This is a genomic window from Rhodanobacter sp. FW106-PBR-R2A-2-24, assembly GCF_058789615.1.
In genome coordinates this window covers 396,254-508,346 of sequence record NZ_JBYTBV010000002.1, presented here as the reverse complement: position 1 = coordinate 508,346, position 112,093 = coordinate 396,254, and the positions used below count along the sequence as shown (strand labels likewise).

Annotated in this window: 101 protein-coding genes and 7 tRNA genes (2 of these 108 cut by a window edge); 78 read left to right on the top strand and 30 right to left on the bottom strand. The window is 67.9% G+C overall.

The features are described 5' to 3' along the window. From lapB to AC3WQA_RS03370, 8 genes are all read left to right on the top strand, one after another. Window positions 1-602, top strand: the 3' portion of a protein-coding gene (gene lapB, locus AC3WQA_RS03405; protein ID WP_492673692.1) for a lipopolysaccharide assembly protein LapB. Its footprint begins 571 nt before the window's first position; 602 of the gene's 1,173 nt are visible here — the last part of the coding sequence; its start codon lies beyond the left edge, outside the window; the stop codon is at window positions 600-602. Between the two features lie 5 nt (window positions 603-607). Next, entirely contained in the window at window positions 608-1,630 is a 1,023-nt protein-coding gene (locus tag AC3WQA_RS03400; protein ID WP_492673691.1) for an MraY family glycosyltransferase, read from the top strand. Beyond that, window positions 1,617-3,512, top strand: a complete 1,896-nt coding sequence (locus AC3WQA_RS03395) for a polysaccharide biosynthesis protein (RefSeq protein WP_492673690.1) — start codon at window positions 1,617-1,619, stop codon at window positions 3,510-3,512. The genes AC3WQA_RS03400 and AC3WQA_RS03395 overlap by 14 nt, the downstream gene beginning before the upstream one ends. Next, window positions 3,513-4,403, top strand: a complete 891-nt coding sequence (galU, locus tag AC3WQA_RS03390; protein WP_492673689.1) for a UTP--glucose-1-phosphate uridylyltransferase GalU — start codon at window positions 3,513-3,515, stop codon at window positions 4,401-4,403. 196 nt (window positions 4,404-4,599) lie between these two features. Then, on the top strand, window positions 4,600-10,707 hold the full coding sequence (locus AC3WQA_RS03385; RefSeq protein ID WP_492673688.1) for an alpha-2-macroglobulin family protein: 6,108 nt from the start codon (window positions 4,600-4,602) through the stop codon (window positions 10,705-10,707). A gap of 93 nt (window positions 10,708-10,800) precedes the next feature. Then, window positions 10,801-13,167 (top strand): penicillin-binding protein 1C, encoded by a 2,367-nt coding sequence (gene pbpC / locus AC3WQA_RS03380; protein WP_492673687.1) that lies wholly within the window; start codon window positions 10,801-10,803, stop codon window positions 13,165-13,167. 77 nt (window positions 13,168-13,244) lie between these two features. Then, entirely contained in the window at window positions 13,245-14,534 is a 1,290-nt protein-coding gene (locus AC3WQA_RS03375) for an NAD(P)/FAD-dependent oxidoreductase (RefSeq protein ID WP_492673686.1), read from the top strand. Then, window positions 14,531-14,869, top strand: a complete 339-nt coding sequence (locus AC3WQA_RS03370) for a tRNA-binding protein (RefSeq protein ID WP_492673685.1) — start codon at window positions 14,531-14,533, stop codon at window positions 14,867-14,869. The genes AC3WQA_RS03375 and AC3WQA_RS03370 overlap by 4 nt, the downstream gene beginning before the upstream one ends. A gap of 42 nt (window positions 14,870-14,911) precedes the next feature. Here AC3WQA_RS03370 and AC3WQA_RS03365 read toward each other — a convergent pair whose 3' ends face one another. Beyond that, window positions 14,912-15,838: an MBL fold metallo-hydrolase gene (locus AC3WQA_RS03365; RefSeq protein ID WP_492673684.1), complete on the bottom strand. Its 927-nt coding sequence runs from the start codon at window positions 15,836-15,838 to the stop codon at window positions 14,912-14,914. Between the two features lie 131 nt (window positions 15,839-15,969). Here AC3WQA_RS03365 and AC3WQA_RS03360 point away from each other — a divergent pair, with 131 nt between their 5' ends. Further along, on the top strand, window positions 15,970-16,869 hold the full coding sequence (locus AC3WQA_RS03360) for a sulfotransferase family protein (RefSeq protein ID WP_492673683.1): 900 nt from the start codon (window positions 15,970-15,972) through the stop codon (window positions 16,867-16,869). 18 nt (window positions 16,870-16,887) lie between these two features. On the opposite strand, the gene AC3WQA_RS03355 is transcribed toward AC3WQA_RS03360, so the two are convergent. Genes AC3WQA_RS03355 through AC3WQA_RS03345 form a run of 3 tightly spaced genes read right to left on the bottom strand, consistent with a single transcriptional unit; the run spans window position 16,888 to window position 18,660 of the window. Then, window positions 16,888-17,550 (bottom strand): thiopurine S-methyltransferase, encoded by a 663-nt coding sequence (locus tag AC3WQA_RS03355; RefSeq protein WP_492673682.1) that lies wholly within the window; start codon window positions 17,548-17,550, stop codon window positions 16,888-16,890. A gap of 25 nt (window positions 17,551-17,575) precedes the next feature. After that, complete coding sequence (locus AC3WQA_RS03350) at window positions 17,576-18,067, bottom strand: hypothetical protein (protein WP_492673681.1); 492 nt, start codon at window positions 18,065-18,067, stop codon at window positions 17,576-17,578. Window positions 18,068-18,105: 38 nt separating this feature from the next. After that, window positions 18,106-18,660, bottom strand: a complete 555-nt coding sequence (locus AC3WQA_RS03345; RefSeq protein ID WP_492673680.1) for a flavodoxin domain-containing protein — start codon at window positions 18,658-18,660, stop codon at window positions 18,106-18,108. A 145-nt stretch (window positions 18,661-18,805) separates the two neighbouring features. On the opposite strand from AC3WQA_RS03345, the gene AC3WQA_RS03340 reads away from it, so the two are divergent. Together AC3WQA_RS03340 and AC3WQA_RS03335 are read left to right on the top strand one after the other, a co-directional pair. Next, entirely contained in the window at window positions 18,806-19,069 is a 264-nt protein-coding gene (locus AC3WQA_RS03340; protein WP_492673679.1) for a DksA/TraR family C4-type zinc finger protein, read from the top strand. Between the two features lie 85 nt (window positions 19,070-19,154). Next, complete coding sequence (locus AC3WQA_RS03335; protein ID WP_492673678.1) at window positions 19,155-20,306, top strand: hypothetical protein; 1,152 nt, start codon at window positions 19,155-19,157, stop codon at window positions 20,304-20,306. 86 nt (window positions 20,307-20,392) lie between these two features. On the opposite strand, the gene AC3WQA_RS03330 is transcribed toward AC3WQA_RS03335, so the two are convergent. From AC3WQA_RS03330 to AC3WQA_RS03320, 3 genes are all read right to left on the bottom strand, one after another. After that, window positions 20,393-21,598: an acetyl-CoA C-acyltransferase gene (locus AC3WQA_RS03330; protein WP_492673677.1), complete on the bottom strand. Its 1,206-nt coding sequence runs from the start codon at window positions 21,596-21,598 to the stop codon at window positions 20,393-20,395. Between the two features lie 117 nt (window positions 21,599-21,715). After that, window positions 21,716-24,103 carry a 3-hydroxyacyl-CoA dehydrogenase/enoyl-CoA hydratase family protein gene (locus AC3WQA_RS03325; protein WP_492673676.1) on the bottom strand — a complete coding sequence of 796 codons (2,388 nt, stop codon included), beginning with the start codon at window positions 24,101-24,103 and terminating at the stop codon, window positions 21,716-21,718. A gap of 82 nt (window positions 24,104-24,185) precedes the next feature. Then, complete coding sequence (locus AC3WQA_RS03320) at window positions 24,186-24,800, bottom strand: TetR/AcrR family transcriptional regulator (RefSeq protein WP_492673675.1); 615 nt, start codon at window positions 24,798-24,800, stop codon at window positions 24,186-24,188. A gap of 221 nt (window positions 24,801-25,021) precedes the next feature. Between AC3WQA_RS03320 and ndk the strand changes: the two genes are divergently transcribed. The 8 genes from ndk to moeB all read left to right on the top strand — a co-directional run bounded on the left by ndk (window position 25,022) and on the right by moeB (window position 33,276). After that, a complete protein-coding gene (gene ndk, locus AC3WQA_RS03315; protein ID WP_492673674.1) occupies window positions 25,022-25,447 on the top strand; it encodes a nucleoside-diphosphate kinase in 426 nt (141 codons plus the stop codon). 71 nt (window positions 25,448-25,518) lie between these two features. Beyond that, window positions 25,519-26,670: a dual-specificity RNA methyltransferase RlmN gene (gene rlmN / locus AC3WQA_RS03310; protein WP_492673673.1), complete on the top strand. Its 1,152-nt coding sequence runs from the start codon at window positions 25,519-25,521 to the stop codon at window positions 26,668-26,670. Next, window positions 26,660-27,463 (top strand): type IV pilus biogenesis/stability protein PilW, encoded by an 804-nt coding sequence (pilW, locus tag AC3WQA_RS03305; RefSeq protein ID WP_492673672.1) that lies wholly within the window; start codon window positions 26,660-26,662, stop codon window positions 27,461-27,463. Before rlmN ends, pilW begins: the two co-directional genes overlap by 11 nt. After that, window positions 27,460-28,488: a RodZ domain-containing protein gene (locus AC3WQA_RS03300; RefSeq protein ID WP_492673671.1), complete on the top strand. Its 1,029-nt coding sequence runs from the start codon at window positions 27,460-27,462 to the stop codon at window positions 28,486-28,488. The genes pilW and AC3WQA_RS03300 overlap by 4 nt, the downstream gene beginning before the upstream one ends. A gap of 138 nt (window positions 28,489-28,626) precedes the next feature. Further along, entirely contained in the window at window positions 28,627-29,277 is a 651-nt protein-coding gene (locus AC3WQA_RS03295) for a YfgM family protein (RefSeq protein ID WP_492673670.1), read from the top strand. Continuing rightward, on the top strand, window positions 29,274-30,485 hold the full coding sequence (bamB, locus tag AC3WQA_RS03290) for an outer membrane protein assembly factor BamB (protein ID WP_492673669.1): 1,212 nt from the start codon (window positions 29,274-29,276) through the stop codon (window positions 30,483-30,485). Before AC3WQA_RS03295 ends, bamB begins: the two co-directional genes overlap by 4 nt. Before the next feature lie 22 nt (window positions 30,486-30,507). Continuing rightward, window positions 30,508-31,911, top strand: coding sequence for a ribosome biogenesis GTPase Der (der, locus tag AC3WQA_RS03285; protein ID WP_492673668.1), 1,404 nt, complete (start codon window positions 30,508-30,510; stop codon window positions 31,909-31,911). 198 nt (window positions 31,912-32,109) lie between these two features. Beyond that, window positions 32,110-33,276 carry a molybdopterin-synthase adenylyltransferase MoeB gene (moeB, locus tag AC3WQA_RS03280; protein WP_492673667.1) on the top strand — a complete coding sequence of 389 codons (1,167 nt, stop codon included), beginning with the start codon at window positions 32,110-32,112 and terminating at the stop codon, window positions 33,274-33,276. Here the strand turns inward: moeB and AC3WQA_RS03275 are convergent. Further along, the gene (locus tag AC3WQA_RS03275) at window positions 33,240-33,839 is read right to left on the bottom strand and encodes a GNAT family N-acetyltransferase (RefSeq protein ID WP_492673666.1); all 600 of its coding nucleotides are present in this window, start codon (window positions 33,837-33,839) and stop codon (window positions 33,240-33,242) included. The two genes, moeB and AC3WQA_RS03275, sit on opposite strands and share 37 nt — an antisense overlap. A 61-nt stretch (window positions 33,840-33,900) precedes the next feature. Here AC3WQA_RS03275 and folD point away from each other — a divergent pair, with 61 nt between their 5' ends. The 5 genes from folD (at window position 33,901) to AC3WQA_RS03250 (ending at window position 39,667) form a co-directional block, all read left to right on the top strand. Next, window positions 33,901-34,758, top strand: a complete 858-nt coding sequence (gene folD / locus AC3WQA_RS03270; RefSeq protein ID WP_492673665.1) for a bifunctional methylenetetrahydrofolate dehydrogenase/methenyltetrahydrofolate cyclohydrolase FolD — start codon at window positions 33,901-33,903, stop codon at window positions 34,756-34,758. 74 nt (window positions 34,759-34,832) lie between these two features. Further along, window positions 34,833-36,293 carry an IMP dehydrogenase gene (guaB, locus tag AC3WQA_RS03265; RefSeq protein WP_492673664.1) on the top strand — a complete coding sequence of 487 codons (1,461 nt, stop codon included), beginning with the start codon at window positions 34,833-34,835 and terminating at the stop codon, window positions 36,291-36,293. Between the two features lie 16 nt (window positions 36,294-36,309). After that, on the top strand, window positions 36,310-37,875 hold the full coding sequence (gene guaA / locus AC3WQA_RS03260) for a glutamine-hydrolyzing GMP synthase (RefSeq protein ID WP_492673663.1): 1,566 nt from the start codon (window positions 36,310-36,312) through the stop codon (window positions 37,873-37,875). A 112-nt stretch (window positions 37,876-37,987) separates the two neighbouring features. Further along, window positions 37,988-39,286, top strand: a complete 1,299-nt coding sequence (locus AC3WQA_RS03255) for a M24 family metallopeptidase (RefSeq protein WP_492673662.1) — start codon at window positions 37,988-37,990, stop codon at window positions 39,284-39,286. A 144-nt stretch (window positions 39,287-39,430) separates the two neighbouring features. After that, window positions 39,431-39,667 carry a hypothetical protein gene (locus AC3WQA_RS03250; protein ID WP_492673661.1) on the top strand — a complete coding sequence of 79 codons (237 nt, stop codon included), beginning with the start codon at window positions 39,431-39,433 and terminating at the stop codon, window positions 39,665-39,667. Window positions 39,668-39,672: 5 nt separating this feature from the next. Here the strand turns inward: AC3WQA_RS03250 and trxC are convergent, their stop codons facing one another. Both trxC and merR read right to left on the bottom strand, forming a co-directional pair. Further along, the gene (gene trxC, locus AC3WQA_RS03245) at window positions 39,673-40,110 is read right to left on the bottom strand and encodes a thioredoxin TrxC (RefSeq protein WP_492673660.1); all 438 of its coding nucleotides are present in this window, start codon (window positions 40,108-40,110) and stop codon (window positions 39,673-39,675) included. A 139-nt stretch (window positions 40,111-40,249) separates the two neighbouring features. Continuing rightward, window positions 40,250-40,693, bottom strand: coding sequence for a mercury resistance transcriptional regulator MerR (merR, locus tag AC3WQA_RS03240; RefSeq protein WP_492673659.1), 444 nt, complete (start codon window positions 40,691-40,693; stop codon window positions 40,250-40,252). Between the two features lie 69 nt (window positions 40,694-40,762). Here merR and merT point away from each other — a divergent pair, with 69 nt between their 5' ends. The 3 genes from merT to merA all read left to right on the top strand — a co-directional run bounded on the left by merT (window position 40,763) and on the right by merA (window position 43,233). Then, complete coding sequence (gene merT / locus AC3WQA_RS03235; protein ID WP_492673658.1) at window positions 40,763-41,113, top strand: mercuric ion transporter MerT; 351 nt, start codon at window positions 40,763-40,765, stop codon at window positions 41,111-41,113. A 13-nt stretch (window positions 41,114-41,126) separates the two neighbouring features. Further along, window positions 41,127-41,405, top strand: a complete 279-nt coding sequence (gene merP / locus AC3WQA_RS03230; protein ID WP_492673657.1) for a mercury resistance system periplasmic binding protein MerP — start codon at window positions 41,127-41,129, stop codon at window positions 41,403-41,405. 142 nt (window positions 41,406-41,547) lie between these two features. Next, window positions 41,548-43,233: a mercury(II) reductase gene (gene merA, locus AC3WQA_RS03225; RefSeq protein WP_492673656.1), complete on the top strand. Its 1,686-nt coding sequence runs from the start codon at window positions 41,548-41,550 to the stop codon at window positions 43,231-43,233. A 238-nt stretch (window positions 43,234-43,471) separates the two neighbouring features. Here merA and AC3WQA_RS03220 read toward each other — a convergent pair whose 3' ends face one another. After that, window positions 43,472-44,155: a DUF6969 family protein gene (locus tag AC3WQA_RS03220; RefSeq protein WP_492673655.1), complete on the bottom strand. Its 684-nt coding sequence runs from the start codon at window positions 44,153-44,155 to the stop codon at window positions 43,472-43,474. Then, window positions 44,155-44,436 carry a hypothetical protein gene (locus AC3WQA_RS03215; protein WP_492673654.1) on the bottom strand — a complete coding sequence of 94 codons (282 nt, stop codon included), beginning with the start codon at window positions 44,434-44,436 and terminating at the stop codon, window positions 44,155-44,157. Before AC3WQA_RS03215 ends, AC3WQA_RS03220 begins: the two co-directional genes overlap by 1 nt. Window positions 44,437-44,862: 426 nt before the next feature. On the opposite strand from AC3WQA_RS03215, the gene AC3WQA_RS03210 reads away from it, so the two are divergent. Together AC3WQA_RS03210 and AC3WQA_RS03205 are read left to right on the top strand one after the other, a co-directional pair. Further along, complete coding sequence (locus tag AC3WQA_RS03210; RefSeq protein ID WP_492673653.1) at window positions 44,863-45,495, top strand: GGDEF domain-containing protein; 633 nt, start codon at window positions 44,863-44,865, stop codon at window positions 45,493-45,495. Between the two features lie 65 nt (window positions 45,496-45,560). After that, entirely contained in the window at window positions 45,561-46,082 is a 522-nt protein-coding gene (locus AC3WQA_RS03205; protein ID WP_492673652.1) for a redoxin domain-containing protein, read from the top strand. Between the two features lie 4 nt (window positions 46,083-46,086). On the opposite strand, the gene AC3WQA_RS03200 is transcribed toward AC3WQA_RS03205, so the two are convergent. Continuing rightward, on the bottom strand, window positions 46,087-47,709 hold the full coding sequence (locus AC3WQA_RS03200) for a tetratricopeptide repeat-containing sulfotransferase family protein (protein WP_492673651.1): 1,623 nt from the start codon (window positions 47,707-47,709) through the stop codon (window positions 46,087-46,089). A gap of 105 nt (window positions 47,710-47,814) precedes the next feature. Here AC3WQA_RS03200 and AC3WQA_RS03195 point away from each other — a divergent pair, with 105 nt between their 5' ends. Continuing rightward, window positions 47,815-48,693 carry an aldo/keto reductase gene (locus tag AC3WQA_RS03195; RefSeq protein ID WP_492673650.1) on the top strand — a complete coding sequence of 293 codons (879 nt, stop codon included), beginning with the start codon at window positions 47,815-47,817 and terminating at the stop codon, window positions 48,691-48,693. Between the two features lie 66 nt (window positions 48,694-48,759). Then, the gene (locus AC3WQA_RS03190; protein ID WP_492673649.1) at window positions 48,760-50,112 is read left to right on the top strand and encodes a chloride channel protein; all 1,353 of its coding nucleotides are present in this window, start codon (window positions 48,760-48,762) and stop codon (window positions 50,110-50,112) included. On the opposite strand, the gene AC3WQA_RS03185 is transcribed toward AC3WQA_RS03190, so the two are convergent. The 5 genes from AC3WQA_RS03185 to motA form a co-directional block, all read right to left on the bottom strand. Further along, window positions 50,109-52,604: a sensor domain-containing protein gene (locus AC3WQA_RS03185; RefSeq protein ID WP_492673648.1), complete on the bottom strand. Its 2,496-nt coding sequence runs from the start codon at window positions 52,602-52,604 to the stop codon at window positions 50,109-50,111. The two genes, AC3WQA_RS03190 and AC3WQA_RS03185, sit on opposite strands and share 4 nt — an antisense overlap. A gap of 120 nt (window positions 52,605-52,724) precedes the next feature. Continuing rightward, window positions 52,725-53,132 carry a ribonucleotide reductase subunit alpha gene (locus AC3WQA_RS03180; protein ID WP_492673647.1) on the bottom strand — a complete coding sequence of 136 codons (408 nt, stop codon included), beginning with the start codon at window positions 53,130-53,132 and terminating at the stop codon, window positions 52,725-52,727. A 271-nt stretch (window positions 53,133-53,403) separates the two neighbouring features. Continuing rightward, on the bottom strand, window positions 53,404-55,782 hold the full coding sequence (locus AC3WQA_RS03175) for a nitric-oxide reductase large subunit (protein WP_492673646.1): 2,379 nt from the start codon (window positions 55,780-55,782) through the stop codon (window positions 53,404-53,406). A gap of 252 nt (window positions 55,783-56,034) precedes the next feature. After that, window positions 56,035-57,141 carry a flagellar motor protein MotB gene (motB, locus tag AC3WQA_RS03170; protein WP_492673645.1) on the bottom strand — a complete coding sequence of 369 codons (1,107 nt, stop codon included), beginning with the start codon at window positions 57,139-57,141 and terminating at the stop codon, window positions 56,035-56,037. Window positions 57,142-57,143: 2 nt separating this feature from the next. Next, window positions 57,144-58,007 (bottom strand): flagellar motor stator protein MotA, encoded by an 864-nt coding sequence (motA, locus tag AC3WQA_RS03165; RefSeq protein ID WP_492673644.1) that lies wholly within the window; start codon window positions 58,005-58,007, stop codon window positions 57,144-57,146. Between the two features lie 256 nt (window positions 58,008-58,263). Here motA and hemN point away from each other — a divergent pair, with 256 nt between their 5' ends. From hemN to AC3WQA_RS03105, 12 genes are all read left to right on the top strand, one after another. Next, a complete protein-coding gene (gene hemN / locus AC3WQA_RS03160) occupies window positions 58,264-59,664 on the top strand; it encodes an oxygen-independent coproporphyrinogen III oxidase (RefSeq protein WP_492673643.1) in 1,401 nt (466 codons plus the stop codon). Then, a complete protein-coding gene (locus AC3WQA_RS03155) occupies window positions 59,661-60,437 on the top strand; it encodes a cyclic nucleotide-binding domain-containing protein (protein WP_492673642.1) in 777 nt (258 codons plus the stop codon). The genes hemN and AC3WQA_RS03155 overlap by 4 nt, the downstream gene beginning before the upstream one ends. A 96-nt stretch (window positions 60,438-60,533) precedes the next feature. Next, window positions 60,534-61,085 carry a cytochrome b gene (locus tag AC3WQA_RS03150; protein ID WP_492673641.1) on the top strand — a complete coding sequence of 184 codons (552 nt, stop codon included), beginning with the start codon at window positions 60,534-60,536 and terminating at the stop codon, window positions 61,083-61,085. A gap of 207 nt (window positions 61,086-61,292) precedes the next feature. Continuing rightward, entirely contained in the window at window positions 61,293-62,831 is a 1,539-nt protein-coding gene (nirK, locus tag AC3WQA_RS03145) for a copper-containing nitrite reductase (protein ID WP_492673640.1), read from the top strand. Between the two features lie 2 nt (window positions 62,832-62,833). Beyond that, window positions 62,834-63,595, top strand: a complete 762-nt coding sequence (locus AC3WQA_RS03140; protein WP_492673639.1) for a formylglycine-generating enzyme family protein — start codon at window positions 62,834-62,836, stop codon at window positions 63,593-63,595. Between the two features lie 155 nt (window positions 63,596-63,750). Then, the gene (locus AC3WQA_RS03135; protein WP_492673638.1) at window positions 63,751-64,317 is read left to right on the top strand and encodes an SCO family protein; all 567 of its coding nucleotides are present in this window, start codon (window positions 63,751-63,753) and stop codon (window positions 64,315-64,317) included. A gap of 124 nt (window positions 64,318-64,441) precedes the next feature. After that, window positions 64,442-65,761 (top strand): hypothetical protein, encoded by a 1,320-nt coding sequence (locus tag AC3WQA_RS03130; RefSeq protein WP_492673637.1) that lies wholly within the window; start codon window positions 64,442-64,444, stop codon window positions 65,759-65,761. A gap of 139 nt (window positions 65,762-65,900) precedes the next feature. Then, a complete protein-coding gene (locus tag AC3WQA_RS03125; RefSeq protein ID WP_492673636.1) occupies window positions 65,901-66,137 on the top strand; it encodes a DUF2249 domain-containing protein in 237 nt (78 codons plus the stop codon). Further along, on the top strand, window positions 66,118-67,353 hold the full coding sequence (locus AC3WQA_RS03120; RefSeq protein ID WP_492673635.1) for a hypothetical protein: 1,236 nt from the start codon (window positions 66,118-66,120) through the stop codon (window positions 67,351-67,353). The genes AC3WQA_RS03125 and AC3WQA_RS03120 overlap by 20 nt, the downstream gene beginning before the upstream one ends. 10 nt (window positions 67,354-67,363) lie before the next feature. After that, window positions 67,364-67,744 (top strand): putative zinc-binding protein, encoded by a 381-nt coding sequence (locus tag AC3WQA_RS03115; RefSeq protein WP_492673634.1) that lies wholly within the window; start codon window positions 67,364-67,366, stop codon window positions 67,742-67,744. An 87-nt stretch (window positions 67,745-67,831) separates the two neighbouring features. Continuing rightward, a complete protein-coding gene (gene nadA, locus AC3WQA_RS03110) occupies window positions 67,832-68,857 on the top strand; it encodes a quinolinate synthase NadA (RefSeq protein ID WP_492673633.1) in 1,026 nt (341 codons plus the stop codon). A 5-nt stretch (window positions 68,858-68,862) separates the two neighbouring features. Next, window positions 68,863-70,299 (top strand): L-aspartate oxidase, encoded by a 1,437-nt coding sequence (locus AC3WQA_RS03105; RefSeq protein ID WP_492673632.1) that lies wholly within the window; start codon window positions 68,863-68,865, stop codon window positions 70,297-70,299. A gap of 159 nt (window positions 70,300-70,458) precedes the next feature. On the opposite strand, the gene AC3WQA_RS03100 is transcribed toward AC3WQA_RS03105, so the two are convergent. From AC3WQA_RS03100 to AC3WQA_RS03090, 3 genes are all read right to left on the bottom strand, one after another. After that, window positions 70,459-70,535: transfer RNA gene (locus tag AC3WQA_RS03100), tRNA-Asp, on the bottom strand. Window positions 70,536-70,572: 37 nt separating this feature from the next. Further along, a tRNA-Glu gene (locus AC3WQA_RS03095) sits at window positions 70,573-70,648 on the bottom strand. 9 nt (window positions 70,649-70,657) lie between these two features. After that, window positions 70,658-70,733, bottom strand: a tRNA-Ala gene (locus AC3WQA_RS03090). Between the two features lie 285 nt (window positions 70,734-71,018). Between AC3WQA_RS03090 and AC3WQA_RS03085 the strand changes: the two genes are divergently transcribed. The 5 genes from AC3WQA_RS03085 to AC3WQA_RS03065 all read left to right on the top strand — a co-directional run bounded on the left by AC3WQA_RS03085 (window position 71,019) and on the right by AC3WQA_RS03065 (window position 76,044). Next, the gene (locus tag AC3WQA_RS03085; protein ID WP_492673631.1) at window positions 71,019-72,773 is read left to right on the top strand and encodes a cation:proton antiporter; all 1,755 of its coding nucleotides are present in this window, start codon (window positions 71,019-71,021) and stop codon (window positions 72,771-72,773) included. A 154-nt stretch (window positions 72,774-72,927) separates the two neighbouring features. Next, the gene (locus tag AC3WQA_RS03080; protein WP_492673630.1) at window positions 72,928-73,680 is read left to right on the top strand and encodes an FKBP-type peptidyl-prolyl cis-trans isomerase; all 753 of its coding nucleotides are present in this window, start codon (window positions 72,928-72,930) and stop codon (window positions 73,678-73,680) included. A 124-nt stretch (window positions 73,681-73,804) separates the two neighbouring features. Then, window positions 73,805-75,148 (top strand): UDP-glucose dehydrogenase family protein, encoded by a 1,344-nt coding sequence (locus AC3WQA_RS03075; protein WP_492673629.1) that lies wholly within the window; start codon window positions 73,805-73,807, stop codon window positions 75,146-75,148. A 5-nt stretch (window positions 75,149-75,153) separates the two neighbouring features. After that, entirely contained in the window at window positions 75,154-75,357 is a 204-nt protein-coding gene (locus AC3WQA_RS03070) for a SlyX family protein (protein ID WP_492673628.1), read from the top strand. Between the two features lie 132 nt (window positions 75,358-75,489). Beyond that, complete coding sequence (locus AC3WQA_RS03065) at window positions 75,490-76,044, top strand: DUF2058 domain-containing protein (RefSeq protein WP_492673627.1); 555 nt, start codon at window positions 75,490-75,492, stop codon at window positions 76,042-76,044. A gap of 61 nt (window positions 76,045-76,105) precedes the next feature. On the opposite strand, the gene AC3WQA_RS03060 is transcribed toward AC3WQA_RS03065, so the two are convergent. Then, entirely contained in the window at window positions 76,106-78,166 is a 2,061-nt protein-coding gene (locus tag AC3WQA_RS03060; protein ID WP_492673626.1) for a 3-hydroxyacyl-CoA dehydrogenase NAD-binding domain-containing protein, read from the bottom strand. Between the two features lie 227 nt (window positions 78,167-78,393). Here AC3WQA_RS03060 and AC3WQA_RS03055 point away from each other — a divergent pair, with 227 nt between their 5' ends. The 11 genes from AC3WQA_RS03055 to recO all read left to right on the top strand — a co-directional run bounded on the left by AC3WQA_RS03055 (window position 78,394) and on the right by recO (window position 90,396). Further along, window positions 78,394-78,888 (top strand): hypothetical protein, encoded by a 495-nt coding sequence (locus AC3WQA_RS03055; protein ID WP_492673625.1) that lies wholly within the window; start codon window positions 78,394-78,396, stop codon window positions 78,886-78,888. A gap of 5 nt (window positions 78,889-78,893) precedes the next feature. Next, window positions 78,894-81,113 (top strand): putative bifunctional diguanylate cyclase/phosphodiesterase, encoded by a 2,220-nt coding sequence (locus tag AC3WQA_RS03050; protein WP_492673624.1) that lies wholly within the window; start codon window positions 78,894-78,896, stop codon window positions 81,111-81,113. Between the two features lie 158 nt (window positions 81,114-81,271). Further along, window positions 81,272-81,874 (top strand): RNA polymerase sigma factor RpoE, encoded by a 603-nt coding sequence (gene rpoE, locus AC3WQA_RS03045; RefSeq protein WP_492673623.1) that lies wholly within the window; start codon window positions 81,272-81,274, stop codon window positions 81,872-81,874. Window positions 81,875-81,883: 9 nt separating this feature from the next. Further along, on the top strand, window positions 81,884-82,561 hold the full coding sequence (locus tag AC3WQA_RS03040) for a sigma-E factor negative regulatory protein (protein ID WP_492673622.1): 678 nt from the start codon (window positions 81,884-81,886) through the stop codon (window positions 82,559-82,561). Window positions 82,562-82,832: 271 nt separating this feature from the next. Further along, window positions 82,833-84,329 carry a DegQ family serine endoprotease gene (locus AC3WQA_RS03035; RefSeq protein WP_492673621.1) on the top strand — a complete coding sequence of 499 codons (1,497 nt, stop codon included), beginning with the start codon at window positions 82,833-82,835 and terminating at the stop codon, window positions 84,327-84,329. 145 nt (window positions 84,330-84,474) lie between these two features. Next, complete coding sequence (lepA, locus tag AC3WQA_RS03030) at window positions 84,475-86,265, top strand: translation elongation factor 4 (RefSeq protein ID WP_492673620.1); 1,791 nt, start codon at window positions 84,475-84,477, stop codon at window positions 86,263-86,265. Window positions 86,266-86,369: 104 nt separating this feature from the next. After that, entirely contained in the window at window positions 86,370-87,284 is a 915-nt protein-coding gene (lepB, locus tag AC3WQA_RS03025) for a signal peptidase I (protein ID WP_492673619.1), read from the top strand. A gap of 101 nt (window positions 87,285-87,385) precedes the next feature. Then, window positions 87,386-87,769, top strand: coding sequence for a DUF4845 domain-containing protein (locus AC3WQA_RS03020; protein WP_492673618.1), 384 nt, complete (start codon window positions 87,386-87,388; stop codon window positions 87,767-87,769). Window positions 87,770-87,776: 7 nt separating this feature from the next. Continuing rightward, a complete protein-coding gene (gene rnc / locus AC3WQA_RS03015; RefSeq protein ID WP_492673617.1) occupies window positions 87,777-88,436 on the top strand; it encodes a ribonuclease III in 660 nt (219 codons plus the stop codon). A 234-nt stretch (window positions 88,437-88,670) separates the two neighbouring features. Further along, entirely contained in the window at window positions 88,671-89,603 is a 933-nt protein-coding gene (gene era / locus AC3WQA_RS03010; protein WP_492673616.1) for a GTPase Era, read from the top strand. 82 nt (window positions 89,604-89,685) lie between these two features. Next, on the top strand, window positions 89,686-90,396 hold the full coding sequence (gene recO, locus AC3WQA_RS03005; protein ID WP_492673615.1) for a DNA repair protein RecO: 711 nt from the start codon (window positions 89,686-89,688) through the stop codon (window positions 90,394-90,396). 9 nt (window positions 90,397-90,405) lie between these two features. Here recO and AC3WQA_RS03000 read toward each other — a convergent pair whose 3' ends face one another. Further along, the gene (locus tag AC3WQA_RS03000) at window positions 90,406-91,128 is read right to left on the bottom strand and encodes a response regulator (protein WP_492673614.1); all 723 of its coding nucleotides are present in this window, start codon (window positions 91,126-91,128) and stop codon (window positions 90,406-90,408) included. Between the two features lie 46 nt (window positions 91,129-91,174). On the opposite strand from AC3WQA_RS03000, the gene AC3WQA_RS02995 reads away from it, so the two are divergent. The 15 genes from AC3WQA_RS02995 to AC3WQA_RS02925 all read left to right on the top strand — a co-directional run bounded on the left by AC3WQA_RS02995 (window position 91,175) and on the right by AC3WQA_RS02925 (window position 103,121). Then, entirely contained in the window at window positions 91,175-93,196 is a 2,022-nt protein-coding gene (locus AC3WQA_RS02995) for a translocation/assembly module TamB domain-containing protein (RefSeq protein WP_492673613.1), read from the top strand. A gap of 39 nt (window positions 93,197-93,235) precedes the next feature. Beyond that, window positions 93,236-93,838, top strand: coding sequence for a YdbL family probable chaperone protein (locus AC3WQA_RS02990; RefSeq protein WP_492673612.1), 603 nt, complete (start codon window positions 93,236-93,238; stop codon window positions 93,836-93,838). A 62-nt stretch (window positions 93,839-93,900) separates the two neighbouring features. Then, on the top strand, window positions 93,901-95,250 hold the full coding sequence (rlmD, locus tag AC3WQA_RS02985; protein ID WP_492673611.1) for a 23S rRNA (uracil(1939)-C(5))-methyltransferase RlmD: 1,350 nt from the start codon (window positions 93,901-93,903) through the stop codon (window positions 95,248-95,250). 64 nt (window positions 95,251-95,314) lie between these two features. Beyond that, a complete protein-coding gene (locus AC3WQA_RS02980) occupies window positions 95,315-95,839 on the top strand; it encodes a CYTH domain-containing protein (RefSeq protein WP_492673610.1) in 525 nt (174 codons plus the stop codon). Then, a complete protein-coding gene (gene nagZ, locus AC3WQA_RS02975) occupies window positions 95,839-96,855 on the top strand; it encodes a beta-N-acetylhexosaminidase (RefSeq protein ID WP_492673609.1) in 1,017 nt (338 codons plus the stop codon). Before AC3WQA_RS02980 ends, nagZ begins: the two co-directional genes overlap by 1 nt. A 2-nt stretch (window positions 96,856-96,857) precedes the next feature. After that, a complete protein-coding gene (locus AC3WQA_RS02970) occupies window positions 96,858-97,403 on the top strand; it encodes a hypoxanthine-guanine phosphoribosyltransferase (RefSeq protein WP_492676310.1) in 546 nt (181 codons plus the stop codon). A 65-nt stretch (window positions 97,404-97,468) separates the two neighbouring features. Further along, on the top strand, window positions 97,469-98,212 hold the full coding sequence (locus tag AC3WQA_RS02965; RefSeq protein WP_492676309.1) for an S-methyl-5'-thioinosine phosphorylase: 744 nt from the start codon (window positions 97,469-97,471) through the stop codon (window positions 98,210-98,212). A 172-nt stretch (window positions 98,213-98,384) separates the two neighbouring features. Further along, window positions 98,385-98,591 (top strand): cold-shock protein, encoded by a 207-nt coding sequence (locus AC3WQA_RS02960; RefSeq protein ID WP_492676308.1) that lies wholly within the window; start codon window positions 98,385-98,387, stop codon window positions 98,589-98,591. 311 nt (window positions 98,592-98,902) lie between these two features. Next, window positions 98,903-99,679 carry a 3-deoxy-manno-octulosonate cytidylyltransferase gene (gene kdsB / locus AC3WQA_RS02955; RefSeq protein ID WP_492673608.1) on the top strand — a complete coding sequence of 259 codons (777 nt, stop codon included), beginning with the start codon at window positions 98,903-98,905 and terminating at the stop codon, window positions 99,677-99,679. Continuing rightward, window positions 99,676-100,140: a low molecular weight protein-tyrosine-phosphatase gene (locus AC3WQA_RS02950; protein ID WP_492673607.1), complete on the top strand. Its 465-nt coding sequence runs from the start codon at window positions 99,676-99,678 to the stop codon at window positions 100,138-100,140. Before kdsB ends, AC3WQA_RS02950 begins: the two co-directional genes overlap by 4 nt. Window positions 100,141-100,161: 21 nt before the next feature. Then, complete coding sequence (uvrC, locus tag AC3WQA_RS02945) at window positions 100,162-101,988, top strand: excinuclease ABC subunit UvrC (RefSeq protein WP_492673606.1); 1,827 nt, start codon at window positions 100,162-100,164, stop codon at window positions 101,986-101,988. A 47-nt stretch (window positions 101,989-102,035) separates the two neighbouring features. Continuing rightward, window positions 102,036-102,641: a CDP-diacylglycerol--glycerol-3-phosphate 3-phosphatidyltransferase gene (pgsA, locus tag AC3WQA_RS02940; protein WP_492673605.1), complete on the top strand. Its 606-nt coding sequence runs from the start codon at window positions 102,036-102,038 to the stop codon at window positions 102,639-102,641. 44 nt (window positions 102,642-102,685) lie between these two features. Beyond that, window positions 102,686-102,761, top strand: a tRNA-Gly gene (locus tag AC3WQA_RS02935). 127 nt (window positions 102,762-102,888) lie between these two features. Continuing rightward, window positions 102,889-102,964: transfer RNA gene (locus tag AC3WQA_RS02930), tRNA-Gly, on the top strand. A gap of 83 nt (window positions 102,965-103,047) precedes the next feature. Next, window positions 103,048-103,121: transfer RNA gene (locus AC3WQA_RS02925), tRNA-Cys, on the top strand. Between the two features lie 203 nt (window positions 103,122-103,324). Here AC3WQA_RS02925 and AC3WQA_RS02920 read toward each other — a convergent pair. Beyond that, window positions 103,325-103,411: transfer RNA gene (locus AC3WQA_RS02920), tRNA-Leu, on the bottom strand. A gap of 194 nt (window positions 103,412-103,605) precedes the next feature. Then, window positions 103,606-103,800 (bottom strand): hypothetical protein, encoded by a 195-nt coding sequence (locus tag AC3WQA_RS02915; protein ID WP_492673604.1) that lies wholly within the window; start codon window positions 103,798-103,800, stop codon window positions 103,606-103,608. 71 nt (window positions 103,801-103,871) lie between these two features. Between AC3WQA_RS02915 and AC3WQA_RS02910 the strand changes: the two genes are divergently transcribed. Both AC3WQA_RS02910 and AC3WQA_RS02905 read left to right on the top strand, forming a co-directional pair. Further along, window positions 103,872-104,129, top strand: coding sequence for a hypothetical protein (locus AC3WQA_RS02910; protein ID WP_492673603.1), 258 nt, complete (start codon window positions 103,872-103,874; stop codon window positions 104,127-104,129). A 407-nt stretch (window positions 104,130-104,536) separates the two neighbouring features. Further along, window positions 104,537-105,190 (top strand): response regulator, encoded by a 654-nt coding sequence (locus AC3WQA_RS02905; RefSeq protein WP_492673602.1) that lies wholly within the window; start codon window positions 104,537-104,539, stop codon window positions 105,188-105,190. 97 nt (window positions 105,191-105,287) lie between these two features. Here AC3WQA_RS02905 and AC3WQA_RS02900 read toward each other — a convergent pair whose 3' ends face one another. Then, a complete protein-coding gene (locus AC3WQA_RS02900) occupies window positions 105,288-108,323 on the bottom strand; it encodes an Rne/Rng family ribonuclease (RefSeq protein WP_492673601.1) in 3,036 nt (1,011 codons plus the stop codon). 345 nt (window positions 108,324-108,668) lie between these two features. On the opposite strand from AC3WQA_RS02900, the gene AC3WQA_RS02895 reads away from it, so the two are divergent. Then, complete coding sequence (locus tag AC3WQA_RS02895; RefSeq protein ID WP_492673600.1) at window positions 108,669-109,673, top strand: RluA family pseudouridine synthase; 1,005 nt, start codon at window positions 108,669-108,671, stop codon at window positions 109,671-109,673. A 219-nt stretch (window positions 109,674-109,892) separates the two neighbouring features. On the opposite strand, the gene AC3WQA_RS02890 is transcribed toward AC3WQA_RS02895, so the two are convergent. After that, the gene (locus tag AC3WQA_RS02890; RefSeq protein WP_492673599.1) at window positions 109,893-110,234 is read right to left on the bottom strand and encodes a 4a-hydroxytetrahydrobiopterin dehydratase; all 342 of its coding nucleotides are present in this window, start codon (window positions 110,232-110,234) and stop codon (window positions 109,893-109,895) included. 149 nt (window positions 110,235-110,383) lie between these two features. Here AC3WQA_RS02890 and AC3WQA_RS02885 point away from each other — a divergent pair, with 149 nt between their 5' ends. Beyond that, window positions 110,384-110,992: an NfuA family Fe-S biogenesis protein gene (locus tag AC3WQA_RS02885; RefSeq protein WP_492673598.1), complete on the top strand. Its 609-nt coding sequence runs from the start codon at window positions 110,384-110,386 to the stop codon at window positions 110,990-110,992. Between the two features lie 193 nt (window positions 110,993-111,185). Here the strand turns inward: AC3WQA_RS02885 and AC3WQA_RS02880 are convergent, their stop codons facing one another. The 3 genes from AC3WQA_RS02880 to AC3WQA_RS02870 all read right to left on the bottom strand — a co-directional run. Further along, window positions 111,186-111,536: a c-type cytochrome gene (locus AC3WQA_RS02880; protein WP_492673597.1), complete on the bottom strand. Its 351-nt coding sequence runs from the start codon at window positions 111,534-111,536 to the stop codon at window positions 111,186-111,188. A gap of 13 nt (window positions 111,537-111,549) precedes the next feature. Then, a complete protein-coding gene (locus AC3WQA_RS02875; protein ID WP_492673596.1) occupies window positions 111,550-111,879 on the bottom strand; it encodes a c-type cytochrome in 330 nt (109 codons plus the stop codon). Window positions 111,880-112,052: 173 nt separating this feature from the next. Beyond that, a protein-coding gene (locus AC3WQA_RS02870) for a TraB/GumN family protein (protein WP_492673595.1) crosses the window boundary here: on the bottom strand, window positions 112,053-112,093 show its final stretch. 1,192 nt of this gene lie beyond the right edge of the window; the window shows 41 of its 1,233 coding nt (coding positions 1,193-1,233); the start codon falls outside the window, past its right edge; it ends in the stop codon at window positions 112,053-112,055.

The window sequence follows — 112,093 nt, the reverse complement described above, 5'->3', positions numbered from 1 at the left end:
GCTCGCGCCAGCACGGCGCACGCAGCGAGGCGCGCGAGTACCTCGCCCAGGCCTTCGCCTGCCAACGCGATTGCGTGCGCGCCTGGATGCTGACCGGTCGCCTGCAGGCCGAGGATGGCCGCCAGGTCGAGGCGATTCAGGCCTATGAGTCCGCGATCGACGCCGACATCGCCTTCGTGCCGGAGATTCTTGCGCCATTGCTGAACAGCTACGCCGCCGTCGGGCAGATGGATCATGCCGAGCGCTACCTGCGGGAATTGCTGGAGCGCTACCACGGCATCTCGCCGGTACTGGCGCTGACCCGCTTGTACCAGGCGCGCGAGGGCGAGCGCGTGGCGGTGGATTTCCTCACCACGCAGTTGCGCCAGCGGCCGTCGGTGCGCGGCTTGATGGCGCTGATCGACGCCACCATGGACAAGATCGAGGGCGAGGCGCGCGAGAACTTCCTGATCCTGCGCGATCTCACCAAGAAGCTGCTGGAAGGGCAGGCGATGTATCGCTGCAGCCGCTGCGGCTTTGGCGCCAAGGCGCACCACTGGCAGTGCCCGAGTTGCAAGAACTGGAGCACGATCCGGCCGATCCACGGTGTCGCCAACGAGTGAGCGCCATGGTCCTTGCCAGCGGATGGTTGCTGTGTTCCTTCCTCGTCGCCTGGCTCGCGGCACGGGCGGCGGTGGCCTACGCGCTACGGCGCGGCCTGCTCGACCAGCCCGGGCAGCGGCGTTCGCATCGCATTCCGACGCCGCGCGGCGGCGGCGTCGGCATCGTGCTGGCCACCCTGGTCGGCCTGCCGATGGCCTTGTCGAGCGGTACCACGCCATGGCCGACGGGTGTGGTGGCGGCCTTGCTGGCGGCGCTGCTGCTGGTGGCGCTGGCGGGTTGGTGGGACGACCACCGTGCCCTGCCCGTGCTGCCACGGCTGCTGGCGCAACTGCTGGCCACGCTGCTGTTCGGCGTGGCGCTGGTGGCGGCGGGGATGCCGGGGTGGTGGCTGCCGGTGCTGCTTGGGGTTGGCGTCTGGAGCATCAACCTGCACAATTTCATGGATGGCATCGATGGCCTGCTGGCACAGCAGGCGGTCTTCATGGGGGCTGGCCTGTCGCTGCTGGCGGTGGGGGCCGGGCAGGCGGAGCTTGCGCTTGCCGCCGCTGGACTGGCCGCCGCCAGCCTGGGTTTCGGGTGCCTGAATTGGCCGCCGGCGCGGATCTTCATGGGGGATGTGGGCAGCGGCAGCGTGGGCTTCTTGATCTTCGCGTTCACCGCCATGCTGTGGCGGCTTGCACCGTGCTTGCTGTGGCCGGCCTTGATCCTGTGCTCGGCCTTCGTGACCGATGCCAGCTTCACCCTGGCCAGCCGTGTCCTGCGGCGGCGGCGCTGGTATGCGGCCCATCGCGAGCATCTCTACCAGTGGCTGGCGCGGCGGGTCGGCTCGCATGCCCGCGTCGATGCCTTTTACCTGGGCTGGAACCTGCTGATCGCCGCGCCGATGGCGTGGTTGGCCTGGAGTCATCCTCTTGACGGACTGGCCGTTACCATGACCGCTTACCTGGTGGCCGGGGCATCCTGGCTGCTGCTCAAGCGCCGCTGCCTGCGGCGCCGCGCTTTCCGGGGAGTTCATGTCCACGCGTAGCCCTGCCAGCTTCCTTCACCCGCGCGTGGCCGTGATGCTGCACGACCTGGCCATGGCCGCGCTGGCGTGGTGGATCGCCAAGCTGCTGCGCTACTCGGTACGGCCGGAGGATGTCATCCATTTCCAGTGGTTCGAGTTTCCGGTGGTACTGGTCGCGCAGGGGCTGATTTTCCGCTGGACTGGCCTGTACAAGGGCCTGTGGCGCTTCGCCAGCCTGCCCGACCTGTGGAACATCCTGCGCGCGGCCACGCTGGGCTCGGCGGCGATATGGCTGCTGCTGTCCATGCTGAATCGCCTGCAGGGCATGCCGCGCACGATGTTGCTGCTGTATCCGTTCGTACTGGCCCTGGCGCTGGGACTGCCCCGGCTGGTGTATCGCTATTGGAAGGACAGCCTCGCCCTGACCGGTGGGGCGAACAAGGTGTGCCGCGTGCTGATCCTCGGCGCGGATCGGGCCGGCGAGGTGCTCTCGCGCGATCTGCAGCGCGGCGGCGGCTACGAGGCGGTCGGCTTTCTCGACGACCGCACCGCCTTGCGCGGCGCCAGCATCAACGGCCACCCGGTGCTCGGGACGTTCGACCAGCTCGGTGACATTGCCCGTGAAACGGCGGCCGACATGCTGCTGATCGCCCTGCCTGACGCCGGGGTGGGCGAGATGCGCCGGGTGGTGAGCCAGTGTGAAGCCAGCGGCTTGCCTTACCGCACGGTTCCCCGGCTGGACGACGTGGTCGCCGGTCGGGCGCAGCCGCACGAAATCAAGGAGGTCGCGATCGAGGATCTGCTTGGCCGCGAGGCGGTGGAGCTGGACTGGGCGGCGATTCGCGAAACCATCGGTGGGCGTCGCGTGCTGGTCACCGGTGGCGGCGGTTCGATCGGTTCGGAACTGTGCCGCCAGGTGGCGCGGTTGGGCGCGCAGTCGCTCACCGTGGTCGACCACAGCGAATTCAACCTCTACCAGATCACCCGCGAGCTGCGCGCCAACTATCCGGAGCTGCTCCTGGACGGCGTGCTGGCCAGTTGCTGCGACAGCCTGCAGATGCGCAAGACGCTGGCCGAGGCGCAGCCGCAGGTGCTGTTCCACGCGGCGGCCTACAAGCACGTGCCGCTTCTGCAAGGGCAACTGCGCGCCGCCTTCCGCAACAACGTGCTGGGCACGCACACCATGGCCGACCTGGCCAGCGAAGCCGGCGTGGAATGCTTCGTGCTGATCTCCACCGACAAGGCGGTCAACCCCACCAGCGTGATGGGCGCCTGCAAGCGCATCGCCGAGATCTGGTGCCAGAACTTCGATGCGCACGTCGATACCCGCTACATCACGGTGCGCTTTGGCAACGTGCTCGATTCGGCCGGCTCGGTGGTGCCGTTGTTCCGCCAGCAAATCCGTGCGGGTGGGCCGGTCACCGTGACCCACCCGGAGATCTCGCGCTACTTCATGACCATTCCCGAGGCCTGCCAGCTGATCCTGCAGGCGGCCAGCCTGGGCAAGGGCGGCGAAATCTTCGCGCTGGACATGGGTGAGCCGATGAAGATTCGCGATCTCGCCGAGCAGATGATCCGCCTGGCCGGCAAGAAGCCCGGCAGCGAAATCCCCATCGTCTACACCGGCCTGCGGCCGGGCGAAAAACTCTTCGAGGAACTGTTTCATCCGCTGGAGCACTACGGCGCCACCACACACGCCAAGATATTCCTGGCCCAGCACCGGCCGGTGGCGTGGGAACTGCTCCAGGCCAGCCTGCATCGGGCGACCGAGGCGGTGGCCAGTGGCGACGACAACGAATTGCGGCGCTGCGTCTCCGGCCTGCTGCCCTCGTTTCGCTGGAGCGAAGCGGCACAGACCGACAACGTGGTGCCGCTGCGGCATCAGGAATCAGGAGAGAGCTGAGTGAACAAGCCCTTGCGCAAAGTGGTATTTCCCGTGGCCGGCCTGGGCACGCGCTTTCTGCCCGCCACCAAGGTCGTGGCCAAGGAAATGCTGCCGGTGCTGGACAAGCCGTTGATCCAGTACGCGGTGGACGAGGCCGTCGAGGCCGGCGCCGATACGCTGATCTTCGTCACCAACCGCTACAAGCATGCCATCGCCGATTACTTCGACAAGGCCTACGAGCTGGAAGCGAAGCTGCTGGAGAAGGGCAAGAGCGAACTGCTCGCGCTGGTGCGCGGCACCCTGCCGCACCATGTGCGCGCGATCTTCGTCACCCAGCCCGAGGCCCTGGGCCTGGGCCACGCCGTGCTGTGCGCCAAGCCGGTGGTGGGCGACGAACCCTTTGGCGTGATGCTGCCCGATGACCTGATCTGGAATGGCCATCCGGGTGCGGGTGCCCACCGGGGTGCGCTGCGCCAGATGGCCGAGGTGGCCGATCGGGAAGGCGCCGGCGTGATCGCGGTGGAGGAAGTGCCGCACGAGCAGACCGACAAGTACGGCATCGTCGACGCCGTGCCGCTGGACGAGCGCAGCGCCAGCATCCGCCACATGGTGGAAAAGCCCAAGCCTGCCGAGGCACCGTCCAACCTCGCCGTGGTCGGTCGCTACGTGCTGCCGGGTCGCATCTTCGAGCTGCTGGAGCGCACCACGCCGGGCGCCGGCGGCGAGATCCAGCTCACCGACGCCATCGAGGCGCTGCTCAAGGAGCAGGGCAAGGTGCTGGCCTACCGCTTCGAGGGCACGCGCTTCGACTGCGGCAACAAGGCCGGGCTGGTGCGCGCCACCATGCACATGGCGCTGCAGGACCCGGCACTGGCGCCGGTGGTGCGCGAGATCGCCGCCACCTTGTGACGCCGCACCGCTGACTGGCGCGGCCTTGCCGTGCCAGAATCGTGTCCGTGTCCCGCCACAATCGCGGCGCAGGATACGCAAGGGGTAAGCACACCGTATCCGGTTCCGCCTGCACGGCGGAGCCGGGGCGTACCCGCGGGTTCGCGGCCTCGGCATGGCGCCGACGCCAGGCAATGGAAAAGGCGAGGGGAGCATCATGGATTTGCTGCGATTTCTGCTGCTGTTGCCGCTGCGCCTGTTGCGCAGCGTCGGCCGTCTGCTGGGCCGTCTGCTGCGGCCGCTGTTCGGCGAGCTGAACTGGGCCGCGCCCGGCTGGATGCTGGCCGTGCAGCGGCGTCCCTTGCGTGCGGCCGGCATCGCGCTCGCCGCCCTGCTGCTGGCGGCTGGCGGCTGGTTCGGCTGGCAGTGGTACAAGCACCGGCCGCGTCCGCCCGAGCCGCAGCGCATCAGCTGGAAGGTGGTGGTGCCGGAAGTCACCGACTACAGCAAGCCGCCCTTCGTGGTGCATCCGCTGGAGCTGCAATTCTCCGGCTCGGCCGCGCCGATCGAGCGCGTCGGCAAGGCCGTGACCGAGGGCATCGATCTGCGCCCGGCGACCAAGGGCCAGTGGTCGTGGGTGGATGACCGCACCCTGCGCTTCACGCCGGCGGCCGACTGGCCGGTGGGCCAGCACTACAAGGTGCGCTTCGACGTGCGCCAGGCCTTCGCGCCGCAGGTCTTGATGGCCGACGACAGCTTCACGTTCGACACCGCGCCGTTCACCGCCACGCTGGGCAAGGGCGAGTTCTACCAGGACCCGCAGGACGCCACCGCCAAGCAGGTGATCGTGCCGGTGGGCTTCAATTACCCGGTGGATGCCGCGCAGTTCGAGCGCCGCGTCTCGCTGGCGCTGGCCGACCACGCGGGCAAGCGTGGCGATGCGCTGAAGTTCAGCGTGACCTACGATGCCGCCCACCTGCACGCCTGGGTGCACTCGCAGCCGCTGGCCTTGCCGCACGACGACGGCAGCGTGCTGGTGAAGATCGACGACGGCGTGCGCAGTACGCGCGGCGGCGAGGGCACGAAGGAGTCGCTGGACACCCAGGTGCGCATCCCCGGCCTGTACAGCCTCAGCGTGGACGATCTCTCGCCCACCCTGGTCGACAACGACAAGTACGAGCCCGAACAGGTGCTGGTGGCGAACTTCAGCGGCGCGGTGCGCGCCAGCGACGTGGCCGATGCGATCCATGCCTGGGTGCTGCCCAGGCGCAAGGCCGGCAAACCCGCGCCCGACGATGGCTCGTCCTACGACTGGAGCAGCTCCGAAGTGGGCGAGGATCTGCTGCGCAAGTCGCAGCCGCTCAAGCTCGAGGTGGTGCCCACCGAGGACGACTACCAGGCGTTGCAGAGCTTCAAGTACCACGCTGTGCCGGGGCAGCGCGTGTTCGTGCGCATCGGCAAGGGCATCAAGTCCTTCGGTGGCTACGTGCTCGGCAAGCCGTCGGCGCAGGTGTTCACCGTGCCGGATTATCCCCAGCTGCTGCGCTTCATTGGCGATGGTTCGCTGCTGTCCCTGGGCGGCAGCAAGCGCGTCTCCGTGGTGTCGCGCAACATGTCCGGCATGCAGGTGGAGATCGGCCGCGTGCTGCCCGATCAACTGCAGCATCTGGTGAGCTTGAACCAGGGCAACTACAGCCACCCCGAACTGCCTTACGCCTTCGACGAGGGCCATATCGTCGAACGCTACGAGATCAAGCGCGCGTTCCCCAAGAGCGATCCGGGCCAGGCGCATTACGAGGGTGTGGATCTGGGCCAATACCTGAAGCCCGGCAAGCACGGCGTGTTCTGGCTGCACCTGTCCGGCTACGACCCGGCGGCAGCCGCGCGCGAGGCCGCCGCCGCCGCGAAGGCACGCGCGCTGGCGCGGCAGGGGCTGGCGCCGGCACCGGGGCGGGTCGCGAGCGTAGCTTCGCCAGCCAGCGCGGCCACGCCGGCCAGCGATGGCATGGTGGATAGCGGCAACAGCAACGCTGCCGCCAGCGACCATGGCGACGACAACGGCAACAACAGCGACGACGAGGACGGCGACGCCGGTTCCAACGACGGCAACGCGGCTCCCGGCGACAACCGCCTGATCGTGGTCACCGACCTCGGCATGCTGGTGAAGCAGGCGCTGGACGGCAGCCAGGACGTGTTCGTGCAGTCCATCGCCAGCGGCAAACCGGTGGCCGGCGCCACGGTGTCGGTGCTGGCGGTCAACGGACAGACGCTCTACACGCAGGCCACCAGCACCGATGGCATGGTGCACTTCCCCAGCTTGAAGGGCCTGGAGCGCGAGAAGAAGCCGGCGCTGTACGTGGTCAGCAAGGGCGAGGATCTCTCCTTCCTGCCCATCGGCAGCTACGACCGCCAGCTCGACTTCTCGCGTTTCGACATCGGCGGCGAGGCGAACGCGGCGAACGCGGGCCAGCTCACCGCTTACCTGTTCTCCGATCGCGGCATCTACCGCCCCGGCGACAGCTTCCACATCGGCTTGATCGTGCGTGCCGCCGACTGGGCGCGCAACGTGGCCGGCATTCCGCTGGAAGCCGACATCGTCGATCCGCGCGGCACCACGGTGAAGCAGCTGCCGATGTCGATGGACGCCAGCGGCTTCGGCGAGCTCAGCTACACGCCGGCCGACACCGCGCCCACCGGCACCTGGTCGGTGAACCTCTACATCATGCGCGGCGGCAAGGCTGACACCCAGATCGGCAGCACCACGGTGCAGGTGAAGGAGTTCCTGCCCGACCGCATCAAGGTGGCCGCGAAATTCTCGCAGGCGGTGACCGAGGGCTGGGTAAAGCCCGACCAGCTCAAGGGCCTGGTCGATGCGCAGAACCTGTTCGGCACGCCGGCGGCCAATCGCGAGGTGGAAGCCTCGCTCACCCTACGTCCGGCCTGGCCGGCCTTCCATGGCTGGCCGGACTACCACTTCTACGACACCCTCCGCGCGAAGGACGGCTACGAGGAAAACCTCGCCGACGGCAAGACCGACGACAAGGGCCATGCCGAGTTCGACCTCGACCTCAAGAAGTACGCCGACGCCACCTACCAGCTCTACTTCCTCGCCAAGGTGCACGAGGCCGACGGCGGGCGCAGCGTGGCCGCCGCCACGCAGACCCTGGTGTCGTCCAACGACTGGCTGGTGGGCTACAAGTCCGACGACGACCTCGGCTACGTGAGCCGCAACATGCCGCGCAAGGTGCGCCTGGTGGCCATCGGCCCGGACGCGAAGTCGATCAAGCTCGATGGCCTCAAGGCGCAGTTGATCGAGCGTCGCTACGTCTCGGTGCTCACCAAGCAGGGCTCGGGCGTCTACAAGTACGAGTCCAAGCTCAAGGAAATCCCGGTGGACGAACAGTCGCTGGCGATCCCCGCCGGCGGCATGGATTACCCACTCGCCACCGACAAGCCGGGCGACTATGCGCTGGTGATACTGCGTGGCAGCGACCGCAAGGAGGTCAACCGGGTGAGCTACTCGGTGGCCGGCAACGCCAACCTCTCGCGCTCGCTGGATCGCAACGCCGAGCTGCAGCTCACGCTGGACAAGGCTGACTACCAGCCCGGCGACACCATCCACGTCGCCATCCATGCGCCCTACACCGGCAGTGGCCTCATCACCATCGAACGCGACAAGGTCTACGCGCACGCCTGGTTCCACGCCGATACCACCAGCTCCGTGCAGAGCATCACCCTGCCCAAGGGCTTCGAGGGCAACGGCTACGTCAACGTGCAGTTCGTGCGCGATCCGTCCTCGGACGAGATCTTCATGAGCCCGCTCAGCTACGGCGTGGTGCCGTTCTCGGTGAACCTCGGCGCGCGCCGCGATGCGCTCACGGTGGACACCCCCGCGCTGGTGAAGCCGGGCGACACGCTGACCTTCAAGCTGCACGCGGCAAAACCGGCCAAGGTGGTGTTGTTCGCGGTGGACGAGGGCATCCTGCAGGTGGCGCGCTACAAGCTGGGCGACCCGCTGAAGTTCTTCTTCAAGAAGAAGATGCTGGACGTGCGCACCGCGCAAATCCTCGATCTGATCCTGCCCGACTTCGAGAAGCTGATGCGGCTCGCCGCCGCGCCAGGCGGCGACGCCGACGCCGCGATCAGCCGCCAGCTCAATCCCTTCAAGCGCAAGCGCGACAAGCCGGTGGCCTACTGGTCGGGCATCGTTGCCGTGGATGGCGAGAAGGACTTCAGCTACACCGTGCCGGATTACTTCAACGGCAAGCTGCGGGTGATGGCGGTGGCGGTATCGGGCGACCTCATCGGCACCTATGAAGGTTCCACCACGGCGCGCGGCGACTTCGTGCTCTCGCCCAACGTGCCCACCACGCTGGCGCCGGGCGACGAGGCCGAGGTGAGCGTGGGCGTGGCGAACAACCTCACCGGCATCGGCAGCAAGACCGTGCCGGTGGCGGTGACGCTGGCCACCGGGCCGCAGCTCAAGGTGCTGGGTGCGGCCACGCAGAGCCTGAGCCTGGCCTCGATGCGCGAGGGCGTCGTGCGTTTCCGCGTGAAGGCGACCGCCACGCTGGGCTCCGGCCATCTCGCGTTTGCCGCCAGCTACGGTGGCAAGTCGGCGAAGCAGGGCATCGACCTGTCGGTGCGTCCGGCGGCGGCCTATCGCACGCAAGTGGACGTGGGGCAGGTGGCCTCGAACAGCCAGGCCGAGCTGAAACCGCTGCGCCCGCTGTACGACGCCTACGCCTCGCGCGACGCGGCGATCTCCTCGCTGCCGGTGGTGCTGGCGCAAGGCATCACCAGCTACCTGGTCAACTACCAGCACTACTGCAGCGAACAGCTCGTCAGCGCCGCGATGCCACGGCTGGTGGTGGCGAAGTGGCCGCTGGTGCCGGTGTTCGCGCACGCGCTGCAGCCGGCCTTTGGCGACAAGACCATCAGCAACGAGGTGGCGCTGGCGAAGTTCATGGACGTGCTGCAATCGCGGCAGAACGGCGCGGGCGGCTTCGGCCTGTGGTCGGCTACGCCCGACGCGGAGCCCTTCGTCTCCGACTATGCGATGAACTACCTGATCGAGGCGCGCGAGCGCGGCGCGAGCGTGCCGCGGGACATGCTCGATGCCGGCAACAGGTACCTCAAGCAAATGGCGGCCAACGACAGCATGGACACGCTGGACGAGCTGCGCCAGCGCGCCTATGCGGTGTACCTGCTGACCCGGCAGGGCAACGTCACCACCAACGACCTCGCCGCCGTGCAGAAGCGTCTCGATGAGCTCTACCCGGAGACGTGGAAGAACGACCTCGCCGCCGCCTGGCTGGCCGCCTCCTACAAACTGCTCAAGCAGGATGCCGAGGCCAACCGCCTGCTGGCCGGGCCGCTGAAAGAGCTGACCCGTGCCAAGGCCGCCGAGGACTTCCGCTACGGCTACTACGTCGACCCGCTGACCCGCGACGCCAGCGTGCTGTACCTCATCGCCAAACACTTCCCGCTGGAAGCGAAGGCGTTGCCACCGCGCGTGTTCGAGAACCTCGCCTGGCCGCTGGCGCACGGCGACTACAACACCTTGTCCTCGGCGATGACGGTGCTGGCGCTGGACAGCTATGCGAAGGAAACCGCCGCCAACCTCGGCCAGCTCGGCATCGAGGCCATCATGGCCGACGGCAGCGCGAAGTCCATCGCCCAGCCGCAAGGCGGCATCCTGCAGGGCGGCACGTGGAGCAGCGCGGCGAAGGCGCTGCGCTTCGTCAACCACGGCGACCTGCCAGCCTGGCGCATCGCCACCCAAGGCGGCTACGACCGCAGCACGGGTAGCAAGGCGATCAAGCAGGGCATCGAGATCGTGCGCGACTACACCGATACGAATGGCAAGCCGCTGGGCCAGATCACCGTGGGCGAGGAGATCGACGTGCACCTGAAGATCCGCGCCACCGGTAGCGAGGGCGTGGGCAACGTGGCCATCGCCGATCTGTTGCCGGGCGGCTTCGATCCGGTGCTGCAGTCGCCGCCACCGCCCGCGCCAGCCAATGGTGATTCGGCGAATGATGCCGGCGACTCCGACGGCAGCACGGCGGCGGCATCCTCGTGGCGTTCGCCCATCAGCCTCGACAGCTCCACCTGGCAGCCGGACTACGCCGACATCCGCGAGGATCGCGTGGTGATCTACGGCACCGCCACGCCGGACGTGCGCGAGTTCGTCTATCGCATCAAGGCCACCAATGCCGGCAAATTCCAGGTGCCGCCGGCCTATGCGGAGTCCATGTACGACCGCGCCATCCAGGCCCAGGCCCCCGGCGGTGACGTGCTCACGGTGGTGCAGAAGCCGTGATGTCTGGCAGCGGTCACTCCCCCTCACTGTGTCGGGGAGATCGCCGCCTTTGCTCCCTCTCCCCTGTGGGGAGAGGGTTGGGGTGAGGGGCCGGTGCCTGCCACAAACTTTCTGAAACGCCAGCTCATCCGCTGGCAAAACTGGCTGGCTGCGTTTGCGTTGCTCGCCGCCGTGCTGGCGGGTTGCCGGCTATGGCCGCATGCGCCTCTGCGCGAACGCCTGCCCAGCTCCACCGCGTTCTACGACGACAGCGGCCATCTGCTGCGGCTGACCCTGGCCAGCGACCAGCAATACCGCCAGTGGGTGCCGCTGAAATCCATCTCGCCCCAGCTCGTCGACGCCGTGCTGCTGCACGAGGATCGCTGGTTCCGCTGGCATCCCGGCTTCAACCCCTGGGGGCTCGCGCGCGGCGCCTGGGTCACCTATGTGCGGCATCGCCATCCGCAGGGCGGCTCCACGCTCACCATGCAGCTGGCGCGCCTGCTGTGGCAGCTGGACACGCGCACGCCGCTGGGCAAGCTGGGCCAGATCGCACGCGCGCTGCAGCTGGAGCTGTGCTACTCCAAACACGACATCCTGGAGGCCTACCTCAACGACGCGCCCTACGGCGGCAACGTGCAGGGTGTGGGCGCGGCCAGCCTCGCGTACTTCGGCAAGCCGGCCAGCGCGCTCAGCCTGCCGGAGGCGCTGACCCTGGCGGTGATCCCGCAACAGCCTTCGCGGCCCCTGCAGAAGGGCGGCGTGCTCATCAACCCCGCGCTGGCCGTCGCGCGCAATCGCCTGTACGCGCAGTGGCTTCGGCAACATCCGCGCGACGCCTCGCTGCAGCCGCTGTTCGCCTTGCCGCTGACGCTGCGTCCCTTGTCGGCGCTGCCGTTCGAGGCACCGCATGCGGTGGACCAACTCCTCGCCGCGCAGCGCGTGAGCGGCGATGCGCTGCCGCCGGTGGTCGCCACCACGATTGATTTGGGCCTGCAGCACGCGCTGGAGCGGCAGCTGGCGAACTATGTGCAGCGCAACGCCGCGCGTGGTATCCAGAACGCGGCGGCACTATTGATCGACACCCGCGACATGGGCATCAAGGCGATGGTGGGCTCGGCCAATTACTTCGATGCCCGCATCGAGGGCCAGGTCAACGGCACTGACGCCAAGCGCTCGCCCGGCTCCACGCTCAAGCCCTTCATCTACGCGCTGGGCTTCGACCAGGGCGTGCTGCATCCGCAGACCGTGCTGCGCGACGTGCCCAGCTCCTTCGGCCCGTATACGCCGGAGAATTTCGACGGGCATTTCCTGGGGCCGATCACCGCCACGCAGGCCTTGATCCGCAGCCGCAACATCCCCGCCGTGTGGGTGGCTTCGCAGCTGCACCAGCCCAGCCTGTACGACTTCCTGCGCGAGGCTGGCGTGAGTCGGCTGGCCAGTGAGCAGCATTACGGCCTCGCGCTCGTGCTGGGCGGCGGCGAGGTCACCATGCAGGAGCTGGGCGATCTCTACGCCATGCTCGTCAATCGCGGCATGCTGCAACCCTTGCGCCTGCGCGCGAGCGACCCGCAGGTGCAAGGCACGCGCCTCTTGAGCGACGCGGCCAGCTTCATGGTGATGGACATGCTCAGGCAGAATCCACGTCCCGACGCTGCCTTCGGCAGCGAGCGCACGCAGCTGCCGGTGGCGTGGAAGACCGGCACGTCCTGGGCCTTCCACGACGCGTGGACCGCCGGCAGCTTCGGCCCCTACGTGCTGGTGGTGTGGGCGGGCAATTTCGACGGCACGGCCAATCCGGTCTTCGTGGGCGTGGAGGCGGCCGCGCCGCTGTTCTTCCAGATGGTCGATGCGCTGCACGCCGAACGCCCACGCATGCACGAGCCGATCCGCCACCTGCCGGCGAACCTGAAGCGCGTGGCGATCTGCCTCGCCAGCGGCGAGCTGCCCAGCCAGTGGTGCCCGCAGCGCGGCTGGACCTGGTTCATCCCCGGCAAGTCGCCGATCCGCGTGGGCAACATCTACCGCCCATTGGTGATGGACGACGCCACCGGCCTGCCGGCCTGTCCGCCCTATGCCGACAAGCGCACGCGCACCGAGGTGTTCGAGTTCTGGCCTTCCGATCTCGCCCACGTCTTCGCCCAGGCCGGCATCCCGCGCCGCAAGCCGCCGCAGAATCCGGCGTGCCGCGACGCCGGCCGCCCGCTGGGCGATCCGCCGCAGATCACCTCGCCGCTGCGCGCCAGCACCTATGCGATGCGCCTGCATGCGAGCGCGCCCACGCCGATCGCCTTCAGCGCCACCGCCGATGCCGCTGCGCATGCGCTGTACTGGTTCGTGGACGATGCCTACGTGGGGCAGGGCACGCCGGGCAACAGCCTGTTCTGGCAACCGCGCAGCGCCGGCCGCTACCGCGTGCGCGTGGTGGACGACCACGGCCGCAGCGATGAGCGTCTGCTCGACGTGAGCCTGGTGCAGTAGGCCTGATGCAGTGCGGCGGAGGCAGGGAGCGATTGGGTTATGCTCCTGCGATTCGCTGTCGTATGGGGCGTCAAGGCATGCAGCAAACCGCAGTTCCGTCGTACTACAGCGCCACCGCCGCGCCGCGCGAGGCGCTGGCGCCGCTGCAGGGGCGGCAGGAGGCGCGCGTGGCCATCGTGGGTGGCGGCTTCGCCGGGCTGAATACGGCGCTGGGCCTGGCCGAACGCGGGGTGCGCGACGTGGTGCTGCTGGAGCGCGAGCAGATCGGCTTCGGGGCGTCGGGCCGCAACGGCGGTTTCGTGTTCGCCGGCTATTCGCTGGGCGAGCGGGCCTTGTTGAATCAACTGGGCGAGGCACGCGCCCGCGCCCTGTTCGACTTGACCGTGGTAGCGGTGGATCGCATCCGCGAGCGGGTGGCGAACTACGCCATCGCCTGCGACATGGTGGACGAGGGCGTGATCTGGGCCAACTGGTTCCGCGACCCCGCCGTGCTGCGCGACCGCCAGCAGCTCCTGGCCGCGCGATACGGCGTGCATTGGGATTGGCTGTCGCGCGAGGAGCTGCGCGAGCGCGTGTGGAGCAAGCGCTATCACGACGGCTTGTTCGAGCGGAACGCCCTGCATCTGCATCCGTTGAACTATGCGGCGGGTCTGGCGCAAGCGGCCAGTGCGCAGGGCGTGCGCATCCACGAGGGCAGCGCGGCGGTGCGGTTGCGGCGCGAAGGCGCGCACTGGCTGATCGACACGCCAGAAGGTACGTTGCAAGCCGAGCAGGTGGTGCTGGCCTGTGGCGGCTATCTCGCCGGGCTGGCCAAGCCGATCGACCGCGCGGTGCTGCCCATCGCCACCTACGTGATGGCCACCGAGCCGCTGGGTGCGGGCCTGGACGAATGCCTCGCCACGCGCGCGGCGGTCTACGACACCCGCTTCGCCTTCGACTATTACCGTCCGCTGCCCGACACGCGCCTGCTGTGGGGCGGTCGCATCTCCATCCGCAACCGCTCGCCGCAGGCGGTGCAGCGCCTGCTCCGGCACGACATGCTGCGGGTGTTTCCGCAGCTCAAGGACGCGAAGATCGAGCATGCCTGGTCGGGGCTGATGAGCTACGCGCGCCACCAGATGCCGCAGCTCGGCACGGACGGCCACGGCCTGTGGTGGGCGCAAGCCTTCGGCGGTCATGGGCTGGCGCCCACCTGTGCGGCGGGCGAGCTGCTGGCCGATGCCATCGCCGCGAATGGCGCCGGCTGGGAGCAATTCGCCGACTACGGCCTGGCCAGCACGCACAAGCCGCTGGGCTTTCTCGCCGCCCAGTTGAACTACTGGTGGCACGAGGCGCGCGACGGCCTCAAGACGCGGCTGGAGGGGTGAACGTGGACGAGATCAGCTGGACCGATTTCGAGAAGGTGCTGCTCGTGGCCGGCACGGTGACGAAGGTGGCAGCCTTCCCCGCGGCGCGCAAGCCGGCGTGGCAGGTGTGGGCCGACTTCGGGCCGTACGGCGAGAAGAAGACCAGCGCGCAGATCGTGGCGCTGTACCGGGCCGAGGATCTCGTCGGCCGGCAGATCGTCGGCGTCATCAACTTCCCCGAAAAGCAGATCGGCCCGTTCCGCTCGCAGTTCCTGCTCACCGGCTTTCCCACTGACGAGGGCGTGGTGCTCACCGCGATCGAGCGCCCGGTGCCCAACGGCACGCGGCTGGCCTGAGCTGGTCTCATCCGGCCAGGCACCGTCGCTCATCGGGTTGCACTATGCGTGCTGATCCAGCCAGACCTCCAGGCCCTGCGCATTCAGCTCGATGTCCGTGGCCAGCAGGCTGACCAGCGCCGCGCGTCCCCGCGTCCAGCCGTGTGCCTGCGCGCGGTCGGCGTAGAGCCCGGTGAGCGCCTGCACCAGGGCCGCATGGCGGTCGCTCCGGTCGCGCATGGCATGGGCGATGGCCACCATCGCGTCGATCTGCGCGTGCAGGTCGTCGGCGAGCTTGGCGACGTTCGCGATGCGGCCGTAGTGGGTGGGGTACATCGCCTGCGGATGCAGCGCCACGAGACGGCGGATCGAGGTGTGCAAGGCCTCCGGGTCGAACTGCACCGGCGAGGTGGTGGGCAGGATGAAGGCGCCGTTCGCGGTGTCGAACTCGCGGTAGGAAAGGCCGAACACGTCGCCGGTGAAGCACACACCGGCGTGCGGATCGTGGATGGCGATGTGGTGCCTGGCGTGGCCGGGCGTGTCGAGGCAGTGCAGGGCGCGGCCGGCGAGATCCACCACGTGGCCATCGGCCGCCGCCACCACGCGTTCGGCGGGCACCGGGCGCAGGCGGCCGTAGTCGCGCTCCATCACGGCCTCGCCGTAGACCGCGCTGGCGCCGGCCCACAGCGCCGCGGGGTCGATCATGTGGCGCGCGCCGCGCGGGTGCACCACCAGCTTCGCGTTCGGCAGGTGGGCGATCAGCTCGCCCGCGCCGCCGGCGTGATCCAGGTGCACGTGGGTGAGGATCAGCCAGTCCACGTCGGCGGGCGCGAGCCCGGCGTTGCCCAGCGCGGCCAGCATGCGCGGCACCGAGTGATGGGTGCCGCAGTCGATGAAGGCGCCGCGACCGCCGGTCACGACGAGATAGGCAGCGTCGAAGCCCGGTCGCACGAAGCCGGTGTCGATGGTGTGGATGCCGTCGGTGGCCATGGCTGGCTCCGTGGTGGAGAGAACGGCAGGGTAGCAAACCTGCGCGCGGCGCCGCAGTGGTCAACCGGGCGCCAATCCATGCGTTGTCCGAACGAGTCATGCGTCACGTGCCGCGACGGGGGTCGCCCACCATGCAACACGCATTCATCGTCGGTTGCCCGCGTTCGGGCAGCACCCTCGTGCAGGCCATGCTGGCTCGCCATCCGGATGTGCTGAGCCTGCCGGAGACGGCGTTTTTCGAGCACCTGTGCGGCGATCTGCCGTGGCGCTGGGGCGACCGCGATGCGCGGCCGCGGCGACGGCCCCTGCGCCAGCGCCTCGGTCTGGCGCCGCCACGCGCGCGGTGCTCGCTGCAGGCCCTGGACAGCCGGTCGGGGTTGATGGGCTGGCGCTGGCCGGCGTGGCCGCTGCGCACACGGACTTGCGCCCGGCGTTTCGTCGCGTTGCTCGATGCGCAGGCCCGGGCGCGGGGGCATGCGATGTGGGTGGAGAAGACGCCCTGCCATCTGCTTTACATCCCGGAGATCGAGCGCCACGTACCCGGTGCGCGCTTCATCCATGTGATCCGGCCCGGCGAGGATGTGCTGGCTTCCATCGCCGATGCCAACTTGCGTTACGAGGGCAACGCTGCCTTCGATGGCGGCACCGTGCTGTGGACGCGGCGCTGGAACCGTGCCGCGCAGATTCACCATGAGTACGCGCGACAGCCGAACCACCACTTCGTGTTCCTGGATGATTTGCTTGCCGACGGCGAGCGCGAGTGGCGCCGACTGTGCTGTTTTCTCGGCCTGGCCACCGTTGCTCCGCGCGCGGACGAGGATCTCGCCGTCGCCGATCTGCGCTGCGAGCCCTGGAAGCGCGATGCCCTGAGCGGCTTGCCGGCCAAGCCGCAGCGCAAGGCCGAAAAAGTCTTCGGTCCGGAGTTGCGCGCCTGGCTGCGGCGCAAGCTCATGCCCTACGAGGCGCTGCGGCACCACTGCATGGCGGGTTTGTCGCGCCCGTCGCGCGTCGCGCGCCTGCAACCGCGTTGACGCGGTTCGTTCGCGGCGTCAGCGCACCTTGCGCTGCAGGCGGTAGACACCGGTGTGCAGCGAGGTCACGCCGTCCTGGCGGAATTTCGGCTCGCTGGCGAGGATGTCGCGGCGTTCGAGCCGCTCCACCTCCCACGCGTCGCCGAGACGTGCGCGCAGCTCGGCTTCTTCCACCGAAAACGGCGGGCCGTCCATTTCGTGTTGCGGGTACTCCAGCGTCACCATCACGCCGCGACAGCCGGCGGGCAGGCGGGCGTACAGCTCGCGCGCATAGCGCTCGCGCAGCGCTGGCGGCAGGGCGATGATCGCGGCGCGGTCGTAGACGCCAGCGCAGGTGGCCAGCGTCGCATCGTCCAGGCCGAACACATCGCCCTGGATGATCTCGACGTTGCCGGCCACGTGGTGCGTGCCCAGGGGCGAGTCGTGCCGCGTGGCGGTCAGGCCGTGTTCGTCGAAGAACTGCGTCACCGCCAGCGGCGACAGCTCCACCCCCAGCACGCGATGGCCTTGCGCCACCAGCCAGGCCATGTCCAGCGACTTGCCGCACAAGGGCACCAGCACGCGGCTGCCCGTGGGCAGACCCAGCTCGGGCCAGTGCTTGGTGAGCAGCGGCATCGGTTCACCGCGATGGAAACCGGTGCGGCCTTCGCGCCAGCGCTGCAGCCAGAATTCCGCGTGCATGGTCAAGCCTCCGACGTGGGGTGGATCAGACTGCCACGCCGGACACCGTCAAGGCCAGCCCCACGCAGGCTCCCAGGCTGGTGACCACCAGCACGGCACGGAAGGCGTGCAGCAACCAGCCGGCGCCGGCGCCGCGCACGCCGAGCAAAAAGGCCACGAGCGCGGCTACGAAGGCTGCCGTACCCAGCGCCACCCACGATGGCGCCGCGCGCAAAGTGCCGGCGATCACGCCGGCATTGCCGAGGTTGAACAGCCACCACTCGGCGTGGCGCCACGTGGTGGAGGGTGGTTGCGCCGGCAGCAGTGCCTGGCCGATGCCGAGCACACCTTGCGCCACGCCGCCCACCAGCACCAGGTAGGCGACGACCCACATCAGCGGCTTCGTCGGTGCATGGATGGCGGCAGCGGCAACCCCGCCGGCGGTGAGCAGGGCCAGCAGCGCCATCCACAGGAACGAAGCAGCCGCCGCGAGGCGTTCGTGGCAGAGGGTCGGGAGCGGTGGAGTCGGGGCGTTCATGGCGTGGTGGAATGGCGGCAGGCCGCGGGTCGTCGAGCTTACGCCGTGGCCGCTGCCAGTGCGCCGACCTGGTCGTGCCAGCGTTGCAGCGTGGCGACGTCTTCGTCGTCCACCTCGATGCGCGGAAACCACGGTCGCGCGCCGCTGGCCAGCAGCCAGGCGTCAAGTGTGCGACCGAAGCCGCAGAAGTGCTCGTACGAACGATCGCCCAGCGCGAGCAGGCCGTAGCACAACCGGCCCAGCATGGCCGGCGCGCCCATCGCTGCGGCGTGGAACGTCTCGGCCATGTCCGGCGGGTCGCCGTCGTTGGTGGTGCTGACCAGGAACAGCACGTGCCGGGCGGCGGCGAGGCGGGGCAGGTCAAGCTCGTAGAAGTCCACCAGCGTGGACTCGATGCCGGCGGCAAGCAGTTGTTCTTCCGTGGCCTTGGCCAGGTCTTCGGCCACACCCGTCTGGCTGGCGTAGGCCAGGAGTATCGGGCCAGACAGCCGCTCGGCTGGCGCCAGCGGGGTGTCGGTCGGGCCCGCGTCGTCCGCCGCACCGCCGGACGGCCCCACCAGATCGCGCAGCCATGCAAGTTCAAACATGCCCATGTCGAGGATTCTTGGCCTTGGCCGTTGCTGCCATCTTAGGCAACCCGGCGCGATGCCGGCTGATGTGAATCAATGCGCCGCCGCGGCACTGGAAATCGTGCCGGGATGGCCGCATGGTAGGGCCTGGTTTCCCGGAGATTCTCCCATGGCCACCGGTTGGGCCGGCGACGGCGCCGTGCAGGATCAGATCGACGCCACCGTGGCTGATGCGGTGCAGCGTGCGCGCAAGCAGTTGCAGCATGGCCCGGGCCTGGCCCGCTGCGAGGAGTGCGATGCGCCGATACCCGAGGCGCGTCGCCAGGCGGTGCCAGGCGTGCGCCTGTGCGTGGCCTGCCAGCGCGCCCAGGACACCGAACGTGCTGCCCAGCTCTACAACCGCCGCGGCAGCAAGGACAGCCAGCTCCGCTGAACCGACGGCCGGCGCGCGCGTGTTCATGCAGGGCGCAGCCGCGATACGCCACACTTCCGGCTTTCCGTTCGTGGTGGATCGTCTCTTGCCTGACCGAATCCTGGCCCGACGCGCCGTGCTCGGCGGCTTGGCGAGTGGCTTGTTGCTGATGGCGTCGACGCGCACGCACGCGGCCCCCGACCTGGCCATCCATCTGCGCAGCGACCGCATGACGCTGCGCGTGGCGCGGGCACCGCAGCTCTACATCGCCGGCACCTTCGACGACGCTGCCGTGCAACAGGTGCGCGACCTGCTGGCGTCGGGCAAGGTGTCGGCCGGTGCGGACGTCTATCTGGATGCCAGTGGCAGCGACGTCGCCGCCGGCATGGCGCTGGGCGAGATGTTCCGCACGGCCGGGCTCAATACGCACCTGGGCGCCTGGCGCAGCAGCACGCGCGACGGTGTGCCGGCGCGTCCGGCCAGGTGCGTGGATGCCTGCGCCTATGCCTGGCTGGGCGGCGTGTACCGCTGGACGCCCAGCGGCGCCGACCGCATCGGCATGCACGCCGCGCTGCTGCCCATGCATGCCACGGGCGCGGACGGCGAACCCTCGGTCCAGGTGCTGCGCGACTACCTGGGCGTGATGGACGTGCGTCCGGATTACCTGACCAAGGTGCTCGCCCCGGTGGTGGATGGCATGGTCTGGTGGGAGGCCGATGCGATGGCGCCGTGGCTGGTGGCGAACAACGGACGCCTGCCGCTGGCTGCCAGCTATCCAGCCACGACGGGTGCGCCGCAGTTGGCGTTGACGCAGACGGTGCGTGGACAGCCCGAACAGATCACGTTGCAGTGTGCTTCCGGCAAGCTCACGCTGAGTGCCCGCTACAGCGTCGGCTACACGCGCGCACCGCAACTGGCCGCGCGCGTCATGTACGCCTACTTCGATGTCGACGGCGTGGCGGCTGACAAGCGCCACGGCGAGCGGCCGAGCGTGGAAGGCGCGGCGCTGACTTTCACCCGCGAGCTGCCGGTTGCCGAACTCGCGCCGCTGCTGCAGGCCAAGTCGCTGGGGGCATGGGTCGAGATCATGGGCAGCCCGGTGCGCCTGGGGTTCTGGCTGGCGCCTGCGGCCGTGGCGACGCATACCCAGGCCTTCCTGCACGATTGCGAGAAGTTGCAGCCGGGTTATGTGCCGCCGCCGGCGCCCGTCAAGCCCAAGCCACCCTCGCTCTGGCGGCGGGTTTTCGGGCGCCTCTGAGCGCCGGGCGGCAGGCTCCGTTCCGCCCATGAAAACGGCGCCGCATCGCTGCGGCGCCGGGTGCTTTCAGAACAGCGAGCCTCGCCTCAGAGCGCTTCGAATACGCCCGCCGCGCCCATGCCGGTGCCGATGCACATGGTCACCATGCCGTACTTCTGCTTGCGGCGGCGCATGCCGTGCAGCAGGGTGGCGATGCGCACGGCGCCGGTGGCGCCCAGCGGGTGGCCCAGCGCGATGGCGCCGCCCAGGGGATTGACCTTGGCCGGGTCGAGCTGGAGGTCGCCGATCACGGCCAGCGCCTGCGCGGCGAAGGCTTCGTTGAGTTCGATCCAGTCGAGCTGATCCTGGCGGATGCCGGTCTGCGCCAGCGCCTTCGGAATCGCTTCCTTCGGGCCGATGCCCATGACCTCGGGCTTGACGCCGGCCACCGAGAAACCGACGAAGCGGCCCAGCGGCGTGAGGTTGTACTTCTTCAGCGCGGCCTCGCTGGCGAGCAGCACGGCGCCGGCGCCGTCGGACATCTGGCTGGAGTTGCCGGCGGTGACGCTGCCGCCGAACTGGCCGTTCTTGAACACGGTCTTGAGCTTGCCCAGAACCTCCAGCGTGGTGCCGGCGCGCGGGCCTTCGTCAGCGTCGATGGTGCGGCTGTCGGTGATGATGCCGCGGCCGGCGAGGTCGGGATAGCGGTCGTCGAGCTGGAACGGCGTGATCTCGTCCTTGAACAGGCCTTCGGCCTGGGCGGCGAGTGCGCGGCGGTGGCTCTCCACCGAGAACGCGTCCTGCGCCTCGCGGCTCACCTTCCACTGCTTGGCCACGTTCTCGGCAGTGATGCCCATGCCGTAGGCGATGCCGATGTTCTCGTCGGAGAAGATTGCGGGATTCATCGCGATCTTGTGGCCCATCATCGGCACCATGCTCATGCTTTCGGTGCCGCCGGCGAGCATCAGTTCGGCTTCGCCCAGGCGGATGCGGTCGGCGGCCATCGCCACCGATTGCAGGCCAGAGGAACAGAAGCGATTGACGGTGACGCCGGGCACGGTGTCGGGCAGGCCGGCCAGCAGCGCGCCGATGCGCGCCACGTTCATGCCTTGCTCGGCCTCGGGCATGGCGCAGCCGATGATGACGTCGGCGATGGCGTGCGGGTCGATCCCCGGCGCCTGCGCCAGTACGGCGCGGATGACGTGCGCGAGCATGTCGTCGGGACGGGTGTGGCGGAACACGCCGCGCGGCGCCTTGCCGACCGGGGTGCGGGTGGCGGCGACGATGTAGGCATCTTGGACTTGCTTGCTCATTTCGTTCTCCATGGCCCTGCGCGCGTGGCGCGGATCAGGGCGGTGTCTTGTCGTGGCTTGCGGGGACGATCGTCCCCACCCGAACCCTCCCGTTGAAGGGGAGGGCGATGGCGTGCGTCAGTTGCGCAGCGGCTTGCCGGTGGTCATGGTGTGGGCGATGCGCGCCTGGGTCTTTTCCATCCTGGCCAGCTCCACGAAGTGCTTGCGTTCCAGCGCCAGCAGCCACTCTTCGTCCACCAGCGAACCGCGCTCCACGTTGCCGCCGCACAGGCAGTCGGCAATACGCGTGGCGATCTCGATGTCGTGCGGCGAGGCGAAGTAGCCGGCCTGCAGGTTGGCGAGCGAAGCCTGGAACGTGGCGCGGCCCACGTCGCCAGCCACCGGCACGTTGCGCTGATAGAGCGGCGGGCGGTAGCCGGATTCGGCCAGCGAGATGGCCACCTTCCTGGCCACGTAGAGCAGCTCGTGGGGGTTGAGCACGATCACGTCGGACTCGCGCAGCAGGCCCATGTTCTTCGCCTCGATGGCGCTGGGCGAGACCTTGGCCATGGCCACCGTCTCGAACACCTTTTTCAGCTCCTCGAACGGATCGGCGGGGTTGGCCTTGGCCGCGCGCACGGCCAGCTCGTGCAGGCCGCCGCCGGCGGGCAGCAGACCCACGCCGGCCTCGACCAGACCGATGTAGGACTCCAGCGCGGCCACGGTGCGCGCGGAGTGCATCTGGAATTCGCAGCCGCCGCCCAGCGCGAGGCCGCGCACGGCGGAGACCACCGGCACCAGCGCGTGCTTGATGCGCATGCTGGTGCGCTGGAAGTTGGCCACCATGTGCTCGAAGTCGTCGAACTTGCCGGCCTGCAAGAGGCCCAGCGCGCCCTTCAAGTCCGCGCCGGCGGAGAACGGCTCGCCGTGCTGCCAGATCACCACCGCTTTCAGTTTTTCTTCCGCCACGCCGATGGCGTGCTGGATGCCGTCGAGCACCTGGTCGTTGACCGTGTGCATCTTGGTCTTGAAGGAAATGATGCCCACGCCGTCGTTGCCCAGCGTCCACAGGCGCACGCCGTCGTTTTCCCACACGGTGACACCCTGGTCGAACTGCTCGCCAAGGATCGGATCGGGGAACAGCTGGCGCGCATAGACGGGGTGGTGCGAGCGCGGCTTGGCCTTGCCGTCGGCGGCGGACCAGGAGCCGTCCTTGCCGTGCACGCCGTCGCGGCCATCCAGCACCCAGGCGGGCAGCGGTGCGCTGCTCATGGCCTTGCCAGCGGCGATGTCTTCCTGCACCCACGCCGCCACCTGCTGCCAGCCCGCGGCCTGCCAGGTCTCGAACGGGCCGAGCTTCCAGCCGTAGCCCCAGCGTATCGCGAAGTCCACGTCGCGCGCGGTGTCGGCGATGTCGGCCAGGTGGTAGGCGGTGTAGTGGAAGAGATCCCGGAAGGTGGCCCACAGGAACTGCGCCTGCTTGTCGCTGCTGGCGCGCAGCTTGGCGAACTTCTCGGCGGGGTTCCTGATGGCGAGGATGGCGGCCACTTCATCCGAGGCCTTCTGCTCAGAGGTGCGGTAATCCTGCTTGGCGACGTCGAGCACGACGATGTCCTTGCCGGCCTTGCGGTAGAAACCGGCGCCGTTCTTCTGGCCGAGCGCGCCCTTCGCGATCAGGGCGGCGAGCCACACCGGCGCCTTGAAATACTGGTGCCACGGATCGTTCGGCAGGGTGTCGGCCATGGTCTTGATGACGTGGGCCATGGTGTCCAGGCCGACCACGTCGGCGGTGCGGTAGGTGGCGCTCTTCGGGCGACCCACGGCCGGGCCGGTGAGCGCGTCGACCACGTCGAAGCCCAGGCCAAACTGCTCGGTGTGGTGCATGGTGGCGAGCATCGAGAACACGCCGATGCGGTTGCCGATGAAGTTGGGAGTGTCCTTGGCCAGCACCACGCCCTTGCCCACGGCGGTGACCAGGAAGGCTTCCAGCCCGGCGACCACGTTGGCGTCGGTCAGGCGGGTGGGGATCACTTCCACCAGATGCATGTAGCGCGGCGGGTTGAAGAAGTGCACGCCGCAGAAGCGGTGGCGCATTTCCTCCGGCAGCGCCTCGGCCAGGCCGTTGATCGACAGGCCGGAGGTGTTCGAGGCCAGCACCGCGGCAGGCGGGACGTGCGGGGCGATCTTGCGGTAGAGATCCAGCTTCCAGTCCATCCGTTCGGCGATGGCCTCCACGATCAGGTCGCAGCCTTCCAGCAGGGCGAGGTGTTCGTCGTAGTTGGCCGGAATGATCGCGCTGCCCAGTGCCTTGTCGGCCAGCGGCGCCGGCGAAAGCTTGGCGAGGTTGGCGATGGCCTTCAGGGCGATGCCGCTCTTGGGGCCTTCTTTTGCCGCAAGGTCGAACAGCACGGTTTCGACGCCGGCATTGGTGAGGTGGGCGGCGATCTGCGCGCCCATCACGCCGGCGCCGAGCACGGCCGCCTTGCGGATACGCAGCGCCGAGGTAGTGGTGGATGGAGCGGTCATGGGATTCTCCGGGGTGGGGCAACGGGCGAGGCTAAGGTCGACAACGATGGACGCGCGGCAGTCGCCGCACGGTGAAAAGGTTTCAGGAAGCGTGCAGGCCGGCGGCAGCGAAGCGGATCAGATGGGCGATGGTCTGCTCGCGGTGCATGCGCTCGCTGACGTCACCCTTGCGCCGGATCATGCCGAAACCCGACATGGCGTGGGTCAGCGCGCCGGTCATCAGGTCGATGCGCCAATACAGCTCTTCCTTGCTGAGCTGCGGCAGTTGGCGGGCGAACTCGGCGCTGAACTGGCGCATGACGTGCCCGTAGTTGTCGGACAGGAAACGGCGCAAGGTGTCGTCGTGCTCGGCGAAGGCGCGCGCCAGCACGCGCATGAACAACGCACCGCTGTCGTCGTGGGACAGCTCCAGCGCCGGTCGGATGAAAGCGTCCAGCACGTCCTCCAGGCGGGTGTCGGGCTGGCCGCTGAGCTTGTCCAGCGCTGCCAGGCGCTGGCTGCTCAGCGCGTCCAGGCGACGCCGGAACACCTGTTCGACCAACTTTTCCTTGGAACCGAAGTGGTAGTTCACCGCGGCGAGGTTGACCCCGGCCGTGCTGGTGAGCTGGCGCAGGGAAGCGCCGTCGAAACCGCGCTGGGCGAACAACGCCTCGGCGGCGCCGAGTATGCGTTCCTTGGTGGAGCCGGTGCGGTTCACTGGGCTGGGTTTCCCATGCGACGGCGAATGTTCAAACGATCGTTTGAGGATACGCGGAAGCTTTCCCGCTCGTCAAACCGTGATGCCGACCCCGCCGCCGACAGCTTGCCAAAGGTGTAGAATCTGTCAAACTTGGGCGGCTAAACCCGCATTCTGCGACGGTTTTGCCTGCCACCGGCACGATGCCGACCCTCTTACTTTTTCGATTCCCGGAGCACCCCATGGCGCTGGAGCGCACCCTTTCCATCATCAAGCCCGATGCCGTCGCCAAAAACGTGATCGGCGAAATCTACGCCCGCTTCGAGAAGGCTGGTCTGCGCATCGTCGCCGCCAAGCGCAAGCAGCTGTCGCGCGCCGAGGCCGAAGGCTTCTACGCTGTGCACCGTGAGCGTCCCTTCTTCAAGGCGCTGGTGGAGTTCATGATCTCCGGCCCGGTGATGATCCAGGTGCTGGAAGGCGAAGGCGCGGTGCTGAAGAACCGCGAGTTGATGGGCGCCACCAATCCCAAGGAAGCCGCCAAGGGCACGATCCGCGCCGACTTCGCCGATTCCATCGACGCCAACGCGGTGCACGGCTCCGATGCCGCCGAGACCGCCAAGGGCGAGATCGCCTATTTCTTCGCCGCCACGGAAATCCACGGCGGTTGATGTGTGCGTTCATACGTGAACGCGAAAATCAAATAAAGCGGCCATCCATGGCCGCACTTTGAAACAAGGACATGAACCAGGTAGCCGCCACTCCATCTGACCAGCCCGGCATCGCCGCCAAGGTCAACCTGCTCGACTTCGATCGCGAGGGTCTGCGCGCCTTTTTTGCGCAGATCGGCGAGAAGCCGTATCGCGCCGAGCAGGTGATGAAGTGGATCTATCACAACCTCGAAGACGACTTCGAGGCGATGACCGATCTCGGCAAGGCGCTGCGCGCCAAGCTGGCCGACACCTGCTACGTGGGCCGGCCCAACACCCTGGTGGACAAGGCCGCTGCCGACGGCACGCACAAGTGGCTGCTCGGCATGGATTCGGGCAATGCGGTGGAAACCGTGTACATCCCCGAGCCGACCCGCGGCACGCTATGCGTCTCCTCGCAGATCGGCTGCGCGCTGAACTGCCAGTTCTGCTCCACCGGCGCGCAGGGCTTCAATCGCAACCTCTCCACCGCCGAGATCATCGGCCAGGTGTGGGTGGCGGCGAAGTACCTCGGCAACGTCACCCATCAGAACCGCCGCATCACCAACGTGGTGATGATGGGCATGGGTGAGCCGCTCGCCAATTTCGACAACGTGGTCGCCGCCATGAAGCTGATGCGCGACGACCTCGGCTTCGGCCTGGCCTCCAAACGCGTCACGCTCTCCACCGCCGGCATGGTGCCGTGGATCGACAAGCTCTCCGACGCCATCGATGTGTCGCTGGCGGTGTCGCTGCACGCGGCCACCGACGAGCTGCGCACCGAGCTCATGCCGATCAACAAACGCTACCCGCTGGCCGAGCTTACCGCCGCCTGCCAGCGTTGGGTGGCGCGCAAGCCGCGTACCTCGATCACCTTCGAATACACCTTGATGAAGGGTGTGAACGATGCGCCCGAGCATGCGAAGCAGCTGATCCGCTTCATGCGCCGCTTGCCCACCTGCAAGGTCAACCTGATTCCGTTCAACCCCTTCCCTGGCACGCGGTTCCAGCGCTCGGACGCCGATACCATCCACGCCTTCCAGACCCAGTTGCTCAACGCCGGTATTCTCACCATGCTGCGGCGTACCCGCGGCGACGACATCGATGCCGCTTGCGGGCAGTTGGCTGGTCAGGTGATCGATCGCACCCGGCGCAGTGCCGAAATCCGCAAACGTGTGAACCAGGAGGCGACGCATGCGCAGTGAGTGGTGGCTGGCGGCGGGCCTGGCGCTGGCCTTGGCCGGTTGCGTGACGGTGGGCGGCAACGGCAATGGGGGCAATGGGCAGTCTGATCCCCACATACCCAAGGTCAGCAAGGCCGATCAGCGCGAGGAAGCCGCACGCATCCACACCGAGCTGGCGCAGCACTACCTCACCCTCGGCAATTTGCAGGAGGCGTTGGCCAAGCTGCAGCTGGCGCTGAAGTTCGATCCGAACTATGTCCCTGCGCATACGGTGATCGCCTTTGTCTACGAGAAGATCGGCAAGCTTCCCGAGGCGGAGGAGAACTACCGCGAAGCGGAGCGGCTGGCGCCGAGCAAGGGTGACACCAACAACAATCTCGGCCAGTTCCTTTGCCGCATCGGCAAGGCGCAGGAGTCGATCGGCTACTTCCGCAAGTCCGTGGCCGACCCGTTCTACGCTACCCCCGACATGGCGCTCACCAACGCCGGCATTTGCCAGCTGCAGGTGAACGACCTGGCTGGCGCGCAGACCAGCTTCCGCGATGCGCTCGCGCGCAATCCCCGCAACGGCGATGCCTTGTTCCACCTCGCCGAAGTGCTTTACCGGCAGGGCGATGCCTTCCGCGCCCGCGCCTTCATCCAACGCTTCGATGCGTTGGGCAAGCCGAGTGCGGCTTCGCTGCAGCTTGGTTATGACATCGAATCGCGCTTGGGCAATATGGATGCCGCCCAGTCCTATCTCAGGCGCCTGCAGAGCCAGTTCCCGGATTCGGAGCAGGCGCACGCCGTGATTCCCGCTGCCAGTCGCCCATGACCTCGACGCAGACCCACCAGACCGGCGAGAGCCGGGTCGTGTCCGACCTGTTCGACGCCGCTCCCGCTCCTGTTGACGTGGAGACGCCCGCAGTTGCCGTGCACCGGATCGATACCCACGAGGCGGTTTTCGGCAACCGCCTGCGCGCCGCCCGTGAGGCACGCGGCCTCGATGTGGAAGCCTGCGCCCATGAACTGAGGCTGCCGGCGCGTGTGCTGCGGCGGCTCGAACGTGGCGAGCACGATGGCAGCGATTCCCGCGTTTATCTGGCCAGCTACATCGAAAAATATGGCCAATACCTGGGCATCGATGCCGCCGCGATCCGCGCCGAGCAGGCCAGTCTGCAACAGGCCGAGCCGGAGCTGGTGGCTACCGGCGGCGTATCGCACTCGCGCTTCCTGTTTGATCGCTATCGTGCCGCCGCCACGTATCTGGTGCTGACCCTGGTGATCGTGGTGCCGACGGTGTGGTTTGGTGTGCGCAGCACGCTGGATCGTGATCTCAGTCACCTGACGCCACTGGATGCCTCGCCGGTGGCGCAGCAGGATGCGTTGCTTGCCCGTGCCGGCAAGCGCTTGGTGCCGTCGACGGTCGCGCCCGCGGACAAAACGGCCGCGACCACGGCCGCCACGCCGCAGGCATTGCCGGAGCAGGAGCAACCCTTGATGGCCTCGATGGCGCCCTTTCCCAACTTGAACGAAACGGCGACGCCGGCCACGCTGCCGGAGGCCGCCACGACGACGGTGGGGGCGGGTAATCACAGCCTCAGCCTGAGCCTGGACGCCGCCAGTTGGGTCGAGGTCACCGAACAGGATGGCACCCGCCTGGAATACGGTCTGCTGCCCGCCGGCAGCAGCAAGACCTGGCGCAGCGACCAGCCGCTGGAGGTGCGCATTGGCAACGCCAATGGCGCACAGGCGAGCATCGATGGCCAGGCGGTGGCGCTGGACGATTATCGCCACGCCAATGTGGCGCACTTCCGCGTGCAGATCGCGGACGGCAAGGCCGGCGCCGCCAATCTCTGACCGCGATGCCGCGTCAGCGGATCGTGCATTTCGGTTATGCTTGCCTATTCCTCGCCTGACCGGGTGAGCTACGGTGGCAGGCTGCATCCTGCCCGCAGCGCCCGGGTGCGCCTGGGCGACATCCAAGAACGGTGAAGCATGGCATTCGACGCATACGACGATTACGAACAAAGCGAGCGCGTCCAGAAATGGTTGCGTGAAAACGGTCTCTCCATCGCCGCGGGCATCGCGCTCGGCCTGATCGGCATTTTTGGCCTGCAGCAGTGGCGCCAGCACCAAGCCAACAGCGAAGCCGCCGCCGCCGGTTTGTACCAGCGGGCGCAGGTGGCGCTGGCCAGCGGCAAGCCGGAGCAGGCCATGCCCTTCACCGAAGAGTTGATGAAGGACTACGCCAAGTCGCCCTATGCGATGTTCGCCGTTAGCGATCGTGCCAAGCAGCAGTTGAAGGACAAGCAGCCGGACAAGGCCATCGCGTCCCTCGAGTGGGCGCAGGCGCATGCCGCCGATCCGGCGCTGAAGTCGCTGGTGGCGCTGCGCCTGGCGCGCGTGCAACTGGACAAAGGCGACGGTCAGGCCGTGCTGACTACGCTGGCAGCGGTTCCGGCGGGCGATTACGCTGGCCTCGTGCAGGAACTCCGCGGCGATGCGCTGGTCAAGCTTGGGCGTCTCGATGAGGCGCGGCAAGCCTATCAGGCGGCAATGAAGGCGCTGGGCGAAGATGCTCCGCTGCATGCCGTGGTGCAAATGAAAATCGACGATCTGGCCGTGGCCGGAAAGCAGGGTTCATGAAAGTGGCGGTAAACAAGCAGTGGTGGCTGGTCGCGCTGGGTTCGCTGGTGCTCCTGACCGGTTGCAACTCCTTCAAGAAAAAGAACATCGAGCCGCCGACGCCGCTGGAAAAGCATTTCACGGCGACCGTGAAGGTCGACAAGTTGTGGAGTGCAAGCGTGGGCGACGGCGCGGGCCGCAGTGGCTTGCGCCTGCGCCCGACAGTGGTGGATGGCGTGCTCTACGCCGACAGCACCGACGGCAGGATCGCCGCCTTCGACGCCGCCAGCGGCAAGAAGCTGTGGCAAAAGAGCAGTCGTACGCATGGCTGGTTCGGCTGGGGTGACAAGAAGCGGCCGGATGCGTTCTACGCCGGCGGCCCGACCGTGGCCGGCGATCTGCTCGCGGTGGGCACGCTCGATGGCCACGTCTACGCCATGGCCGCGAAGGACGGTACGCCGCGCTGGCAGGCCGAACTCGGTGCCGAGGTGGTGGCCACGCCGGCCATCAGTAACGGCCTCGTCATCGTGCGCACCCAGGATGGCCACCTCTACGGGCTGGACGCCGCCACCGGCAAGCGTCGCTGGGTCTATGACCAGAGCACGGTGCCCCTGCTCAGCCTGCGCGGCAACAGCGCGCCGCTGGCCGCCAATGGCGTGGTCTTCGTCGGTACGGACGACGGCAAGCTGGTGGTGCTGCGGCAGGACAACGGCGAAAAGCTGTGGGAGCAGAAGCTCGCCAATGGCGACGGTCGTACCGATATCGAACGCCTGGACGATGCCGACGGCAGCATCCTCGTCGACGGCAGCACGCTTTACGCCAGCGCCTACCACGGCAACCTCACCGCCATCGACGGCCCCAGCGGCCGTCCGCTGTGGTCGCATCCGTTCTCCACCTATACCGCGCTGGCTGCGGGCGGCAACGCGCTCTACGGCGCCGACGACCAGGGCGAAGTGTGGGCCTTCGACCGCGCCAGCGGCGCGGACATGTGGAAAAACGCCAAGCTCAAATACCGCTGGCTCAGCGGCCCGGTGGTGCAGGGCGACTACGTGGTGGTGGGCGACATGTACGGTTACGTGCACTGGCTGCAGACCGGCGACGGCGCGCTGGCCGCGCGCGTGCGCCTGTCGCACAAGGCCATCGCCGCGCAACCTGTCGTGGTCGGCGACACCGTGTACGTGGAGGACGTGAAGGGCCATATCGGCGCCTACCGTCTGACCGCGCACTGATCGCAGGAACCATGCCCCCATCATGTTGCCCGTCGTCGCCCTGGTCGGTCGTCCCAATGTCGGTAAATCGACCCTTTTCAACGCGCTGACGAGGAGTCGCGACGCCCTGGTGGCCGACTTGCCAGGCGTTACGCGCGATCGCCACTACGGCATCTGTCATCTGGCGGAAAATCGCCCCTTCGTGGTGGTCGACACCGGCGGCCTCTCCGGTGTGGAGGAAGGGATCGACGCGCTCACCGCGCAGCAGGTGCGCCAGGCCATTGCCGAGGCGCAGGTGCTGGTGTTCGTGCTCGATGCGCGCGATGGCCTGTTGCCGCAGGATCGCGGCATCCTCGCCGAGCTGCGGCGCAGCGGCAAACCCATCATCGCCGCGGTCAACAAGACCGATGGCCTGGATGAAGGCGAGGCACTGGCCGAATTCGCCGCGATGGGTATCGCCATCACGCTGCCGCTGTCGGCCGCGCACAATCGCGGCACGGATCGCCTGCTCGCCGCCGTGGTGCCGCTGTTGCCCGAAGCCGACGACGCCGACGCCGTGCCCGACGAGGATGGCAGCATTCGCGTGGCCATCGTGGGGCGCCCCAACGCGGGCAAATCCACCCTCATCAACCGCCTGCTCGGCGAGGATCGCCTGATCGTCTCCGACGTGGCCGGCACCACGCGCGATCCGATCCGCGTGCCGCTGGAGCGCGACGGTCGCAAGTACACCCTGATCGACACCGCCGGCGTGCGTCGCCGCGCGCGCGTCGAGGAGGCGGTGGAGAAGTTCAGCGTCATCAAGACCCTGCAATCGATGGCCGCCGCGCAGGTGGTGGTGCTGCTGGTCGACGCCCGCGAGAACCTCGCCGACCAGGATCTCACCCTGATCGGCCACGCACTGGACGAAGGCCGGGCGCTGGTGATCGCGGTGAACAAGTGGGACGGGCTGGACGCCTACCAGCGCGAGCGTTGCCAGGAAGCGCTGGCGCGCCGGCTGCAGTTCGTGGGCTGGGCCAGGCACGTCTACATTTCCGGACTGCATGGTTCGGGCCTGCGCGAACTGATGCGCGCGGTGGTGCGCGCACACGCCTCGGCGATGAAGGAACTGGGCTCCTCCGACCTTACCCGGGCGCTGGAAAAGGCCTATGCCGCCTACCAGCCGCCCTTGGTGCGCGGGCATGCGCCCAAACTGCGCTTTGCCCACCCCGGCGGCAGCAATCCGCCCACCATCGTGATCCACGGCAGCCGCACCAAGCACATCGCGCCGTCCTACCAGCGCTATCTCGAAAACTTCTTCCGCCAGCGCTACAAGCTGGAAGGCACGGCCGTCCGTATCGTGTTCAAGGAAGGCGAGAACCCCTACGCCGGCAAGAAGAACGTGCTGACCGAAGCGCAGCAGCGCAAGCGCCAGCGCATGATTCGCGAGATAAAAAAGCGCGGCAAGTAGGTCTTAGAGCCTGTTCAATATCTCCGCATGGCGGCCACGGCAAGACAACCCGAGGGGCCGGGTCTGTTTGCCCACATGCCCGCGTCATCACTCAGTCGTGGACGGACGTCCACTCCTTCGTTCTTCCTTGGCCTGCGCGCAAACAGCTCCCGGCGCGGGCCATGCGGAGATATTGAACAGGCTCTTATACTTGGCGGCATGAATCTTCCGACCGAGCGTGATTACTGGCTGGACGAGTTGCGCGCCGCCATCCCGGAAGCCGCGCCGGCCGAAGCCTTGGCCCGGCAGGCGCAAGGCGCGCTCCTGATCGACGTGCGCGAAGACGGCGAACGTGCGGGCGGCATGCCCGCCGGCGCGCTGGGCTTGTCGCGTGGCTTCCTCGAACTGCGTATCGAGCAGTTGGAACCGGATCGCGCGCGGCCCCTCTTCACCTTGTGTGGCAGCGGCCAGCGCTCGCTGCTCGCGGCCGAAGCGCTGCGGCGATTGGGCTATCGCGAGGTGGCTTCGGTGGCTGGCGGTTACGCGCGCTGGAAGGCCGAAGGCCTGCCCGTGGCCGTCGGCGTGCTGGACACCGACGCCAGCGAGCGCTACGCGCGTCAGCTGCGCCTGCCGCAGGTGGGCGAGGCGGGGCAGGCGAAGCTGACAGCGGCGAAGGTCGCGCTGCTGGGCGCCGGTGGTCTCGGCGCGCCGGCGGCGCTGTATCTCGCGGCCGCCGGCGTGGGTCAGCTCACCGTGATCGACGACGACCGCGTGGAACGCTCCAACCTGCATCGCCAGGTGCTCCACGCCGATGCGCGCGTGGGCATGGCCAAGACCGAATCCGCGCGCATCGCGCTCGCCGCGCTGAACCCGCGCGTGCGCATCGTGGCGTGCAACGAACGCCTGCGCGCCGACAACGTGGAACGCCTGCTTGCCGACCACGACCTGGTGATCGATGGCGCCGACAACTTCCCGGCGCGCTACCTGCTTGCGGCCGCCACGCGGCGCCTGGCGATGCCGATGGTCTACGGCGCGGTGGAGCGTTTTGCCGGCCAGGTCAGCGTGTTCGACCCGCGCCGGGAGGATTCCCCTTGCTACCGCTGCCTGTTCCCAGCGCCGCCGGATGCCGCCGATGCGCCCAACTGCAGCGAGGCCGGCGTGCTCGGCGTGCTGCCCGGCATCGTGGGCCTGCTTGAGGCTACCGAGGCGCTGAAGCTGATCCTTGGGCTGGGCGAGTCGTTGGTTGGCCGGTTGCTGTCCTTCGATGCGCTGGGCATGCGTTTCCGTGAAACGCGCCTGCCGCGCGACCCGGGCTGCCCGGGCTGCGGCGCCGCCGCGCGCTTCACCGGTTACGAAGACGTCGCCGCGTCCTGCGCCGCCGGCTGAGCGAAGTCGGCGGGAACCAGCGCATACACCGCCGCGTCGTGGGCGCGATCCCAGACCCACAGCCGCTGCCGCGACCGACCCTCGAAGATCGCGCCCAGTCGCTCCGCCACCCGGCGGCTGGCGTGGTTGTCCAGCAAGGCGACAATCTCGATGCGGGCAAGGCCCAGCGACTCGAAGCCGAACCGCGCCACGCAGCGCGATGCGGCCACGGCGACGCCTTGCCGCTGGCGCGATTCGCGTACCCAGTAGCCCAGGTTGGCGTGATGGTGCGGGTTCCCGAGCTGGCTGAGCCCGCAGCCACCCAGCAGCTCGCCACTGGCGGCATCGCGCACCGCGAAGGCGAACTGCGTGCCGGCCTGCCATGTGGCGCGGCATTGCGCCGTCCACGCCAGGGCGTGTTCCATGCCGTAACCGGCGTGGCACCACGGCAGCCAGCGGCCCACGCTGGCGCTGGATTCGTGCACCGCGTCGCGCAGCTCGGCGGCGTCCCCGCCGCGCCACGGTGCCAGCATGAGCCGTTCGTCGGTGAGCAGTTGCGGCACGGGCGGGGCAGGCTTCGGCATCGGCGTTTGTGCGCTGCGGTTGGAGCTTGGATAATGTCGCGTCTTTGGGCCAGGCATCAACATGAGCGCACGCATCCTCGACGGCAAACGCATCGCGCAGGAACTGCTGGAGCGCATTGGCAAGCGCGTGGCCGAGCGCACGGCGCAGGGGCGGGCCGTGCCAGGCCTCGCGGTGGTGCTGGTGGGCGACGACGCGGCGTCCTCGGTATACGTGCGCAACAAGCGCAAGGCCTGCCAGCAGGTGGGTTTCCACTCCTTCGGCTTCGACCTGCCGGTCACGACCACGCAGGTTGAACTGTTCGCGCTGATCGACCGCCTGAACGCTGACCCCGCCGTGCACGGCATCCTGGTGCAGTCGCCGTTGCCCGACCACATCGACGAGGATGCCCTGGTCGACCGCATCGATCCGCTCAAGGACGTGGACGGCTTCCAGGCCATCAACGTCGGTCGCCTCGCGCTGCGCCGCTTCGGCCTGCGTCCGTGCACGCCGAAGGGGGTGATGACCCTCCTGGGCCACACCGACCGTCCGGTGCGCGGCCAGCACGCGGTGGTGGTGGGCGTCTCCAACCACGTGGGGCGGCCGTTGGCGCTGGAGCTCCTGATTGCCGGCTGCACCACCACCTGCTGCCACAAGTTCACGCGCGACCTGGAAAGCCACGTGCGGCAAGGCGATATCGTGATCGTCGCCGCCGGCAAGCCGGGGCTGGTCAGGGGGGAGTGGATCAAGCCGGGCGCGGTGGTGATCGACGTGGGCATCAACCGGCTGGACGACGGTCGGCTGGTGGGCGACGTGGAGTTCGCACCCGCCGCCGAGCGCGCCAGCTGGATCACGCCGGTGCCCGGCGGCGTCGGCCCGATGACCGTGGCCACGCTGATGGAAAACACGCTGGAAGCGGCATCGGCGCGCGACGCGGGCTGATCGTTCAGCCGCCGCGCTGGCAGGCATGCTGCGGTGCCGCGTATAATCCTCTCTTTGCCGCGGGGCTTTCTTCCATGCGCATTCTCGCCGAGGCTCTCACCTACGACGACGTCTTCCTCGTTCCCGGTCACTCCAACGTGTTGCCGCGCGACGTGGACACGTCCACCCGCTTCACCCGCGGCCTGCGCCTGAACATCCCCATCGTGTCCGCCGCGATGGATACCGTGACCGAGGCGCGCCTCGCCATCACCATGGCGCAGCAGGGCGGCATCGGCATCATCCACAAGAACATGACCGCCGAACAGCAGGCCGCCGAAGTGCGCCTGGTGAAGAAGTTCGAGGCCGGCGTGATCCGCAACCCCTTCAGCGTGAGTCCGGACACCTCGATCCGCGACGTGCTCAAGCTCACCCACGCGCACAACATCTCCGGCGTGCCGGTGGTGGACGGCGAGAAGCTGGTGGGCATCGTCACCAGCCGCGACATGCGTTTCGAACGCAAGCCCGACGATCCGGTGAAGAACATCATGACGCGCCAGGAACGCCTGGTGACGGTGAAGGAGGGCGCCAGCCAGGACGAGGTGCTGCAGCTGCTGCACAAGCATCGCATCGAGAAGGTGCTGGTGGTCAACGACGACTTCCAGCTGCGCGGCCTCATTACCGTGAAAGACATCCAGAAGGCGCGCGACAACCCGCGTTCGGTGAAGGATCGCAACGAGGCGCTCTTGGTCGGCGCGGCGGTGGGCGTGGGCGGCGACACCGAGCGCCGCGTCGAGGCGCTGGTCGCGGCCGGCGTGGACGTGTTGGTGGTGGACACCGCGCACGGTCACTCGCAGGGCGTGATCGACCGCGTGGCCTGGGTGAAGAAGCACTACCCGCAGGTGCAGGTGGTGGCCGGCAACATCGTCACCGGCGACGCCGCGCTGATGCTGCGCGACGCGGGCGCCGACGCGGTGAAGGTGGGCGTGGGCCCGGGTTCGATCTGCACCACCCGCGTGGTGGCCGGCGTGGGCGTGCCGCAGATCACCGCGATCGACATGGTGGCGAGCGCGCTCAAGGATTCCATCCCGCTGATCGCCGACGGCGGCATCCGCTATTCGGGCGATATCCCCAAGGCGCTGGCCGCGGGCGCGTCGTCGGTGATGCTCGGCTCGATGTTCGCCGGCACCGAGGAATCGCCGGGTGAGGTGGAACTGTTCCAGGGGCGCTCGTACAAGAGCTATCGCGGCATGGGCTCGATCGGCGCGATGCAGCTCGGCTCCAAGGATCGCTACTTCCAGGACAACGAGGCCGACGCCGACAAGCTGGTGCCCGAAGGCATCGAAGGTCGCGTGCCCTACCGCGGCCCGCTGAGCAACATCATCCATCAGCTGATCGGCGGCCTGCGTGCCTCGATGGGTTACCTCGGCGCCGCCACCGTCGAGGACGTGCGCGCCAAGGCGCAGTTCGTCAAGGTGACTTCCGCCGGCGTCACCGAAGCGCATCCGCACGACATCCAGATCACCAAGGAAGCGCCGAACTATCGGCTCAATTCCTGAGGAAAGCCGAGTCCCGATGTCCAACATCCATTCCGACAAAATCCTCATCCTCGATTTCGGCGCGCAGTACACGCAGCTCATCGCGCGCCGCGTGCGCGAGCTGGGCGTGTACTGCGAGATCTGGGCCTGGGATCACGCGCCCGAGGAGATCGCCGCCTTCGGCGCCAAGGGCATCATCCTTTCGGGTGGCCCGGAATCCACTACGTTGCCGGGCGCGCCCAAGGCGCCGCAAGAAGTGTTCGACTCGGGCCTGCCGATCCTCGGCATCTGCTACGGCATGCAGACGCTGGCCGCGCAATTGGGGGGCGCCACGGAAGCCGCCGACCAGCGCGAGTTCGGTCATGCCTGCGTGGATGTCGCCGCGAACAGCCGTCTGTTTGCCAATCTCAGCGATCACGCCGATGCACATCGTCTCGACGTGTGGATGAGCCACGGCGACCACGTTTCCCAAATTCCGCCGGGCTTCGTCGTCACTGGCACCACCGACCGCATTCCGGTCGCGGTGATGGAGAACGAGGCGAAGCGCTGGTACGGCGTGCAGTTCCACCCCGAGGTGACGCACACCAAGCAGGGCAGTGCGCTGCTCAAGCGTTTCGTCACCGAGATCTGCGGCTGCGCCACGCTGTGGACGGCGGCCAACATCATCGACGACCAGATCGCGCGCGTGCGCGCGCAGGTGGGGTCGGACGAGGTGATCCTCGGCCTCTCCGGCGGCGTGGATTCCTCCGTGGTCGCCGCGCTGCTGCACAAGGCCATCGGCGACAAGCTCACCTGCGTGTTCGTGGATACCGGCCTGTTGCGCTTCCAGGAAGGCGACCAGGTGATGGCCACGATGGCCGCGCACATGGGCGTCAAGGTGATCCGCGTCAACGCCGCCGAGCGCTATTTCAAGGCGCTGGAAGGCGTGGCCGATCCGGAGGCCAAGCGCAAGATCATCGGCGGCCTGTTCGTGGAGATCTTCGACGAGGAATCGGCCAGGCTCAGCAACGCCAAGTGGCTGGCGCAGGGCACCATCTACCCCGACGTGATCGAGTCCGCCGGCAGCAAGACCGGCAAGGCCCATGTCATCAAGAGCCACCACAACGTGGGTGGTCTGCCGGCGCACATGAAGCTCAAGCTGGTCGAGCCGCTGCGCGAGCTGTTCAAGGACGAGGTGCGCCGCATCGGCGTGGCGCTGGGCCTGCCGCGCGAAATGGTCTACCGCCACCCGTTCCCCGGCCCGGGCCTGGGCGTACGCATCCTGGGCGAAGTGAAGCCGGAATACGCCGAGCTGCTCGCCCGCGCCGACGCCATCTTCATCGACGAATTGCGCAAGGCCGACCTCTACGACCAGACCAGCCAGGCGTTCGCCGTGTTCCTGCCGGTGAAGTCGGTGGGCGTGGTAGGCGACGCGCGTGCCTACGAATGGGTGATCGCGCTGCGCGCGGTGGAAACCATCGACTTCATGACCGCGCACTGGGCGCACCTGCCGTACGATTTCCTCGGCAAAGTTTCCAACCGCATCATCAACGAGCTGCGCGGCGTCTCCCGTGTGGTCTACGACATCAGCGGCAAGCCGCCGGCGACGATCGAATGGGAGTGATCGTCGACGCCTTGCCCTGACGCGATGTTTCATCGCCCCGTGGCGAGTGCGTTTTCCAGTGGCCAAGCCGGTGCGGGTGTGCGGAAATAGCCGACTGCCCCGGGAGAGCCCCATGCGCCATCTTCAAAGCGTGTCCCAGCCTGGTCGCCGCCGCTTCCTGAAATCCACGGCGCTGGGCGCCGTCGCCTTGCCGCTGGCCGCGCTGGGCGGCCAGACAGAGGTCGAGCCGGCGGCGGCCAGCAAGCTGCCAGCCGCCATCCTCGCCTTGTCGCCGGTCACTTCGCGCATCGTGCCGATCACCGACGATGAGCGCCGCGCGCGACTGGCGAAGGCGCAGGCTTTGATGGGCCGGTTCGGCATGGATGCGATCTACCTCGATGGCGGGGCCACGCTGGACTACTTCACCGGCATGCACTGGTGGACCAGCGAGCGGCTGATGGGCATGTTGCTGCCGTGCTCGGGCGAGCCGGTGTACGTCGTGCCCGCGTTCGAGCGCAGCCGCGCGCTGGAGCAGATCCGCTTTGGCCACGACGTGCGCACCTGGCAGGAGCACGAGAGCCCGTATGCGCTGCTCGCCCAGGCCATGCGCGAGAGGGGCGCCGGCACCGGCACGTTGGGTATCGAGGAGAAGGTGCCGTACTTCCGCGCCACCGGCATCGCTGCGGCCTTGCCGCAGGCGAAGCTGGCGCTGGCCACGCCCGTCACGGCGGGCTGCCGCGCGATCAAGAGCCCGGCGGAGCTCGCGCTGATGCAGGTGGCGAACAACGCCACGCTGGCCCTGTACAAGGCGATCTGGCAGGGCCTGGAACCCGGCATGACCCAGCAGCACATCGCAGCATGGGTGGATGCCGGTTACGCGCGCATGGGTCTGCGCGGCGAGGCCAGCATCAACGTGGGCACCTACACCGCGCTGCCGCACGGCTCGCGCGAGCCGCAGGTGATCCGCGAGGGCACGCCGGTGATGCTGGACGACGGCTGCTTTGTTGCGGGCTACCAGAGCGACATCACGCGGACCTTCACGCTGGGCAAGGCCAGCGACAAGATGAAGCAGGTGTTCGACATCGTGCGCACGGCGCAGCAGGCCGCGCTCGCGGCGGCGCATCCGGGCGCGACGATGGAGTCGGTGGATGCGGCCGCGCGCAAGGTGATCGCCGATTCCGGCTACGGCCCCGGCTACACCTATTTCCCGCACCGCCTCGGCCACGGCATCGGCATGGACATGCACGAGTGGTACTACCTCGTCGAGGGCAATACACGGAAGATCGAGGCCGGCATGGCCTTCAGTGATGAACCCGGCATCTACCTCCCCGGCGAGTTCGGCGTGCGGCTGGAGGACGACATGTACGTGGGCATGGACGGCGCGCGCTGGTTCACGCCGCAAAGCCCATCGATCGAGCAGCCTTTCGGCTGAGGTGCCGATGCGCCACGGTGGGTTGCGCGGCTCCGCGGGTCACTCGCCGTGTCGCGATGGATCGCACGTTGACCTCCATCAGCGCCGTTTCCGCGCCGTGGCGGCATAGTGCCCAGCGATCGGAACCCCACATGAGGCCATGGCATGCGCAGTTTTGACGACACCCGGGGGTGCACCTGGCAGGCGGCCCTGCTGGAAGCCTCCTACGGCAACATCGCGCTGATCTTCAGCCCGCTACGCGGCGAGGGTTTGCGCCAGACCCTGATGGCGACGCAGACCCTGCCCGAGGCGGAAGCACAGCTGGCCGCGCTGGACGATGCCGGTTTACGCGAGTTGCTGGTGCGGGCGCGGCCATGGGGGCCGGGCGACGCCCTGGTCTGAAACGGCTACGTGCCCTGCGCGCGCGCCCATTGCACGATGCCGGCCGCCTGCATGGCGCCGGCCTGGCGCGCCACCTCGCGGCCGCCACGGAACAAGGCCAGCGTGGGGATGCTGCGGATGGCATAGCGCGCGCCCAATGCCGGCTCCGCTTCGGTATCCACCTTGAGCAGACGCAGCTGCGGTTCGAGCTGCGCGGCGGCTTGCACGAAATGCGGCGCCATCATCTGGCAAGGGCCGCACCAGGGCGCCCAGAAGTCCACCAGTACCGGGATGTCGTTGCGTGCGAGGTGCTGCTGGAAGGCCGCTTCGCCCACCGCCAGCGGGTGCCCCTCGAACAGCGGCTGGTGGCACTGGCCACAGTTGGGGGCTGCCGCGAGGCGTTCGGCCGGCAGGCGGTTCACCGCCTGGCAGTGCGGGCAGACGATGTGCAAGTGCTGACTCATGGCGTACCTCGATATCGGGATGCAACAGTCACCGGCATGGGGGCCTTTGGAAATTCCGCAGTGCCCACGTGACACGCGCCGTACGCGATCAAGCATGCTCGCGCTGGGCCGGCGGCGTCGAGTCCGGGCGCGAAGGCGTTCATCGCCGCTTTTGTCCCGACTGGGCGGGATCAGTTGGCGATCCGTGCAAAGCCTCGATCAGCGGACACGACACCTGGCCATGCCGCGTATGGCATTCGCGCACCAGCGTGGAGAGCGCGTGCTCCATGCGGGCCAGGTCGGCGAGCCGGGCGCGCACGTCGTCCAGGCGTTGCGCGGCCAGTTCAGCGGCTTCGCCGCAATGGGTGCCATCCTCCAGCTTCAGCAGTTGCCCGATCTCGTCCAGGGTGAAGCCGATGCGCTGCGCCGACTTCACGAACCTGACCCGTGCCACGTCGGCGCTGCTGTAACGACGGATGCTGCCGTAAAGCCGGTCTGGCGTGGCAAGCAATCGCTTGTGCTGGTAGAAGCGGATCGTTTCCACATTCACCCCGGCGGCCTTGGCGAAGGCGCCGATGCTCAGGCGCTCCGAAGGATGGGTCATGGTGCTTGATTCCGTAGTTGACTACGGAATTAACCTTACGCCATTCGACGAAGAACCGGGAGCATTGCCATGACCGAACCCAGCAACGACCGCGGCTTGCTGCTTGCCGGTGGTGTCGCCGCCATCCTCGCCTCGACCTGCTGCCTCGGCCCGCTGGTGCTGGTCGCGCTCGGCGTTTCCGGCGCATGGATCGGCAACCTCACGGTGCTGGAGCCGTACCGGCCGCTGTTCATCGGCGCCGCGCTGGTCGCGCTTGCGTTCGCCGCGCGCCGCATCTTCCGCCCGGCGCAAGCCTGCAAGCCGGATGAGGTCTGCGCGATCCCGCGAGTGCGGATGGCCTACAAGCTGATTTTCTGGATCGTCGTGGCCCTGGTGGTGATCGCGCTCGCCTATCCCTACGTCTTGCCGTTGTTCTACTGAAGAGGATTCCGCCATGAGGAAACTTGCAACTGTCGTTGCCCTGGCCGCCATCCTGGCGACGCCTGCCTGGGCGGCCGTCAGGACGGTGACGCTGTCCGTGCCCGGCATGACCTGCCCGGCCTGCCCGATCACCGTGAAGACGGCGCTCTCACGGGTCGACGGCGTGCGCCAGGTCGACATCCGGTCTGGCGCGCACGAGGCCATCGTGACGTTCGACGATGCCAAGGCGTCGATGCAGAAGCTGACCGACGCAACGGCCCGGGCCGGCTACCCGTCCAGCGTCGAGCACTAGACGGTAGAAACGCGGGAGAAGATCCGCAGGGTGGTGGGCGTGACCCGCGAAGGTTGGTGTCGCCGGCCTGCCGCCGCGGGGCGGATGGTCGTGAGCAGCTCGCGGAACGCGGACGACGAGCCAACACAGGAGGGGCCACGCAATGACACAGTTGAAAATCACTGGCATGACCTGCGAGTCGTGCGCGGTGCACGTCAAGGCGGCCCTGGAAACGGTACCTGGCGTACGGTCGGCGGAGGTGTCCTACGCCGACGGCAGCGCCACGCTTGAGATCGCGGCGGGCACCTCCACCGACGGAGTACTCGCCGCCGTGGCGGGGATCGGCTACCACGCGGCCCTGGCCGATGCACCACCCGTGCCGCCACGTGGCGGATCGCGCGACCGCGTGCACGCATGGGATGGCGGCGCAGGCCAGGCCGGCCGCGACGCCGGAGCACTGCACGTCGCCATCATCGGCAGCGGCGGCGCGGCGATGGCAGCGGCGCTCAGGGCGACCGAGCGCGGCGCGCGGGTGACCTTGATCGAGCGTGGCACCATCGGCGGGACCTGCGTGAATACCGGCTGCGTGCCGTCCAAGATCCTGATCCGCGCTGCCCATGTCGCCCATCTGCGCGCGAGCAGTCCGTTCGACGACGGCATCGCCGCCGCCGTACCGGCCATCCGGCGCGGGCGGCTGCTGGCCCAGCAGCAGGGCCGCGTGGAGGAACTGCGCCACGCCAAGTACGAGTCCATCCTGGCCGGCAACCCGGCCATCACCGTGCTTCGCGGCGAGGCCCGTTTCCAGGACGGCCGCAGTCTCGCGCTGCGGCTGCAGGATGGTGGCGAACAGGTGGTTTCCTTCGATCGCTGCCTGGTCGCAACCGGCGCCAGCCCGGCCGTCCCGCCGATCCCCGGCCTGGAGGAAACGCCCTACTGGACTTCGACCGAAGCCCTGGCGAGCGGTACGACGCCGCCCCGGCTGGCGGTCATCGGCTCCTCGGTGGTCGCGGCCGAGCTGGCCCAGGCCTTCGCGCGGCTGGGCAGCCGGGTGACGATGCTGGCGCGCCACACGCTGTTTTCCGGCGAAGACCCGGCCATCGGCGAGGCCATGGCCGCTGCGTTCCGCGCCGAACACATCGAGGTGCTGGAGCACACGCAGGCCAGCCGGGTCGCCTGGCGGGGCGGCAAATTCGTGCTGACAATCCCGCACGGCGAGCTGCGCGTCGATCGACTGCTGGTGGCGACCGGTCGCGATCCGAATACACGCGGGCTGCATCTCGATGCCGTCGGCGTGTCGACGGATCGGCACGGCGCCATCGTCATTGATGATGCGATGCGCACCACGGCACCCGGCATCTATGCCGCCGGCGACTGTACCGGCCAGCCGCAGTTCGTCTATGTCGCGGCGGCGGCCGGCACGCGGGCGGCGATCAACATGACCGGCGGCGAGGCGACGCTCGACCTGTCCACGATGCCGGCCGTGGTGTTCACCGACCCGCAGGTCGCCACCGTCGGCTTGTCCGAGGCTGAAGCGCGCGGCCGTGGCATCGTGACCGACAGCCGCACCCTCACACTCGACAACCTGCCGCGGGCGCTGGTCAACTTCGACACGCGCGGCTTCATCAAACTGGTGATCGAGAAGGACTCGCGCCGGTTGATCGGCGTGCAGGCGGTGGCGTCCGAGGCCGGCGAATTGATCCAGTCGGCGGCGCTGGCGATCCACGCCCGGATGACGGTGGAAGAGCTGGCCGACCAGTTGTTCCCTTACCTGACCATGGTGGAAGGGCTACGGCTGGCCGCCCAGATCTTCGCCAAGGACGTCACCCGGCTGTCCTGCTGCGCCGGCTGACCGGTCGCCGGCATTGCCGGCTTCGATGGACTCCGGCCATGGTCCGTTAGCGGTGTGTGGCCGCTGGCCGGTCGCCCCTGGCGCTGGTTGCGATGGTCTCGTCCTCCAGCGTCACCTCAGCCAGGAGGCGCTGAAGGCGTACAGCGGGCCTCATCGCTCTTTCCGCCCTACGACTGGCGCCACAACGGCATAGAGCCAGTCGGCGGCAGGCAGTGTTGATGGGCTGGATCGGGGCGGCTCAAGCCAGCTTGTCGTCCAGCGCGATGGCTCGCTCGGACAGCAGCTCCAGCTTCGTGTCGTCCAGCACGGCCTTGGCCGGCCAGCCGGACAGGGCGGCGTCGCGCGCCGCCAGCACCTCGCGGATCTCATCGGCGCACAAGCTGGTCACGCATTCCAGCACCGTGTCGATGTGGGGATGGCCGGTGTCCAGCCGCATGCTGGCCAGCAGTTGGGCGGTGGTGGCGGCGCTGAGCATGAGGTCGCCGGTGACCCAGCTGTTGACCGTGAACAGGCTGATGGGCAAGCCCTTGGCGTCCAGGCCGATGGTGAGCAGATGGCGCGTGGTGATCGCCTTGCGCGGCTCGCCGGTCATCGCCGCGAACGCCTTCTCGGCCTTCGACTGCAGGCGCCGCGACCACAGCGGGCGGCGGGCGAACAGGTGGAAATGGCCGTGCTCGGCGGCACCGGGTCGATCTTCGGGAGAGTGCGAGTGGTAGAACCACTGGTAGCCGCTGGACGCGTCGATCGCGTCGTCGTCCGGATAGTGCTGCCACTGCTTCGGCGGGCGACCGGCCAGCAGGCCCTGGAGCAGGTGCTCGCCGCGGGCGGCGAGGGCGGCATAGGTTTCCAGCAAGCGCTGGCCGGCCGCCCTGCGGGCGCGATCGCCAGCCGCGGGGGACGGCCGGCCAGGCTTGGCGTTCATCAGTGCTGTGCGCCGCACTTCGCGCCGCACTTGGGCGCAGGCTTGGGCGCGCACTTGGCACCACACTTGGCGCCGCACTTCGCATGCGCACCGCACTTTGCCTTCATCTGCTGGTGCTTCGCCGCCGAACACTTGGCGCCGCACTTGCCGGCGCATTTGCTCATGCTGGCGGCGGGCTGGCACTTGGCTTGGGCGGCGCCCAGGTCCGCGGCGGCGGCGGGGAGCGCCACGATCGCAGCGGTCAGGGCGGCGAGGGAGGCGAGCTTGGTGGAGGTCTTCATGGGCATGTCCGATAAGGTGGAGAAATAGGCCGTGAGACCGGCGGTCTCGGTAGAGGGAGGCGGCGGGCGGGCAAAAGGATTCGCGCCACGTGCGGATCGGATCAGGCGAACAAGGCGTCCTTCCACCGGTGCGGGTGTGGGCGACGCCCGCGCGACGATGCCTGGATTTTTCATGGGCGCTGCGGGGGCGGTGGGGCAGCGCAGCGTGACGGTGTCGATTCGCCGACGACAAAAAGCGCGAAGTCGGCTTTCCGACGGCCGGTCATGGCCAGCCGACGCGCGGGTTCATTGCTGACAACAGCATGCTTTTCATGGTGTTGCGTACCTTTTGTGGTGGCTTGCAGTTGGCCCGTTGCTTGCAGTCATTGGATCAAGGCGGCCAGCACCGAGCTGGGCCGCGCATCGCAAGCCCCGTGAGGTTCCGCCATGGATTCCGACAGCCACCTGCGTCGCTGCTCCGACCTGACGATGGAAAACGAACGCCTGCGCGAGGAACTGGCCTGTGCGCGGGCACAGTTGCGCAGCCTGCTGCGCCAGGCCACCACGGACGAGCTTACCGGCTTGCTCAACCGACGCGGCTTCCAGCAGTTGGCCGTGGAAGAGATGCGGCGCGCGCAAAGCCGCCTGCGCACGCTCACCCTGATCTACGTGGATGTGGACGGACTCAAGGCGCTCAACGACCGTGCCGGCCACGAGGCGGGCGACGCGCTGCTGGTGGAAACCGCTGCCTTGTTGCGTACCGCGTTCCGTGCCGGCGACGTGGTGGCACGGCTGGGCGGGGATGAGTTCGCCGTGTTGACGCGTGGTTTCCATGGCGACACTGCAGTGGTGCGCCGGCGCATCGAACAGGTGAGCGAGGCGCTGCGCGGATCTGGCGCGCAGACGCAGTCGATTTCGCTGAGCACGGGCGTGGTGCTGGTGAACCCCGGCATGGAGTCCGGCCTCGACGAATTGCTGGCTTGCGCCGACCATGCGATGTACGCGGAAAAACGCCGCAAGTATGCCGTGGCCCGTGCCGCCCGCCGCCCCTCGCCGGTAGCCTTGTCGGTGGCGGTCTGATCGCCGGCAAGGGGTGCGTTGCGCGATGATGTGCCGGTATCTCTCCATACCGGAAGGAAACCATCGTGACGCCCGAGCTCGCTCCTGAGTGGCAGACCACCCGCTGGTTCAACACGGCAGGCCCGCTGGAGCTGACTTCGCTGCGCGGCAAGGTGGTGCTGCTGCATGCCTTCCAGATGCTGTGCCCTGCCTGTGTGGCGCAGGCATTGCCGCAGGCGCGGCGCGTGGTGGCGGCGTTCGATGGCGCGCCGGTGGCGGTGATCGGCTTGCATACCGTGTTCGAGCATCACGCCGTGATGGGGGCGGAAGCGCTCGAGGCCTTCCTGCACGAATACCGCGTGGACTACCCGGTGGGTGTGGATGCGCCGGGGCCGGCAGGCGATCCGATCCCGCGCACCATGCGCCGCTATGCCATGCGCGGTACGCCCACCACGGTGCTGATCGACGCGCAGGGGCGCCTGCGCTGGCAGATGTTCGGGGTGTGCGAGGACTTGATGCTGGGCGCCGAAATCGGCGCGCTGCTGGCCGAAGCCGGCTTGCCCGGCGCGGCGGCCACCTCGGGTGGCGCGGCCTGCGCGTTGCCTTGACGTTTCAGCTGGACGTTGGGAACGGCGGCAGGCCGAGGCCGTGGCGCAACGGGTCGAGCAGCGCGCCGTAATGCGCAGCGCGTGCGGTGTGGCGATCCAGCCCCTGGCGCACTTGGCTGGCGCTGGGCGTGCGCACGGCGCGTTCGGCGCGGTGATAGTCGCGGCAGGCGGCGTCGAAGGGCAGGCCGCAGAAGTCGAGCAAGGCACGGATCTCGCCTTCGGGATCGGCCAGTAGCGCTTCGTAATGCTGGGTGCGGATACGCAGCGGCGCGGCCTTGCGCCAATCGTCCATCGCGGTTTCGCTGTCGCGGAGATAGGCGGCGATATCGGTGAGCGAACAGGCGAAATGCGGCGAGCGATGGAAGGGCTGCTTGAAGCACGACCAGCCCGCTTCCAGCGCGTCGCGGCGCACCTCGACGATGCGCGCGCCGGGCAGCATCGCACCCAGCAGGCCGGCGTAGAGCCAGTTCTCCGGCAGCTTGTCGGTGCTGTACGGGCGCTGCTCGCGCCAACGCGCCGTGCGCGCGAGGTAGCGCAGACCAAGGCGCTGCCAGTCCGCTGCGCTGGCTTGCGCCATCCACGCTGGCCAGGGCTGGTTGCGGCGTGCGGATTCTTCCGCCAGCACCTCGGGCAGGTCGGGCAGCTCGCTGGCGCCTTCCACCAGCGGGTGGGCGGCGAGGATCTGCTCGAACAGGGTGCTGCCCGAGCGCGGCAGGCCGACCAGGAAAATGACCTCCTTGCCCAGCGTGGGGTCGATGGGCGCGGGCAGCGCGGCGCCATCGGCGCGCACGCGCTCCACCAACGCGTGGAAGCCGGCGGCGTTCCATGGCGCCAGCCGCTGCTGCTGCGCGTTGGCGGCGGCGAGCGCGGCGAAGGCTTCGTCGTAGCGGTGCTGGTCCTCGCAGACCTTGCCGAGGGCAAAGCCCAGGGCGATGCGGTCGGCGGGGGCGAGGTCATGCCCTTGCAGCAACGTCGCGAGCTGCTCCCGATCCGCATCGCTGAGCGGCCGGGTCTTGATGTTGGCCAGCCCGCGCCAGGCATCGCCGCAGGCCGGATGCACGGCCAGCGCACGGCGATAAGCCTGCGCGGCCTCATCGAAACGGCCGAGGTGCGCCTGCGCATCGCCCAGCAGCACGTGGGCGGGCAGCAGGCGCGCATCGAGTGCGCTGGCGCGGGCAAGCGCCGGCGCGGCCTCGCCGGTACGGCCCAGCTGTTGCAGGTTGCGGCCGAGGTTGAACCAGGCCATCGGGTAGTCCGGCGCCTGCTCGCCGGCACGACGCCAGCAGGCCAGTGCGGCTTCGGTGCGCCCGGCCGCCTGCTCGGCATTGCCGAGGTCGGTGAGCACGAGCGGATCATCCGGCCACTGCGCCAGCGCGCGCCGATACAGGGCGCAAGCCTGCTCGAGCCGGCCCGCGCGGGTGTGCGCGATGCCGGCCAGGCGCAGCACCTCGGGGTGTTCCGGTGCCGCCTGCAACACGCCATCGAGCTGTTGCAGCGCCTGCGCCAGCGCGCCATCGCGGATCGCCCGCGCGGCGACCTGCAGGGCTTGCGCCTGCGCCGCGCCGAGCCCACCGGTGCGCGTGGCCGGGTCGGTGGCGGAGACGGGGCGGGGCCAGACGGTTGGCATGCGGAGGGTTCCGGTGAGCACTGCGGGCGATGGTAGCCGGCGCAAGAGTTTGCGTGGAACCAGCGCCTACAATGACAAGCTTCGACGTGGCGCGAGGTGGTGGCGATGACGACTCCTGATGCCGGGCGTGCCGGCACGTTTCTCCTGGGCGGCGAGCTGCCCATCCATCGGCTGGGTTATGGCGCCATGCGCGTCACCGGGCCGGGCGTGTGGGGCGAGCCGGCCGACCGCGCCGCCTGCCTTGCCACGCTGCGTCGCCTGCCCGAGCTGGGGGTGAACTTCATCGACACCGCCGACGCCTATGGCCCCACGGTGTCCGAGCCGATGCTGCGCGAGGCGCTGCAGCCGTACCCGCGCGACATGGTGATCGCCACCAAGGGTGGCCAGGTGCGCACCGGGCCCAACGAGTGGATGGCGCTGGGGCGGCCCGAATACCTCATGCAGCAGGTGAAGCTGAGCCTGCGCCTCTTGGGCGTGGAGCAGATCGCGTTGTGGCAGTTGCACCGCATCGACCCCAAGGTGCCGCGCGACGAGCAGTTCGGTGCGATCAAGGCGATGCTGGACGAGGGCCTGATCCGCCATGCGGGCCTGAGCGAGGTGACGGTGTACGAGATCGAGGCCGCGCGCAAGGTGTTTCCGGTGGCCACGGTGCAGAACCATTACAGCGCGGGCTTCCGCCTCTACGATCAGGTGCTCGACCACTGCGAGGCGCACAGCATCGGCTTCATTCCGTGGTATCCGCTCTCCGGCGGCAACCTCGCCAAGGCCGATTCGCCGCTGGCGGCGATCGCGCGGCGCCATGGCGCCAGCCCCGCGCAGGTGGCCATCGCCTGGTTGCTCAAGCGCAGCCCGGTGATGCTGCCCATCCCTGGCACCGCGCAGCGCGCGCACCTGGAGGAGAACGTGGCGGCGGCCGCCATCGAACTCGGCGACGAGGAATTCGCCGCGCTGGCTGCGGCGGCGCAGTCGCGGCCGACGGTGTGAAGGGGGGTGGTGCAGGGCGATTGCTATACTCGCGCGGCCTTCCTCACCACCACCGACTGCCTGCCTATGCGCCGTTTCCGCCTGACCGAGCCCCTGGTGATGCTGGCCACGGTGGCGCAGTGGCTGGTGCTGGCCACCGCGACGGGCGCGTTGGTGGGGGTCGGTTGCACGCTGTTCCTGCGCGCCTTGTATGCCAGTGAGGGCCGTCTCTATCACGTACCTTGGTGGTGGCTGCTGTTGACGCTGCCGCTGGGCGGTTTCGCCAACGGCCTGCTGCTGCATTACGGCTACCGCCTGCGCCGCAGCACGTTCAACGACAACGCCATCGTGGCGGTGAACGAGCAGCAGGGCAAACTGCCGTTTCGCACCATGTGGATCAAGCCGGTGTGCGCGCTCATCACGCTGGGCTGCGGCGGTTCGGCCGGCAAGGAAGGGCCGTGTTCGCACATCGGCGCCAGCCTCGCCGCCGCGGTGGGGCGCGTGCTGCACCTCAATCCCGAGATGCGCAAGCGCCTCCTCGCCTGCGGCGTCAGCGCGGGGTTTTCCGCGGTGTTCGGCACGCCGATCGCCGGCGCGATCTACGGCGTGGAAATGCTGGCGATCGGCCGCCTCCGCCACGATTTCCTGTTTCCCGGCATCGTGGCTGGCGTGGCGGCGTTCGAGGTGTCGCGTGCGCTGGGCGTGCCCTACCCCAGCTACCACATCAGTTTCGCCGGCCAGTTCACCGAGCTGTTGTTCCTGAAGGCAGTGCTGCTGGGTGTGCTGTGCGGCGGCGTGGCCTGGATCTTCGTGGAGTGCCTGAGCAGGGCGCGCGAGTTGTTCGGCTGGCTGAAGACGCGCCACGGCCTGTGGCCGCCGCTGGCACCGCTCGTGGGCGGTGTGCTGGTGGCCTTGCTGCTGCTGCTGGCGCCGTCCGATTACCTGGGCCTCAGCCTGCCGGTGATGGAGCGCGCCTTGCACGGCGAGGCGATGCCTTATGCCGGCTTCCTCTGGAAGGCGCTCCTGGTGGCGATCACGTTGGGTTCGGGCTTCTACGGCGGCATCGTCACGCCGCAGTTCGTGCTGGGCGCGCTGGCCGGCGGCGCCTTTGCGCATGTGTTTGGCCTGCCGAGCGCGCTGGGCGCCGGGGTGGGGCTGGTGGCGGTGGTGGCGGCGGCTTCGAATGCGCCGATGGCGGCGATCCTGATGGGCGTGGAGCTGTTCGGCGCCGATGCCACGCTGTATGTGGCGGGGGCTTGCGTGGCGGCGTATCTCATCGTGGGCCATCGCAGCGTGTACCCGGAACAGCAGATCGCCTTCAGCAAATCCTCGTGGATCTTCGCCCATGCCGACTTGCCGGTGGGGCAGGAGAAGGTGCGCCTGTCCTACGGCTTGCTGCGCTGGCTGCGCCTGCGGCGGCGGGCACGCAAGGCGGGTTAGCCGCGGTCGGATGAACCGGTGGCGGAGCGCGCCAGCAAGCGTTGCTGGAACTCGGCGGCGGGCATCGGCCGGCCGTGGAAGTAGCCCTGCAGCTGATGGCAGCCGATGTCGCGCAGGAAGGTGGATTGCTCGATGGTTTCCACGCCCTCGGCCACCACCAGTTTGCCCAGGCTGTGGGCCAGCGCGACGATGGCGGTGGTGAGGGCGGCGGTGTCGCGGTCGCTGGCAATGTCGCGCACGAAGATGCGGTCGATCTTCAGCACGTCGATGGGGAAGTGCTTGAGGTAGGACAGCCCGGAGTAGCCGGTGCCGAAGTCGTCCAGCGACAGGCAGACGCCGCGGCGGCGGATACGGCGCAGCAGGGCGGTGGTGGCCTCGCCGCCGGCCATCACCATGCGCTCGGTGAGTTCCAGCTCCAGCCATTCGCTCGACAGTTGCGCGTCACTCAAGGCCTGGTCGAGCGTGGCGTAGAAGTCGGGTTGCTGGAACTGCAGCGCCGAGACGTTGACCGAAACCGGGATGGGATGGCCAAGCAGTTCCCACTGGCGGATCTGCCGGCAGGCCTCGCGCAGCACCCAGGTGCCGATGGGCAGGATGGCGCCGGTTTCCTCCGCAATGGGGATGAACGCATCGGGCTTGCAGGCCTCGCGGCCATCGATGCGCCAGCGCAGCAGTGCCTCGGCGCCGACGATGCGGCCGTCGCGCACGTCGACCTTGGGCTGGTAGTGCAGTGACAGCTCGTGCCGCTCCAGCGCGTGACGCAGGCCGGTTTCGATGTGACGGCGGGTTTGCGCCACTTCGTACATCGAGGCGGTGAAGAAGCTGAAGCCGTGCGGCGTCTGGGTCTTTGCCGCCAGCAGGGCGGCTTCGGCGTGTTGCAGCAGCTCATCCGGCGTGGCGGCGTCGTCGGGGTAGAGGCTGACGCCGATGCTCAGGCGCAGCTCCGGCTCCGGCATGCCCTCCACCGCCGTGGCTTCGCCCTGTTCGAGCAGGCGCCGGCACAGGCTGGTCACCAGACCGGCGTTGTCCACGTGCGGCACGACCAGCACGAATTCGTCGCCGCCGTAGCGACCCAGCCATTCGTCGCCCTGCAGGCTGCCTTGCAGGCTGGCCACGAAGGCGCGCAGCGCGCGGTCGCCGGCCGATTGGCCGTGTTGTTCGTTGATGCGCTTGAAACCGTCGATGTCGATGTACAGCACGGCGAGCCGTTGTTGATGCCGCTGCGCGGTGGCCACGGCCTGTTCAAGCTGTGCCTGCAGCTGGCTGCGGTTGGGCAGGCCGGTGAGCGCGTCGTGCTGGGTCAGGTGGATCATCTTGAGGTTCAGCGCGCGCGTTTCGCTGACGTCGTGGAACACCAGCACGCCACCGATGGCGTTGCCGGTGTGGTCGTGGATCGGCGCCGCGGAGCTTTCCACCCGCGTGTCGTAGCCGTGGCGATGGCGCAGCAACAGGCGGTCGGGCGGGTTCACGATGGCGTTGCGGGCGATGGCGGCGCGCAGCGGGTTGGCCAGCCCCTCGCCGCTGCGTTCGTCCTGCAGCGGCAGGATGTCCTCGATCGGCTGGCCCTGTGCCTCGGTGGCGCTCCAGCCGGTCATGGCTTCGGCCACCGGGTTCAGCGTGGTCACCCGCAGTGCGGGGTCGGTGGTGATGACGGCGTCGCCGATCGAGCGCAGGGTGACCTCGGCCAGCTCGCGCTCCCGATGCAGTGCCTCCTCGGCCGCCTTGCGCTGGCTGATGTCCTGCACTTGCGAAATGAAGTACAGCGGGGCGCCGTGGTCGTCGCGCACCACCGACACGCTGAGCAGGAAGTGCACGGCGTGGCCGTCCTTGTGCAGATTGCGTTTTTCAAGCTGGTAGGAATCGCGCTTGCCGGCCAGGAGCTCGGTCATCAGCTGGGCGTCGGTGGCCATGTCGTCGGGGTGGGTGACGGCGGCCACGTTGCGCGTCAGCATTTCCGCTTCGCTGTAACCCAGCATCTGGCATACGGCGGCGTTGACGCGCAGGAAACGTCCCTCCGGACTGGTCAGCGCCATGCCGGTGGCGGCGTGCTGGAAGGCGCTGAAAAAACGCTGTTCGCTGTCGTGCAGACGCAGCTCCAGCTCGCGCCGCTCGGTGATGTCGACCAGTGCCGTGAAGATGCCGCATACCCGGCCGTTCGCGTCGAAATCGGGCTGGAAATTGCCGTGCGCGTAACGCCGTTGCCGCCCCCGGTAGAGTCGGCCTTCGTAACTGGCGCTCTGGCCGGCATAGGCCTGTGCCAGCGCGGGACCGGCCAGGGCGAGATTGTGTTCGCCGATCACCTCGACGAGATGGCGCCCGATCAGTTGCTGCGGGTCGATGCCCAGCCAGTGCCGGTGGGTGTCGTTGGCGAAACAGAAGCGCTGCTCCCGATCCAGGTAGGCCAGCAGCACGGGCGCTCCATGCGCCACCCGCCTGGCCCAGTCGGACACTGCGGGGTGGAACGGTGGCTGGGCGGGCTGGTGATGCCGCATGCGCGCTCCGGCTTGATCCGCGCCCATCGCGGCGGGCCTTCATCATGAGCCCCGGTGGCTGCCTTGCCCAGCGACAAAACGTGAATTTCTTTTGATGATGCGGCCGTGGGGGAGTCGGGCTCAGGCGCGCAATTGCACCAGCTCGCCGTCGCGGTCGATGGTGAGGTAGCTGGAGATACGGCCGCTGCGAATCTGCTGCACCATGCCGCGCAAGGCCTGGTCGGTGCGTTCGTCGCTGGGCAGTTTGCCGGCGTGGCCGGCCAGCGCGCCGACGAACAGGATGTCCCAGTCCTTGCCGGTATGCGCGGCCTCGTCGCGCAGCGCGGCGAAATCCGCGATGTCTTCCGGTGCCTTGTCCACGCACACCACCGGCACCAGGGCGCCGCCTTCGCCGCGTTCGAAGCTGGCGCGGTGGGCCGGGGCCGCCTCGTGCGGCAGCTCGCGCGCGGTGAACACCAGCAGCAGGCGCTGCGGTTCGGGTTCGGCGCGCGCGGCGAGCAGCAAGTCGGAGAAGTTGTGCAGCAGCATGGGGTGTGCCTTGGTCGGAGGGGCAGTGGCAAAAGCCTAGGTGCGCGGGCGACAGAAACACAAGCGACGGCAGCGTTCTGGCCATCCTTCACGGCGGTTTTGGCCCATGGATCACGATGGGCCTGTCGAACACCGCGCCGGCTGCCGCAACACGGATTCGGTCGCGCCGGCTTGGTATGTTCCCGGCAAAACGCCGGCATGGCGCCATAGGGCCATGCCGGCAGGGGCGACGACCCGCCATGGTCGCCGTGTGGTTCGCTTCGCGCCGGCGTCAGCCGTCGGCGCGACCCCGTTCGTCGCCGGCATGGCGGCGGCCACCGTGGTGGCGCGTCGCTTCCGTCGACGGGTCACGCTGGTGGCGCAGGCTGCGGCGGCCTTCGCGCAGGCGCCACAGCTTGGCGACGAAGTCCCAGGCCATCAGCAACGCGCCGGCGGCGAACACCAGGTCGCCGGGCAGGCGCATCCATTGCCAGAACACGGTGGTGTCGTAGAACGCCAGGCTGCGTGCATAGGCGTAGCCGTGGGTGTAGACGGCCTCCAGCTGCGGCCAGCCGATCGGATAGAAGTTCATCACGATCCACATCACCACACCGACGTTGTACAGCCAGAACGCCCACACGCCGCTGCGGTCGCTCCAGGCGCGCTCAGCGGTCACATAGCGCAGCACCATGTAGACCAGGCCGATGGCGAGCAGGCCGAAGGCGCCGAACATGGAGGTGTGCGCGTGGTTGAGCGTGAGGAAGGTGCCGTGCTCGTAGTAGTTCACCAGCGGCGCATTCAGTGTGCCGCCGCCGAACACGCCGGCGCCCACGAAGTTCCAGAAGGCCGCGCCCAGGATGTACAGGTAGGCGAGCTTGTACGGGAAGTTCCGCTTCTCCTGGATGTGCTTGTGCTGGTCGATGGCTTCCAGCGCCAGCAGCACCAGCGGCAGCACCTCGATGAAGGAGAACATGCTGCCCACGCCCACCCACAGGCCCGGCTCGCCGGCCCAGTACAGGTGGTGGCCGGTGCCGAGCACGCCGCCGATCACGATCAGGATCCATTCGAACAGCACCGCGCGCTCGGCCATCTGCCGCGACACCAGGCCCAGCGCCATCAGGAAGTAGCCGGTGACCGAGGCGGCGAACAGCTCGAAGGCAAGCTCCACCCACAGGTGCACCACCCACCAGCGCCAGAAGTCGGTGATCGAGAACGAGGGATTGGGCGAGCCCAGCGGGATCATGCCGAACACGTAGAACAGCGCCACGGTCACCGTGCTGATCCACACCAGGTGCTCGATGCGGAACAGGCCGTAGATCGAGCTGCCGCTCTGTCGGTACAGGCTGCGCAGGGTGGGCAGGAAGGCACGCAGCAGCACCACGCACCACACGGTGAGGCCGACAAAGAACAGGATCTGCCAGAAGCGGCCCATTTCCAGGTAGGACAGCCCCTGGTTGCCGAACCAGAACCAGTGCTGGTCGACCAGACCGGCGATGCCGAGGTAGTTGCCGATCAGCGCGCCGGCGACGATGGTCACCAGCACCCAGAAGATCGCGTTCACCAGGAAGCGCTGGCCGCTGGGCTCGCGCTTGCCGATGATCGGGGCGAGGAACAGGCCGCCGGCGATCCAGCTCACGCCGATCCATACGATGGGCGCCTGCAGGTGCACGCTGCGCAGGAAGGCGAACGGCAGCCACTTGTCGATGTCGATGCCGTAGAAGCCGGTGCGCTCGGTGTAGTAGTGCGCCATGATCGAACCGGCGAGGATCTGCACCAGCAGCACGCCGGCCACCACCAGGAAATACTTCCACAGCGCCTTCTGGCTCGGCGTCGGCGCGCGGAATTTTTCCAGCACGGGGTCGAAGGTTTCGTGTTCGGCCTTGGGCTCGATCCAGCGGCGATAGATCACCAGGATCGCGCCGATGGCGAGGAACACCATGGTGAACGAGGCCCAGGTCCAGGTGAACGTGGAGGCCGTGGGCGTGTTGCCCACCAGCGGCTCGGACGGCCAGTTGCTGGTCCAGGAGTAGTCCTTGCCGGGGCGGCGCGCCACCGTGGTCAGCGAGGAATACAGCAGGAAGCCGGCGGTCTGGTTGGCGCTGCCGGCATTGAGCGCGCGCGCGCCGGTGTAACCCTTGCTGAAGTCGTCGCGCAGCAGCGCGGCGCCGATCTGCGTGCGCAGCGCCAGCATGGCCTTGGCCACCGCGTCGGGCAACTGCACCGTGGGCTGGCTGAGGTCGATGCCGCGCAGCTCCGTGCGCATCGCCTCGGTCGCGCCGTACTGCTGGTCGGCACCGAGATCGGCATAGGCCTTGCCGTAGCGCTCCAGCGCGATGTTGTCGCGCGTGGCCTTGGCCAGTTGCACGAGATATTCGGCGGTGTAGTCCTCGCCGAAGGACGAGCCCATGCCGTACAGGCTGCCGTAGTCCATCAGGTCGGCCTTCTGGAAGCCTTGCTTGCCGGCGACGATGTCGGCGTAGCTAAGCACGGTCGTGCCGTCGGCGGCAGTCATCGCCTGGGGAATCGGCGCGGCTTGCTGGTAGGTCGAGCGCGTGGCCGCCAGCATGCCGGCGCCGCAGGCGATGGTGACGGCAAGGAGTATCCAGATCAGGACACGGCTGATGCGATCCTGCGGGCTGGCGTGGCCCGCAGGCTGGGAGTCTGTGTACATGCATGCCTCTTCGTGAGTGGGGTAAGCGAAGCGGGCGGCATGCTAGGGAGCGGGCGGCGGTGTGCGCCTGATCCAGGTCAGGCAAATGCCGTGTCGTGGCTTCCGCGCGGGAATCGCGCGGCGCAAGGCGCTGCGGCATATCGACTCATGTGCGGCAAGTGTCGATGAATGGACGTCCAAACCGTGGGCGTATCCACCGCAACGTGTGGCGATATGCCGCTGCCACAGCGAGCGCGGCGCGACCTTGCCGCGTCAGCCGCCGGTTGCCAGCGCCTGGCCGGTGGACGGGTTGCCGGCCGTGCGCAGCACGGGCGGTTGCGGCAGGGTGGCGGCCTTGCCGGATGGCGAGATCCCCGCGTGCGTGTCACCGTTCGCGGCAGGCTTGTCGATGGGCGCTTTGGCGGCGGGCGTGGCGTTGTTGCCGGGCGTCATCACGTTCTGCGCCATGCCTTGCGACAGCGCTGCGGCCTCGGCCTGCTTGGTCATCACGATGATGCTGATGCGCCGGTTGATCGGGTCGTTCGGGTGCGCCTTGTCCAGCGGCACCGAGGCCGCCAGCCCCACCACACGGGCCACCTTGTCGTCATCCAGGCCGCCGGCGATCAGGGCGCGGCGGGCGGCGTTGGCACGGTCGGTGGACAGCTCCCAATTGCTGTAGCCGTTGTCGCTGCTGTATGGCGCATCGTCGGTATGGCCCGAGATGCTGATGCGGTTGGGCACCTGGTTGATGAGCTTGGCCAGGTCGCCAAGTATGGTCCGCGTGTAATCCTTCAGGCGCGCGCTGCCGATGTCGAACATCGGTCGGTTCTGTTTGTCCACGATCTGGATGCGCAGGCCTTCGGGGGTGATGTCGATGAGTAGTTGGTCCTTGAACGGTGCCAGCGCCTGGCTGTTCTGGATGGCGGCGTTGAGCTGCTTTTTCAGCTCTTCGAGGCGGGCCTTGTCGAGCTTGCGGGCCTGTTGCTCGACCTCGGCCTGGCTGAGTTGCCGTGCCTTGTTGCCCGGCTCCTGCACCTTGGCGAGCTGGCCGGGCGGGCCGTTGTGGCGATCCTTGCCCGGGCCGTGCGAGAGATCCATCGCGCCGCCCAGCTTGATCATGGCGTCGCTGGCGCCGCCCGGTCCCATCTGGCCCGGTGGCGCCACCGTGGCCGTGCCTGGGGTGTTGCTGGGGTTCTTGAAATACTCGGAGATCGCCGCCTTCTGCTGGCGCGTCGCGACGCCGAGGATCCACATGACGAGGAAAAACGCCATCATCGCGGTGACGAAGTCGGCGTAGGCTACTTTCCACGAGCCGCCGTGATGGCCGTGGCCGCGCTTCTTCACCCGCTTGATGACGATGATGGGGGGCGCGTCGCTCATGCTCAGGCCTTGGCGTGGGCGTTGCTGAGGTGTTCCTCCAGATCCAGGAAGCTGGGCCTGGCGTAATCAGGCAGCACCTTGCGGGCGAATTCCACCGCCACCTTGGGGTTGTAGCCGCGCAGGTTGGCCAGCAGGCCCACCTTGACGCATTCGAAGGCCTTGCTCTCCTCGCGCGCGCGCGCCTCCATCGCCGCGCCCAGCGGGCCGATGAAGCCGTAGCACAGCAGAATGCCGAGGAAGGTGCCCACCAGCGCGCCGGCGATGTGCTCGCCGATCTGCGAGGTGTCGCCGGAGAGGTTGGACATGGTGGTGACGATGCCGAGCACCGCCGCCACGATGCCGAAACCGGGCAGGCCGTCGGCCATCTTGGTGACCGCCATGGCGGGCACTTCCGATTGCGTGTGGTGGGTATCTACCTCGGCGTCCAGCAGCGACTCCAGCTCGAAGGGTTCCATGTTGCCGCCCACGATCAGGCGCAGGCAATCGGTGATGAATTCGACCAGGTGCTGCTCGCCGAGCAGGCGCGGGTAGGCGGAGAACACCGAGCTTTCCTGCGGATTTTCGATATGCGCCTCCATGCCGAGCAGGCCTTCCTTGCGCATCACGCCGAAGATGTCGTAAAGCAGCGAAAGCACGTCGACGAAATCCTGCTTGCGGTACTTGGGGCCTTTCACCAGACCGGTGATTTCGTGCAGCGCATCCTTGATTACCTTGGCGGAGTTGGCGGTGAGGAAGGCGCCGATCGAGCCACCAAAGATGATGATCAGCTCGTAGGGCTGCCACAACGCCAGCAGGTGCCCGTGCGACAGCACGTAGCCACCCAGCACACAGCCGAGTACGACCAGAGATCCAATCAGGATCAGCATGTTTGACTCCCTGCGGCACGTGCGTTGCTACAGGGGGGGTTATCGGTCATCCGGCGTGAAGCTTGAATGTGGACGGCGGGTTGGGGCGGGGTGGGCGCACGGCGCGCAGCGCTGCGGCTTTTCGACACAGGCGGGCGCGCCAAACCGCGATGCGGTGCGGCTCCGATGGCATTTTCTGCGTTCCGGCGAGGGTGCTTTGCACAGGGTTTGACCGGCGTCAAGGCTGCCCCGCAAACCCTTGCGCACACTGATCCGCATGAACCACAGCATCCAGATTCCCGAGTTCGACCCCGCGCTGATCGCGCGCTATGACATGGCCGGGCCGCGCTACACCAGCTACCCGACCGCGCCGCAGTTCCGCAGCGATTTCGACGAGCATGCGCTGCGCACGGTGATCCAGGCCTCCAACGAAGAGCCGATCCCGCGCCCGCTGTCGATCTACCTGCACGTGCCGTTCTGCGTCAGTCCGTGCTTCTACTGCGGCTGCAATCGCATCATTACCCGCGATGTGGGCAAGGCCGACCGTTACCTGGAGCGGCTCTACCGCGAGATCGAGCTGGTGGCCAAGCTGTTCGACCGCGACCGCCAGGTGACCCAGCTGCATTTTGGCGGCGGCACGCCCAACTTTCTCGACATCCCGCGCATGCAGGAGTTGATGGGCGTGCTGGCGCGGCATTTCAGCTTCAGCCCCGAGCGCGGTCGCGAGTTCGGCATCGAGATCGACCCGCGCTTTGCCGACGCCGACTACATCCGCGGCGTGGGCGCGCTGGGTTTCAACCGTATTTCGGTAGGCATCCAGGATTTCGACCCGGTGGTGCAGGAAGCGGTGAACCGCATCCAGAGCGTGGCGCAGACGCGCGAGGTGCTGGAAGCGGCGCGCGACAGCGGGTTCCGTTCCACCAGCGTGGACCTGATCTACGGCCTGCCCAAGCAGACGGTGGCCGGCTTCGAGCGCACGCTGGAGGAGATCATCGCGCTGGGCTCGGATCGGGTGGCGGTTTACGCCTATGCGCACCTGCCGGAGATGTTCAAGGCGCAGCGCCATATCAAGGCCGAGGATCTGCCCGATCCGGCCACGCGCCTGCAGTTGATCGGCCGTGCGCTGGCGCGCCTGGGCGAGGCCGGTTACGTCTACGTGGGCATGGATCACTTCGCCCGCGAGGACGACGAGCTGGTCGCCGCGCAGCGCGCCGGCACCCTGCAGCGCAATTTCCAGGGCTATTCCACCCATGGCGAATGCGACATCGTGGGTCTGGGCGTGAGCGCCATCGGCCGGATCGGCGACAGCTACTGCCAGAGTTCGCGCGACCTCACCGGTTATTACGCCGCGCTGGACAACGGCCGCCTACCGGTGGCACGCGGCCTGCTGCTGAACCACGACGACCTGATCCGCCGCGAGGTGATCGGCCAGCTGATGTGTTACGGCGAGCTGGACATGCTGGCCTTCGGCGAGCAGCGCGAGATCGACTTCGCCGATTACTTCGCCGCCGAGCTGGCGCGCCTGCATGAGCTGGCTGGCGACGGGCTGGTGACGCTGGACGAACGCATGATCCGGGTGACTCCGCGCGGCCGGCTGCTGCTGCGCATCGTGGCGATGAGCTTCGACGCCTATCTCGGCAAGCAGGCTGAGCGACCGCGGTTCTCGCGCGCCATATGAGCGGCGGCAGGCCAGCCCGGCGCAAGCCCGGCGAGCCGGGCATCGAGCTGCCCGGTGCCAGCGTGGGTGCCGATGGCGTCACCGAATTCTGCCGTACCTGCGCGCTGGCCAGTGCCTGCGCCATGGTGGGCTACGGCAAGAGCGAGCTGTCGCCGCTGTACAAGTTGATGCAGCATCTGGGGCCGTATCGCCCTGGCGAAACGCTGTTTCGCCAGGGCGATCCGTTCGAGGCGGTGTACGCGGTGCGCGCCGGCACGGTGAAATTGCGGCAGATGGATGGGCAAGGCCGTGAACACGTGCTGGGTTTCTTCCTGCCCGGCGAGGTGATCGGGCTGGATGCGATCCACCCGGGCCACTTCCCCTGCGACGCAGTGGTGCTGGAGGATTCGCAGTTCTGCCGTTTCCCGTTCGCCGCCATGAGCACCCTGGCCAGCCGCAAGCCCGAGGTGCAACAGCACCTGTTCCGCCTGCTCAGCCACGACCTGGGCCGGGCCAACGCGTTGGCCGGCGACTACCGCTCGGACGAGCGCCTAGCCGCTTTCCTGGTCGACCTTGGTGAGCGCTACGCCGCGCGCGGCTTCCCCGGTACGCACTACCAGCTCAGCATGTCGCGCAACGACATCGCCAATTACCTCGCGCTGGCGTCCGAAACGGTGAGCCGCACCTTCAGCCGTTTCCGCAGCAAGGGCCTCATCGCCATCGAGGGCCGCGTGCTGCATTTGCGCGCACCACAGGAGCTGCGCGAGCTGGGGCACAATCTGCTGGCCGCTTAATCGGCTTGTTTGCGCGTCGATACCCACGCCTTGAGTACGCCCCGTCGTTCTTCCCCCGTCGCCTTCACCCCACCGCCCCAACTCAGGAGTACCGCGATGAACCTCAAGCACTCCGCCGACCGCTACGGCACCGGCCTGATCGCCTTGCATTGGCTCACTCTGTGGTTGCTGGTCGCGGTGTATGCCCTGATCGAGTTGCGCGGCATCTTTCCGCGTGGCAGCGATGGCTACGTGGCGATGAAGACCTGGCACTTCATGTTGGGCCTCGTCGTGCTGGTGCTGCTGCCGATCCGCCTGGGGCTGCGCGCGGTTGGTGGCGCGGCGCCGCCGATCCATCCGCCGATGCCGTCGTGGCAGGCACGCCTGGCTGGCGTGATGCACCTTGCGCTGTACGCCTTCCTGCTGGTCATGCCGGTGCTGGGCTGGTTCACGCTGAGCGCCCAGGGCAAGCCGATCCCGTTCTTCGGGCTCACGTTGCCGGCGCTCGTCGATGCCGACAAGGCGCTGGGGCACCAGCTTGAGGAAATCCACGAAACCATCGGCAACATCGGCTACTACCTGATCGGCCTGCACGCCGCCGCCGCGCTGCTGCACCACTACTGGGTGCGCGACGACACCTTGCGGCGGATGCTGCCAGGGCGTCGTTGACGCGCCAACGCACAGCCATATGGACGTCCAAAGGCCCGCCGATCGGCGGGCCATTTCGTGGTGCCTGCGACGCCGTGACGCGGTGCGGCAGATGGGCGCGCGTGGCCGCTTGTCGCAGTTGGCTTCTTGCGATTTCGCATTTGATTGAGGTCAAGCGGCAAGTTAATGCGGAGGGCAGGATGGCGCCGCCATTCGAGGAGCCACCCCATGCAGCACTCCCCCCTGAAGTACATCCTGTCGCTGGCTGCCATGACGGCCACACTCCTGCTTGCCGCCTGCGGCGGTTCGCATGAAAGCACCAGTGTCGAGTCCGCTGTCCCCGTCGTGCATGCGGCGCCCGCGCCGCTGAATCTTGCACCGGTGGACTTCGGCCCGCCGCAGGGTGCCCCGATCCATGCGGTGTTGACCAGCCCGCCGCACGTGCCGCCGCCGACCCATCGCGACTATCCCGCCAAGGTCATCGTCGAGCTCGAAGTGGTGGAGAAGGAAATGGAGATTTCCGAAGGCGTCAAGTACACCTTCTGGACCTTCGGCGGCACCGTGCCGGGCAGCTTCATCCGCGTGCGCCAGGGCGACACGGTGGAGTTCCACCTGAAGAACGCGCCGGACAGCAAGATGCCGCACAACATCGACCTGCACGGGGTGACCGGCCCGGGCGGTGGCGCGGCGTCGAGCTTCACCGCGCCGGGGCACCAGTCGCAGTTCACCTTCAAGGCGCTCAACCAGGGCATCTTCGTCTACCACTGCGCCACCGCGCCGGTGGGCATGCACATCGCCAACGGCATGTACGGCCTGATCCTGGTCGAGCCGCCGGAAGGCCTGCCCAAGGTCGATCACGAGTATTACGTGATGCAGGGCGACTTCTACACCACCGGCAAGTACCGCGAGAAGGGCCTGCAGCCGTTCGACATGGACAAGGCCATCGATGAAAGGCCGACCTACGTGTTGTTCAACGGCAAGGAAGGCGCGCTCACCGGCGACAACGCGCTGACCGCCAAGACCAACGAAACGGTGCGGCTGTTCGTCGGCAACGGCGGACCGAACCTGGTGTCCAGCTTCCACGTGATCGGCGAAATCTTCGACCGCGTGCAGCCCGAGGGCGGCACGGTGACCCAGCACAACGTGCAGACCACGCTGATTCCCTCCGGCGGCGCGGCGATCGTGGAGTTCCACACCGACGTGCCGGGCAGCTACGTGCTGGTCGACCACTCGATCTTCCGCGCCTTCAACAAGGGTGCGCTGGGCATCCTCAAGGTGAGCGGCCCGGAGGACAAGCACGTGTATTCGGGCAAGGAAGTGGACTCGGTGTACCTGGGCGACCGTTCGGAGCCCAACCTCAAGGCGGTGGCCACGGCGGCCAAGGCCAATGCGGTTGGCAAACTGACCAAGGCCGACCAGATCGCCGCCGGCAAGCAGTTGTTCACCGGCACCTGCTCGGTGTGCCACCAGGCGAATGGCCAAGGCATGCCCGGCGTGTTCCCGCCGTTGGCCAAGAGCGACTTCCTCGCCGCCGACCCCAAGCGCGCCATGGCCATCGTCACCCATGGCCTGAGCGGCAAGGTCAAGGTGAACGGCCACGAGTACGACTCGGTGATGCCGCCGATGAGCCAGCTCACCGATGACGAGGTGGCCAATATCCTCACCTTCGTCGTCAACAGCTGGGGCAACCCGGGTGGTCAGTTCAGCAAGGACGATGTGGCCAAGGCCCGCGCCGGCGCCGGCCCGGTGGTGAACGCGGAGCACTGACGATGCGCGCCCGGCTCGCAGGATTCTGCCTGGCCATGGCGCTGGCCCTGCCGGCAGCAGCGGCGCAGTACGTCGCCCTGCCGGGCGGGCGCTTCACCAGCGTGCTGCCCGCCGATGGCAAGGCGTCGCCCGCGCAGCTCGCGCCGTTCAAGCTGCGCACCGAACCGGTGACCAACGGCGAGTTCCTTGCCTTCGTCAAAACGCACCCGACGTGGCAGCGCGGCAAGGTGGCGCCCATCCTCGCCGATGGGCGTTACCTCAGCCACTGGGCCGGGCCACTGGCATTGGGCAAGGATGCACTGGCGCGCCAGCCGGTGACCCGGGTGAGCTGGTTCGCTGCCGAGGCGTATTGCGCAAGCGAAGGCGCGCGCCTGCCCACGTGGTACGAGTGGGAATACGCGGCGGCGGCCGACGCCGCGCATCGCGACGCGCGCAGCAACCCGGCCTGGCGCGAGCGGCTCCTGGCCTGGTATGCACGGCCGTCGAGTGCGCCGCTGCCGGTCATCGGCGGTGTGCCCAACGCCTACGGCGTGCGCGACATCACCGAGCCGGTGTGGGAGTGGGCCGACGACTTCAACGCGCTGCTGGTGGCCAGCGACAGTCGCGACCAGAACGATCCCGACGTGTTGAAGTTCTGCGGTGCCGGCGCGATCAGCCTGCAGCAGAAGGAAAACTACGCGGTGCTGATGCGCGTGGCGATGCTGTCCTCGCTCAAGGCCGCCGATACCACCAGCAATCTGGGCTTTCGCTGCGCGAAACCGTGACATGCGCGGCCCATGGATGGGCCGCACGCCCGCCATCGCGCAGCGATGGCGGGCGGAGCCCACGCCGGCTTTGCCGGCGTGGGCGAGTCGGGGGAGGGCAGGAAAGCCCTCCCCCGACATCCAGCAAGCGCTGTGCCTTTTTTGCGAGGTCCACGATGAAACGGTTGCTCCTGCTGCTCACCCTGATAGCCGCGTGCGCCACGGCTCACGCCGCACAACCGCTGCCCGGCGATTCCATCTACCACCTCAAGATCCAGCTCACCGACCAGAACGGCCACGCGCAGCCCCTGGCCGCGCGCCGCGGTCGCCCGCAGCTGCTGGCGATGTTCTACGCCTCCTGCCAGATGGTCTGTCCGATGATCGTGGACAGCATGCGCGCCACCTACAAGGCGCTGCCCCCGGCGCAGCAGGGCAGGCTGGATCTGCTTCTGGTGAGCTTCGACCCGGCGCGCGACAGCGTTGCAGCGCTCAAGCGCTATGCCGAAAAGCGCCAGCTGGCCACGCCGCCGTGGACGCTGGCGCGCGCCGAGGCGCCGCAGGTGCGCCAGCTCTCCGGCGTGCTCGGCCTGCAATATCGCCAGCTGCCCGATGGCGAATTCAACCACTCCAGCGAACTGATCCTGCTCGACGCCGATGGCCGCATCGTGGCGCGCACCACGCATATCGGCCGGCTCGACCCGGCCTTCGTCGCGGCCATCCGGCAGCATCTTGGCGGCGAGTAGCCACAGGACAAAAAGCCGCGCGGTGTTTGCTCGCAGGGGGCTATCGGCGCGCTCACCCATCGGCACAATGCGCGCCATCGTGGCCGTCCAGGCTCGCGCCTTTTCCCCATCCGGAGTATTCCCCATGCGACACACCCTGATCGCCCTTGCGGCAGCCGCCGTGCTGGGCAGCCTGAGCGGCGCCGTGCATGCCGATGCGCTCAGCGACGTCTTCACGCAAGGCCATGTCGACGGCGAGCTGCGCCTGTACGACTTCCACCGCCTGTACGCAGACGCGGCCAAGCCCGATGCCAGCGCGCTCTCCGGCGCCATGCTGCTCAACCTGCGCACGGCCGAATTCGGCGGTGGCTTCAGCCTCGGCGCCTCACTGCTGGGCGCCAACGCGCTGGGCTCGCGCCCGGCGAATCCGGCCAGGCTGGACACCACCCTGATGGGCGCGGACAACAGCCTCGATGCGCTGGGCCAAGCTTACGTGCAATACAAGAACGACGGCATCCTGCTGCGCGCCGGCCAGCAATACCTGACCACACCATGGATGGGCAGCAGCGATGCGCGCGTGTTGCCGGCCTCCTATCAGGCGATCCAGGCCAGCTTCGCGCCGGCCGAGGGCTGGGACATCCACGCGCTGCGCAGTTACGGCTGGAAAAGCCGCACCTCCGGCGATTATCACTTCGACAACCTCTACTACCCGGTCGATTTTCGCGGCGACACGATGTACGGCAACTTCGGCGGCTTGCCGGCCACGGCCCGCGGCATGATGGGCACGTGGGCGCTGGGCACCAGTTATGCGGCGGGCGGCTTCAAGGCCCAGGCCTGGTATTACGACTTCATCGACTTCGCCCGCATGGGTTATGCCGAAGGCAGCTACACGTTCAAGACCGGCAGCGGTGTCGATCCATTCGTTGCTGCGCAGTACGTGGGCGAGCATGCCGGTGCGGGCAGCATCCTGGTGGCGAACCAGGCCAGCGTGCTCGGCGCGGCCGGCAGCCGGGTGGACAACCAGACCTGGGGCGCGGACGTCGGCGTCAACATCCCGCACGGCAAGTTGGATGTTTCCTGGAACCGCATCGAGCGGCAGGCCGGCGCGGTGGGCGAGGGCGCGCTGATCTCGCCCTACACCGCCGGCTGGGCCAGCGATCCACTGTTCACCACCTCGATGATCCGCGGCCTGGTGGAGCAGGGGCCGGGGCACGCGTGGAAGGCGCGGTTCGCCTACGGCCTCCTGGGTGACAAGCTGCAACTGGGCGCGGCCTATGCGCACTACGACACGGTGCTGCGTGGGCAGAGCCATCACGTGTATCTGGACGTCAGCTACCACTTCGACGGCTATTTCAAGGGCCTGTCGCTGCGCAACCGCTGGGAGCGCGCCACCGGCGGACAAGGCCTGAACCCCGGCAACCAGTCTTTCGTCTATGACCGCGTGATGATCGCGTACAAGTTCTGACCAGCCGTGCCCTCGGGCCGGGCCGGTGACGACGACTCGGCCCGGTACCCGGCGCTGGCATGGACAGGCGATTGCGTGATGCTTGACCTGCGTCACGCGATGGCCGGTGCCAAGCCGCTGCAATAGCGCGATGCCTGCCATGCGTGAAATCGACCTGCGCTCGTTGTGTGCGCCCGAACCCCTGTTGCGCGCGCTCGCCGCCGCCGACGCGCTCGCGCCGGGCGAGGCGGTGGCCGTGCTCACCCCCATGCTGCCGCACCCCTTGCTGATGGAACTGGCCCAACAGGGTTACGAAACCGAGCCGGATGCCGCGCAGGCCGACGGCAGCGTGCGCTTGGTGATCCGGCGGCCGAGCGATGCCCAAACTCAGGCTTGAACAGGCGCCGGCGGCCGCGCTGCCGCTGCGTTTCCTGCTCGCCATGCCTTGCTGGGGCATGCTGGGCGGCGTGTTGCTGTTGCTGGAGGGCGCCACACCGCTGGCATCGCGCTGGCACCCGGCCACCTTGGCGCTGGTGCATGTGTGGACGCTGGGCGTGCTCGGCAACGCAATGTTCGGCAGTTTGCTGCAATTCCTGCCGGTGGCGGTGGGGACGATGCCGCGCTGGCAGGTTTCCGCGCCGTGGTTGCATGCCGTGTTCAACCTCGGCGTGCTGCTGCTGGTGGTCGGTTTGCAAGCTGGCATGCGCGGGCCGCTATTGGCGGCAGGGGTGCTGTTGCCGCTCGCCTTCCTGTGGCTGGCCGCGATGAGTTTGCCGGGCCTCGTTGCGGCGGCCGGCGAACCCCTGCTGCGCGCCGGCATCGGCGTGGCGCTGGGTTTCGGCGTGGCAACCGCGCTGGCCGGCGGTGCGCTGGTGCTCCTGCTGGCCGGGTGGGCCGCGTGGTCGCCGGGAGCAGTGGACGCGCACGCGGCGCTGGGCGTGCTGGGCTGGGTGATCCTGCTGCTGGCGGCGGTGGGACGAATCACCATGCCGATGTTCCAGGGCACCCGCATGTTGTCCGCCCGCATACAGGCTGGCTGGACGATCGCGGTGGCCGTGCTGCTGCCGCTGGCCGCCGCGTGGCATCTGCAGGCAGCGCGCGGCGGGGCCTTGTCCCTCGTGCTGGCGTTGGGCGGCGCCGGCTTTGCGTTGGCGGTGCTCCATCTGCAGTGGCCCGTGCCCAAGGCGCGCCGCAACGCGCTGTACCTGCATTGGCGCGCCGGTGCACTGGCGCTGCTCGCGGCGGCGGCAGCCTTGCTGGCAGGGCAGGGCAGGTTGGCCGGCGCGTTGGTGGTCGCGGTGGGTCTGCCGCTCATGGTGAGCGCCATGGCCATGGAGATCGTGCCCTTCGTGGCCTGGATCGGCCTGCGTCACCTGATCCCGCGCGGCGTGCAGATTCCCGGCGTGCAGAAACTCCTGCCCGACGTCAGGAAACGCCGTGTGCTGCTGGCGCAAGGCCTCGCCGCTGCCTTGCTGATGCTGGCCGTCGTCTGGCCACGAGCCTGGCTGGCGCGCGCGGCTGGCGTGGCGGAGTTGGCGGCCTGGTCGCTGCATGGCGCGGCCTTGCTCGGCGTCTTGCGTACCAGCCGGGCGTTTTCCCGACGTGTGAATTGAGGATGTGCCGATGAGTCGCGACCTGCCGCTGGTGTATTCGTGCTCGGGTTGTTCCAGTGCGGCGCAGATGGCCAACCATCTCGCCCTGCAACTGGATCGCGCGGGCGAGGCTGAGATGAGCTGCATCGCCGGTGTGGGCGGCGGTGTCGCCGGTCTGGTGCGCACCGCGCAGAGCGGGCGGCGCATCCTGGCGCTGGATGGCTGCGTGCTCAAGTGCGCCGCCGCGTGCCTGGCCAACGCCGGCGTGGTGGCCGACGCGCACCTGGTGCTTTCCGACTACGGCGTGAAGAAGCGCAAGCATGCCGATTTCGACGCGGCGGAAGCCCGGCATGTTTACGATGAACAGGTACTGGACGCGGCGCGGGCCTTGCGCAAGGGCGACGCCGCCTGACACGCACATGACCCGTGTCAAAGCGCGGAAGCGTGGTGATCCGGCATGCTGAGCGGCGCTTTTTTCCCGAACCTGCCGCGAACCCTCATGTCCGAGCTTGCCGAACTGCCCCTCCCTGTCTGGCGCGATGAACTGGCCGACGATTACGCCGCGCTGGCTGCGCGTCTCGAACCCCTGGTGCCCTGCCTGGAAATTCCACTGCACCTGCCGTGGATCGATGCGATCAACAAGCTGAAAAAGCAGCGCGGCGCAGTCATCATGGCGCACAGCTACCAGTCGCCGGAAATCTTCCACGGCGTGGCCGACATCACCGGCGACTCGCTCGGCCTGGCGCAGGCCGCAGCCAGCTGCGACGCCGACCTGATCGTGCTGTGCGGCGTGCACTTCATGGCCGAGACCGCCAAGATTCTCGCCCCGGAAAAGACCGTCTTGCTGCCCGACCTCGATGCCGGCTGTTCGCTGGCGTCCTCGATCACCGCCGAAGATGTGCGCGCGCTCAAAGCCAAATACCCGGGTGTGCCGGTGGTGAGCTATGCCAACACCTCGGCGGCGGTGAAGGCCGAATCGGACGCCATCTGCACCTCGGCCAACGCCGTGCAGGTGGTGGAGGCGATGGGCACGGACACGGTGATCTTCCTGCCCGACGAATTCCTCGGCAAGCACGTCGCCAAGCAGACCCGCGTCAACATCATCCTGTGGCATGGCCGCTGCGAAGTGCATGAGCGCTTCACCGCGCAGGAAGTGCGCCATGTACGCGAAGCCTTCGGCACCAAGGTGGTGGCGCATCCCGAGTGCTCGCCCGAGGTACTGGCAGAGGCCGATTTCGTCGGTTCCACCACGGCCATGAGCAAGTGGCTGGCGCGGGAGAAGCCGGCCAAGGTGGCGATGATCACCGAGTGCTCGATGGCGGACAACCTGAAGTCGCAGTTCCCCACCACCGAGTTCATCAAGCCCTGCAACCTGTGCCCGCACATGCAGCGCATCACGCTGCCGAACATCTACGCGGCGCTGCGCGACATGAAGCACAAGATCGAGATTCCCGCCGAGGTCGTCGTCGGCGCGCGTCGTGCGCTGGATCGCATGCTGGCCATCGGTCGGCACGACCGCGCATGAAGGCCATGCAGCGCCCCATCGTGGTGATCGGCAGCGGCGCGGCCGGCATGGCCACGGCGCTCGCGGCGGCGCCCGCGCCGGTGCGCCTGCTGTGCCGTGCCAGCGATGGCAGCGGCACCGCCAGCGCGCTGGCGCAAGGCGGCATCGCCGCGGCCATGGGCGCGGGCGACAGCCCCGCCGCACACGTGCGCGATACGCTGGAAGCCGGCAGTCATCACAACGACGCTGGCGTGGTGCGCTGGACTTGCGAGCAGGCGCCGGCCACAGTGCGCTGGCTGGCCGAGCAGGGCGTGGCCTTCGACCGCGGCGAGGATGGCGCGCTGTCGCTGGGGCGCGAAGGTGGCCATCACGCACATCGCATCGTGCATGCCGGCGGCGACGCCACCGGTGCGGCGCTGGTGCGCGCGCTGCGCGCGAAGGTGGAACGGGCCGGCCACGTGCAATGGCGCGGCGGGGTGGATGCCGAAGCGCTGCTCATGCGCGACGGCGCCGTGTGCGGCGTGCGCGTGCGCGATGCGCAGGGGCGCAGTGAGGAGATCGAGGCCGCCGCCGTGGTGCTGGCCACCGGCGGCATCGGTTCGCTGTATGCGCGCACCAGCAACCCGCCCGGCGCCGACGGCGCGGGCTTGGCGCTGGCGCTGGCAGCAGGCGCGGCGGCGCGCGACCTGGAGTTTGTGCAATTCCATCCCACCGCGCTGGCGGTGGACGGCCACAGTCTGCCGCTGCTTACGGAGGCGCTGCGCGGCGCCGGGGCGCGCCTCGTCGACGGTGAAGGCCGGGCGCTGATGGCGGGCCTGCATCCCCTGGGTGATCTGGCGCCGCGCGACGTGGTGTCGCGGCGCGTGTGGCAGGTGCAGCAGGCGGGCGGCAGCACCTGGCTGGATGCCACGACCATCGCCGGCGATTGGCAGCGGCACTTTCCCACCGTGCTGGCCAGTTGCCTCGCGCACGGGTTCGATCCACGCAAGGATCGCCTGCCGATCACACCGGTGGCACATTTCCACATGGGCGGCGTGGCCACCGACCTGGATGGCCGCAGCTCCGTGCCCGGCCTGCATGCGGTGGGTGAGGTGGCTTGCAACGGCCTGCACGGCGCCAATCGGCTGGCGAGCAATTCGCTGCTGGAAGCCGTGGCTTGCGGGCGACGGCTGGGTGCGCTGCTGGCAGGCACGACGATCCCCGCAGGCCACGGCGAGCATCATTGGGTTGCTCGCGGTGCCGCGTTGCCAGCGGAAAACCTGCCCGCGCTGCGCGAGCTTTTGTGGGGTGCCGCCGGCCCTGTGCGCGAGGCGGTGGCGCTGCGCGCCGCTTGGCGCACCTGCACGGCGGCGATGGAGGCCGGTTGGCAGATGCGCCTAGCCAAGGAGTTCCTGCGCGCCATGCGCCTGCGCAAACGCAGCCTGGGGGCGCACTACCGGGAAGATCGCGGCTGCCCCATGTGAGCGTGCCGTGCGCTGCGTCTTCGCGGCGATCTGCGTTGGCCGGGCCTTGCACACGTGCCGGCCCGGTTCCGGCCATCGGACTTGGCTGGATGCGCGCGGACAAACCTGCCGATGCGAGCCAACAAAAAAGCCGCCCGAAGGCGGCTTTCCTGTTTTGCGTGGCGGAGCGGACGGGACTCGAACCCGCGACCTCCGGCGTGACAGGCCAGCATTCTAACCAGCTGAACTACCGCTCCACATGCTGTTCCAGCATACTATCGTTGCGTACCAACTTGGCGTCCCCACGGGGATTCGAACCCCGGTCGCCACCGTGAAAGGGTGATGTCCTAGGCCTCTAGACGATGGGGACGAATTGAGTTGGTGGAGCCAGGCGGGATCGAACCGCCGACCTCCTGCATGCCATGCAGGCGCTCTCCCAGCTGAGCTATGGCCCCGCCGCTGGAAGCCGCAAAGAATAGGGACGAGTCGGTATTCCGTCAAGCTTTTTTTCAAGAAATTTTCACATGTGTTTCGAGGTGCATGTCCGGTCTCGTCGAGCGGCCTGCACGACGGTGTTGCCGTAAGCTCTGGGAACGCATCGGCAGGCTGTCGAGGGTCCGTCCGCAGCGCGATCCACGGCAGGATCGCCCGCCGGCCAGGCGCGCGCCGTTGCCTGATGGGCGCGCTGGGAAGGTGCGGGAAGGTACCCTCCCGACATCCAGTCGGGAGAAGAGGACGGCATGCACGACATCGGCTTCATCCGTGACCTGGCCCTGGTGATGCTGGTGGCCGGCGCCACCACGATCCTGTTTCAGCGGCTGCGCCAGCCGGTGCTCCTGGGCTACATCCTGGCCGGCGTGCTGATCGGCCCGCATACGCCGGGCATGCTGGTGGCCGACCCGCGCGCCATCGACGACATTTCCAACCTCGGCGTGGTGCTGCTGATGTTTACGCTGGGGCTGGAGTTCAGCCTGCGCAAGCTGCGCGAGGTGGGCGCGGGCGTGCTGGCGGTGGCCGTGCTGGAGGTGGGCCTGATGCTGTGGATCGGCATGGGCCTGGGACATGCGTTTGGCTGGACGGGCATCGATGCGCTGTTTCTCGGCGCCATCGTCTCGCTCTCTTCCACCATGGTGGCCACGCGCATGCTGAAGGAGAGCGGCCGGCAAGGGCAGCCGTTCGCGCGGATGGTGGTGGGGCTGCTGGTGGCCGAAGACGTATTGGCCATCGTGATGCTCACCCTGCTCACGGCCGTGGCCATCGGCGGTGCGGTGCAGGCGGAGACGGCACTGAGCGTAATCGGCCACCTCGGCCTGTTCGTGTTGGTGGGGATGATCCTCGGCCTGTTGCTGCTGCCGCGGCTGATCGACTACGTGGCCGGCTTCAAGCGCGACGAAACCCTGTTGGTGAGCGCGCTGGGCATCTGCTTCGGCGCCAGCCTGCTGGCGGCGTGGATGGGTTTCAGCGTGGCGCTGGGCGCCTTTCTCGCCGGCGCGGTGGTGGCCGAGTCGCGCAGTGTGGCGCGCGTGCTGCGTCTGGTCGAACCCTTGCGCGACATGTTTGCGGCGCTGTTTTTCGTGGCGATCGGCCTGAAGATCGACCCGCTCATGCTGTGGCAGTACGCACTGCCCACGCTGCTGATTGCCGCCGTGGTGATCGTGGGCAAGACGCTGGCCTGCGCGCTGGGTTTCTTCGTGGTGGGGCGCGACGCGCGCACCGCGTTGCGCGCCGGGCTCGGCATGGCGCAGATCGGCGAGTTCTCTTTCGTGATTGCCACGCTGGGGCTGTCGCTGGGCGTGGTCAGCGCGTTCATCTACCCCATCGCGGTGAGCGTGTCGGTGCTGTGCATGGCCTTGTCGCCGTACCTGAATCGCGCCAGCGATGACCTGGCCGACGGCCTGTCGCGCCTGCTGCCGCGGTCGCTGCATCTGCTGGCGCGCAGTTACACGGGGTGGTTGGCGAATCTGGCGCCGGTGAACGATAACGCCGTGCTGGCGGCGATGTTCCGGCGCCTGCTCTGGCATATCGCGGTGAACGTGCTCCTGGTGATTACCTTGTTCATGATCGGCGCCTACGTCAACGCACACGGCTGGGGCTGGTTCTCGCGCCTTGGCATCGATCGCGAGCTGCGCCACACGCTGATCTGGGCCGTCGCCTTGTTCCTGTCACTGCCGATGCTGATTGCGGTCTACCGCAAGGCCGAGGCACTGGGCATGCTGCTGGCCGAATTGGGCATACGCGAGCGCTTCGCCGGCGGCTATACGCAGGCGATCCGCAACGTGCTGGCGCGGCTGATCCCGCTGGCCACGCTGTTTGCGCTGGCGCTGCTGGTGAGCGTGCTGGGCTCGGCGATCCTGCCACCGCTGGGGGTGGCGATCAGTCTGCTGGTGGCGCTGGTGGCGCTGGCCGTGGTGCTCTGGCGCAGCCTGGTGAGGCTGCACGCGCGCTTGCAGGCAGCGCTCAAGGAAACCCTGGAAAAGCCCGGGGGGGCGGCCTGAACCTGCGCCGCCCGGGAACCTTTCCGGCAGCCGAATGTCGCAGTGGGGCACGATTGCAAGCCCGGCGTGGCGGCCCCACAATGGGCGACCATGTCCCCTGCAGTGGGGGCCCGGCCGGCGGCACCGGCATATCCAAACCTTGAGGGAGTTTCGAATGAAGCATTTTCTGCGCCCCACGCTGACGGCCTTCGCGGCGGTTGCGACGCTGGGCATGTCGGCGGGAGTGTTCGCCGCCCAGACGCCGGCCAAGGCCGCCGCCAGCGGCACGGTCGACAAGGCAAAGGTGAGCTACATCGTCGGCTGGCAGATCACCGGCCAGATTCCGCCGATCATGCGCTCTGAGCTTGACCCGAATGCGGTGGCGAATGCCGTCAAGGCAGCGCTGTCGGGCCAGAAGCCGAACATGACCGACGCCGAGGCCAAGGCGACCATGGAGCCCTTCATGAAAATGATGCAGGCGAAGGAACAGGCCGCGATCGCCAAGGAAGCCGCCAAGAACAAGGCCGAGGGCGATGCCTTCCTGGCCAAGAACAAGACCAAGCCGGGCGTGAAGACCACCGCTTCGGGCCTGCAGTACGAAGTGCTCAAGGCCGGCACCGGCGCTCGTCCGGGCCCGGGCGACACGGTGAAGATCGACTACACCGGCACCTTCATCGACGGCACGGTGTTCGATGCTTCGTCCAAGCACAACCCGCCGGGTGCGGCCGAGATTTCGCTGGCCGGTGTGATTCCGGGCTTCCGCGAGGGCCTGCAGCTGATGCAGGTGGGTGGTCACTACAAGCTGTTCATCCCGGCCAACCTGGCCTATGGCGCCGAGCCGCAGCCGCCGATGCCGCCGAACGCCACGCTGATCTTCGACGTGACGCTGGACAGCGCGGCGCCGACGCCGGCAGCTCCGGCCAAGTAAGCGCGATGGCGGTTGCAACGCGAGGGGCGCGAAGCGATTCGCGCCCTTTTCGTTGCGCCGGCAAAGCCGCCGCGGCGTGCTGCGGTTAGAATGCGCGTTCGCGTTTTCAGGGAAGCGACCTGCAATGAAAGTCACGATCTTCGGCACCGGCTACGTGGGTCTGGTCACCGGCGCCTGCCTCGCCGAAATGGGCAACCACGTGGTCTGCGTCGACATCGATGCCGGCAAGGTCGAGCGCCTGCGGCATGGCGACATGCCGATCTACGAACCAGGCCTCGCGCCCATCGTCAAGCGTAACCACGCCGATGGCCAGCTCGATTTCACCACCGACGCCGCGGCCGGCATCGCGCATGGCGAGGTGATTTTCATTGCCGTGGGCACGCCGCCGGACGAGGATGGCAGCGCTGACCTGAAATACGTGCTGGGCGTGGCGAAGACCATCGGCCAGCGGCTGGATCGCTACGCCGTGGTGGTCAACAAGTCCACCGTGCCGGTGGGTACCGCCGATCGCGTGCGCGCGGCGATCGTGGCGGAGCTGGCCGCGCGCGGCGCGGCGATCGAGTTCGACGTGGTCTCCAATCCCGAGTTCCTCAAGGAGGGCGACGCGGTGGAGGACTGCCTGCGCCCCGACCGCATCGTGATCGGCAGCTCCAGTACGCGTGCGGTGGCGCAGCTGCGCAAGCTCTACGCGCCGTTCAACCGCAACCACGAGCGCATCGTGCTGATGGACGAACGTTCGGCCGAGCTGACCAAATACGCCGCCAACGCCATGCTGGCGACCAAGATCAGCTTCATGAACGAGATCGCCAACATCGCCGAGCGCGTGGGCGCCGACGTGGAGCTGGTGCGCCACGGCATCGGTGCCGATCCGCGCATCGGCTACCACTTCATCTACCCGGGCGCGGGCTATGGCGGTTCCTGCTTCCCCAAGGATGTGCAGGCGCTGGAGCGCACCGCGCGCGGCGCGGGCTACCAGGCGCGCCTGTTGGCAGCGGTGGAGGCGGTGAACCACGACCAGAAGGCGAAGCTGTTCGAATTGATCGCACGCCACTTCGACGGCCAGCTCGAGGGCAAGACCATCGCGCTGTGGGGCTTGGCCTTCAAGCCCAACACCGACGACATGCGCGAGGCGCCCAGCCGCCGCCTGCTCGAAGCGCTGTGGGCGGCTGGCGCCAGCGTGCGCGCGTTCGACCCCGAGGCGCGCGAGGAGACGCGGCGGATCTACGGCGAGCGCACCGACCTCGTGCTGTGCGAACACGCCTTCGACGCCCTGCAGGGCGCCGATGCACTGGCCATCGCCACCGAATGGAAGGCCTTCCGCAGCCCCGATTTCGCGCGCATCCGCGCCGCGCTCCGGACGCCGGCGATCTTCGATGGCCGCAACCTGTACGCCCCGGCTGTGGTGGAAGAAGCTGGGCTGGCCTACTACGGCATCGGTCGCGGCCGCAGCCTGCGGGTGGCGCGTTGATGGACATGGATCAACGCCTGGCCGACCTTGAAGTGCGGCTCACCTTCATCGACGACACCGTGCAGGCACTCGCCGCCGCTGACGCCGATCAGGCGTTGCGCATCGTGGCCCTGGAACGCCTGGTGCACCAGTTGCGGCAAGAGCTGCAGAGCGTGCGCCTGGGCGCCGGCACCGACCCGCACAGCGAGCCGCCCCCGCCCCACTATTGAAAGTGCGGCCAAGGACGGTCGCCCGTGTGATCTTTGCGATGAGGGATGATCGCCAGGAATGGCGGAGTGCGGCGAAGGACGCCCGCCCACGTGATCTTCGCGGTCACGGATGATTGATACAGGAAAACCAGCATGAGCGAATCCCTGCGCGATCAACTGCTCAAGAGCGGTCTCGCCAAACCTGTCCGCGAGGAGCCTCGCGGCAACCAGAGCAAACCGCGCCAGACCGGTAAGCCGCACGGCAACGCCGGCCGGCCGGTGGCACCGCGCCGCGAGCAGGGCGAGATCGACCTGGCCAAGGCCTACGCCATCCGGGCCCAGAACGAGGCGGGCGAGCGCAAGCGCGCCCAGCAGGCCGCCGAGGAAGCAGCCAGGCTGCGCCGCGAGTGCAAGCAGAAAATCCAGCAGTTGCTGGATGGCGCGGTCTTGAACAAGGCCGACACCGAGCTGGTGCGCAACTTCGAGTACGGCGGCAAGATCCGCCGCATCCATGTCGACGCGGCGCAACTGGCCGCGCTCAATGCGGGCGAGCTGGGCGTGGTGCAGCAGGCTGGCCGGTATTTGCTGGTGACACGCGACATCGCCGAGCAGGTGCGCGCCATCGACGCGCATCAGCTGGCGCTGCTGGTCGATCCGCATGCGGCGGGCGAAGACGACGATGGCGTGCCGGACGATCTGATCTGGTGAGGCCAGCGGCGCGACCACTGGCGAGCGCACCCGATATTGTCGGGCGCGCCCGCCAGCGGGCTCAGAGGTCAGCGGAGGTGGTCAGCGCCGGGTGATCCCAGCCCCGGCGCGGCGTGAAGCGCGCGCCGTGACGCTGCGCCAGTTGCTCCAGCCGCGTTTTCACCTTGTCCACGCCTTCACTGCGCAGGTACTGCAGCGGGCCGCCACGGAAGGGCGCGAAACCGGTGCCGAAGATCACGCCGGCATCGAGCAGCTCGGCGTCGTCCACCACGCCGTCGGCGAGACAGGCCACCGCCTCGTTCACCATCGCCAGCACCATGCGGTCGATCAGGTCGGGCGCGGCCTGGTAGTCGGGATCGACCTCGGGCTTGATCGGCTTGCCGTCCTGCCACACGTACAGGCCCTGACCGTCCTTCTTGCCGCGCTTGCCGGGGTCGAATTTGGCTTCCCATCCCGGCGGCAATTCCAGCCCGAGGAAGGCAGCCAGTTCCTTGCCGACGGAGACGCACACGTCCAGGCCCACCGTGTCGGCCAGCTCGATCGGCCCCATCGGCATGCCGAATTTCTTCGCCTCCCGATCCAGCACCGGCCCGGGTACGCCTTCGTTGTACAGGCGCAGGGCTTCGAGCAGGTAGGGCATCAGGATGCGGTTGACCAGGAAGCCGGGCGTACCCTTCACCGCCACCGGCAACTTGCCAATGGCCTTGCAGAAGGCCAGCGTGCGCTTTTCTATCGCGTCGTCGAGTGCGTCGTGGCGCACCACTTCCACCAGCGGCATCTGCGCCACCGGGTTGAAGAAGTGCAGGCCGAGGAAGCGCTGCGGCGCCGCAAGCTGTTTGCGCAGCTCGTCGAGCGGGATGCTGGAGGTGTTCGTGGCGAGGATTCCCTCGCCCCGGAACTGCGGCTCGATGGTGGCGTACAGCGCCTCCTTGGCGGCGGCGTTCTCGTAGATGGCCTCGATGGCAAGGTCGGCGCCAGCCATGCCCTTGCCTTCGACGTCGGCCTGGAGGCGCGCCGTGGCGGCGTCGATCTTCGCGGGCGTCTTGAGCTTCTTCTCGTAGAGCTTCCTGGCGCGCTCGAGCGCCGGCTGGATGAACTTCAGCTCGCGATCCTGCAGGGTGACCTCGAAGCCCTTGAGCGCCGCCCAGGCAGCGATGTCGCCACCCATCACGCCGGCGCCCACCACATGCACGTGTTTGACGCCGTGCTCGCTGCCGCTGCCCTGGTTTTTCAGGCACTCCTGCAGGAAGAAGATGCGGATGAGGTTGTGCGCGGTAGGCGTGGCGGCCAGCTTGGCCACCGAGCGCGCCTCCAGCTTCAGGCGTTGGCGGATGTCGCCGCCGCCACGCTGCCAGACGTCGATCAGGGCGAAGGGCGCCGGATAGTGTTCCTTGCGCACCTTGGCGGCGGTCTGCTTCGCCACCATGGGGGCGAGGATTTGCCGCGCCGGCCAGCTGTTGGTGAGCCAGGCCTTGGCGCGGCGCGCGAAGGGGCGCGGTTGCGGGCGGCGCAGCAGGGCGCGTGCCTCGGCCAGGAGTTCATCGGGCGGTGCCACGCGGTCGACCACGCCCAGCGCCAGCGCGCGTCTGGCCGACAAGGGCTTGCCGGTGAGCATCAAGGGCAGCGCCTCGGGCGCGCCGATCAGCCGCGGCAGCCGCGCCGTGCCACCCCAGCCGGGGTGGATGCCCAGCATCACCTCGGGCAGGGCGATCTTCGTCTTTTCGTCGTCGGCGGCGATGCGCTGGCGGCAGGCCAGCGCCAGCTCGGTGCCGCCGCCCATGCAGGCGCCATGGATCGCCGCCACCGTGGGGCAGGGCAGGCGCGCCAGCGCTTCGAATACGCGCTGGCCGTGCTCGATGTTCTCCTGCACGCTGCCTTGTCTGGCGTAGGCCACGAATTCCTTGATGTCGGCGCCCACGGCGAAGCCGCTGGGCTTGGGCGAGTGCAGGATCACGCCGGCCGGCGTCTCGATGGCCAGTCGTTCGACGATCTGCTCCAGCTCGTCCAGCACGGCGCGGTTGATCGCGTTGACACTGCCGTCGGCGCGGTCAAACGCCAGCGTGACGATGCCATGCCCGTCCAGGCTGGGTTTCCAGTGGTTGAAGCGCAGGCCTTCGAACATGGGCGGTGACGGGTGGTGGAGGAAGGGCAAACCATACCGTCCCGTGTGGAGGAATGCGAGGCCTTGCCTGGCAAACCCGGGTCATCCAGGGCTGGCAAATGTGCCGCAGTTCGCGGTACACCGGGGGCCGTTGTGGCGAAAATTCAGGCACACTGTGGAGAATAGGCTAGGGTGTCGGCCGTTTCCACGGCCCCCAGTCAGCACCTGAAGATTTCGGGGGAGAGCAAATGACCGCGATGATGCACATGCCCTTGCCGGCTTCGGGACAGGATGTCTTCGACAAGATTCTGGCCGCGCCGGCCGGGTTGGTGGTGGTGCGCAGCGACGCCGCGGCTACCCTGGTCGAGCACCTGCGGGCGATTGCCCGCCAGAGCGGCCAGGCCATTTACCTGTGGCAGGCCGACCAGGGGCTTTCCAGCCTGCGCGACGCCTATGCGCGCGTGCCCGATGCGCAGCGTCTCGGCCAGGCCCTGCGCTACATGCGGCAAAGCATGCATTTTGGCGTTTACGTGCTGCAGGAACTGGAAATGCCGCTGGCGCCGGCCGACCTGATCCTGTTGCGCCAACTGGCGCGGGTGACCGCCGGACATCTGCGCCGGGTGGTGCTGCTCAATCCGCCGCTGGCCCTGGCCGAACAACTGGCCGACGTGGCCGCCAGCGTGGATGACGTGCCCGACGTGCCGCAGCGCCCACGCCTGCGCGACGGTCGCTGGTTGAGCTGAGCGCCATGAGCGAGGGCATCCTTGTGCTGGCGGCCGAGCGCGACATGCGTCGGCGGCTGTTCGATGTGTTCGAACAGGCTGGCTGCCACCTCATTCACAGCGCGCGCGATGCCCAGCATGCCGCCATCCTGCTGGAAGGCCGCCCGCCGCTGGAGCTGATGGTGGCGGCGCCTGGCGCGGATGCCGTCCAGTTGCGTGCCTGTTGCGAGCGATTGCGGGCCATGGATGCCGGTGCCACGGCGCCGCTCCTGGTGATTCTGCCGGATGCCGCGACGTCATCGTCCACACGCTTGCCCGATGGCGTCGCGGGCTGGCTTGCCGCCGGCCGGGTCGAAGCCGATCTCGTGCCGGCCTGGCGGGGTTTGCCCGTCGCCGGGACGCCAGCGCCGACCGAACCGGCCAGTTCGGCCAGCGGCGAGGCGGAGAAGGCGCTGGCCTTGCTTTCCCGTATTTTCACCCTCACCGGTACCGCGCCGCGTGATGCCGTGGCACGCCTGCTGTTCGACGAATGGGGGTTGGATTATTTCGCGGTATGGCCAGCGCGCGGCGATAGCGGGGACGTGCTCTCGCCACTGGTGCAGTTGTGGCGCGGCACCGAGCCGACCTGGCCGGATGTCGATGCCCAGGTGTTGCTGCACCGGGTGTTGTGCGGCGAGGCGGCGCTCCATCGCAGCGACGTGCTGCGCAGCGTTTCCAACGACCCCTTGCTGACGCAGTTGGAACTATCCGGCCTTGTCGGCCTGCCGCTCACGGATGAACGCGGCGTCGTGCTGGGGGCGATGCTGGCCGGTACGTGTCGGGGCTTTGGTGAGATGGCGGTGGTCGAGCCCTTGTTGCGCTGCGCGGCGGCCCGGTTTGCCCAGTGGCTGGAGTTGGGCCTGACTCGCGAGCAGGGCCGGGCGGAGGGCCTGGTCGATGCGCTCACCGGCTTGCCCAACCGGCTGCTGTTCGCCGACCGGCTGGACACCATCCTGCGCGAAGCCGTGCGCAACGGCGAATGCTTCGCCGTGCTGTTCGTGGATCTGGATCATTTCAAGGCGATCAACGACAGCCACGGCCATGGTGCCGGCGACCAGGTGTTGCAGGAGGTGACACGGCGGCTGCGCCATTGCGTGCGCGCTTCCGACACGCTGGCGCGTTACGCCGGCGACGAATTCACCGTGGTGCTGCGCCACATCGTGAAGAACGACGACGTGCAGCGCGTCACCGACAAGATCCTGCAGGCGATGGTCGAGCCGCTGCTGCTCGATGGCGGCGCCCGGCTGCAGGTCAGCGTGTCGGTTGGCGTGAGTTTCTTCCCCGACGATGCCTCCGACGCCGAAACCCTGCTCAAGCATGCCGACGAGGCGATGTACGCGGCCAAGCGCGACGGCCGCAATGCCTGCCGTATCTACGAGGTGAGTCCCGAATACGCCCGCGAACACGGCGTGGCACTGCGTTCGCGCCTGCGCCACGCGCAGGGCAACGGCGAGTTGCGCGTGGTGTACCAGCCGCAAGTGGATGCGCAGGACGAGGACATTGTCGGGATGGAGGCGCTGCTGCGCTGGGAGCATCCCGAGCTGGGGCCGATCAGCCCGGCGTCGTTCATCCCGCTGGCCGAGGAAACCGGCCTGATCGTGCCGATCGGCGAATGGGTGCTGCGCACCGCCTGCCGCCAGGCGCACGAATGGGAGCGCCGTTACGGCCTGCGCCTGCGCCTTGGCGTGAACCTTTCGGCCGTGCAGTTGATGGAGCCCAAGCTGCCGGCCACCGTGGTGCGGGCGCTGCAGGAGAGCGGCCTCGATCCGACCCTGCTGGAGCTGGAGGTCACCGAGAGCATCAGCATCAAGGCGGCGCCCAACCTGGTGGAGAACCTGGAAGCGCTGCACCGGCTGGGCTGCCGCATTGCCATCGACGATTTCGGCACCGGTGCCGCCTCGCTGGATTACCTGCGCAAGCTGCCGGCCGACCGCATCAAGATCGACCAGAGCTTCGTGCGCAACATCGGCGTCGACCCCGACGACGAGGCCATCGTGCGCGCCACCATCGAGATGGCACACCGGCTCAAGCGCAGCGTGGTGGCCGAGGGTGTGGAAACCGAGCAGCACCTCGGCTTCCTGCGCGAGCACCACTGCGACGAGCTGCAGGGTTACCTGTTCTGCCGGCCCTTGCCGGTGGTGTCGTTCGAGCGTCTGCTGGCCGAGCGCCAGCAGGTGTTGGGGCGACCTGCCGTCGTGCCAGCTTGAGCCTGGGGCTCTTCGCCCCCATCCTTCCGGGAGCCGGCCGTCGGCCGGTCGCCCCATGATCCGTGCACGCCCGGATCATGGCCAACGATACTGAACTTGTGTGCGCGGCCATGGTCTGAGCTGCACGCTCGATACAGGCTCCGCAGCGGAAGACGGCATTGACGACGGAAACGGCCCGGACGGGCGAAAACGAACTGGATCAGGCGCTGGTGGTGCGCGTGCAGGGAGGCGACAAGCGCGCTTTCGATCTGCTCGTGCGCAAGTACCAGCACAAGGTGGTGGGCCTGGTGTCGCGCTACGTGAAGAACCACGCCGAATGCGAGGACATCGCGCAGGAAGCCTTCATCCGTGCCTGGCGAGCCATCGGCTCCTTCCGTGGCGACAGCGCCTTCTATACCTGGCTCTACAAGATCGCGGTGAACACCGCCAAGAACCACCTGGTGGCGTTGGGCCGGCGCCCGCCGGCCGATGACATCGACGCCGACGACGCCGTGTTCCTCACCGGCGCCGAGCGCATGCAGGACGGCGCCACGCCCGAGCACGAACTGCTGCGGCAGGAAATTGAACATTCGGTGTTTTCCACTGTCCAAGCCTTGCCCGAGGAGCTGCGGACGGCCATCACGCTGCGCGAGGTGGACGGCCTGAGCTACGAGGAAATCGCCGAGGCGATGGCTTGCCCGATCGGTACGGTGCGTTCGCGCATCTTCCGTGCGCGCGAGGCGATCGATGAGACATTGCGGCCGTTGTTGTCGGAGCGTTGAGGAATGACCATGAACCAGCCAGACGAGCATGCATGCGAGCAGCTTTCCGCCGGCATCGACGGTGAGTTGTCGCATGAGGAATGGCGTTTCCTGTGGCGCCGACTCGACCATGACGAGGATCTGCAGCTCCGCTGGGCGCGTTACCACGTGGCCCGCGACAGCTTGCGCAAGCAGCTGCCGCCACTGGCCAGCGGCGGTTTCGCCGCCCGGGTGATGCTGGCCATCGAGCCGGAAGCCACGGTGGTGGTCGCGGTGCCGCGCCATCATCGCTGGCTGCGCTGGTCGGCCGGTGGCGCCATCGCGGCGGGCGTGGCGGCCGTGGCCCTGATGATGACCCAGCCGACCGGGGATGCCGAGCGCCACGTTGTCCCGCACGTCGCCGAAGTCGCCCCGGAAGTGGTACGACCCGCCGCGGCGGCGCCAGCGGCGCCCGCCGAGGTGGCAGTGGTCCCGCCGTGGCTTAGCGGCAAGGCACCCGGCCTGCTCAGCCAGCGTGCCTCGGCCACACTGGGCGCACCGATGGAAGCTGTTCGCGACGGTGGTCTGTACGGCGGCGACCTGTCGCCGTTCCGTGTCCAGCGCTACCGCGCGCTGGACAACCACGACGGCAGCTACCTGATCCTGCTTGATCCCAGTCGCCAGCAAGTACCGGATGCGCCACGCCAGGCCGCCGCCGCCGCTCGTTGATGCCGCGCCGCGTCTGTCGCGCGGCGCGATTCCCCCTGTTTCCTTTCCCACGGCCCGCCACGGGTCGCGGTGGATGTGTGCCCGTTCCCCGGCAGGCTGTCGAGAAACCGCCTGTCGGCGCGACCCATGGAGGGGCCGCCCGCCGCCCAGGTACGCCAGTGCCTGCGCGGCGTAGCCGGGCCCGGACTTGTGCCGGATCCGGCGAGTTGAGCAAATGCGGGAAGCACTTGCCCAACATCCCGCCAACCTCTAAGCGACCCAAGGAGACGTCATGACCCCTTCCGTTCCGCACCCATCGCGTCTGCGCCTGCTGGCCTTTGGCATCCTCGCTGCCAGCACTACGCTGGCGCTGCCCGCCGTGCGGGCGCAGGCCGCGCCCAGCATGGTTGCGCCCAGCATGGCTGCGTTGCCCGATTTCACCGGCATCGTGCAGAAGAACGCGCCCGCGGTGGTGCACGTGGAAGCCAAGTACAGCGGCCGCAACCATCCCGGCGCACGCCAGCTCGCGGGGCCGGGTGGCATGCCGGACGACCCGCAGGCCGAAATGTTCCGCCGTTTCTTCGGCATGCCGATGATGCCTTCGCCGGCTGAGCAGGCACATACCTCGCTGGGCTCGGGCTTCATCATTTCCGCCGACGGTTACATCCTCACCAACAACCACGTGGTGGCCGGCGCGGACAAGGTCACCGTGCGTCTGCAGGATCGGCGCATCCTCGACGCCAAGGTCGTCGGCACCGATCCCACCTACGACATTGCCCTGCTCAAGGTCAGCGCCGGTGACCGCCTGCCGACGGTGGCGATCGGCGATTCACGCAATCTCCGGCCCGGCCAGTGGGTGCTGGCGATCGGCTCGCCGTTCGGCTTCGATTACACCGTGACCCAGGGCATCGTCAGCGCGGTGGGGCGCAACCTGGGTAGCCAGGATCAGCCCTACACCTCTTTCATCCAGACCGACGTGCCGATCAACCGCGGCAATTCCGGTGGCCCGCTGTTCAACCTGCAAGGCCAGGTGGTGGGCATCAATTCGCAGATCTACTCCTCCACCGGCGGTTACCAGGGCGTGGCCTTCTCCATCCCCATCGATGTGGCGATGAACGCGGTGCAGCAGCTCAAGACCCAGGGCTACGTGACGCGCGGGCAGTTGGGCGTAGTGGTGGGGCCGGTGGACGACAGCGCGGTGAAGGCCTTGCGCCTGCCCGACAGCGAGGGCGGCCTGGTGGCCCAGGTGTCCCCCGGCAGTGGCGCGGAGAAGGCCGGTATCCAGCCTGGCGACATCATCCTCGCCTACGACGGCCAGGCCATCCGTGCCGCCGCCGACCTGCCACCCCTGGTGGGCATGACCAAGCCGGGCAGCAAGGTGCCGGTGGAAGTCCTGCGCGCGGGCAAGAAGCAGACGCTGCAGGTGGTCGTGGGCGCCATGCCGCGCGATCAGAACGCAGTGGACAGCGGCGGCGCTGCGCCAGGCGCGAGCACGGGCATCGCGGCGCTGGGGCTTGCCGTGCAGTCGCTGGACAATGCCACCCGCCAGCAGATGGGGCTCAAGGCAGGGCAGGGCGTGCTGGTGGGTAGCGTCAATGGCCAGGTGGCCGCGCAGGCCGGCCTGCAGCCAGGTGACGTGATCCTGATGGTGAACCAGCAACCGGTGGGTTCCGTGGAGGCGTTCCGCGCCGCCACCAAGGACGTCAAGGCCGGTTCCACCGTGCTGCTGCTGGTGCGCCGCGACGGGCAGAACCGCTTCTTCGGCCTGACCGTGCCATCGGATCGGTGACGTGGGCGGGCACGGCGCGGGATGGCTCGTGCCGTGCCCGCGCGCACGCTGCCGGCGCAGCGCCGCGCGGCGGTTCCATGCGACAATGCCGGGTTCGCACCGCCGGCAGGCGGCATTTCCGAGACAAGGCCGATACCCGCGCTCCATGGAACTGATCCGCAATTTCTCCATCATCGCCCACATCGACCACGGCAAGTCGACCCTGGCCGACCGCATCATCCAGCTCTGCGGCGGCCTCGCCGAACGCGAGATGGAAGCGCAGGTGCTGGACAACAACCCGATCGAGCGCGAGCGCGGCATCACCATCAAGGCGCAGTCGGTGTCGCTGCCGTACACCGCGCGCGACGGCAAGACCTACCAGCTCAACTTCATCGACACCCCCGGCCACGTCGACTTCTCCTATGAAGTCAGCCGCTCGCTGGCCGCCTGCGAAGGCGCGCTGCTGGTGGTGGACGCCGCGCAGGGCGTGGAGGCGCAGTCGGTGGCGAACTGCTACACCGCGGTGGAGATGGGCCTGGAAGTGGTGCCGGTGCTGAACAAGATCGACCTGCCCACCGCCGACATCGAGAAGGTGAAGGGCGAGATCGAGGCGGTGATCGGCATCGACGCCACCGACGCGGTGGCGATCAGCGCCAAGACCGGCCTCAACGTGATCGAGGTGCTCGAAGCCATCGTCGCGCGCATCCCGCCGCCGAAGCCGCGCGACACCGACAAGCTGCAGGCGCTGATCATCGACTCCTGGTTCGACAACTACCTCGGGGTGGTGTCGCTGGTGCGCGTGATGCAGGGCGAGATCAAGCCCGGCGACAAGCTGCAGGTAATGTCCACCGGCCGCACCCACGAGGTGGACGAGGTGGGCGTGTTCACGCCCAAGCGCAAGAAGCTGGAGAAACTTTCCGCTGGCGAGGTGGGCTGGATCAACGCCTCGATCAAGGATGTGCACGGCGCGCCGGTGGGTGACACGCTCACCCACGCCGGCAAGCCGGCCAGCGCGCCCTTGCCCGGCTTCCAGACCATGCAGCCGCGCGTGTTCGCCGGCCTGTTCCCGGTGTCCTCTGACGACTTCCCGGCGATGCGCGAGGCGCTGGACAAGCTGCGCCTGAACGATGCCGCGCTGTTCTTCGAGCCGGAGTCGTCCGAGGCGATGGGCTTTGGTTTCCGCTGCGGCTTCCTCGGCATGCTGCACATGGAGATCGTGCAGGAGCGACTGGAGCGCGAATACGACTTGAACCTCATCACCACCGCGCCGACCGTGGTGTACGAGGTGCTGAAGACCGACGGCTCGGTGCTGGCGCTGGACAACCCGGCCAAGCTGCCGCCGGTGCCGCAGATCCAGGAAATCCGCGAGCCGATCATCGTGGCCAGCATCCTCACCCCCGAGGCTTACATCGGCAACATCGTCACGCTGTGCCAGGAGAAGCGCGGCGTGCAACGCTCGATCCAGTACCTGGCGACGCAGGTGCAGATCACCTACGAGCTGCCGCTGGCCGAAGTGGTGCTGGACTTCTTCGATCGCCTGAAGTCGGTGTCGCGCGGCTACGCCTCGATGGACTACCACTTCGAGCGCTTCGATGCCGGCCCGTTCGTGCGCACCGACGTGCTCATCAACGGCGACCGCGTGGACGCGCTGTCGCTGATCGTGCATCGTTCGCACGCCGATCGCCGCGGCCGCGAACTGGTGGAACGCATGAAGGACCTGATCCCGCGCCAGCAGTTCGACGTGGCGATCCAGGCCGCCGTGGGCGCCCAGATCATCGCGCGCTCCACGGTGAAGGCGCTGCGCAAGAACGTCCTGGCCAAGTGCTACGGCGGCGACGTCAGCCGCAAGAAGAAGCTGCTGGAGAAGCAGAAAGAAGGCAAGAAACGCATGAAACAGGTCGGTCGGGTGGAGATTCCGCAAGAAGCCTTCCTCGCCGTGTTGCGGACTGACAAGTAGGGAGCGGGACGCGGAACGCGGCACGCGGGACTCGGGGCAGCGGCGTATCCGCGATCCCATGGCTCGCCCCGGTTTTCGTGATCCTGGCTCCGATGGGAGTCACTATGGAGTTTGATTTTTCCGCGATCCTCCTGGCCCTCACCGTGCTGTTCGGCGTGGTGTGGGGGCTGGATCGGGCGTTCTTCTACCGCAAGCGCAAGGCACGACAGGCGGCGGCCAGCGAGGAGTACCGCGACCCGGTGCCGGTGGACTGGTCGCGTTCACTGTTTCCGGTGGTGCTGGCGGTGCTGGTGCTGCGCTCCTTCGTGGCCGAGCCGTTCCGCATTCCGTCGGGTTCGATGATGCCGACACTGGACGTGGGCGACTTCATCCTGGTCAACAAGTTCGCCTATGGCCTGCGCTTGCCGGCATTCAACGACAAGTTCCTGAGCCTGGGCGAACCCCGGCGCGGCGACGTGGTGGTGTTCCGTTTCCCCGGCTTCCTGTGCCACGACGAAAGCGGCAAGCTGGTGCGCAGCGGCGACATCAGCTGCACCGACCCGCATGCGCCGGTGCCCAACCAGAACTGGATCAAGCGCGTGATCGGCCTGCCGGGCGACCGCATCGAGATCCATGGCTCCGACCTCCTCATCAACGGCAAGCCGGTGCAGGCCGATGAAATCGGCCCCTACGTGGGCAACCCGCAGCGCAACGAGGAGCGCCTGATGCTGGACATGGGCGCCACCGTGTGGACCGAGCACCTGGCGCGCGAGGACGGCAAGCTGGTGAACCACCTGATCGCGCGCATGCCGGCCTACACCACGCCCAATCCGATTCCCAGCGCCATGGTGCCCTCGGTCGTGCCAACGGGTTGCTACCTGGTGATGGGCGACAACCGCAACAACAGCACCGACAGCCGCTGGTGGGGCTGCCTGCCGGAGGCCAATCTGGCCGGCAAGGCGTTCATGATCTGGATGAGCTGGAAAGGCTGGGGCACCGGCGGGGTGGATTTCCGCCGCATCGGCAGCTTGATCCACTGAAGCAGGTTGCGCGTGGCGTGGCGCTGGCATAATCGGCGCCGCGGCCCGTCGGGTATCGCACTCACGTCAGCAGGCCGCATGGCGGCATTAGCGAGGGGATGATGAAAACCAAGCAGGCGGGGATTACCCTGGTCGGGTTCCTGGTGGTTCTGATGGTGGTGGGTTTCTTCGGCTTCATGGCGATGAAACTGGTGCCGGCGTATACCGAGTACGGCGGCGTGGTGAAGGCGATGAATGGCGTCGCCAGTACCAGCGTCAGCGGCAAGTCGCTGGATCAGATCAGGCGCGAGCTGCTCAAGCAGATGGACTTCCAGTACGTGGGCGACGACACCATCAAGCCAGTCGACATCACCATCACGCATGAGAGCGGTGGCGGTGGCACGTTGCACGTCGCCTACGTCAAGGACATCCCCTTCATGTACAACATCGACTTCCTGCTGCACTTCGAAAAGAGCGTGCCACTGCAGGGCAACGTCGGCGAGTAAAACCGGTTTGACCCTGAACTACCGCTTCCGCGATCCCGCGCTGGCCGCGCTGGCGCTTACCCACCGCAGCGTCGGCAAGCCCAACAACGAGCGCATGGAGTTTCTCGGCGATGCGCTGCTGGGCGCCTTCGTGGCCGAGATGCTGTACGAGGCGCACCCCAAGGCCAGCGAGGGCGAGCTGTCGCGCCTGCGTGCGCAACTGGTCAACGGCCAGGCGCTGGCGGTGATCGCGCGCGAACTGGAGCTGGGCGATGGCCTGAAGCTTGGCCCGGGCGAACTCAAGAGCGGTGGCTTCCGCCGCGACTCCATCCTCGCCGACGCCTTCGAGGCTTCGCTGGCGGCGGTGTTCCTGGATGGCGGCCTGGAGGCGTGCCGTACCGTGGTGCGTGAGCTGTTCGGCGAACGCATCGCCGCCTTGCAGCGTTCCTCCAAGGACGCCAAGACGCGTCTGCAGGAGTGGCTGCAGGGCAAGGGTTTTGCCTTGCCGCAGTACGAACTCGTCGATACCCGTGGCGAGGATCACGCCAAGATCTTCGACGTGCGTTGCACGGTGGCCGAGCCGGCGGCCTTCGGCGCCGACGCCAGCGGCCCCAGCCGGCGCCAGGCCGAGCAGGATGCCGCCGAGGTCGTGCTGAGCCATCTGCTTGGGCCGGCCCGCGCGGTCTGATGCTTTCCGCGTCGCGCCGGTTCGCCATGGTGCGCACACCGGCGCACTACAATGCGCCACGGAACTTGTGGAACATCCCGCATTCCTGCGGAATGCTTCATCGGCGAGTCCGGTACATGTCCGGACTCGCCGCCGTGAACCAGCCACTGCGTGACTGATCCACAGCCGGCCATGCGTGGCCGGGCTTCGAGTTTGAAAATGCACAAACTCCCACCTTTCGCGAGCCCCACCGACATGGATCATTCCCCCGAACCCGCCGACGTCGCGCTGCCGCACGCCGATTTCCGCTGTGGCGTGGTCGCGCTGGCCGGGCGTCCCAACGTGGGCAAATCGACCTTGCTCAACGCGCTGATCGGCTTTCGCCTCTCCATCGTCAGCCCGCGCCCGCAGACCACCCGCCATCGCATCCTTGGCATCGCCAACAGCGAGGCCGGACAAGTGCTTTACGTGGATACGCCTGGCCTGCACCGTGGCGCCAAGCGGGCGATGAACCGCAGCCTGAACCGCGCCGCGCGCGCCGCGATCAGCGACGTCGAGCTGGTGGTGCAGGTGATCGAGGCCGGTCGCTGGACTGACGAGGACGAGGTGCTGTACGCCGCGCTCACCGAGCAGAAGGTGCCGCGCATCCTGGTCATCAACAAGGTGGACCTGAGCAAGGACAAGGGCGCGTTGTTGCCCTTCGTGGCCGGCTTGGGCGAGAAGCATGCCTACGACGAGATCCACTACGTCAGCGCGCTGAAGAAAAACGGCCTGGCCGAGCTGGGGAAAGCCATTCTTGCCCGCCTGCCGGTGCGCGCACCGATCTACGGCGAGGACGAGATCACCGATCGCAGCGAGCGCTTCCTCGCCGCCGAAATGGTGCGCGAGCAGTTGATGCTGCGGTTGGACCAGGAGCTGCCCTATGCCACCACGGTGGAGATCGAGCAGTTCAACGATCGCCCCGACGGCGTCGCCGAGATCCATGCGGTGATCTGGGTGGAGCGCGACGGCCAGAAGGCCATCGTGATCGGCCAGGGCGGCGCCCAGCTCAAGGCCATCGGCAGCGCCGCGCGTCGCCACATGGAGCATCTGTTCGAGCGCAAGGTGTTCCTCAAGCTGTGGGTGAAGGTGCGCGAGGGCTGGGTGGACGACGAGGCGATGCTGAAGAAGTTCGGCTATACCGATTGAGCGGGAATAGGGGATTGCAAAATAGGGTTGCAGGACGCCCGCTGTGCCAATTCCCTGTTCCCGATTCCTTAGCCTTCAACCCATGCACATCCTCCAGCAACCCGCCTACGTACTGCATGCGCGGCCCTATCGCGAGACATCGCTGTTGCTGGAATGCCTGACCCGCGACCACGGTCGGCTCGGTGTAGTGGCGCGCGGGGTGCGCGGCGAGCGGGCGAAGTTGCGGCGCGCGCAGTTGGAGCCGTTCCAGCCGTTGCTGCTGGACCTGCTGCTGCGCGGTGAGCTGGCCACGTTGACGACGGTCGAGCCGCAAGGCACGGCGGCGCGGCTGGGTGGCGATGCCGCGCTGGCGGGCTTGTATCTCAATGAACTCGTGGTGCGCCTCACCGTGAGGCAGGACGCGCAGCCGGCGTTGTTCGAGGCCTATGCGCAAACCTTGTCGCGGCTTGGCGCGGGCGAGCCACTGGGCTGGACGCTGCGCCGGTTCGAGCGCGACCTGCTGACGGTCATTGGCTACGCCCTGCCATTGCGCCATGTGGCGGATACGGATGAGCCGTTGCGGCCGCAGGCGTTTTACCGCTATGACGCCGAGCGCGGAGCCGTGCCGTGCCCGATGGATACCGTCCACGCCGTGCGCGGCGCTGATCTCTTGGCACTGGCGGCCGACCAGGCGCCAACGGCGAGCGGCCAGGCTGCGCTGCGCCGTCTGATGCGCGAGGTGATCCGCTTTCACCTGGGGGGCGGCGAGCTGCGCGCCTGGCGTGTGCTGGCGGGTTTGCGTCCCGGCCATTGAGTCGCGCGATCAATCGCCAAGCGCCTGCAGCGTGCGCTGCACGGCGTGGCGGAATTGCGCGATGGCGGGGGTCGGTTCGGCCGACGGCGCATCGCGCAGCCGGCGCTGCAACCGCGCCACCGCGCTGGCCAGCGCGGGCGTGCCGCAGAAGCCGCAGGAAGAACGCAGGCGGTGCAGGCGATCTTGCAGTGGCGCCGTGTCATCCCGGCATTGGTCGAGTTCCTGCAACAGCAGGGCCAGCTCGCCGCGCAGCAGTTGGCGCAGCGCCAGCATGGCGGCGGCGTTGCCGCTGGCACGCAGCGCCGCGGCGTCATCCAGTTCGGGTGCCATGCCTGGCAACAGTTGGAGAATGCGTTGGAGCTCGCCGATAGGGCAGGGTTTGCGCAAGGTGTCGGCGAAGCCATGGGCGAGCAGCTCGCGCCGCTGTGTGGCATCCACCTCGGCGGAACTGGCCACGGCCGGGCTGCCGCGGGAGGCCGCCACGGTATCGGCGCGCAGCGCGGCCAGTACCTCGCGCGCGCCGCCGCCGGGCATGCGGCAGTCGAGCAGCAGCAGGTCGAAGGCCTGGTGACGTGCCGCGTGCCGCGCCTGTTCGCCGTCCGCGCAGGTTGTCACCCGTACGCCCAGCGAGCGCAGGGTGTCGCCCAGGTAACGGCAGCTGGCGGGGTCGTCGTCGGCAACCAATACGTGGGGCTGGCAGGGTGGCGTGACGGGGTCAAGCGTGGCTGGCATGACTCGAATCCTTGTCGTTCAGCTGGCTTTGGCAGAATGGCCTGACATGCGCCTGACATCAAGCCACCTGCTGCTGTGCCTTTTCCTGCTGCTCGGCCTGGGGCTGGGGCAGGTGGCGCATGCCGAGGTGACGGTGACCGCGCGCCAGCTCGCGCTGCCTGGCCTGGCGTTCGATGGTTTCGATGCGCGGATCGGCCCCGATCCCGCCGGCGGGCTGCACCTGCGACTGCAGGCGAGCCGGGCCGATATCGCGGCGCTGGGTTGGCGGCGCGTTGGTTTGCGGCTGGAGGGGCGGCTGTGGCGCGATGCGCAGCAACGCTGGTTGTTCGACGGGCGCATCCGCGTGACAGGTGCGCCCGGTAGCGCGGCGGGTGACGCGCAGCTCAGCGGCAGCATCAACGCGGCGGCCGACACTGTGCAGATCGGGCTGCAGCAGGACAAGGCCGTGGCCAGCGTCTGGCTGCCGCTGGATCAGCCCAGCCATGCACAGATCAGCCTGCGGCAACTGCCAGCGGGCTGGTTGCAGGGCCTGCTGGCGCAGGTCTGGTCGGGGCGACTGGGGGCCGGCCGGGTGGATGCCGACCTCGCCTTGGACGTGCGAGACGGGCAGCTGCAGTCGGCGGGGCAGTTCAAGCTGAGCGGACTGGGTTTCGATACGCCCAGCGGCACGTTGGCGGCGCAGGCGCTGGGCGGGGCGGGGCGCTTTGGGCTGGAGCAGTCCGCCGCGGGCACGCGGCTCAACCTGCAGGGTCGCGTGGATGGCGGTGAGCTGCTGGTCGGTGGCCTGTACGCGCTGTTGCCGGCGCACCCGGTGCAACTGGATCTCGGCGCCGAGGTCCGGCGTGGCGCGATCACGCTGGATCGCCTGCGCATCGACGATCCCGATGCCTTGCAGCTGGAGGGCAGCCTGGCGCTGGGGGCGCGCGGCGAGGTACAGCGCTTGCGGCTGGATCGCGTGCATGCCAGTTTCCCGGCCGCCTATGACCGTTATGGTCGTGCCTGGCTGGCCGCGCAGGGCGCGCATGGGCTGCGCACGGCGGGTCATTTGAGCGGCAGCCTCGACTGGCGCAGCGGCGGCGTGCAGGCGTTTGCCTTTGCCACCGACGGCCTGGATGTGGCCGAGCCGGATGGCCGTTTTGCGATGGAGGGGTTGCGTGGCGGCCTGGACTGGGCGGCGCAAGGCGAACGTCCCGCCTCCACGCTGGCGTGGCAGGGCCTGCGCTTTCACCGCCTTGCGCTGGGGCCGGCGCAAACCCGCTGGCAGAGTTTCACCGGCACGCTGGAGTTGCAGCAGCCCTTCGCAGCGCCGCTGTTCAAGGGGCAACTGCACGTAGCCAGCCTCGACTGGCGCCCGAACGCGAGCAAGGCGCAGCGGCTGGCCACCAGTTTCGCCATCAGCGGCGTGGACATGAGCAGTTTCAGCCATGCCCTGGGCTGGCCGGCCTTCCCCGGCACGCTGGCCGGCGCGGTGCCTTCCCTGCGCTGGGTGGGGGATCGCTTCGAATTGGCGGGCGGGTTGTCGGTCAACGTGTTCGGCGGCTTCGTGGATGTCACCGGGCTCTCCCTGCAGCAACCCTTCGGCGTGGCGCCGGTGCTGACCGGCAATATCCGGCTGAGCCAGCTGGATCTGGCGGCGATCACCAGCGTGTTCGATTTTGGCAACATCACCGGCAAGCTGGATGGTCGCATCGACGATTTGCGCCTGGTGAACTGGAGCCCGGTGACGTTCAAGGCCGCGCTGCTCGCCGGTGGTGGTGGCCGGATCAGCCAGCGCGCGGTGAACAACCTCACCAGCGTGGGCGGTGGTGGCATTGCCGGTGGTCTGCAGGGCGCCATGCTCAAATTGTTCAAGACCTTCGGCTACAAACGCATTGGCCTGAGTTGTACGCTGCAGGGCGCGATCTGCGACATGAGCGGTCTGGCGAGCGAAGGCGACGGCTACACGATCCTCGAAGGCAGCGGCCTGCCGCATCTGGAAGTGGTGGGGCATCAGCATCGGGTCGACTGGCCCACCCTGGTGCGCCGCCTGCATGAGGCGATCAATGGCCAGGCGCCAGTGGTGCACTGATAAGGTTGTGGACATCCATTTCCCCAAGGAGAGTCGCTGATGCGCAAGTTCGCCTGCTCCGTGCTGACCATGCTGGCCATCGTGTTGGCGGGCTGCGTCACCATCAACGTGTATTTCCCCGAGGCGGCAGCGCAAAAGGCCGCCGACCAGTTCGTCGGCAGCGTGCTCGACGGTGCGGCGGCCAAGCCGGCGGAAAAGCCGGCCGACAAGCCTGCGCCATCCACCTCCAGCTCGCCCTCGGCCAGCCTGCTCGACCTGCTGATTCCGGCCGCCTATGCCGCCGACACGCCCAACCTCCTGGTGCAGACGCCGGCCGTGCAGGCGATCCAGGCGCGCATGCGCGCGCGCTTCGAGGGCAGCCTGCAGGCGCTGTTCGACAGCGGTGTGGTGGGCTTTACCCGGGACGGCATGGTCGCCATGCGCGATGCCGCCAAGCTGCCGCTGGCCCAGCGCGCGCAGGCCAATGCCGCCGTGGCTGACGAGAACCGCGACCGTGCCGCGTTGTATCGCGAGATCGCCAACGCCAACAATCACCCCGAGTGGGAGGTGCAGGTGCGCACCATTTTCGCCAAGACCTGGGTCGAGCGCGCGCACGACGGCTGGTACTACCAGGACGCTTCCGGCGCGTGGCGGCGCAAGTAGCGGGCGCGGGGCGGGGCAATCGGCGATAATCACCGGTCTGCCTCAGCCCAATCCCGCAGGCCATGTCCCGATCCAATTCACGCAGTCGCGCGCCTGGCGCGGAAATCGAAGCCGACATCACCGCGCTGGCCCATGACGGTCGTGGCGTGGCCCGCATCGACGGCAAGGCCGTGTTCGTGGCCGGTGCGCTCGAGGGCGAGCGGGTGCGCCTGCGCGTGGTGCAGCGGCACCGGCATTTCGACGAGGCGCAAACCACCGAGGTCATGACGGCCTCGCCGCATCGCGTGACGCCCAAATGCGCGCATTTCGGCGTCTGTGGCGGCTGCTCGCTGCAGCATCTGGATGCGGCAGCGCAGATCGAGGCCAAGCAGCGCGTGCTGGCCGAGAACTTCGCCCGCATCGGCAAGGTGGAGCCGCAGCGCTGGCTGGCACCGCTCGCCGACGCACCCTGGGGCTATCGGCGCAAGGGTCGCCTGTCGGTGCGTGCGGTACCCAAGAAAGGCCGCGTGCTGGTGGGTTTCCGTGAGGCGGCCAACCCGCGTTACGTGGCGGATATCCGCCATTGCGACGTGGTGCATCCGGCCATCGGCGAGCGGATCGAGCTGATCGGCGACCTGGTCAGCGCGATGGACGGCGCCGCCAGCATCCCGCAGATCGAATTCGCCGCTGGCGACGATACCGTGGCGCTGGTGTTTCGCCATCTCGAAGCCTTGAGCGAGCGCGACCGCGCGGCGCTTGCGGACTTCGGCCGGCAGCACGGCTTTGCCATCTATCTGCAGCCCGGTGGCCTCAGCAGCGTGCATCCGCTGTGGCCGGAGGCGCCGCGGTTGGCGTTCAGGCTCGCGCCCGGCGGTGGCGCGGATGACGTGGAACTGGAGTTCCAGCCGCTGGACTTCGTGCAGGTCAATGCCGGCATGAACCAGAAGATGATGGCGCACGCGATGGCCCTGCTCGACCCGCAGCCGACCGACCGCGTGCTGGATCTGTTCTGCGGCTTGGGCAATTTCACCCTGCCGATCGCCCGTCGCGTGGCCGCGGTGGTGGGCGTGGAAGGCGAGCACGGCCTGGTCGAGCGCGCCGGCGAGAATGCCGCGCGCAACGGCCTCGCCAACGCGCGTTTCCATGTGGCCAACCTGTTCGAGGATCAGCGCGGCGCCGAGTGGGCGCGGCAGCCTTGGGACAAACTGCTGCTCGACCCGCCGCGCGCCGGCGCCGACAAGGTGCTGGACTACCTGCCGCACCAGGCAACGAAGCGCATCGTCTACGTCTCCTGCCATCCCGCCTCCTTGGCGCGCGACGCCGGCATCCTCGTCAACCAGCACGGTTTCAGGCTCAGCGCGGCGGGGGTGATGGACATGTTCCCGCATACGGCGCACGTCGAGTCCATTGCTTTGTTCGAGCGGTCGGCCTGACCGCGAAGATCAGGCCGGCAGCCATGTGCTGTAGAACGCTATCGAAGGTTGAGAACCGAACCCCATGGGCATCGAAATCGAACGGAAATTCCTGCTGCGCGATGACAGCTGGCGCACGCTGGTCGAGCGCAGCGAGCATCTCGCGCAGGGCTACCTGGTGGGCGCGGCGGCGCTGGCGTCTGGCCATGTGCGCGCTTCGGTGCGGGTGCGGCGGGCCGATGGCGAGGCCTGGCTCAACATCAAGGCCGCGCGGCTGGGCATCGAGCGCGCCGAGTACGACTACGCGATACCGCCGGATGATGCCGACGAACTGCTGGCCACGCTGTGCGACGGCGTGCTGAGCAAGCATCGCCACCATGTCACGGTGGCGGGCACGCTGTTTGAAATCGATGAGTTCCTGGGCGACAACACCGGCCTGCTGGTGGCCGAGGTGGAGCTGCCGCGGGCCGATGCGCCGTTTCCACGCCCGGCGTGGCTGGGCCGCGAGGTGAGCACGCTTGCGCGCTACTACAACGTCAACCTGATCGCGCATCCGTATGCCCGCTGGAGCGCGGCCGAGCGCGACGCCAACGATGGAGCGGATGCCTGATGCTGCTGATTGGCCTGGCCGGGCTTGAAGTCGCCGAACGCGAGCGCGCGTGGCTCACCGCCCCCGGCGTGGCCGGCGTGATCCTGTTCTCGCGCAACTACGCCGACCGCGCGCAGTTGATGGCGCTGTGCGAATCCATCCGCGAGATCGGTGGCGAGCCGCTGTTGATCGCGGTGGATCAGGAAGGTGGCCCGGTGCAGCGTTTCCGCGAAGGATTTACCCGCTTGCCCGCGCTCTCGCGCATCGGCGCGGTGTACGACCGCGACCCTGCGGAGGCGGTGCGCCTGGCCGAGGAGCACGCCTGGGTGATGGCCAGCGAGCTGCGCGCCTCGGGCGTGGATTTCAGCTTTGCGCCGGTGGCGGATCTGGCGCGCGGCAATGCCGCCATCGGTGCGCGTGCCTTCCATGCCGATCCAGCGGTTGGCGCCGAACTCACGGCGGCTTATGTGCGCGGCATGCACCTGGCCGGCATGGCGGCGGTGCTCAAGCACTTTCCCGGGCATGGCTCGGTGGCGGCTGATACGCACAAGGCCGTGGCGGTCGATCCGCGTCCGCTGGAGGCCATCCGTCGCGACGACCTGCGCCCCTTCGTGGAAGGCATGGCTGCCCATGCCGAGGCGGTGATGCTGGCGCACGTGGTCTATCCCGCCGTGGATGCGGCGCCGGCCGGCTATTCGCGGCGGTGGGCGGTCGACATCCTGCGCGGCGAGCTGGGTTTTGCCGGCGCGGCGATCAGCGACGACATCAGCATGGCGGCAGCGGGTAGCATCGGCGGCGTGGCCGAGCGCGTGCGTGGTCATCTGGACGCCGGCTGCGACCTGGTGCTGGCCTGCTTCCCCGAAGTGGTGGACGAAGCCATCGCCGCCGTCGCCCATTGCGTGCCGGCGCATCCCGAGCGGCTGCTTCCGCTGCGCGGCGCCATTGGCGCCAGCTGGGACAGCCTTACCGACAACCCTCAGCGCGACCGCTTCGTCGCGCGCATCACGGCGCTGGACGCCGCACAGGATCAGGCATGAGCATCGAAACCCACCCCTTGAGCGATGCGCTGGCGCACGCCGACCTGCTGCTTGGCCGCGCGGAGATCGAAACTCTGATCACCGGCCTCGGCCAGCGCATCGATGCCGCGCTGGGTGGCGAGCGCGCGGTGTTCCTCACGGTGATGAACGGCGCGTTGATGTTCGCCGGCCAGCTCGCGCTGGCCATCCGCACCGATCTGGAGTTCGACTACGTGCACGCCACCCGCTATCGCGGCGAAACCAGCGGCAGCGAGTTGCACTGGCTGCGCGCGCCGGTGGTGAGCCTGGCCGGTCGCAGCGTGCTGCTGGTGGACGACATCCTGGATGAAGGCCACACGCTGAAAGCCGTGCGCGACGACTGCCTGCGCCGCGGCGCGAAGCGCGTGCTGATCGCCAGCCTGTGCACCAAGGACCATGACCGGGTGGCCGCGGGCATCGCCAGCGACTTCAACGGCGTGGTGCTGCCGGATCGCTACGTGTTCGGCTATGGCATGGATTATCACGAGCAGGGGCGCAACCTGCCGGGGATCTATGCGTTGCGGGATTGAGCGGAACTCGGTAGAGCGTGCCGCGATTTATCGGATGGAATGACACGATGAGCGACGAAGCAGCGATGGGCATTGATTTGGCCGTGATCGGCGGCAGCGGGCTGTACCAGTTTCCCGGCCTGGAAAACGCCGAAAGGCGCGCGGTGGAGACGCCGTTCGGGATCGCCTCCGGCGACGTGGTGCTGGGCGACTTCGCCGGCCGGCGCGTAGCCTTCCTCGCCCGCCACGGCGAGGGCCACAGCTTGCCGCCGCATCGGGTGAACTACCGCGCCAACCTGTGGGCGCTGCACAGCCTCGGCGCACGCAGCGTGGTCGGTGTCAATGCCGTGGGCGGCATCCGCGCCGACATGGGGCCGCGCGCCATCGTGGTGCCGGATCAGGTCATCGATTACACCCATGGCCGTTACACCAGCTTCTGCGATGTCGACGGCGCCGAGGTGAACCACATCGACTTCAGCGAGCCGTATACCGCCGCGCTGCGCCAACGCCTGTTGCAGGGCGCGCACCAGGCCGGCATTGCCGTCATCGACGGCGGCTGCTACGGCGCGACGCAGGGGCCGCGGCTGGAGACCCGCGCCGAGATCGCGCGCATGAAGCGCGACGGCTGCGACCTGGTCGGCATGACCGGCATGCCCGAGGCCGTGCTGGCGCGCGAGCTGGGCCTGGGCTACGCCTGCCTCGCGCTGGTGGCGAACTTCGCCGCCGGTTGCGGCGACGAGGCCGAAATCAGCATCGAGGAGATTTTTGCCCATCTGGCCGCCGCCACTGCCGAGGTGCCGCGCGTGCTGGCAGCGATGCTGCGCCTGTGATGACGCGTTAGCGCGCTAAGGTGTAGCAACACGGCATCCGGCGTGCGGACGCCGCCACGTATTGCGCTTTGCCCTGAAACATGTCGATACTCTCGGGGCACTGTCGTGGCAGGCAGGGGGAGAGTGGGTTCTGCCGGGTGCATTCCTGTCCATGCTTCCAGAGGTTCCAGCAATGCGTTTTGGTACGGTCAAGTGGTTCAACGATGCCAAGGGTTTCGGTTTCATCGCGCCCGAGGACGGTGGGGAGGACGTGTTCGTCCACTTTTCGGCCATCAACTCCAAGGGCTTCCGCAGCCTGCAGGAAGGCCAGCGTGTGAAGTTCGAAGTCACCTCGGGCCCGAAGGGCCAGCAGGCATCGGGCGTCGAAATCGCCGCCTGAGTTTTCGGCCGGCGCCTGTGCCGGCCTGCAGTGGAACACCAAGCCCCGCGTCCTGCGCGGGGCTTTTTGCGTCCGGGGCCGGCGATGGCGACGCGGGTGCCAGGAGCTTGGGTGGTAGAAACATTCGAGGCGAAAAGTCTGCCATGCGAGGGCAGATTTTCGGCGATTCGCCACCCCATAGTGGTTCTATGGAGCAAGAAACAGCGGGAATATGCGCCGCATGGCGAGCTTTGCTGCCCGGATGATTTCTGCCGTCCAAACTCCTAGATTGGGCGAAAATGCCCCATCTCGCCTGACCTGGAACCGAGCCGATGCCGGATACACCGCCTTTCGTCGTCGCCATACCCGCCCGTTACGGCTCCACCCGCCTGCCGGCCAAGCCGCTGCGTGTCATCGCCGGCGTGCCGATGGTGGTGCGTGTGGCGCAGCGCGCCCTGCAAGCCGGCGCGGTCGATGTGGTGGTGGCGACGGACGATGTGCGCATCGCCGAGGCGCTGGCCGGGCAGGGCGTGCGCGTGTGCATGACCCGCGCCGATCATGCTTCGGGCAGCGATCGCCTGGCCGAATGCGCCGCATCGTGCGGCTGGGCCGACGACGCCATCGTGGTGAACCTGCAGGGCGACGAGCCCTTCGCGCCCGCCGCCGGCATCCGCGCGGTGGCGCGTGCGCTGGCCGAGGACGATGCGCCGATGGCGACCCTGGCCACGCCCATCGTCGACGCCCACGAACTGTTCGATGCCAACGTGGTGAAGCTGGTGCGCGACGCGCGCGGCCGCGCGCTGTATTTCAGCCGCGCGCCGCTGCCATGGGCGCGCGATGCGTTTGCCGCCGATCGCGCCAGCCTGCCGGTCAGCGTGCCGTTCCTGCGCCACATCGGTATCTACGCTTACCGCGCGCGCTTTCTGCACCGCTACGCGCAACTCGCGCGCACGCCGCTGGAGCAGGCCGAGTCGCTGGAGCAGTTGCGTGTGCTCGAACACGGGCACGCCATCGCGGTGCGGCTCACCCCCGAGCCCTTCCCGCCGGGCATCGACACCGAGGCCGATCTGCAGCGTGCCGAGGCCTGGCTGGCGAGGCAGGGCCAATGACCCGCATTCTGTTCGTCTGCCTGGGCAATATCTGCCGCTCGCCGTTGGTCGAGGTGGTGGCGCGCACGGCGCTGGCGCAGGCTGGGCTGGATACGGTGGTGGCCTCCTGTGGCACCGGCGACTGGCATGTGGGCGAGGAGGCGGACGCGCGCATGATCGCGGCGGCGCGCGCCGCCGGCCATGACCTCGCCGCGCACCGCGCGCGGCAGTTGTGCGCCGCCGATTACCGCCAGTTCGATCTGCTGCTGGCGATGGATCACGCCAACCTGGCGCAGTTGCGCGAGCGCGCGCCGACGCCGGTGCTGGCGGCGAAAACGGCGTTGTTCCTGGAGTGGGCCGCTGCCGCGCCGCCCGCGGCTTTTCCCGACCCGTGGTATGGCGATGCCGATGCCTTTGCCGCGGCGGTCGCATTGGCCGAACACGCCGTGCCCAGCCTGGTCGCGCGCCTGCGCGGCAGCTGAAACGCCAGCTACAATCGTCGCATGGCCACCGAAACGCCGCCTGCCTTCGACGGCAAGGCCTTCGTCCACACGCTCACCACCGCGCCCGGCGTCTACCGCTACTTCGATGCGGCGGACGAACTGCTCTACGTCGGCAAGGCCAGCAGCCTCAAGAAACGTGTCGGCAGTTATTTCCTGAAGCCGCGCATGGAGCCGCGCATCGCGGCGATGATCGCGCAGATCGCACGTTGCGAAACCACCGTCACGCGCACCGAGGGCGAGGCGCTGCTGCTGGAATCGCAGCTCATCAAGTCGCTCAAACCGCGCTACAACATCATGTTGCGCGACGACAAGAGTTATCCGTACATCCACCTCTCCACCGCCGATGAGTTTCCGCGCCTGGCGCTGCATCGCGGCGCGAAGAACAAGCCGGGCCGTTATTTCGGGCCATATCCCGGCGTGCATGCGGTACGCCAGAGCCTGGATCTCCTGCAGAAGCTGTTCAAGCTGCGCACCTGCGAGGACAGCTATTTCAAGAACCGTACGCGGCCCTGCCTGCTGTACCAGATCGGTCGCTGCAGCGCGCCCTGCGTGGCGCTGATCGACCGGGCCGAGTACGCGCGCGACGTGCGCCACGTGGAGATGTTCCTGGAAGGCCGCAGCAGCGCGGTGATCGACGAGCTGGTGGCTGCGATGGAGGCGGCCAGCCACGCGCTGGACTTCGAGCGTGCGGCGCGGCTGCGCGACCAGATCGCGGCGCTGCGCCAGTTGCAGGCGCAGCACCACGTGCAGGGTGCCAGCGCCGACATGGATGTGCTCGCTTGCCGCATCGAGGCTGGCCAGGCTTGCGTCAGCGTGCTGTTCTTCCGCGATGGCATCAGCCTGGGTACGCGCGACTTCTTCCCGCGCCTGCCGCTGGATGCCGAACCGGCCGACGTGTTGGCGCAGTTCATCGCGCAGTACTACCTCGATCGCCCGGTGCCGCGCGAGCTGGTCCTCGGCGAAACGCTGGCCGACGCGGTGGTGTTGGCCGAGGTGCTGGGCGCCCAGGCCGGCCATGCGGTGGAGTTGAAGAGTCGTGTGCGCAGCGAGCGCGCGCAGTTCCTGCAGATGGCCGAGCGCAATGCGCAGGCGGCGCTCACCCAGCGCCTCGCCAGCCGGCAGACGCTGGGCACGCGCTTCGAGGAGCTGCGCAAGCTGCTGGAGCTGCCCGCGCCGCCCAGGCGCATCGAGTGCTTCGACATCAGCCACACGCGCGGCGAACTCACCGTGGCCTCCTGCGTGGTGTTCGGCCCGGAGGGTGCGGAGAAATCGCATTACCGCCGCTTCAACATCGATGGCATCACGCCCGGCGACGACTACGCCGCCATGCACCAGGCGCTCACCCGGCGCTTCCGCAAGTTGGCCGAAGGCGAGGGCGCCAAACCCGACGTGCTCCTGATCGACGGCGGCCGTGGCCAGGTGGCGCAGGCGCTGGAGGTGCTGGCCGGGCTGGGCGTGGCCGGCATCCACGTGGTGGGCGTGGCCAAGGGGCCGGCGCGGCGCGCGGGCGAGGAAACCCTGATCCTGGTCGACCAGGGCCGCGAGATCCACCCCGGCCCCACCTCGCCGGCGTTGCACCTGGTGGCGGCGGTGCGCGACGAATCGCACCGCTTCGCCATCACCGGCCACCGCAAGCGCCGCGAGAAAGCACGCGAACGCAGCGTGCTGGAGGACGTGCAAGGTGTGGGTGCGCACCGGCGCAGCGCACTGCTCAGGGCCTTCGGTGGCCTGGCCGGCGTGGAAGCGGCCGGCGTGGAGGAGTTGATGCGGGTGAAAGGCATTGATCGAAGCATCGCCCAGCGAATTTACGACGCCCTGCATGGCTGACTCATGGCGCGGCATGCGAAACTGGAGCTTGCTTTCCGGACATGCCCATGCGAATCAACCTTCCCACCTGGCTCACCTTGTTCCGCGTGCTGCTGCTGCCGGTCATGGTGCTGGCGTTCTACCTGCCGTTTCGCGGGCACAACATCACCGCGGCCATTGTGTTCATGCTCGCCGGCTTCACCGATTGGCTGGATGGTTTTCTGGCTCGACGGCTGAATCAGACCTCGGCTTTTGGCGCCTTCCTCGATCCGGTGGCCGACAAGCTGATGGTGGCGGTGACCCTGTTCCTGCTGGTGGAGTCGCACCCCGAAGGCTGGTCCAGCATCGTGATGGCAGTGACTGCGGCGGTGATCGTGGGGCGCGAAATCAGCGTCTCGGCGCTGCGCGAATGGATGGCCGAAATCGGCATGCGCGCCACGGTCAAGGTGGCCTTCATCGGCAAGCTGAAGACCCTGATGCAGATGGTCGCGCTGGTGGTCTTGATCGTGCAGCACGAGAAGGAAGCCAGCGCCCTGCGCCTGTACCACATCGGCGAGGCGCTGCTGGTACTGGCGGGCGTGCTCACCATCTGGTCGGGCCTGCACTATTTGATGGCGGCCTGGCCCAGCCTGCGCGGTGACGCGCCGCCTTTGGCCCCGCACGGCGACGATTGAAGGCTTGACGCGGTGCAATCCCGTATTAGAATGCGCGCTCCCAAGCGGGAATAGCTCAGTTGGTAGAGCACGACCTTGCCAAGGTCGGGGTCGCGAGTTCGAGTCTCGTTTCCCGCTCCAGTTTTTGCACGAAGCCCCGGTTCGCCGGGGCTTCGTCGTTTCCGGGAAAGCTTGCACCGGGCGGAGGGAAGTGCGTGAAGGGGGCTTCACATCCGCTGCATTTCTGCTAGTATTCGCGGCTCACCCAGCGGGAATAGCTCAGTTGGTAGAGCACGACCTTGCCAAGGTCGGGGTCGCGAGTTCGAGTCTCGTTTCCCGCTCCAGTTTTCCTGCAAAACCTCGCGCTGTCGGGGTTTTGTTTTATCCAGTCGATAGCGTTGCTTCGCGAGCGCGACGACCGAACAATGGCCTGGTGGCAGAGTGGTCATGCAGCGGACTGCAAATCCGCGTACGCCGGTTCGATTCCGACCTAGGCCTCCATTGTAAGCAAGCACTCAAGCGCCTCAGGGCGCTTTTTTGTTGCCTCCGAGTTGACCGTTCCATAGGCGAAACCGCGGGTTTCCCACGTGTTTCTAGCGGCTGGCTCGCGTAAGCCTGCACAGTTTCCGATGGCGCGAGATTGCAATGGTGGCGAGCCGGCGCGGGGTACTACACGTGATCCAGCGGGGCGTAATCACAAATGCTGGTGCCCGGAGCGGGGATCGAACCCGCATACCCATGAAGGTGAGGGATTTTAAGTCCCTTGCGTCTACCAGTTTCGCCATCCGGGCAGGGCAGCTACCAAGGTGGCGATAGCTGCAGGCTGTCGGATCGTAGCATGTGCCGGTCGGCTACCGGCTCAAACCCGGTGCGTGGCCGCGGCGCAAATGCAGCACGAGTGCTGGTTGAGCGCCAGCCGAAGCTCGCCGCAGTTGAATAAAGCAACATTCCGTCAGTAATTTTGACGACCTTTGTCGGCGTTGGATCAGCCCTGCGGGTTCATGTCGAGGAAGCGGCGGTTGGTGAGCCGCTCCTTGGAGGTTTCCATGGCGAGGGCGCTGACCCGGTCGTTTGCGAGGCTCGGGGCCGCCCTGTCGGCCGGCATGCGCGCAGCCCGGGACGCACAACTCGCGTAGGCATCGGCTGACAGACGGCGGGCCAGGGCGGTGGCATCGTCCACGCCTGATGGGTAGTGGGTCACTGTTTTCCAGGCTGTCGCCTGCCGTGTTTCGTGTCCATGGGGATGCCTACATGATGCTCGTCTCGCTCAGCCCCACCGCCGCCGGCCTATGGGATGTCCGCCGCAGCAACGTCACGCTGTTCCATGACCTGCCCCTGGCTGGGGCCATCAGGCTGGCACGCGAACTCGCGCGCGATGAACACATGCGCTGCGGGCGTGAGATTTCGGTGGAAATGCCCTGCATCGGCGGCCCGATCCGGCTGGCTCTTTATGAGCGGCGTGTGCTCGATGGGGCGGATGGTTCGTCAGCCGGAGCCGTGTTGATGTGAGAGTCTATGGAGAAATCGCCGGTCTGCTGTGGCCGCCATGCCGCACCCCCGGTGGTGCTCCCACGACGACGTCGGAATTTTTACGGGCACTGGGAGACTGTGACTTTTTCAGCCGCTCAGCCCGGCCATGGATGGCTCGGACGCAAACAGCCGCGCAAGTGGCTGTTTCGCGGAGGCACGTATGGGCACGCAGCAGATGCGCCGATGGAAAATTTCGCAGGAAGTGGAAATTTTCACGGGCGCTGGGTCGTGGCATCGGTGCTGGCCACGCGCATGGCGTCGATGTCGCAGCCACTTGCGTTTTTGCCGCCCAAGCTCCTAGCTTCATGAGCGAGGGAACGCCGTTTTCCGCACGCCGCGAGTGCGCGCGGGCGGGGCTTTGATAACCAAACTGCACAGGGTGCCTAATGATTCAAACCGTATTGATCGACGATCATGAGTTGGTTCGGACGGGGTTTCGCATGATCCTTGGGCAGCAGCCCGGCATCGCCGTCTGCGGGGAGGCGGCCACGGCGGAGGACGGGCTGCGTTTGATCCGCACGCTCAAGCCGGAAGTTGCCTTGGTGGATGTGCACATGCCTGGCATGAGTGGCCTCGAACTCACGGAGCGGGTAACCCGCGCCGAACTGCCTACGCGCATCGTGGTGGTTACAGTCGTGGACGATGGTCGTTTTCCGAAACGTTTGCTCGACGCGGGGGCCTTCGGCTACCTGACCAAGGGATGTTCCGCCGAAGAGCTGGTCACTGCCGTCAGACAGGTGGCTGCTGGACGGCGTTACCTTGCCCCGGCGGTGGCGCAGCAACTGGCGCTGGCCACGCTGGACGGCGTGGGCTCGCCATTCGATACGCTCTCCAGCCGCGAGTTGGAGGTGGCGATGATGCTGGTGCGCGGCAAACCACTGACGATGATTGGTGAGCAGCTCAACCTGAGCCCGAAGACGGTGTCGACCTACAAGCAGCGTCTGATGGAAAAGCTTCGGGTGGAGCATGTGCTTGAACTTGCCCACCTGATGACGAGCCACGGGCTGATCGATTCGCCAAGCCACATGGTGGGTCGTTGACGACTCCGCCGCGCAAGCGGACTTGCGCCAGCTAGTGGAAGGTGCAAAAAAAAAGCCGGGCGACGCCCGGCTTTCTTCGTTTTTCGATCAGCGGAGATCAACCCGCTGGCGTGTCTTCATGGTGGTCTGCCGGCGTATCAGCGGTGCCTTTCGTGCCGGTGGCATCATGCTTGGGCGATGGCGCGGGCTTGGTGGGGCCGTGTCCGAGCAGGTCGCCTTGTAGTGGGGGCGTGGTGGCCGGCGTTGACTCGACGTCTGCCACCGGCTGGTTAACGCTCTCCGTCGCGGGCTCGTATGGCTGGTGTGGCGATTCGGTGGTTGCCGGCAGGATGGTGGCTTGCGCTTGTGCCGGCTGGACATCGTCGGCTGGCGCGGCTTGCGAGGATTCGTCGATCGACACCTCAGGGGCGGTTGCCTTGGGTGGGATCGGCGGCAGTGCCGGCAGGCTGAAGGCTGTGGCAACGGCAGCCGCGAGCGGTGCTTCCGTCAGGATCACGCGCGCTGGTTCGGAGCGTTCGGCCGGTGGTGGAACCGGGCGCGAGGTTACCGGGCGCGGTGCGGCGGCTGGTGCTGGCACGGGCGTCGGCGTGGGGATGGCGATGGCTCCGTCATGGCTGTCGTCGACAGACGGCTCCGGCGTGGCGGCGGCTGGGGCTGCCACCGGCGAAGGTGTGCTGACAGTCGACGGCATGGCTGCGTCGGCATCGTTGCTCTCGTCGTCGCGATCCTCGTCGTCGAGTTCGCGCGACCCGGCGCCCGACTCGCTGCCGGCGGTGTCTTCATGGCGCCGGCGGCGACGACCGCCGCGGCGTCCTCGGCGCCGACGGGTGGCTCCATCAGCCTCGCTGGCGGCCGACTCGCCGACAGGTGACGGCAAGGTCGTTGCGGCGTCCCCGCTTGCCGTCGTTGCCGCGGCAGCGGTGCTGACGAGCGTGGTCAGGGTCAGGCTGGCCTCGTCGCGCGGCTCGCTCGCTTCCAGCTTGGGTGATGCTGCCGTGGGGGCGGCAGCGGTCTGGATTGGCGTCGCGGCCAGCTTGCGCTCGGCGTGATCGTTCTGGCCAAGCTTGCCACTGTCGGGCTTGCCGCCGTCAGACGCACCGCCGCGCGGCAGGCGTTCCGGCTTGGGCGACGGCGCATTGCCTGCCTGGGGCTGACGGTTGCTGCCCTCATTGCCGCGCTGGCGGTTGTTGCGATTGGGTTGTGCCGGGTTCGGCTTGGTCGCGGGCTGCTGGCCTGGCTCGCGGCGCGGTCGGCTGGCATTGCCACTACCTTGGGTGCCGTTGCCTTGGGTGGGGCGGGGGCGTTCGTCGCGGCGCGCCGGCTGGCGGTTGTTGCGCTCCGGCCGTTGGGATGGTTTGCCTTGCGTGTCCTCGGCCGGCTGGCTGGGGGCGGTTGTGTCGCTGCGGAACCAGCCGAATAGGCGGGCGATGATGCCGCCGGCTGGAGCCGGAGCTGGCGCGGCGGCGGGCGTTGCACGGTGATGTGTGCTTGGCGCCGCGGGGGCGGGTGCCGAGGTTTCCTCGCGAACCGGCGCTGGCGTGGCAGGCACGATGCCGCTGACAGCGGGCTGTTCGCTGCTGCCTAGGGCCTGGCCCATCTTCGGCAGCGGGGTGGCGTCGACTGCCGTGAGGCGTTCGTAGCTGGGCTTGCTGTGCTCGCCCATGTCCGCTTCCTTGATCCGCTGGATCTGGATGTGTGGGGTCTGCAGTTTTTCGTCGGCCACGATCACCACGTGCGCCTTGTGGCGCAGTTCGATCTCGACCACGCTGGCGCGCTTTTCGTTGACCAGGAAGTTGGCCACCGAGGTCGGAGCCTGCACCAGCACCTGGCCGGTGTTGTCCTTCATTGCGTGCTCTTCGATCAGGCGCAGCGTGGACAGACCCAGCGATTCCACACCGCGGATCACGCCATGACCTTCGCACCGTGGGCAGACGACCTGGGTGGCTTCGCCGAGGGAGGGGCGCAGGCGCTGACGCGACAGCTCCAGCAGGCCGAAGCGCGAGATGCGGCCCACTTGCACGCGGGCGCGATCGAAGCGCAGCGCGTCTTTGAGCTTTTCTTCCACTTCGCGCTGATGGCGCGGGCTGTCCATGTCGATGAAGTCGATCACGATCAGGCCGCCAGCGTCACGGATGCGGCACTGGCGGGCGATCTCCACCGCGGCTTCGAGGTTGGTGTTGAACGCCGTTTCCTCGATGTCCGAACCCTTGGTCGCCTTGGCCGAGTTGATGTCGATGGCGGTGAGCGCCTCGGTCTGGTCGATCACGATGGAGCCGCCCGATGGCAGCCGCACCTGGCGGTCGAACGCGCTGTCGATCTGGCTCTCGATCTGGTAGCGGGAAAACAGCGGGGTGTCGTCCTTGTACAGCTTGAGCTTGCGCAGCGAGGTGGGCATCACCTGCTGCATGAACTCGCGGGCGTCCTCGTACAGGGATTCCTCGTCGATCAGGATTTCGCCGATGTCGCTGCGCAGGTAGTCGCGCAGGGCGCGGATGAACAGCTTGGACTCCTGGTAGATCAGGAACGGCGCCTTGCGTGCGCTGGCGGCTTCGGAAATCGAGCGCCACAGGGTGAGCAGGTAGTCCAGATCCCACTGCAATTCTTCGGCATCGCGACCGAGGCCGGCGGTGCGCACGATCAGGCCCACGTCGTCGGGCACGGTGACGTGCTCCAGGGCCTCCTTCAGCGCCTGCCGATCCTCGCCCTCGATCCGGCGCGAGACGCCGCCGGCCTTCGGGTTGTTCGGCATCAGCACCATGTAGCGGCCAGCCAGCGAGATGAAGGTGGTCAGCGCGGCGCCCTTGTTGCCGCGTTCTTCCTTCTCGACCTGGACGACGACTTCCTGGCCTTCCTTCAGCAGCTCGCGGATGCTGGCCTTGTGCGGATTCAGCCCCGGCGTGAAGTATTGCTCGGCGATTTCCTTTAGCGGCAGAAAGCCATGGCGCTCGGCGCCGTATTCGACGAAGCAGGCTTCCAGCGATTGCTCGACGCGAGTGATCCGGCCTTTGTAGATGTTGGCCTTTTTCTGTTCGCGGGAGGGGATTTCGATGTCGAGATCGTAGAGGGTCTGGCCATCGACGATGGCCACGCGCAACTCTTCACGCTGAGTTGCGTTGATCAACATGCGCTTCATTGTAGTTTTCCTCGGCTCGCCGCGCGTCGCGCGCCACGGTGGCGCCGGAATGGCGGCCTGCCGTGGATCGCGCCGCTGCGGTGGAGCGGCTCATGTGACGGCGCCGTTCCCGGCGCCCGGATGTTCGGTTTGCCGCACCAGTCGCGCCCCAACCCAACGGGCTTCGGACAAACGACAGCCCGAACCGTTACGATGAAAGGGAGTCGCAACCGCTGCCCGGGGGTCAGGTCTTTGGGCAGTCGGCGCAATCCTCGCCGGCGTGACGGGCGGGGCCCCGGCCCGAATCAGTCTCGGCGGGCAGGGAATGGCGCCCCCCGAGTATCCCATTTCGACAGGTTTTTTTCAATGCAGACGGCAACTTCCCGTGACGTACCTCAGGGTGTGCGTCAGGTCGCGGTCGGCCCCGAACGGGACGGCCAACGGATCGACAATGCGCTGGCGACCCTGCTCAAAGGCGTGCCGAAAAGCATGATCTACCGCCTGCTGCGTACTGGCCAAGTACGCGTGAATGGCAAGCGGGCGAAGCCGGATACGCGGCTAAATGACGGCGATATGCTGCGAATTCCGCCGATCCGTCAGGCTGAACCCGGCGAAGTGCGTGTGGCACCCGAGGCCATGGTGGCTTCGGTGGCCGAGGCGGTGATCTTCGAGGACAAACACTTCCTGGTGATCGACAAGCCCTCGGGCATCGCCAGCCACGGTGGTAGCGGGGTGAGCCACGGCGCCATCGAGCTGCTGCGTGCGGCGCGCCCGCATGAAGCGCTGGAACTGGTGCACCGGCTGGATCGCGACACCAGCGGCGTGCTGGTGCTGTCCAAGTCCCGCGCGGGGCTGGTGGGCCTGCAGGCGGCGATCCGTGCCGGTGATGTCACCAAACAGTACCTGTGCCTGATGGTCGGTCATCCGTCCAAGGCCAAGTTCGACGTCAATGCGCCGCTGCGCAAGTTCGCCCTGCAGGGCGGCGAGCGCATGGTACGGGTGAGCGAGGATGGCAAGCCCGCGCTGACCTTCTTCCGCGAGATGGATCAATACCCCGGCGCCCGCCTGATGCAGGCCACGCTGGGCACCGGGCGCACCCATCAGATCCGCGTGCATGCCGCCCACGTCGGCCATCCGCTGGCGGGTGATCCCAAGTACGGCGACCGCGAGATGAACAAGCGTTTCCGTGAGATGGGGCTGCACCGGTTGTTCCTGCACGCAGCGCATCTCAGTTTCGAGCTGGAAGGGCGCCTGTACAGCTTTTCCGCGCCGCTGCCGGACGACCTGAAAACCTTCCTCGACGTGCTGGCGGTGAAAGGGCGGCACCTGCCGTACATTCAGGCCGCCGCCAAGGAAAGAAACGGCCGCTGAGAGTTCGTGGCATGCAAACCCGCAGTCTGGCCATGAGGAGGTCGTGAAGCGCTCTCGTCGGTGGCCGGCTCGCTCCGGACGCGTGCGGACACATCCTTCAGGAACGGGTTTGGCCAGCCGGAGGCTGGCCCGGGGAGCACGCGTCAGGAAAGCGGCGTGCCCGTGCGCCGGACGCATGGGCAGGGAGTGAGGGCTTCACGGACACGGGGCGGCTTCGCTTCAGCGGGCCAATAGTGCCTCGACCCTGGCTGCGCAGATGATGTCGTTGAGCGAGAGTCCGCCCACATCATGGGTCGACCACAAAAGTTGGCAGTGGCCGTAGCCCGCTTCGATGTCGGGGTGGTGATCTTCGTGATTGGCCATGAAGCCCACCGCGTTGATGAAACCGAGCGTGTGGCGAAAATCCGGGAAGCGAAAATCCTTGACGATGGCGCGGCCGTCCGCCGAGGGCGTCCAGCCGGGCAGGAGTGGCAGCAGCTCGGCGAGCTGATCCTTGCCCAGGGCGTGCCCTGGCCCCTTGCGCGGTTGGCAGTGCTGGTTGGCGAAATCGTGGATGTTCATGCGTGGCTCCAGAAGGCGGGCGAGGCGCGCAGGGTCGAAGCTTGGCGCGCAAAAGTCAAAGCCTGCGGCCCGGCATGAAACCGTACTAAAATGGTGCGGATTCGGCGGGCGCGGCCAGTCGCGCGCCACAACCATGGTTCGGGTGCAGCATGATCGAGATTTCCCAGAGCGCGCAGGCGCACTTCCTCCACCTGCTGGAGATGCAGCAGAGCGATGGCCTCGGCATCCGCGTGCATGTCACTGAACCGGGCACGCCGGCAGCCAATTGCGAGCTGGAGTTCTGCGAACCGGGCGAGCTGACTGGCGACGAGTGGACGATCGAGTGCGTGGGCTTCGAGTTCCACGTCGACGGCGCCAGCGCGCCGTGGCTGCAGGGTGCCAGCATCGACTTCGAACCCACCAAGACCGGCGGCCTGCTCAATATCCGTGCGCCGAAGATCAAGGGCGAGGTGCCTGGCGTGGAAGCGGGCATGATCGAGCGCGTGCGCTTCGTGATCGAGTCGGAGATCAATCCCAAGCTGGCCTCGCACAGCGGCCGCGTCACCCTGTTGGAGATCGAGGCCAACGGCGTGGTGGTGCTGCAGTTCGGTGGCGGTTGCCACGGCTGCGGCATGGTCGACGTCACGCTCAAGCAGGGCGTGGAAAAGACCTTGATGGAGATGGTGCCGGAAGTGACCGCGGTGCGCGACGCCACTGATCACAGCGACGGCAAGAAACCCTACTACAAGAAACACGAAGGGCAGTCGGCGATGGGTTGAGTCCGCGGCCGGGACTTGCGGGCAGCCTTGATCGCGCGGGTTGAATGGGCGGGCATTTGCGGCCGCACTGTCCGGACTCTTGCGATCGTCCTCGATCGCGGAGATCAAACGGGCGACCGCCCGTGGCCGCACTGCCCGAAACGGAAAGCCCGCCGGGAGGCGGGCTTTCCGTTTCGGGCGAGGCGAGGGTAGATCAGTCGCCCTGGATGTGCCCCTTCAGCGTGTCGAGCTTGGTCGGCAGGCTGGAGAAGTAGGCGGCGACGTCCTCGATGTCCTGCTCCGAGAGCGTGGCTGCCATGCCCTTCATGATCGGGTTGCTGCGTTCGCCGTTCTTGTATTCGTGCAGCACTTGCTGGATGTATTCGTTGTACTGGCCGGCGAGGCGCGGGTATTGCGGATCGACCGCGTTGCCGTCGCTGCCGTGGCAGGCGAAGCAGGCGGCGGCCTTGGTCTTGCCGTTGGCCGCATTGCCGCTGGCGAGGGTGGGCGTGGAGGCCAGCGCCAGCAGGGCGGCCAGCGTGAACAGGGAAATTGCGCGTGACATGCGTGATCCTCGATTACTTGAGCGGCGTGAGGCTGGACAGGTAGGCGGCAATGTCCTGGATGTTCTGCTCGGACAGGCTCTGCGCCTGCGCCACCATGGTCGGGAAGCTGCGCCCGCCGTTCTTGTATTCGTTCAGCGCGTTGACGAGGTACGACTCGTTCTGCCCGGCGATCCGCGGTACCGGATAGTTGGGATAGGCGTTGGTGTAGCCGGGTACGCCGTGGCAACCGGCGCAGGTGTAGACCAGCGTACGGCCTGCGGCCTTGTTTCCTTCAGCGTGTGCGCTGGCGGTGGCCAGCAAGGCGGCACTCGCCGCAAGGCCCAGCAATTGCAATCGAATCATCGAGACTTCCCCAAGTGCGGCGTGGATGCGGAATCTGTGCGGCAACCTTCGCAGTATAGACAGCACCTCACGGCATGGACAACATGCCGCACCCGATTGACCTGCGACAGGTCGCCGTGCGCGCTCCGCACTTGTCCGCCCGCGCCTGCGCGCCCGTGGAAAAACGCAGGCGCTCAGACCAGCGCGTGCAGGATGTGGATGCCCGCGGCGTACT

Coding starts and splice junctions, on each gene's coding strand:
- AC3WQA_RS03350 (WP_492673681.1), bottom strand. CDS start 18,067: ATGAACGCCCCGACTCCACCGCTCCCGACCCTCTGCCACGAACGCCTC.
- guaB (WP_492673664.1), top strand. CDS start 34,833: ATGCGCATTCTCGCCGAGGCTCTCACCTACGACGACGTCTTCCTCGTT.
- AC3WQA_RS03050 (WP_492673624.1), top strand. CDS start 78,894: ATGAGCGAGGGCATCCTTGTGCTGGCGGCCGAGCGCGACATGCGTCGG.
- AC3WQA_RS03055 (WP_492673625.1), top strand. CDS start 78,394: ATGACCGCGATGATGCACATGCCCTTGCCGGCTTCGGGACAGGATGTC.
- AC3WQA_RS03065 (WP_492673627.1), top strand. CDS start 75,490: ATGAGCGAATCCCTGCGCGATCAACTGCTCAAGAGCGGTCTCGCCAAA.
- AC3WQA_RS02965 (WP_492676309.1), top strand. CDS start 97,469: ATGGGCATTGATTTGGCCGTGATCGGCGGCAGCGGGCTGTACCAGTTT.
- AC3WQA_RS02890 (WP_492673599.1), bottom strand. CDS start 110,234: ATGAACATCCACGATTTCGCCAACCAGCACTGCCAACCGCGCAAGGGG.
- AC3WQA_RS03375 (WP_492673686.1), top strand. CDS start 13,245: ATGCAGCAAACCGCAGTTCCGTCGTACTACAGCGCCACCGCCGCGCCG.
- AC3WQA_RS03340 (WP_492673679.1), top strand. CDS start 18,806: ATGGCCACCGGTTGGGCCGGCGACGGCGCCGTGCAGGATCAGATCGAC.
- AC3WQA_RS03360 (WP_492673683.1), top strand. CDS start 15,970: ATGCAACACGCATTCATCGTCGGTTGCCCGCGTTCGGGCAGCACCCTC.
- ndk (WP_492673674.1), top strand. CDS start 25,022: ATGGCGCTGGAGCGCACCCTTTCCATCATCAAGCCCGATGCCGTCGCC.
- der (WP_492673668.1), top strand. CDS start 30,508: ATGTTGCCCGTCGTCGCCCTGGTCGGTCGTCCCAATGTCGGTAAATCG.
- recO (WP_492673615.1), top strand. CDS start 89,686: ATGCACATCCTCCAGCAACCCGCCTACGTACTGCATGCGCGGCCCTAT.
- pilW (WP_492673672.1), top strand. CDS start 26,660: ATGCGCAGTGAGTGGTGGCTGGCGGCGGGCCTGGCGCTGGCCTTGGCC.
- AC3WQA_RS03185 (WP_492673648.1), bottom strand. CDS start 52,604: ATGCGGCATCACCAGCCCGCCCAGCCACCGTTCCACCCCGCAGTGTCC.
- AC3WQA_RS03330 (WP_492673677.1), bottom strand. CDS start 21,598: ATGAGCAAGCAAGTCCAAGATGCCTACATCGTCGCCGCCACCCGCACC.
- merR (WP_492673659.1), bottom strand. CDS start 40,693: ATGACCCATCCTTCGGAGCGCCTGAGCATCGGCGCCTTCGCCAAGGCC.
- AC3WQA_RS03130 (WP_492673637.1), top strand. CDS start 64,442: ATGCGACACACCCTGATCGCCCTTGCGGCAGCCGCCGTGCTGGGCAGC.
- AC3WQA_RS03300 (WP_492673671.1), top strand. CDS start 27,460: ATGACCTCGACGCAGACCCACCAGACCGGCGAGAGCCGGGTCGTGTCC.
- AC3WQA_RS03060 (WP_492673626.1), bottom strand. CDS start 78,166: ATGTTCGAAGGCCTGCGCTTCAACCACTGGAAACCCAGCCTGGACGGG.
- lepA (WP_492673620.1), top strand. CDS start 84,475: ATGGAACTGATCCGCAATTTCTCCATCATCGCCCACATCGACCACGGC.
- AC3WQA_RS03080 (WP_492673630.1), top strand. CDS start 72,928: ATGAAGCATTTTCTGCGCCCCACGCTGACGGCCTTCGCGGCGGTTGCG.
- bamB (WP_492673669.1), top strand. CDS start 29,274: ATGAAAGTGGCGGTAAACAAGCAGTGGTGGCTGGTCGCGCTGGGTTCG.
- AC3WQA_RS03275 (WP_492673666.1), bottom strand. CDS start 33,839: ATGCCGAAGCCTGCCCCGCCCGTGCCGCAACTGCTCACCGACGAACGG.
- AC3WQA_RS02990 (WP_492673612.1), top strand. CDS start 93,236: ATGCGCAAGTTCGCCTGCTCCGTGCTGACCATGCTGGCCATCGTGTTG.
- AC3WQA_RS03105 (WP_492673632.1), top strand. CDS start 68,863: ATGCAGCGCCCCATCGTGGTGATCGGCAGCGGCGCGGCCGGCATGGCC.
- kdsB (WP_492673608.1), top strand. CDS start 98,903: ATGCCGGATACACCGCCTTTCGTCGTCGCCATACCCGCCCGTTACGGC.
- AC3WQA_RS03210 (WP_492673653.1), top strand. CDS start 44,863: ATGGATTCCGACAGCCACCTGCGTCGCTGCTCCGACCTGACGATGGAA.
- AC3WQA_RS03200 (WP_492673651.1), bottom strand. CDS start 47,709: ATGCCAACCGTCTGGCCCCGCCCCGTCTCCGCCACCGACCCGGCCACG.
- folD (WP_492673665.1), top strand. CDS start 33,901: ATGAGCGCACGCATCCTCGACGGCAAACGCATCGCGCAGGAACTGCTG.
- hemN (WP_492673643.1), top strand. CDS start 58,264: ATGAACCACAGCATCCAGATTCCCGAGTTCGACCCCGCGCTGATCGCG.
- guaA (WP_492673663.1), top strand. CDS start 36,310: ATGTCCAACATCCATTCCGACAAAATCCTCATCCTCGATTTCGGCGCG.
- AC3WQA_RS03215 (WP_492673654.1), bottom strand. CDS start 44,436: ATGAAGACCTCCACCAAGCTCGCCTCCCTCGCCGCCCTGACCGCTGCG.
- AC3WQA_RS03035 (WP_492673621.1), top strand. CDS start 82,833: ATGACCCCTTCCGTTCCGCACCCATCGCGTCTGCGCCTGCTGGCCTTT.
- pgsA (WP_492673605.1), top strand. CDS start 102,036: ATGCGAATCAACCTTCCCACCTGGCTCACCTTGTTCCGCGTGCTGCTG.
- AC3WQA_RS02950 (WP_492673607.1), top strand. CDS start 99,676: ATGACCCGCATTCTGTTCGTCTGCCTGGGCAATATCTGCCGCTCGCCG.
- AC3WQA_RS03125 (WP_492673636.1), top strand. CDS start 65,901: ATGCGTGAAATCGACCTGCGCTCGTTGTGTGCGCCCGAACCCCTGTTG.
- AC3WQA_RS02875 (WP_492673596.1), bottom strand. CDS start 111,879: ATGATTCGATTGCAATTGCTGGGCCTTGCGGCGAGTGCCGCCTTGCTG.
- lepB (WP_492673619.1), top strand. CDS start 86,370: ATGGAGTTTGATTTTTCCGCGATCCTCCTGGCCCTCACCGTGCTGTTC.
- AC3WQA_RS03135 (WP_492673638.1), top strand. CDS start 63,751: ATGAAACGGTTGCTCCTGCTGCTCACCCTGATAGCCGCGTGCGCCACG.
- AC3WQA_RS03295 (WP_492673670.1), top strand. CDS start 28,627: ATGGCATTCGACGCATACGACGATTACGAACAAAGCGAGCGCGTCCAG.
- AC3WQA_RS03355 (WP_492673682.1), bottom strand. CDS start 17,550: ATGCACGCGGAATTCTGGCTGCAGCGCTGGCGCGAAGGCCGCACCGGT.
- AC3WQA_RS02900 (WP_492673601.1), bottom strand. CDS start 108,323: ATGAAGCGCATGTTGATCAACGCAACTCAGCGTGAAGAGTTGCGCGTG.
- motB (WP_492673645.1), bottom strand. CDS start 57,141: ATGAGCGACGCGCCCCCCATCATCGTCATCAAGCGGGTGAAGAAGCGC.
- AC3WQA_RS02905 (WP_492673602.1), top strand. CDS start 104,537: ATGATTCAAACCGTATTGATCGACGATCATGAGTTGGTTCGGACGGGG.
- merA (WP_492673656.1), top strand. CDS start 41,548: ATGACACAGTTGAAAATCACTGGCATGACCTGCGAGTCGTGCGCGGTG.
- trxC (WP_492673660.1), bottom strand. CDS start 40,110: ATGAGTCAGCACTTGCACATCGTCTGCCCGCACTGCCAGGCGGTGAAC.
- AC3WQA_RS03070 (WP_492673628.1), top strand. CDS start 75,154: ATGGATCAACGCCTGGCCGACCTTGAAGTGCGGCTCACCTTCATCGAC.
- AC3WQA_RS03140 (WP_492673639.1), top strand. CDS start 62,834: ATGCGCGCCCGGCTCGCAGGATTCTGCCTGGCCATGGCGCTGGCCCTG.
- AC3WQA_RS03255 (WP_492673662.1), top strand. CDS start 37,988: ATGCGCCATCTTCAAAGCGTGTCCCAGCCTGGTCGCCGCCGCTTCCTG.
- AC3WQA_RS02880 (WP_492673597.1), bottom strand. CDS start 111,536: ATGTCACGCGCAATTTCCCTGTTCACGCTGGCCGCCCTGCTGGCGCTG.
- AC3WQA_RS03040 (WP_492673622.1), top strand. CDS start 81,884: ATGAACCAGCCAGACGAGCATGCATGCGAGCAGCTTTCCGCCGGCATC.
- nadA (WP_492673633.1), top strand. CDS start 67,832: ATGTCCGAGCTTGCCGAACTGCCCCTCCCTGTCTGGCGCGATGAACTG.
- AC3WQA_RS03365 (WP_492673684.1), bottom strand. CDS start 15,838: ATGGCCACCGACGGCATCCACACCATCGACACCGGCTTCGTGCGACCG.
- rlmD (WP_492673611.1), top strand. CDS start 93,901: ATGTCCCGATCCAATTCACGCAGTCGCGCGCCTGGCGCGGAAATCGAA.
- AC3WQA_RS03155 (WP_492673642.1), top strand. CDS start 59,661: ATGAGCGGCGGCAGGCCAGCCCGGCGCAAGCCCGGCGAGCCGGGCATC.
- AC3WQA_RS03400 (WP_492673691.1), top strand. CDS start 608: ATGGTCCTTGCCAGCGGATGGTTGCTGTGTTCCTTCCTCGTCGCCTGG.
- AC3WQA_RS03180 (WP_492673647.1), bottom strand. CDS start 53,132: ATGCTGCTGCACAACTTCTCCGACTTGCTGCTCGCCGCGCGCGCCGAA.
- merT (WP_492673658.1), top strand. CDS start 40,763: ATGACCGAACCCAGCAACGACCGCGGCTTGCTGCTTGCCGGTGGTGTC.
- nagZ (WP_492673609.1), top strand. CDS start 95,839: ATGCTGCTGATTGGCCTGGCCGGGCTTGAAGTCGCCGAACGCGAGCGC.
- AC3WQA_RS02960 (WP_492676308.1), top strand. CDS start 98,385: ATGCGTTTTGGTACGGTCAAGTGGTTCAACGATGCCAAGGGTTTCGGT.
- AC3WQA_RS03075 (WP_492673629.1), top strand. CDS start 73,805: ATGAAAGTCACGATCTTCGGCACCGGCTACGTGGGTCTGGTCACCGGC.
- AC3WQA_RS03085 (WP_492673631.1), top strand. CDS start 71,019: ATGCACGACATCGGCTTCATCCGTGACCTGGCCCTGGTGATGCTGGTG.
- AC3WQA_RS03395 (WP_492673690.1), top strand. CDS start 1,617: ATGTCCACGCGTAGCCCTGCCAGCTTCCTTCACCCGCGCGTGGCCGTG.
- AC3WQA_RS03115 (WP_492673634.1), top strand. CDS start 67,364: ATGAGTCGCGACCTGCCGCTGGTGTATTCGTGCTCGGGTTGTTCCAGT.
- AC3WQA_RS03190 (WP_492673649.1), top strand. CDS start 48,760: ATGCGCCGTTTCCGCCTGACCGAGCCCCTGGTGATGCTGGCCACGGTG.
- AC3WQA_RS03220 (WP_492673655.1), bottom strand. CDS start 44,155: ATGAACGCCAAGCCTGGCCGGCCGTCCCCCGCGGCTGGCGATCGCGCC.
- motA (WP_492673644.1), bottom strand. CDS start 58,007: ATGCTGATCCTGATTGGATCTCTGGTCGTACTCGGCTGTGTGCTGGGT.
- AC3WQA_RS03175 (WP_492673646.1), bottom strand. CDS start 55,782: ATGTACACAGACTCCCAGCCTGCGGGCCACGCCAGCCCGCAGGATCGC.
- AC3WQA_RS03020 (WP_492673618.1), top strand. CDS start 87,386: ATGAAAACCAAGCAGGCGGGGATTACCCTGGTCGGGTTCCTGGTGGTT.
- era (WP_492673616.1), top strand. CDS start 88,671: ATGGATCATTCCCCCGAACCCGCCGACGTCGCGCTGCCGCACGCCGAT.
- nirK (WP_492673640.1), top strand. CDS start 61,293: ATGCAGCACTCCCCCCTGAAGTACATCCTGTCGCTGGCTGCCATGACG.
- AC3WQA_RS03325 (WP_492673676.1), bottom strand. CDS start 24,103: ATGACCGCTCCATCCACCACTACCTCGGCGCTGCGTATCCGCAAGGCG.
- AC3WQA_RS02980 (WP_492673610.1), top strand. CDS start 95,315: ATGGGCATCGAAATCGAACGGAAATTCCTGCTGCGCGATGACAGCTGG.
- AC3WQA_RS02910 (WP_492673603.1), top strand. CDS start 103,872: ATGATGCTCGTCTCGCTCAGCCCCACCGCCGCCGGCCTATGGGATGTC.
- AC3WQA_RS03120 (WP_492673635.1), top strand. CDS start 66,118: ATGCCCAAACTCAGGCTTGAACAGGCGCCGGCGGCCGCGCTGCCGCTG.
- AC3WQA_RS03150 (WP_492673641.1), top strand. CDS start 60,534: ATGAACCTCAAGCACTCCGCCGACCGCTACGGCACCGGCCTGATCGCC.
- uvrC (WP_492673606.1), top strand. CDS start 100,162: ATGGCCACCGAAACGCCGCCTGCCTTCGACGGCAAGGCCTTCGTCCAC.
- merP (WP_492673657.1), top strand. CDS start 41,127: ATGAGGAAACTTGCAACTGTCGTTGCCCTGGCCGCCATCCTGGCGACG.
- AC3WQA_RS03195 (WP_492673650.1), top strand. CDS start 47,815: ATGACGACTCCTGATGCCGGGCGTGCCGGCACGTTTCTCCTGGGCGGC.
- AC3WQA_RS02995 (WP_492673613.1), top strand. CDS start 91,175: ATGCGCCTGACATCAAGCCACCTGCTGCTGTGCCTTTTCCTGCTGCTC.
- moeB (WP_492673667.1), top strand. CDS start 32,110: ATGAATCTTCCGACCGAGCGTGATTACTGGCTGGACGAGTTGCGCGCC.
- AC3WQA_RS03250 (WP_492673661.1), top strand. CDS start 39,431: ATGCGCAGTTTTGACGACACCCGGGGGTGCACCTGGCAGGCGGCCCTG.
- AC3WQA_RS03345 (WP_492673680.1), bottom strand. CDS start 18,660: ATGGGCATGTTTGAACTTGCATGGCTGCGCGATCTGGTGGGGCCGTCC.
- rlmN (WP_492673673.1), top strand. CDS start 25,519: ATGAACCAGGTAGCCGCCACTCCATCTGACCAGCCCGGCATCGCCGCC.
- AC3WQA_RS02885 (WP_492673598.1), top strand. CDS start 110,384: ATGATCGAGATTTCCCAGAGCGCGCAGGCGCACTTCCTCCACCTGCTG.
- AC3WQA_RS03385 (WP_492673688.1), top strand. CDS start 4,600: ATGGATTTGCTGCGATTTCTGCTGCTGTTGCCGCTGCGCCTGTTGCGC.
- AC3WQA_RS02895 (WP_492673600.1), top strand. CDS start 108,669: ATGCAGACGGCAACTTCCCGTGACGTACCTCAGGGTGTGCGTCAGGTC.
- AC3WQA_RS03000 (WP_492673614.1), bottom strand. CDS start 91,128: ATGCCAGCCACGCTTGACCCCGTCACGCCACCCTGCCAGCCCCACGTA.